This is a genomic window from Shigella dysenteriae, assembly GCF_022354085.1.
In the GTDB taxonomy this organism is placed as follows: Bacteria; Pseudomonadota; Gammaproteobacteria; order Enterobacterales; family Enterobacteriaceae; genus Escherichia; species Escherichia coli.
Genome location: NZ_CP055055.1, coordinates 2,360,411 through 2,475,753, shown reverse-complemented (window position 1 = coordinate 2,475,753; position 115,343 = coordinate 2,360,411). Strand labels below are relative to the sequence as shown.

General features: G+C 48.1%; 101 protein-coding genes and 2 pseudogenes (2 of these 103 running past the window's edge). 59 read left to right on the top strand and 44 right to left on the bottom strand.

The annotated features are described in order from the left end of the window. From hdhA to uidC, 5 genes are all read left to right on the top strand, one after another. On the top strand, positions 1–154 hold the 3' end of the coding sequence (gene hdhA, locus HUZ68_RS11795) for a 7-alpha-hydroxysteroid dehydrogenase (protein ID WP_000483353.1). The gene continues 614 nt to the left of window position 1, outside the view; 154 of the gene's 768 nt are visible here — the last part of the coding sequence; the start codon falls outside the window, past its left edge; it ends in the stop codon at positions 152–154. A gap of 228 nt (positions 155–382) precedes the next feature. Continuing rightward, positions 383–973, top strand: coding sequence for a DNA-binding transcriptional regulator UidR (uidR, locus tag HUZ68_RS11790; RefSeq protein WP_000969092.1), 591 nt, complete (start codon positions 383–385; stop codon positions 971–973). 389 nt (positions 974–1,362) lie between these two features. Further along, on the top strand, positions 1,363–3,174 hold the full coding sequence (uidA, locus tag HUZ68_RS11785) for a beta-glucuronidase (RefSeq protein ID WP_097490074.1): 1,812 nt from the start codon (positions 1,363–1,365) through the stop codon (positions 3,172–3,174). Then, on the top strand, positions 3,171–4,544 hold the full coding sequence (gene uidB / locus HUZ68_RS11780) for a glucuronide transporter (RefSeq protein WP_097490073.1): 1,374 nt from the start codon (positions 3,171–3,173) through the stop codon (positions 4,542–4,544). Before uidA ends, uidB begins: the two co-directional genes overlap by 4 nt. Positions 4,545–4,582: 38 nt before the next feature. After that, positions 4,583–5,848: a glucuronide uptake porin UidC gene (uidC, locus tag HUZ68_RS11775; RefSeq protein WP_001227026.1), complete on the top strand. Its 1,266-nt coding sequence runs from the start codon at positions 4,583–4,585 to the stop codon at positions 5,846–5,848. 44 nt (positions 5,849–5,892) lie between these two features. Here the strand turns inward: uidC and HUZ68_RS11770 are convergent, their stop codons facing one another. Further along, entirely contained in the window at positions 5,893–7,401 is a 1,509-nt protein-coding gene (locus HUZ68_RS11770; RefSeq protein ID WP_021556838.1) for a YdgA family protein, read from the bottom strand. Between the two features lie 100 nt (positions 7,402–7,501). After that, entirely contained in the window at positions 7,502–8,677 is a 1,176-nt protein-coding gene (gene manA, locus HUZ68_RS11765; RefSeq protein ID WP_239594219.1) for a mannose-6-phosphate isomerase, read from the bottom strand. A 198-nt stretch (positions 8,678–8,875) separates the two neighbouring features. On the opposite strand from manA, the gene fumB reads away from it, so the two are divergent. Further along, positions 8,876–10,522: a class I fumarate hydratase gene (gene fumB, locus HUZ68_RS11760; RefSeq protein ID WP_000066620.1), complete on the top strand. Its 1,647-nt coding sequence runs from the start codon at positions 8,876–8,878 to the stop codon at positions 10,520–10,522. Positions 10,523–10,664: 142 nt separating this feature from the next. After that, on the top strand, positions 10,665–12,068 hold the full coding sequence (gene fumC / locus HUZ68_RS11755; protein ID WP_001099102.1) for a class II fumarate hydratase: 1,404 nt from the start codon (positions 10,665–10,667) through the stop codon (positions 12,066–12,068). On the opposite strand, the gene tus is transcribed toward fumC, so the two are convergent. The 3 genes from tus to rstA form a co-directional block, all read right to left on the bottom strand. Next, positions 12,065–12,994, bottom strand: coding sequence for a DNA replication terminus site-binding protein (tus, locus tag HUZ68_RS11750; protein WP_001295399.1), 930 nt, complete (start codon positions 12,992–12,994; stop codon positions 12,065–12,067). The genes fumC and tus overlap by 4 nt on opposite strands. A 75-nt stretch (positions 12,995–13,069) precedes the next feature. Continuing rightward, positions 13,070–14,371: a two-component system sensor histidine kinase RstB gene (gene rstB, locus HUZ68_RS11745; protein WP_220410673.1), complete on the bottom strand. Its 1,302-nt coding sequence runs from the start codon at positions 14,369–14,371 to the stop codon at positions 13,070–13,072. A 3-nt stretch (positions 14,372–14,374) separates the two neighbouring features. Further along, the gene (gene rstA / locus HUZ68_RS11740) at positions 14,375–15,094 is read right to left on the bottom strand and encodes a two-component system response regulator RstA (protein WP_001092519.1); all 720 of its coding nucleotides are present in this window, start codon (positions 15,092–15,094) and stop codon (positions 14,375–14,377) included. A gap of 128 nt (positions 15,095–15,222) precedes the next feature. On the opposite strand from rstA, the gene HUZ68_RS11735 reads away from it, so the two are divergent. Next, on the top strand, positions 15,223–15,558 hold the full coding sequence (locus tag HUZ68_RS11735; protein ID WP_000524868.1) for a GlpM family protein: 336 nt from the start codon (positions 15,223–15,225) through the stop codon (positions 15,556–15,558). Here HUZ68_RS11735 and folM read toward each other — a convergent pair. The 3 genes from folM to ydgH all read right to left on the bottom strand — a co-directional run bounded on the left by folM (position 15,555) and on the right by ydgH (position 18,826). Continuing rightward, positions 15,555–16,277: a dihydromonapterin reductase gene (gene folM, locus HUZ68_RS11730; RefSeq protein ID WP_000513673.1), complete on the bottom strand. Its 723-nt coding sequence runs from the start codon at positions 16,275–16,277 to the stop codon at positions 15,555–15,557. The two genes, HUZ68_RS11735 and folM, sit on opposite strands and share 4 nt — an antisense overlap. Before the next feature lie 36 nt (positions 16,278–16,313). Then, on the bottom strand, positions 16,314–17,696 hold the full coding sequence (locus HUZ68_RS11725; RefSeq protein ID WP_239594218.1) for an amino acid permease: 1,383 nt from the start codon (positions 17,694–17,696) through the stop codon (positions 16,314–16,316). Between the two features lie 185 nt (positions 17,697–17,881). Further along, the gene (ydgH, locus tag HUZ68_RS11720) at positions 17,882–18,826 is read right to left on the bottom strand and encodes a DUF1471 family protein YdgH (RefSeq protein WP_000769322.1); all 945 of its coding nucleotides are present in this window, start codon (positions 18,824–18,826) and stop codon (positions 17,882–17,884) included. A gap of 523 nt (positions 18,827–19,349) precedes the next feature. On the opposite strand from ydgH, the gene pntA reads away from it, so the two are divergent. Both pntA and pntB read left to right on the top strand, forming a co-directional pair. Beyond that, positions 19,350–20,882 carry a Re/Si-specific NAD(P)(+) transhydrogenase subunit alpha gene (gene pntA / locus HUZ68_RS11715; RefSeq protein WP_032224057.1) on the top strand — a complete coding sequence of 511 codons (1,533 nt, stop codon included), beginning with the start codon at positions 19,350–19,352 and terminating at the stop codon, positions 20,880–20,882. A 10-nt stretch (positions 20,883–20,892) separates the two neighbouring features. Then, on the top strand, positions 20,893–22,281 hold the full coding sequence (gene pntB / locus HUZ68_RS11710; RefSeq protein ID WP_000014036.1) for a Re/Si-specific NAD(P)(+) transhydrogenase subunit beta: 1,389 nt from the start codon (positions 20,893–20,895) through the stop codon (positions 22,279–22,281). Between the two features lie 24 nt (positions 22,282–22,305). Here the strand turns inward: pntB and tqsA are convergent, their stop codons facing one another. Beyond that, complete coding sequence (gene tqsA, locus HUZ68_RS11705; RefSeq protein ID WP_001118241.1) at positions 22,306–23,340, bottom strand: AI-2 transporter TqsA; 1,035 nt, start codon at positions 23,338–23,340, stop codon at positions 22,306–22,308. A 134-nt stretch (positions 23,341–23,474) separates the two neighbouring features. Between tqsA and HUZ68_RS25140 the strand changes: the two genes are divergently transcribed. The 3 genes from HUZ68_RS25140 to mdtI all read left to right on the top strand — a co-directional run bounded on the left by HUZ68_RS25140 (position 23,475) and on the right by mdtI (position 24,433). Further along, positions 23,475–23,645, top strand: coding sequence for a protein YdgV (locus HUZ68_RS25140; protein WP_001303517.1), 171 nt, complete (start codon positions 23,475–23,477; stop codon positions 23,643–23,645). A 106-nt stretch (positions 23,646–23,751) separates the two neighbouring features. Next, positions 23,752–24,117 (top strand): multidrug/spermidine efflux SMR transporter subunit MdtJ, encoded by a 366-nt coding sequence (gene mdtJ, locus HUZ68_RS11695; protein ID WP_033814555.1) that lies wholly within the window; start codon positions 23,752–23,754, stop codon positions 24,115–24,117. Then, the gene (gene mdtI, locus HUZ68_RS11690) at positions 24,104–24,433 is read left to right on the top strand and encodes a multidrug/spermidine efflux SMR transporter subunit MdtI (protein ID WP_000046661.1); all 330 of its coding nucleotides are present in this window, start codon (positions 24,104–24,106) and stop codon (positions 24,431–24,433) included. The genes mdtJ and mdtI overlap by 14 nt, the downstream gene beginning before the upstream one ends. Before the next feature lie 38 nt (positions 24,434–24,471). Here mdtI and HUZ68_RS11685 read toward each other — a convergent pair whose 3' ends face one another. The 3 genes from HUZ68_RS11685 to asr form a co-directional block, all read right to left on the bottom strand. Continuing rightward, a complete protein-coding gene (locus tag HUZ68_RS11685; protein WP_033814556.1) occupies positions 24,472–25,293 on the bottom strand; it encodes a trypsin-like serine peptidase in 822 nt (273 codons plus the stop codon). Between the two features lie 99 nt (positions 25,294–25,392). After that, entirely contained in the window at positions 25,393–25,476 is an 84-nt protein-coding gene (gene ydgU / locus HUZ68_RS11680) for a small membrane protein YdgU (protein WP_000233090.1), read from the bottom strand. A 92-nt stretch (positions 25,477–25,568) separates the two neighbouring features. After that, entirely contained in the window at positions 25,569–25,877 is a 309-nt protein-coding gene (asr, locus tag HUZ68_RS11675) for an acid resistance repetitive basic protein Asr (protein ID WP_239594216.1), read from the bottom strand. Positions 25,878–26,132: 255 nt separating this feature from the next. Here asr and HUZ68_RS25135 point away from each other — a divergent pair, with 255 nt between their 5' ends. Continuing rightward, positions 26,133–26,252, top strand: a complete 120-nt coding sequence (locus HUZ68_RS25135; protein WP_001299090.1) for a KPN_01571 family protein — start codon at positions 26,133–26,135, stop codon at positions 26,250–26,252. Positions 26,253–26,300: 48 nt separating this feature from the next. On the opposite strand, the gene HUZ68_RS11670 is transcribed toward HUZ68_RS25135, so the two are convergent. Continuing rightward, the gene (locus tag HUZ68_RS11670) at positions 26,301–27,554 is read right to left on the bottom strand and encodes an MFS transporter (RefSeq protein WP_000091829.1); all 1,254 of its coding nucleotides are present in this window, start codon (positions 27,552–27,554) and stop codon (positions 26,301–26,303) included. A gap of 106 nt (positions 27,555–27,660) precedes the next feature. Between HUZ68_RS11670 and HUZ68_RS11665 the strand changes: the two genes are divergently transcribed. The 3 genes from HUZ68_RS11665 (at position 27,661) to bioD (ending at position 30,729) form a co-directional block, all read left to right on the top strand. Continuing rightward, complete coding sequence (locus HUZ68_RS11665) at positions 27,661–28,554, top strand: LysR family transcriptional regulator (RefSeq protein ID WP_001019530.1); 894 nt, start codon at positions 27,661–27,663, stop codon at positions 28,552–28,554. A gap of 134 nt (positions 28,555–28,688) precedes the next feature. After that, the gene (mlc, locus tag HUZ68_RS11660; RefSeq protein ID WP_000225276.1) at positions 28,689–29,909 is read left to right on the top strand and encodes a sugar metabolism global transcriptional regulator Mlc; all 1,221 of its coding nucleotides are present in this window, start codon (positions 28,689–28,691) and stop codon (positions 29,907–29,909) included. A 124-nt stretch (positions 29,910–30,033) separates the two neighbouring features. Further along, positions 30,034–30,729 carry a dethiobiotin synthase gene (gene bioD / locus HUZ68_RS11655; protein ID WP_000919226.1) on the top strand — a complete coding sequence of 232 codons (696 nt, stop codon included), beginning with the start codon at positions 30,034–30,036 and terminating at the stop codon, positions 30,727–30,729. Here bioD and clcB read toward each other — a convergent pair. From clcB to HUZ68_RS11620, 7 genes are all read right to left on the bottom strand, one after another. After that, positions 30,682–31,974, bottom strand: a complete 1,293-nt coding sequence (clcB, locus tag HUZ68_RS11650; protein WP_071829017.1) for a voltage-gated ClC-type chloride channel ClcB — start codon at positions 31,972–31,974, stop codon at positions 30,682–30,684. The two genes, bioD and clcB, sit on opposite strands and share 48 nt — an antisense overlap. A gap of 158 nt (positions 31,975–32,132) precedes the next feature. Further along, positions 32,133–32,747, bottom strand: coding sequence for a Tat proofreading chaperone DmsD (gene dmsD, locus HUZ68_RS11645; RefSeq protein ID WP_033814558.1), 615 nt, complete (start codon positions 32,745–32,747; stop codon positions 32,133–32,135). 42 nt (positions 32,748–32,789) lie between these two features. Beyond that, positions 32,790–33,644, bottom strand: a complete 855-nt coding sequence (ynfH, locus tag HUZ68_RS11640) for a selenate reductase membrane anchor subunit YnfH (protein WP_000526477.1) — start codon at positions 33,642–33,644, stop codon at positions 32,790–32,792. Between the two features lies 1 nt (position 33,645). Next, positions 33,646–34,263, bottom strand: a complete 618-nt coding sequence (ynfG, locus tag HUZ68_RS11635) for a DMSO reductase like molybdoenzyme iron-sulfur subunit YnfG (RefSeq protein ID WP_000213028.1) — start codon at positions 34,261–34,263, stop codon at positions 33,646–33,648. A 10-nt stretch (positions 34,264–34,273) separates the two neighbouring features. Continuing rightward, the gene (gene ynfF / locus HUZ68_RS11630) at positions 34,274–36,697 is read right to left on the bottom strand and encodes a selenate/tellurate reductase subunit YnfF (protein WP_001340362.1); all 2,424 of its coding nucleotides are present in this window, start codon (positions 36,695–36,697) and stop codon (positions 34,274–34,276) included. 60 nt (positions 36,698–36,757) lie between these two features. Then, positions 36,758–39,184 (bottom strand): selenate/tellurate reductase subunit YnfE, encoded by a 2,427-nt coding sequence (ynfE, locus tag HUZ68_RS11625; protein WP_033815594.1) that lies wholly within the window; start codon positions 39,182–39,184, stop codon positions 36,758–36,760. A gap of 198 nt (positions 39,185–39,382) precedes the next feature. Next, entirely contained in the window at positions 39,383–39,688 is a 306-nt protein-coding gene (locus HUZ68_RS11620; protein WP_033815595.1) for a DUF1161 domain-containing protein, read from the bottom strand. Positions 39,689–39,795: 107 nt separating this feature from the next. Between HUZ68_RS11620 and HUZ68_RS11615 the strand changes: the two genes are divergently transcribed. Further along, positions 39,796–40,506, top strand: coding sequence for a YnfC family lipoprotein (locus tag HUZ68_RS11615; RefSeq protein WP_001321287.1), 711 nt, complete (start codon positions 39,796–39,798; stop codon positions 40,504–40,506). Positions 40,507–40,508: 2 nt separating this feature from the next. On the opposite strand, the gene speG is transcribed toward HUZ68_RS11615, so the two are convergent. Both speG and HUZ68_RS11605 read right to left on the bottom strand, forming a co-directional pair. Next, the gene (gene speG, locus HUZ68_RS11610; protein WP_001138584.1) at positions 40,509–41,069 is read right to left on the bottom strand and encodes a spermidine N1-acetyltransferase; all 561 of its coding nucleotides are present in this window, start codon (positions 41,067–41,069) and stop codon (positions 40,509–40,511) included. Between the two features lie 34 nt (positions 41,070–41,103). Next, on the bottom strand, positions 41,104–41,445 hold the full coding sequence (locus HUZ68_RS11605; protein ID WP_000705197.1) for a DUF1283 family protein: 342 nt from the start codon (positions 41,443–41,445) through the stop codon (positions 41,104–41,106). A gap of 134 nt (positions 41,446–41,579) precedes the next feature. On the opposite strand from HUZ68_RS11605, the gene HUZ68_RS11600 reads away from it, so the two are divergent. The 5 genes from HUZ68_RS11600 (at position 41,580) to HUZ68_RS11580 (ending at position 47,331) form a co-directional block, all read left to right on the top strand. Then, positions 41,580–41,906 (top strand): YnfA family protein, encoded by a 327-nt coding sequence (locus HUZ68_RS11600; RefSeq protein ID WP_033815596.1) that lies wholly within the window; start codon positions 41,580–41,582, stop codon positions 41,904–41,906. Positions 41,907–42,111: 205 nt separating this feature from the next. After that, positions 42,112–43,326: a starvation-sensing protein RspA gene (gene rspA / locus HUZ68_RS11595; RefSeq protein WP_001295394.1), complete on the top strand. Its 1,215-nt coding sequence runs from the start codon at positions 42,112–42,114 to the stop codon at positions 43,324–43,326. Between the two features lie 11 nt (positions 43,327–43,337). Next, positions 43,338–44,357 (top strand): Zn-dependent oxidoreductase, encoded by a 1,020-nt coding sequence (locus HUZ68_RS11590; RefSeq protein WP_033815597.1) that lies wholly within the window; start codon positions 43,338–43,340, stop codon positions 44,355–44,357. Between the two features lie 57 nt (positions 44,358–44,414). Further along, entirely contained in the window at positions 44,415–45,782 is a 1,368-nt protein-coding gene (gene ydfJ, locus HUZ68_RS11585) for an MHS family MFS transporter YdfJ (protein ID WP_000151243.1), read from the top strand. An 88-nt stretch (positions 45,783–45,870) separates the two neighbouring features. After that, a complete protein-coding gene (locus HUZ68_RS11580; protein WP_033815607.1) occupies positions 45,871–47,331 on the top strand; it encodes a mannitol dehydrogenase family protein in 1,461 nt (486 codons plus the stop codon). 35 nt (positions 47,332–47,366) lie between these two features. On the opposite strand, the gene ydfZ is transcribed toward HUZ68_RS11580, so the two are convergent. The 3 genes from ydfZ to ydfG form a co-directional block, all read right to left on the bottom strand. Continuing rightward, a complete protein-coding gene (gene ydfZ / locus HUZ68_RS11575) occupies positions 47,367–47,570 on the bottom strand; it encodes a putative selenium delivery protein YdfZ (RefSeq protein ID WP_000214712.1) in 204 nt (67 codons plus the stop codon). A 176-nt stretch (positions 47,571–47,746) separates the two neighbouring features. Beyond that, positions 47,747–48,433, bottom strand: a complete 687-nt coding sequence (gene rspR, locus HUZ68_RS11570; protein WP_000215549.1) for a DNA-binding transcriptional regulator rspR — start codon at positions 48,431–48,433, stop codon at positions 47,747–47,749. An 88-nt stretch (positions 48,434–48,521) separates the two neighbouring features. Beyond that, complete coding sequence (gene ydfG, locus HUZ68_RS11565) at positions 48,522–49,268, bottom strand: bifunctional NADP-dependent 3-hydroxy acid dehydrogenase/3-hydroxypropionate dehydrogenase YdfG (RefSeq protein WP_000636575.1); 747 nt, start codon at positions 49,266–49,268, stop codon at positions 48,522–48,524. A gap of 136 nt (positions 49,269–49,404) precedes the next feature. On the opposite strand from ydfG, the gene dcp reads away from it, so the two are divergent. After that, positions 49,405–51,450 carry a peptidyl-dipeptidase Dcp gene (gene dcp, locus HUZ68_RS11560; RefSeq protein ID WP_033815608.1) on the top strand — a complete coding sequence of 682 codons (2,046 nt, stop codon included), beginning with the start codon at positions 49,405–49,407 and terminating at the stop codon, positions 51,448–51,450. Between the two features lie 44 nt (positions 51,451–51,494). On the opposite strand, the gene HUZ68_RS11555 is transcribed toward dcp, so the two are convergent. Continuing rightward, on the bottom strand, positions 51,495–52,013 hold the full coding sequence (locus tag HUZ68_RS11555; RefSeq protein ID WP_001383200.1) for a 2-oxo-tetronate isomerase: 519 nt from the start codon (positions 52,011–52,013) through the stop codon (positions 51,495–51,497). A gap of 275 nt (positions 52,014–52,288) precedes the next feature. On the opposite strand from HUZ68_RS11555, the gene ydeI reads away from it, so the two are divergent. Then, on the top strand, positions 52,289–52,681 hold the full coding sequence (gene ydeI, locus HUZ68_RS11550) for a YdeI family stress tolerance OB fold protein (protein ID WP_000671917.1): 393 nt from the start codon (positions 52,289–52,291) through the stop codon (positions 52,679–52,681). 254 nt (positions 52,682–52,935) lie between these two features. Next, on the top strand, positions 52,936–53,826 hold the full coding sequence (gene dgcZ / locus HUZ68_RS11545; protein WP_000592810.1) for a diguanylate cyclase DgcZ: 891 nt from the start codon (positions 52,936–52,938) through the stop codon (positions 53,824–53,826). A 114-nt stretch (positions 53,827–53,940) separates the two neighbouring features. Here the strand turns inward: dgcZ and mgtT are convergent, their stop codons facing one another. From mgtT to ydeE, 3 genes are all read right to left on the bottom strand, one after another. After that, complete coding sequence (gene mgtT, locus HUZ68_RS11540) at positions 53,941–54,045, bottom strand: protein MgtT (RefSeq protein WP_211180496.1); 105 nt, start codon at positions 54,043–54,045, stop codon at positions 53,941–53,943. Continuing rightward, the gene (mgtS, locus tag HUZ68_RS11535; protein ID WP_000901367.1) at positions 54,045–54,140 is read right to left on the bottom strand and encodes a protein MgtS; all 96 of its coding nucleotides are present in this window, start codon (positions 54,138–54,140) and stop codon (positions 54,045–54,047) included. Before mgtS ends, mgtT begins: the two co-directional genes overlap by 1 nt. 126 nt (positions 54,141–54,266) lie before the next feature. Next, positions 54,267–55,454 (bottom strand): efflux MFS transporter YdeE, encoded by a 1,188-nt coding sequence (gene ydeE / locus HUZ68_RS11530; protein ID WP_021577478.1) that lies wholly within the window; start codon positions 55,452–55,454, stop codon positions 54,267–54,269. 194 nt (positions 55,455–55,648) lie between these two features. Here ydeE and eamA point away from each other — a divergent pair, with 194 nt between their 5' ends. After that, the gene (eamA, locus tag HUZ68_RS11525) at positions 55,649–56,548 is read left to right on the top strand and encodes an O-acetylserine/cysteine exporter (RefSeq protein WP_000087193.1); all 900 of its coding nucleotides are present in this window, start codon (positions 55,649–55,651) and stop codon (positions 56,546–56,548) included. Between the two features lie 30 nt (positions 56,549–56,578). On the opposite strand, the gene marB is transcribed toward eamA, so the two are convergent. The 3 genes from marB to marR are packed head-to-tail and all read right to left on the bottom strand — an operon-like array spanning position 56,579 to position 57,666. Then, positions 56,579–56,797 carry a multiple antibiotic resistance protein MarB gene (gene marB / locus HUZ68_RS11520; protein ID WP_000803524.1) on the bottom strand — a complete coding sequence of 73 codons (219 nt, stop codon included), beginning with the start codon at positions 56,795–56,797 and terminating at the stop codon, positions 56,579–56,581. Between the two features lie 31 nt (positions 56,798–56,828). Next, positions 56,829–57,212 (bottom strand): MDR efflux pump AcrAB transcriptional activator MarA, encoded by a 384-nt coding sequence (gene marA / locus HUZ68_RS11515; RefSeq protein WP_000091199.1) that lies wholly within the window; start codon positions 57,210–57,212, stop codon positions 56,829–56,831. 19 nt (positions 57,213–57,231) lie between these two features. Next, positions 57,232–57,666 (bottom strand): multiple antibiotic resistance transcriptional regulator MarR, encoded by a 435-nt coding sequence (gene marR / locus HUZ68_RS11510; protein ID WP_000843419.1) that lies wholly within the window; start codon positions 57,664–57,666, stop codon positions 57,232–57,234. A gap of 211 nt (positions 57,667–57,877) precedes the next feature. Between marR and marC the strand changes: the two genes are divergently transcribed. Then, positions 57,878–58,543 carry an NAAT family transporter MarC gene (gene marC / locus HUZ68_RS11505; RefSeq protein WP_000885033.1) on the top strand — a complete coding sequence of 222 codons (666 nt, stop codon included), beginning with the start codon at positions 57,878–57,880 and terminating at the stop codon, positions 58,541–58,543. 24 nt (positions 58,544–58,567) lie between these two features. On the opposite strand, the gene ydeA is transcribed toward marC, so the two are convergent. From ydeA to ptrR, 3 genes are all read right to left on the bottom strand, one after another. Continuing rightward, the gene (gene ydeA / locus HUZ68_RS11500; protein WP_000210809.1) at positions 58,568–59,758 is read right to left on the bottom strand and encodes an L-arabinose MFS transporter; all 1,191 of its coding nucleotides are present in this window, start codon (positions 59,756–59,758) and stop codon (positions 58,568–58,570) included. Positions 59,759–59,908: 150 nt separating this feature from the next. Further along, the gene (gene yneK / locus HUZ68_RS11495) at positions 59,909–61,024 is read right to left on the bottom strand and encodes a putative protein YneK (protein ID WP_001625260.1); all 1,116 of its coding nucleotides are present in this window, start codon (positions 61,022–61,024) and stop codon (positions 59,909–59,911) included. Positions 61,025–61,101: 77 nt separating this feature from the next. After that, positions 61,102–61,983 (bottom strand): putrescine utilization regulator PtrR, encoded by an 882-nt coding sequence (gene ptrR, locus HUZ68_RS11490; protein WP_000366472.1) that lies wholly within the window; start codon positions 61,981–61,983, stop codon positions 61,102–61,104. A gap of 100 nt (positions 61,984–62,083) precedes the next feature. On the opposite strand from ptrR, the gene sad reads away from it, so the two are divergent. The 6 genes from sad to HUZ68_RS11460 all read left to right on the top strand — a co-directional run bounded on the left by sad (position 62,084) and on the right by HUZ68_RS11460 (position 69,177). Then, entirely contained in the window at positions 62,084–63,472 is a 1,389-nt protein-coding gene (gene sad / locus HUZ68_RS11485; RefSeq protein WP_239594214.1) for a succinate-semialdehyde dehydrogenase, read from the top strand. A gap of 63 nt (positions 63,473–63,535) precedes the next feature. After that, positions 63,536–64,462: a glutaminase B gene (gene glsB / locus HUZ68_RS11480; RefSeq protein ID WP_000257409.1), complete on the top strand. Its 927-nt coding sequence runs from the start codon at positions 63,536–63,538 to the stop codon at positions 64,460–64,462. After that, entirely contained in the window at positions 64,462–64,821 is a 360-nt protein-coding gene (locus HUZ68_RS11475) for a DUF4186 domain-containing protein (protein WP_021577475.1), read from the top strand. The genes glsB and HUZ68_RS11475 overlap by 1 nt, the downstream gene beginning before the upstream one ends. Positions 64,822–64,959: 138 nt before the next feature. After that, positions 64,960–66,378, top strand: a complete 1,419-nt coding sequence (locus HUZ68_RS11470; protein ID WP_053900512.1) for a sensor domain-containing diguanylate cyclase — start codon at positions 64,960–64,962, stop codon at positions 66,376–66,378. 226 nt (positions 66,379–66,604) lie between these two features. Further along, positions 66,605–68,056: a tagaturonate reductase gene (gene uxaB / locus HUZ68_RS11465; protein WP_239594212.1), complete on the top strand. Its 1,452-nt coding sequence runs from the start codon at positions 66,605–66,607 to the stop codon at positions 68,054–68,056. A gap of 206 nt (positions 68,057–68,262) precedes the next feature. Beyond that, positions 68,263–69,177 carry a bestrophin family protein gene (locus HUZ68_RS11460; RefSeq protein ID WP_000637082.1) on the top strand — a complete coding sequence of 305 codons (915 nt, stop codon included), beginning with the start codon at positions 68,263–68,265 and terminating at the stop codon, positions 69,175–69,177. Between the two features lie 3 nt (positions 69,178–69,180). On the opposite strand, the gene tam is transcribed toward HUZ68_RS11460, so the two are convergent. From tam to lsrA, 7 genes and pseudogenes are all read right to left on the bottom strand, one after another. Then, the gene (tam, locus tag HUZ68_RS11455; protein WP_194888010.1) at positions 69,181–69,939 is read right to left on the bottom strand and encodes a trans-aconitate 2-methyltransferase; all 759 of its coding nucleotides are present in this window, start codon (positions 69,937–69,939) and stop codon (positions 69,181–69,183) included. Between the two features lie 56 nt (positions 69,940–69,995). Continuing rightward, positions 69,996–70,286, bottom strand: coding sequence for a (4S)-4-hydroxy-5-phosphonooxypentane-2,3-dione isomerase (lsrG, locus tag HUZ68_RS11450; RefSeq protein ID WP_000558520.1), 291 nt, complete (start codon positions 70,284–70,286; stop codon positions 69,996–69,998). 23 nt (positions 70,287–70,309) lie between these two features. Further along, positions 70,310–71,185, bottom strand: a complete 876-nt coding sequence (lsrF, locus tag HUZ68_RS11445; protein ID WP_001613080.1) for a 3-hydroxy-5-phosphonooxypentane-2,4-dione thiolase — start codon at positions 71,183–71,185, stop codon at positions 70,310–70,312. A gap of 26 nt (positions 71,186–71,211) precedes the next feature. Continuing rightward, the gene (gene lsrB, locus HUZ68_RS11440; RefSeq protein WP_001613079.1) at positions 71,212–72,234 is read right to left on the bottom strand and encodes an autoinducer 2 ABC transporter substrate-binding protein LsrB; all 1,023 of its coding nucleotides are present in this window, start codon (positions 72,232–72,234) and stop codon (positions 71,212–71,214) included. 11 nt (positions 72,235–72,245) lie between these two features. Beyond that, positions 72,246–73,238, bottom strand: coding sequence for an autoinducer 2 ABC transporter permease LsrD (gene lsrD, locus HUZ68_RS11435; RefSeq protein ID WP_001222738.1), 993 nt, complete (start codon positions 73,236–73,238; stop codon positions 72,246–72,248). Continuing rightward, positions 73,238–74,266 carry an autoinducer 2 ABC transporter permease LsrC gene (lsrC, locus tag HUZ68_RS11430; protein WP_000911171.1) on the bottom strand — a complete coding sequence of 343 codons (1,029 nt, stop codon included), beginning with the start codon at positions 74,264–74,266 and terminating at the stop codon, positions 73,238–73,240. The genes lsrD and lsrC overlap by 1 nt, the downstream gene beginning before the upstream one ends. Next, positions 74,260–75,794, bottom strand: a pseudogene (gene lsrA / locus HUZ68_RS11425) (autoinducer 2 ABC transporter ATP-binding protein LsrA). Before lsrA ends, lsrC begins: the two are co-directional and overlap by 7 nt. A gap of 248 nt (positions 75,795–76,042) precedes the next feature. Here lsrA and lsrR point away from each other — a divergent pair. From lsrR to HUZ68_RS11390, 7 genes are all read left to right on the top strand, one after another. Next, positions 76,043–76,996, top strand: a complete 954-nt coding sequence (lsrR, locus tag HUZ68_RS11420; RefSeq protein ID WP_239594210.1) for a transcriptional regulator LsrR — start codon at positions 76,043–76,045, stop codon at positions 76,994–76,996. 78 nt (positions 76,997–77,074) lie between these two features. Further along, complete coding sequence (gene lsrK, locus HUZ68_RS11415; RefSeq protein ID WP_115740107.1) at positions 77,075–78,667, top strand: autoinducer-2 kinase; 1,593 nt, start codon at positions 77,075–77,077, stop codon at positions 78,665–78,667. A 530-nt stretch (positions 78,668–79,197) separates the two neighbouring features. Further along, the gene (locus HUZ68_RS11410; RefSeq protein ID WP_239594208.1) at positions 79,198–84,618 is read left to right on the top strand and encodes an ECSE_1600 family autotransporter; all 5,421 of its coding nucleotides are present in this window, start codon (positions 79,198–79,200) and stop codon (positions 84,616–84,618) included. Between the two features lie 210 nt (positions 84,619–84,828). Beyond that, positions 84,829–85,095 (top strand): type II toxin-antitoxin system antitoxin HipB, encoded by a 267-nt coding sequence (gene hipB, locus HUZ68_RS11405; protein ID WP_001613070.1) that lies wholly within the window; start codon positions 84,829–84,831, stop codon positions 85,093–85,095. After that, positions 85,095–86,417 carry a type II toxin-antitoxin system serine/threonine protein kinase toxin HipA gene (gene hipA / locus HUZ68_RS11400; protein ID WP_033815613.1) on the top strand — a complete coding sequence of 441 codons (1,323 nt, stop codon included), beginning with the start codon at positions 85,095–85,097 and terminating at the stop codon, positions 86,415–86,417. Before hipB ends, hipA begins: the two co-directional genes overlap by 1 nt. A gap of 225 nt (positions 86,418–86,642) precedes the next feature. Further along, entirely contained in the window at positions 86,643–87,641 is a 999-nt protein-coding gene (locus HUZ68_RS11395; RefSeq protein WP_001610306.1) for a nucleotidyltransferase family protein, read from the top strand. A gap of 3 nt (positions 87,642–87,644) precedes the next feature. After that, positions 87,645–88,562, top strand: coding sequence for an S-4TM family putative pore-forming effector (locus HUZ68_RS11390; RefSeq protein ID WP_001610307.1), 918 nt, complete (start codon positions 87,645–87,647; stop codon positions 88,560–88,562). Positions 88,563–88,592: 30 nt separating this feature from the next. On the opposite strand, the gene HUZ68_RS11385 is transcribed toward HUZ68_RS11390, so the two are convergent. Continuing rightward, on the bottom strand, positions 88,593–89,996 hold the full coding sequence (locus HUZ68_RS11385) for an ISNCY family transposase (RefSeq protein ID WP_001610308.1): 1,404 nt from the start codon (positions 89,994–89,996) through the stop codon (positions 88,593–88,595). Positions 89,997–90,264: 268 nt separating this feature from the next. On the opposite strand from HUZ68_RS11385, the pseudogene HUZ68_RS11380 reads away from it, so the two are divergent. The 12 genes and pseudogenes from HUZ68_RS11380 to HUZ68_RS11325 form a co-directional block, all read left to right on the top strand. After that, positions 90,265–90,534, top strand: a pseudogene (locus HUZ68_RS11380) (helix-turn-helix domain-containing protein); the annotation flags it as partial. Between the two features lie 433 nt (positions 90,535–90,967). After that, positions 90,968–91,531 (top strand): type 1 fimbrial major subunit FimA, encoded by a 564-nt coding sequence (fimA, locus tag HUZ68_RS11375; RefSeq protein ID WP_001296758.1) that lies wholly within the window; start codon positions 90,968–90,970, stop codon positions 91,529–91,531. A gap of 360 nt (positions 91,532–91,891) precedes the next feature. After that, complete coding sequence (locus tag HUZ68_RS11370; protein ID WP_001383189.1) at positions 91,892–92,602, top strand: fimbria/pilus periplasmic chaperone; 711 nt, start codon at positions 91,892–91,894, stop codon at positions 92,600–92,602. A 41-nt stretch (positions 92,603–92,643) separates the two neighbouring features. Next, positions 92,644–95,295, top strand: coding sequence for a fimbria/pilus outer membrane usher protein (locus tag HUZ68_RS11365; protein WP_239594206.1), 2,652 nt, complete (start codon positions 92,644–92,646; stop codon positions 95,293–95,295). 13 nt (positions 95,296–95,308) lie between these two features. Continuing rightward, positions 95,309–95,839, top strand: coding sequence for a type 1 fimbrial adaptor subunit FimF (fimF, locus tag HUZ68_RS11360; protein ID WP_000876784.1), 531 nt, complete (start codon positions 95,309–95,311; stop codon positions 95,837–95,839). A 12-nt stretch (positions 95,840–95,851) separates the two neighbouring features. Next, positions 95,852–96,355, top strand: coding sequence for a type 1 fimbrial minor subunit FimG (gene fimG / locus HUZ68_RS11355; protein WP_000825452.1), 504 nt, complete (start codon positions 95,852–95,854; stop codon positions 96,353–96,355). 59 nt (positions 96,356–96,414) lie between these two features. Continuing rightward, on the top strand, positions 96,415–97,329 hold the full coding sequence (locus tag HUZ68_RS11350; RefSeq protein WP_000520683.1) for a fimbrial protein: 915 nt from the start codon (positions 96,415–96,417) through the stop codon (positions 97,327–97,329). Between the two features lie 333 nt (positions 97,330–97,662). Beyond that, complete coding sequence (ydeP, locus tag HUZ68_RS11345; protein WP_164476536.1) at positions 97,663–99,942, top strand: acid resistance putative oxidoreductase YdeP; 2,280 nt, start codon at positions 97,663–97,665, stop codon at positions 99,940–99,942. Positions 99,943–100,189: 247 nt separating this feature from the next. Then, positions 100,190–100,387, top strand: coding sequence for a two-component system connector SafA (gene safA / locus HUZ68_RS11340; protein ID WP_000543389.1), 198 nt, complete (start codon positions 100,190–100,192; stop codon positions 100,385–100,387). 74 nt (positions 100,388–100,461) lie between these two features. After that, complete coding sequence (gene ydeO / locus HUZ68_RS11335) at positions 100,462–101,223, top strand: acid stress response transcriptional regulator YdeO (protein WP_001556574.1); 762 nt, start codon at positions 100,462–100,464, stop codon at positions 101,221–101,223. A 401-nt stretch (positions 101,224–101,624) separates the two neighbouring features. Continuing rightward, complete coding sequence (locus tag HUZ68_RS11330) at positions 101,625–103,307, top strand: sulfatase-like hydrolase/transferase (RefSeq protein WP_001295684.1); 1,683 nt, start codon at positions 101,625–101,627, stop codon at positions 103,305–103,307. 51 nt (positions 103,308–103,358) lie between these two features. Then, positions 103,359–104,516: an anaerobic sulfatase maturase gene (locus HUZ68_RS11325; protein ID WP_001295683.1), complete on the top strand. Its 1,158-nt coding sequence runs from the start codon at positions 103,359–103,361 to the stop codon at positions 104,514–104,516. On the opposite strand, the gene HUZ68_RS11320 is transcribed toward HUZ68_RS11325, so the two are convergent. Then, positions 104,482–104,604, bottom strand: coding sequence for a hypothetical protein (locus tag HUZ68_RS11320; protein ID WP_122633168.1), 123 nt, complete (start codon positions 104,602–104,604; stop codon positions 104,482–104,484). The genes HUZ68_RS11325 and HUZ68_RS11320 overlap by 35 nt on opposite strands. A 202-nt stretch (positions 104,605–104,806) precedes the next feature. Between HUZ68_RS11320 and HUZ68_RS11315 the strand changes: the two genes are divergently transcribed. The 6 genes from HUZ68_RS11315 to HUZ68_RS11290 all read left to right on the top strand — a co-directional run. Further along, on the top strand, positions 104,807–106,492 hold the full coding sequence (locus tag HUZ68_RS11315; protein ID WP_151673445.1) for an ABC transporter ATP-binding protein/permease: 1,686 nt from the start codon (positions 104,807–104,809) through the stop codon (positions 106,490–106,492). Positions 106,493–106,529: 37 nt separating this feature from the next. Beyond that, on the top strand, positions 106,530–108,902 hold the full coding sequence (locus HUZ68_RS11310) for a TonB-dependent receptor plug domain-containing protein (RefSeq protein WP_151673447.1): 2,373 nt from the start codon (positions 106,530–106,532) through the stop codon (positions 108,900–108,902). Between the two features lie 56 nt (positions 108,903–108,958). After that, positions 108,959–111,742: a M16 family metallopeptidase gene (locus tag HUZ68_RS11305; RefSeq protein WP_239594204.1), complete on the top strand. Its 2,784-nt coding sequence runs from the start codon at positions 108,959–108,961 to the stop codon at positions 111,740–111,742. 361 nt (positions 111,743–112,103) lie between these two features. Then, positions 112,104–113,504: a glutamate decarboxylase gene (gene gad / locus HUZ68_RS11300; RefSeq protein WP_000358930.1), complete on the top strand. Its 1,401-nt coding sequence runs from the start codon at positions 112,104–112,106 to the stop codon at positions 113,502–113,504. 155 nt (positions 113,505–113,659) lie between these two features. Then, positions 113,660–115,195, top strand: a complete 1,536-nt coding sequence (gadC, locus tag HUZ68_RS11295; protein WP_000246018.1) for an acid resistance gamma-aminobutyrate antiporter GadC — start codon at positions 113,660–113,662, stop codon at positions 115,193–115,195. A gap of 130 nt (positions 115,196–115,325) precedes the next feature. Next, positions 115,326–115,343: the 5' portion of a family 10 glycosylhydrolase gene (locus HUZ68_RS11290; protein WP_088129698.1), read on the top strand. It continues 1,302 nt past the right edge of the window; only the first 18 of its 1,320 coding nucleotides appear in the window; the start codon lies at positions 115,326–115,328; its stop codon lies off the right edge, out of view.

Genomic DNA, 115,343 nt, shown 5'->3' with positions numbered 1-115,343 from the left:
TGAACAAAAAATGTTACAGCACACGCCGATCAGACGTCTGGGCCAACCGCAAGATATTGCTAACGCAGCGCTGTTCCTTTGCTCGCCTGCAGCCAGCTGGGTAAGCGGACAAATTCTCACCGTCTCCGGTGGTGGGGTACAGGAGCTCAATTAATACACTAACGAACCGGTAAACAGCCGTATGTGTTGTTTACCGGGATAGCGTGTGCAATTCATCAACGTCTCTGCTAAACAACTGGCAGCCAAATCACGGCTATTGGTTAACCAATAGCTGGATGAAAAGCATACGAATAGAGTGTGCCTTCGCACTATTCAACAGCAATGATAGGCGCTCACCTGACAACGCGGTAAACTAGTTATTCACGCTAACTATAATGGTTTAATGATGGATAACATGCAGACTGAAGCACAACCGACACGGACCCGGATCCTCAATGCTGCCAGAGAGATTTTTTCAGAAAATGGATTTCACAGTGCCTCGATGAAAGCCATCTGTAAATCTTGCGCCATTAGTCCCGGGACGCTCTATCACCATTTCATCTCCAAAGAAGCCTTGATTCAGGCGATTATCTTACAGGACCAGGAGAGGGCGCTGGCTCGTTTCCGGGAACCGATTGAAGGGATTCATTTTGTTGACTATATGGTCGAGTCTATTGTCTCTCTCACCCATGAAGCCTTTGGGCAACGGGCGCTGGTGGTCGAAATTATGGCGGAAGGGATGCGTAACCCACAGGTCGCCGCCATGCTTAAAAATAAGCATATGACGATCACTGAATTTGTTGCTCAGCGGATGCGTGATGCCCAGCAAAAAGGCGAGATAAGCCCAGACATCAACACGGCAATGACTTCACGTTTACTGCTGGATCTGACCTACGGTGTACTGGCCGATATCGAAGCGGAAGATCTGGCGCGTGAAGCGTCGTTTGCTCAGGGATTACGCGCGATGATTGGCGGTATCTTAACCGCATCCTGATCCTCTCATTTCGCGGGCTGGTGATAACTGTGCCCGCGTTTCATACTTTAATTTCCCTGTACAAAATACAATCTCCCCGGGATCGGAGAATTCCCCCCCCCAAAATATTCACCGTAGCCATATGTCATGAGAGTTTATCGTTCTCAAGATGCTCGAACGAACGTTCGATTGCTTATTTTATGGCTTCTGTCAACGCTGTTATAAAGATTAATGCGATCTATATCACGCTGTGGGTATTGCAGTTTTTGGTTTTTTGATCGCGGTGTCAGTTCTTTTTATTTCCATTTCTCTTCCATGGGTTTCTCACAGATAACTGTGTGCAACACAGAATTGGTTAACTAATCAGATTAAAGGTTGACCAGTATTTTTATCTTAATGAGGAGTCCCTTATGTTACGTCCTGTAGAAACCCCAACTCGTGAAATCAAAAAACTCGACGGCCTGTGGGCATTCAGTCTGGATCGCGAAAACTGTGGAATTGATCAGCGTTGGTGGGAAAGCTCGTTACAAGAAAGCCGGGCAATTGCTGTGCCAGGCAGTTTTAACGATCAGTTCGCCGATGCAGATATTCGTAATTATGTGGGCAACGTCTGGTATCAGCGCGAAGTCTTTATACCGAAAGGTTGGGCAGGCCAGCGTATCGTGCTGCGTTTCGATGCGGTCACTCATTACGGCAAAGTGTGGGTCAATAATCAGGAAGTGATGGAGCATCAGGGCGGCTATACGCCATTTGAAGCCGATGTCACGCCGTATGTTATTGCCGGGAAAAGTGTACGTATCACCGTTTGTGTGAACAACGAACTGAACTGGCAGACTATCCCGCCGGGAATGGTGATTACCGACGAAAACGGCAAGAAAAAGCAGTCTTACTTCCATGATTTCTTTAACTACGCCGGGATCCATCGCAGCGTAATGCTCTACACCACGCCGAACACCTGGGTGGACGATATCACCGTGGTGACGCATGTCGCGCAAGCCTGTAACCACGCGTCTGTTGACTGGCAGGTGGTGGCCAATGGTGATGTCAGCGTTGAACTGCGTGATGCGGATCAACAGGTGGTTGCAACTGGACAAGGCACCAGCGGGACTTTGCAAGTGGTGAATCCGCACCTCTGGCAACCGGGTGAAGGTTATCTCTATGAACTGTACGTCACAGCCAAAAGCCAGACAGAGTGTGATATCTACCCGCTGCGCGTCGGCATCCGGTCAGTGGCAGTGAAGGGCGAACAGTTCCTGATCAACCACAAACCGTTCTACTTCACTGGTTTTGGTCGTCATGAAGATGCGGACTTGCGTGGCAAAGGATTCGATAACGTGCTGATGGTGCACGACCACGCATTAATGGACTGGATTGGGGCCAACTCCTACCGTACCTCGCATTACCCTTACGCTGAAGAGATGCTCGACTGGGCAGATGAACATGGCATCGTGGTGATTGATGAAACTGCTGCTGTCGGCTTTAACCTCTCTTTAGGCATTGGTTTCGAAGCGGGCAACAAGCCGAAAGAACTGTACAGCGAAGAGGCAGTCAACGGGGAAACTCAGCAGGCGCACTTACAGGCGATTAAAGAGCTGATAGCGCGTGACAAAAACCACCCAAGCGTGGTGATGTGGAGTATTGCCAACGAACCGGATACCCGTCCGCAAGGTGCACGGGAATATTTCGCGCCACTGGCGGAAGCAACGCGTAAACTCGACCCGACGCGTCCGATCACCTGCGTCAATGTAATGTTCTGCGACGCTCACACCGATACCATCAGCGATCTCTTTGATGTGCTGTGCCTGAACCGTTATTACGGATGGTATGTCCAAAGCGGCGATTTGGAAACGGCAGAGAAGGTACTGGAAAAAGAACTTCTGGCCTGGCAGGAGAAACTGCATCAGCCGATTATCATCACCGAATACGGCGTGGATACGTTAGCCGGGCTGCACTCAATGTACACCGACATGTGGAGTGAAGAGTATCAGTGTGCATGGCTGGATATGTATCACCGCGTCTTTGATCGCGTCAGCGCCGTCGTCGGTGAACAGGTATGGAATTTCGCCGATTTTGCGACCTCGCAAGGCATATTGCGCGTTGGCGGTAACAAGAAGGGCATCTTCACCCGCGACCGCAAACCGAAGTCGGCGGCTTTTCTGCTGCAAAAACGCTGGACTGGCATGAACTTCGGTGAAAAACCGCAGCAGGGAGGCAAACAATGAATCAACAACTCTCCTGGCGCACCATCGTTGGCTACAGCCTCGGTGACGTCGCCAATAACTTCGCCTTCGCTATGGGGGCGCTCTTCCTGCTAAGTTACTACACCGACGTCGCTGGCGTCGGTGCCGCTGCGGCGGGCACCATGCTGTTACTGGTGCGGGTATTCGATGCCTTCGCCGACATCTTTGCCGGACGAGTGGTGGACAGTGTGAATACCCGCTGGGGAAAATTCCGCCCGTTTTTACTCTTCGGTACTGCGCCGTTAATGATCTTCAGCGTGCTGGTATTCTGGGTGCCGACCGACTGGAGCCATGGTAGCAAAGTGGTGTATGCATATTTGACCTACATGGGCCTCGGGCTTTGCTACAGCCTGGTGAATATTCCTTATGGTTCACTTGCTACCGCGATGACCCAACAACCACAATCCCGCGCCCGTCTGGGCGCGGCTCGTGGGATTGCCGCTTCATTGACCTTTGTCTGCCTGGCATTTCTGATAGGGCCGAGCATTAAGAACTCCAGCCCGGAAGAGATGGTGTCGGTATACCATTTCTGGACGATTGTGCTGGCGATTGCCGGAATGGTGCTTTACTTCATCTGCTTCAAATCGACGCGTGAGAATGTGGTACGTATCGTGGCGCAGCCGTCATTGAAGATCAGTCTGCAAACCCTGAAACGGAATCGCCCGCTGTTTATGTTGTGCATTGGTGCGCTGTGTGTGCTGATTTCGACCTTCGCGGTCAGCGCCTCGTCGTTGTTCTACGTGCGCTATGTGTTAAATGATACCGGGCTGTTCACTGTGCTGGTACTGGTGCAAAACCTGGTTGGTACTGTGGCATCGGCACCGCTGGTGCCGGGGATGGTCGCGAGGATCGGTAAAAAGAATACCTTCCTGATTGGCGCTTTGCTGGGAACCTGCGGTTATCTGCTATTCTTCTGGGTTTCCGTCTGGTCACTGCCGGTGGCGTTGGTTGCGTTGGCCATCGCTTCAATTGGTCAGGGCGTTACCATGACTGTGATGTGGGCGCTGGAAGCTGATACCGTAGAATACGGTGAATACCTGACCGGCGTGCGAATTGAAGGGCTCACCTATTCACTATTCTCATTTACCCGTAAATGCGGTCAGGCAATCGGAGGTTCAATTCCTGCCTTTATTTTGGGATTAAGCGGATATATCGCCAATCAGGTGCAAACGCCGGAAGTTATTATGGGCATCCGCACATCAATTGCCTTAGTACCTTGCGGATTTATGCTACTGGCATTCGTTATTATCTGGTTTTATCCGCTCACAGATAAAAAATTCAAAGAAATCGTGGTTGAAATTAATAATCGTAAAAAAGTGCAGCAGCAATTAATCAGCGATATCACTAATTAATATTCAATAAAAATAATCAGAACATCAAAGGTGCAACTATGAGAAAAATAGTGGCCATGGCCGTTATTTGCCTGACGGCTGCCTCTGGCCTTACCTCTGCTTACGCGGCGCAACTGGCTGACGATGAAGCGGGACTACGCATCAGACTGAAAAACGAATTGCGCAGGGCTGATAAGCCCAGTGCTGGCGCGGGAAGAGATATTTACGCATGGGTACAGGGAGGATTGCTCGATTTCAATAGTGGTTATTATTCCAATATTATTGGCGTTGAAGGCGGAGCGTATTATGTTTATAAATTAGGTGCTCGTGCTGATATGAGTACCCGGTGGTATCTTGATGGTGATAAAAGTTTTGGCTTTGCCCTGGGGGCAGTAAAAATAAAACCCAGTGAAAATAGCCTGCTTAAATTAGGTCGCTTCGGGACGGATTATAGTTATGGTAGCTTACCTTATCGTATTCCGTTAATGGCTGGCAGTTCGCAACGTACATTACCGACAGTTTCTGAAGGAGCATTAGGTTATTGGGCTTTAACGCCAAATATTGATCTGTGGGGAATGTGGCGTTCACGAGTATTTTTATGGACTGATTCAACAACCGGTATTCGTGATGAAGGGGTGTATAACAGCCAGACGGGAAAATACGATAAACATCGCGCACGTTCTTTTTTAGCCGCCAGTTGGCATGATGATACCAGTCGCTATTCTCTGGGGGCATCGGTACAGAAAGATGTTTCCAATCAGATACAAAGTATTCTCGAGAAAAGTATACCGCTCGACCCGAATTATACGTTGAAAGGGGAGTTGCTCGGCTTTTACGCGCAACTCGAAGGTTTAAGTCGTAATACCAGCCAGCCCAATGAAACGGCGTTGGTTAGTGGACAATTAACCTGGAATGCGCCGTGGGGAAGCGTATTTGGCAGTGGTGGTTATTTGCGCCATGCAATGAATGGTGCCGTGGTGGATACCGACATTGGCTATCCCTTTTCATTAAGTCTTGATCGTAACCGTGAAGGAATGCAGTCCTGGCAATTGGGCGTCAACTATCGTTTAACGCCGCAATTTACACTGACATTTGCACCGATTGTGACTCGCGGCTATGAATCCAGTAAACGAGATGTGCGGATTGAAGGCACGGGTATCTTAGGTGGTATGAACTATCGGGTCAGCGAAGGGCCGTTACAAGGGATGAATTTATTTCTTGCTGCCGATAAAGGGCGGGAAAAGCGCGATGGCAGTGCGCTGGGCGATCGCCTGAATTACTGGGATGTGAAAATGAGTATTCAGTATGACTTTATGCTGAAGTAAGAAATAACGCCGGAGAGAAAAACCTCCGGCGTTTTGGCTGTGAATTACTGCTGCGGAATAGCGGGTACGACCGGAACGTTTAATGCCGGCATTGCAAACATACCAACGAAATCTTCCAGTGGCATTTTCTGCCCATTTAACGTTATCTGACCGTTAGCATATTGCAGGCTGGTGGTGATGGTATTGTCCTGCAAGGTGGTCAGACGGAACATCTGCCCCATTGCTGATGCACCTTCAACTTGCTGTTTCGCCAGTTTTTTCGCTTGATCTTCCTGATAACCTTCCAGCTTCGCTACCTGAGTCATCAACTCAGTTGCCATATCCACCGGAATGGTCAGTTTCGCATCCAGAGATTTAACCGAACGATCTACTTCCTGCGCCAGCGTTTGCGGCGCTTCTTTAGTCGTTGCCGGATCTTTCAGGAACAGCGACAGATTCAGTGCACTTTCACCCTGACTGTTTTTCCAGCTTAGTGGCGCGATAGTAATCACCGGATCGCCTTTCAACATCAGCGGCAGGGCGCTAAAGAAGGCTTCCGTCACTTTCTCCTGATAAAGTTCGGGATTGTTGGCAATTTCTGGCTGTGCCAGCAGCGCCTGAGTTTGCGCGTTATATTGCTGGCTAAACTGATGCCAGGCTTCGCCATCAATTTGGCCGACTTTTAAAGTCAGCTTGCCGCTGCCCAGATCCTGATTCTGTACCTTCAGGCTGTTTAGCGAGTAATCCAGTTGGCTATTGATCGTTTTACCGTCATTGACCAGATCCGATTTACCGCTGATCTCCATGCCTTCCAGCAGTGCCAGTTCTTTGCCTTCCACTGAAATGGTCATTTTTTCCAGTGACAGTTTTTGGTTTCCTACGCGCTCACCAAAACTTGCCAGCGTGCTGGAACCGTCGGTTTTCAGATTATTAAAGGTCAACTGCACTTTCTGGTTGTATTCGTTAACTGCGTCTATCCGACCACTTTGCGCCTCCCCGGAAAGGGAGATAGCTTTGCCGTCTCTGTCAGCATTTAACTGGAACTCGCCGCCGCTAAAGGCGACTTTTTCATCCTTTTGCTCGTAATTCAGTGGCTTGAGCGAAATATCGGAACTGGAATCACCGCTGTAACCAATGCGCGAGTTAATCTCAAAAGGCGTTTCACCTTTTGCCATATCAAACAGTGGTTTGCTTACTTCGTTATTAACCAGCGTGGTTTGAATTGATGCCATCGACGGGATCAGGTTCAGTTTTTTAAGCTGGGCAAGCGGGAAGGGACCATGATCAACCGATTCGTTGAAGATGACGCTCTGACCGCTTTTAATCCACGGATTTTCTTTCCCGGCAATGGGTTTCACCAACAGTTGCAACTGGCTGCTGAATACGCCGCGATGATAGTTTTGATAACTCACTTCCAGGTTGGATTCAGGAGCTGTCAGTTTGAGTTGCGCGTTCGCCTGCGCGACCATCTCTTCGAGATGGGTTTCAATCTTCTTGCCTGTATACCATGCGCCGCCTGTCCAGACTACGCCTAGCGCAACAATGACGCCTACCGCTACCAGCGATTTATTCATAATGATTATCCATAAAATGAAATCAGGCGGACTGGCCGCCTGAAGGTGTTATAAGCCTTTAATAAGCTTAGCAAGAGATGTTAATTTTTTCAGTAAGCTCTTACAGCTTGTTGTAAACCCGTGCTAAACGGCCGTGGCCTTTAACAGTCACCGGTGATTCGTTGGCGGCAATAAACGCTGATTCACCCGGTTTAAGCTGTAACTGCTGAGAACCTTTCCACAACGTTGCATCGCCTTCGACGCAGAACAAAATGGCGGCACTCTGCTGGCTAATGGTGGTTTCTTTATCACTAAGGTCATGCAGCGAGAAGGCAAAATCATCCACTGGAATCGGGAAGTCCAGTTCTGCACCTTGTTTCACCGGCTGGGTCAACAACTGGTTAGCCGGTTTGGCTTCGAATTTCACATTGGCAACCAGTTCCGGAATATCAATGTACTTAGGCGTCAGACCCGCACGCAGCACGTTATCGGAGTTCGCCATCACTTCCAGCGCCACGCCTTGCAGGTAAGCGTGCGGTGTTTCAGCGAACAGGAACATCGCTTCGCCAGGATTCAATTTCACCACATTCAGTAACAGCGGGGAGAACAGGCCGCTGTCTTCCGGGTAAAATTCAGAAATTAAACGAATCGTTTGCCACGGTTCACCCTGCTGACTGTCTAGCGCCGATTTTAAAATCGCCAGCGCGCGGGATTTTTCTTCACCCTGCATATTCAACAGGCTGGCGAACAGTTCGCTTAAACGTTCGGCATTAGGCTGTTGTAAAAAGTGAGCAATTGCCGGATGTGCACCTGCGACTGGCTGGAGTAGGGAGACAATCTCGGAAAACTCACGAAACGCGTTCATCGCAAGGAAAGGCGCCAGCGCAAAAACCAGCTCCGGCTTGTGGTTAGGATCTTTATAGTTACGCTCGGCGGCATCCATCGGGATACCTGCGGCATTTTCTTTGGCAAAACCGATTTCAGAATTGCGTTTGTTTGGATGAACCTGAATGGAGAGCGGCTGTGCTGCGCATAATACTTTGAACAGGAAAGGCAGTTCGCCAAAGCGTTTGGCAACGGCCTCTCCGAGCAGAGTCGATTTATCACTCTCAATCACATCACGCAGTGAAACGATATCTCCGGCGGCATTCTGCACTCGTGAACTGCTTTTCGGATGTGCGCCCATCCACAGCTCGGCCATCGGCTGGCTGGACGGATTTTCCATACCATAAAGTTCAGTCAACGCCGTTTTGCTGCCCCAGGCATAGTTTTGCACTGAGTTAATGAGTTTTTGCATGATCAATCCCTGTTTTAATGTGGAAATTAATCCCACTATTAAAGCAAGAATCCTACGGGAAGTAACCTGGAGCCGCAAAAAGTCGTACTAGTCTCAGTTTTTGTTAAAAAAGTGTGTAGGATATTGTTACTCGCTTTTAACAGGGCAACGGAACACCCGCCCAGAGCATAACCAAACCAGGCAGTAAGTGAGAGAACAATGTCAAACAAACCCTTTCATTATCAGGCTCCTTTTCCACTCAAAAAAGATGATACTGAGTATTACCTGCTAACCAGCGAACACGTTAGCGTATCTGAATTTGAAGGGCAGGAGATTTTGAAAGTCGCACTCGAAGCGTTAACTCTGTTGGCGCGTCAGGCGTTTCATGATGCGTCGTTTATGCTGCGTCCGGCTCACCAACAACAGGTGGCCGACATTCTGCGTGACCCGGAGGCCAGCGAAAATGATAAATATGTGGCGCTGCAATTCCTGCGTAACTCCGACATCGCGGCGAAAGGCGTTCTGCCAACCTGTCAGGATACCGGCACTGCGATTATTGTTGGTAAAAAAGGGCAGCGTGTATGGACCGGTGGCTGTGATGAAGCGGCGCTGGCGCGCGGTGTCTATAACACTTATATCGAAGATAATTTGCGCTACTCGCAAAACGCGCCGCTGGATATGTATAAAGAGGTGAATACCGGCACCAATCTGCCAGCGCAGATCGATCTTTATGCCGTTGATGGCGACGAGTACAAATTCCTCTGTATCGCCAAAGGTGGTGGTTCGGCAAACAAGACGTATCTCTATCAGGAAACCAAAGCGTTACTAACGCCGGGGAAACTGAAAAATTACCTGGTTGAGAAGATGCGCACGCTGGGTACGGCGGCCTGTCCTCCGTATCATATTGCGTTCGTAATTGGTGGAACTTCTGCAGAAACTAACCTTAAAACAGTGAAACTGGCTTCCGCTAAATACTATGACGAACTGCCAACGGAAGGGAATGAGCACGGTCAGGCATTCCGCGATGTGGAACTGGAAAAAGAATTGCTGATCGAAGCGCAAAATCTCGGTCTGGGTGCGCAGTTTGGTGGTAAATACTTCGCTCACGACATACGCGTGATTCGCCTGCCACGTCACGGCGCATCCTGTCCGGTTGGTATGGGTGTTTCCTGCTCTGCTGACCGTAATATCAAAGCGAAGATCAACCGTCAGGGGATCTGGATCGAAAAACTGGAACATAATCCAGGTAAATATATCCCTGAAGAGCTGCGTAAAGCGGGAGAAGGCGAAGCGGTGCGCGTTGACCTTAACCGTCCGATGAAAGAGATCCTCGCACAGTTGTCGCAGTATCCCGTTTCTACACGCTTATCGCTTAACGGCACGATTATCGTCGGTCGTGATATTGCTCACGCCAAACTGAAAGAGCGGATGGATAACGGTGAAGGGCTGCCGCAGTACATTAAAGATCATCCGATTTACTACGCGGGTCCGGCCAAAACGCCGGAAGGTTATGCCTCCGGTTCTCTTGGCCCAACGACCGCCGGACGGATGGATTCTTATGTCGATCAACTGCAAGCGCAGGGCGGAAGTATGATCATGCTGGCGAAAGGCAACCGCAGCCAGCAGGTGACGGATGCCTGTAAAAAACACGGCGGCTTCTACCTTGGCAGTATCGGTGGTCCGGCCGCTGTATTGGCGCAGGGAAGTATTAAGAGCCTGGAATGTGTTGAATATCCGGAACTGGGAATGGAAGCCATCTGGAAAATTGAAGTGGAAGATTTCCCGGCGTTTATCCTTGTGGATGATAAAGGAAATGACTTCTTCCAGCAGATACAACTCACACAGTGCACTCGCTGTGTGAAATAAACAGAGCCGCCCTTCGGGGCGGTTTTTTTACATGGCACGAAAGACCAAACATTTGTTATCAAATAGTAAATAATAAGTGAGCTAAAAGTTGCTTAACGAAAGCAAAACAGAAAGAAAAAATTAAACAGGTGAGGAGCAGGCCATGAATACAGTACGCAGCGAAAAAGATTCGATGGGGGCGATTGATGTCCCGGCAGATAAGCTGTGGGGCGCACAAACTCAACGCTCGCTGGAGCATTTCCGCATTTCGACGGAGAAAATGCCCACCTCACTGATTCATGCGCTGGCGCTAACCAAGCGCGCAGCGGCAAAAGTTAATGAAGATTTAGGCTTGTTGTCTGAAGAGAAAGCGAGCGCCATTCGGCAGGCGGCGGATGAAGTACTGGCAGGACAGCATGACGACGAATTCCCGCTGGCTATCTGGCAGACCGGCTCCGGCACGCAAAGTAACATGAACATGAACGAAGTGCTGGCTAACCGGGCCAGTGAATTACTCGGCGGCGTGCGCGGGATGGAACGTAAAGTTCACCCTAACGACGACGTGAACAAAAGCCAAAGTTCCAACGATGTCTTTCCGACGGCGATGCACGTTGCGGCGCTGCTGGCGCTGCGCAAGCAACTCATTCCGCAGCTTAAAACCCTGACACAGACACTGAGTGAAAAATCGCGTGCATTTGCCGATATCGTCAAAATCGGTCGAACCCACTTGCAGGACGCCACGCCGCTAACACTAGGGCAGGAGATTTCCGGCTGGGTAGCGATGCTCGAGCATAATCTCAAACATATCGAATACAGCCTGCCTCACGTAGCGGAACTGGCTCTTGGCGGTACAGCGGTGGGTACTGGACTAAATACCCATCCGGAGTATGCGCGTCGCGTAGCAGATGAACTGGCAGTCATTACCTGTGCACCGTTTGTTACCGCGCCGAACAAATTTGAAGCGCTTGCGACCTGTGATGCCCTGGTTCAGGCGCACGGCGCGTTGAAAGGGTTGGCTGCGTCACTGATGAAAATCGCCAATGATGTCCGCTGGCTGGCCTCTGGCCCGCGCTGCGGAATTGGTGAAATCTCAATCCCGGAAAATGAGCCGGGCAGCTCAATCATGCCGGGGAAAGTGAACCCAACCCAGTGTGAAGCATTAACCATGCTCTGCTGTCAGGTAATGGGGAACGACGTGGCGATCAACATGGGTGGCGCTTCCGGTAACTTTGAACTGAACGTCTTCCGTCCGATGGTGATCCATAATTTCCTGCAATCGGTGCGCTTGCTGGCAGATGGCATGGAAAGTTTTAACAAACACTGCGCAGTGGGTATTGAACCGAATCGTGAGCGAATCAATCAATTACTCAATGAATCGCTGATGCTGGTGACTGCGCTTAACACCCACATTGGTTATGACAAAGCCGCGGAGATCGCCAAAAAAGCGCATAAAGAAGGGCTGACCTTAAAAGCTGCGGCCCTTGCGCTGGGGTATCTTAGCGAAGCTGAGTTTGACAGCTGGGTACGGCCAGAACAGATGGTCGGCAGTATGAAAGCCGGGCGTTAATCTGCAACATACAGGTGCAGCCGTGGAATGATCAAACGAAGCGGCTGCGCCTGTGGTTTATAACGGTGCTGCACATTGTCGGCATCGTAATTTAACAACTCACCAACGTCCGGCACGCCCGCGCCATTATCCCGATTAATCAGTGCAATCAGTGGTGTAGGGCAGGCGTGTTGGACTTGTTTTTGATCTCCTTTGTACCAGACGCGGGCAATCGGCTGCACCTTCACCGGACGTTTGATTTTTAACTTCGCGTTCTGTGGCAGGGCAGCGATATCCTGATACTCTCGCTCCAGTTTTCTTTGCCACTCCTCGCGCGTCCACGGTGCGACACTGCGTGGTGATTTCAGGCTTTTTTCCAGCTGTGCCAGGACTTCATCACGATGCAAATTCTTAATGATATGTTTATTAGCCCAACCAAAGCGTAAAGTGGCGGGGTCGTGCAGAACGGTGAGCGTGCGGTAAGCATTAAGGGTGATCAGCCCCGGCAAATGACGATGCACCCATTCAAAACGTGCCGCGGTGGGGAGTTCTGATTCAACCGTGACGATATGCTCGAACGTGGTCTTGAGTTTATTGATGTGCTGAATATGACTGACCAACGCTGCTTGCGAAAGGTTATCGACCTGGTAACACAACACGCCAGGCAGACGGACAGCGGCCTTGCTGCTGCGATTTTCGGACTGTTGTTGAATAAATAAATGGCGGAAATGACGCAACGCCAGCGACTGCGCGTCGTTGCCGAGATGTTGTTTTACCTCAATACGATTAAGCGGATTATGCTCATCCTCTTTTTTTACCTCCGGCAAAGAGAACACGCGGGCAACCAATAGCTTGTGTTGCTCAAGATGAGCGGCAAATGCAGCCAGCTCTTGTTCCATCTGGCGAAAGGTAGTGTTGAGTCGGTCTACGAGATCGTAACGCGCCATAATATTAACCACTTTAGTTACAACATACTTATTTTATAGCACAGTCGTGGTGACTTGACCATCGTGCGCGTAGTGTCAGGCAGAGGTAAATTGCGGGATGTTATGCCATAACGGCCAGCTAAACGAGAAGCGAGCACCACCCAGTTCGCTGGTGTCACAATTAACCGTACCGCCCATTGCCAGTGCTATAGAGTGGACAATTGCCAGCCCCAGCCCGCAGCCGTCGGTTGAGCGATCCCGGCTGGGATCGAGGCGAACAAAAGGTTCAAAGATATGTTCGCGGTTTTCTGGGGCAATCCCTGGGCCATCATCCTCAACAATTAATGTCGCTCTATTCCCCGACAGTAGCAGGCTGGTTTCAACCGTTGAATGGCAGTACCGCAGGGCGTTATTGAGCAAATTATCCAGCACGCGCTCCATTAAGCGCATATCCAACGCCGCATAATGGCCTTGCGCGAGCGTTTTAATCCGTACCGTTTTATCGGGCGTTACTGCCTGAATGTCTGCCAGATGCGTTGACAGCCACAACGGCAGGTCTGGTTCGCTAAGATGAAGCTCGTTTTGTGGGCGATCGAGTCGGGCATAAGTCAGCAGCTCTTCAATTAAAGCTTCAAGTTGACTGATATCACGATTCAACGCCTGGGATTCGGCGGCGCTCAGGTTATCGCTCATCTCCAGTCGATAACGCAGGCGCACTAACGGTGTTCGCAGTTCGTGAGCGATACCGTCAATAAGCTGTTTTTTGCTGGCAATCAAGGCGTTGATATTGTCCGCCATCTGGTTAAATGCGATACCAAGTCGTTCAAAGCTCGAACCCTCATCAAAGTGGATACGCTCATTGAGATGCCCATCGCCAAATCGTTGCGCCGCTGCTTCCAGTTTTAACATATCCTGCCAGTGCGGACGCATCCAGATAAACACCGGAAAGGCGAGGGAAATAGCAATAAAAGCGATCAGGGCGATATCCAGCAATCGCATCTGATGGAGATAATAAAGATAAGGAACAGGACCAACTGCCAGCACGTAGTGGCTGCGCGGGATACGCTGCAAAAACGTGTACTGATCGTCCAGGGCGACAATTTCGCCGCCACGCAGTCGGTGCATGGAAATATCATCAAGATGGTATTTACTCAATGGCTCGACACGCAGATCGAAAGAGAGATTTAAATCCATCTCTTTCAGCGTCTTACCCCAGTCGTGTGGGGGGATCTCACGCAATTCGCTGCGCATCAGATACAGCGAACTGTTCATCAAATCATCCAGCGACTGTTTGCCCGCGCGTTCGGCGGTAAATTTGTACACCAACCCAACCAGCAGAGACATCACAAGGAAGCAGACAAACAATAACAGGTAAAACTGGATAAACAGTTTTTTCATCGCTTATTCCCATGCATGAGGCGCAAAAAGATAGCCTTTGTTACGCACAGTTTTAATGCGATAAGGTTCTGCGGCGTTATCGAGCAGTTTTTTTCTTAACCGCGAAATAGCCACGTCCACGCTACGATCCAGTCCGTCATAACTGACGCCGCGTAAATTTTTCAGCAATGCATCGCGGTCCATGATTTGCCCGGCATGGGTAGCTAATTCCCACAATAATTCGAAATCAGCTGTCGAGAGCGAGATTTCAGTGTTAGCCAGGGTGACTACGCGGTTGATGGGATCGATGGTCAACGTGCCGAAATGCAGGGCTTTGTAGGGAGTCAGAGACGTTTCCTGAAGACCTTTGGTCAGTGTGGCTTGCTCATTCTGACGCAAATGCAAACGTAAACGCGCTAGCAAAACAGCAGGGGGCGTCGTTTTGAGAATATAGTCGCAGGCACCCATTTCCAGTGCCAGGATGTGGTTCATATCGCTATCGAGAGAGGTTAGAAGAACAATCGGTCCAGACCACTTTGCGCGTAAATCACGACAAATGGTCATGCCGTCCTTGCCTGGTAGCATGATGTCGAGTAACACCAAATCCGGACTTTCTCGCAAAATGGTTTCTTCGGCCTGGTCGCCGCGCGGTTCTACGGTAACCTGCATATCATGTTTTGCCAGGTACGCGGCAATCAGTGAACCGACTTCCGCATCATCTTCCACAAATACGATAGTGTTCATAACATTCACGGTAGATATAAAAACGTCACAATACACCGCGCTGTTTTTACTTACTATCAATCGTTTCTAAACAAGTTTTCATCAGGTATTCTACTGATGACTTGTTATGGAAGTGTTAAGGTAAAAAAATGGGGCTGGTAATCAAAGCCGCGCTCGGTGCGCTGGTAGTGCTGTTGATTGGTGTTTTAGCAAAAACGAAAAATTATTATATCGCCGGGCTGATTCCACTTTTCCCGACCTTTGCGCTTATCGCGCATTATATTGTTGCCAGCGAACGCGGCATTGAAGCCTTACGCGCAACCATCATTTTTAGTATGTGGTCGATTATTCCCTATTTTGTTTACCTGGTGTCGCTGTGGTATTTCACCGGAATGATGCGCTTGCCCGCCGCTTTTGTTGGTTCTGTTGCGTGTTGGGGGATAAGCGCATGGGTGTTGATTATATGCTGGATAAAGCTGCATTAACGCAGATGACGACCGCCATCAAGTGGGAAACTGCGTCCGGTGACAAAGCAGCTGGTAAGTAAGTAATCGACCAGGTCGATCACTTCTTTCTCGCCAGGCGCGGTTTTCATCAGTGATTTATTCAGCGCCTGTTGTCGATATTCGGCATCATCATGTTCATTAAACAGGATCAGCGATGGCGCAATAGAATTCACTTTCACTTCCGGTGCCAGCTTGCGGGCAAACGAGCGGGTCATATTATCCAGTGCCGCTTTGCTTGCAGCATACGCAACATGTTTGTCGCTACCGCGCTCCACCACATAATCGGTAAAGTGAATGATATCGCTGGCGGCGTGTCCGTGCCCACGCAGTAATCTTTCCAGCGCATGGTTGAGCAGGTATGGGGTATTAACGTGGATCTGCATCATGCAAGCCAGTACGTCGGCCAGTGGTGTACCTGGTTTTTCCGCCATCCACGCACTGGCGTTATGCAAAATAGCACGCAGACCATGGGTGCTTTTTAGTACTTCATCGGCAAACGCCATCACACCGTCGTTGGTCGAAAAATCAGCCTGAATACACTGCGCACCTGCCTTAATCAGTCCATCAATGGCTGGATAGTGCGTCCGATAGCTGACAATCACCGGTTGCTTTTGATTAATGAAATGCCAGGCGAGGGCGAGGCCGATGCGACGACCTCCGCCAGTAATTAATATTGGCAAGGGCTGGGCTTTACCCATCGTTATCTCCTTTGCTATCCAACGATGGGATGAACGTTATCCCACCAGCATCCAGATCGCCGGAACTGAGGCAATTAACAGCATGCCAATCAGCACCATTTCCTGACGGTTCAGTACATTATCATGTGTATGCGTTTTGCGCGCATACAGGAAAACCAGCAGCCCCGGCGCATACAGAACAACGGATAACAGCAAGTGCATTGGACCAGAGGCATACAATAACCATAAGCCATAAATGCAGGCACCGACACCTACCGCTTTATGCAGTGGACGGGTTGCGATTTTCAGCAAGAACGCGCCGACCAGGAAATAGGGCACCAGAATCATTTCTGAGGCGATGGTCAGCAACGTGTTGTAATCGGAACCGGTCAGCCAGATGAGTACCAGACAAATTTGCACGCAGATGTTGGTCAACCACAGCGAGGCGGATGGCGCAGCTTGTGCGTTCTGGCGCGCAAAAATGCGTGGGAATGCTTTATGAGTGGCAGCCAGGAACGGAACTTCTGCCGCCATGATGGTCCAGCTTAAGTACGCGCCGCAAACGGAAACGATCAAACCGGCAGCGATGATGATTTCGCCCCATGGTCCCATCATTTCCACCATCAGACCGGCCATTGACGGGTTACGAATTTCAGCCAGTTCAGGACGTGCCACCACGCCCAGCGAAAGCAGCGTTACCAGCAAGTAAACGCCCAGAGCGGAGAGAACCGCCAGCAGTGTCGCTTTGCCAACATCACGTTTATTACGCGCACGCGCAGAAACAACAACGGCACCTTCCACACCAATGAAAACCCACAGGGTGATCAGCATGGTGTTTTTCACCTGTTCCCACACGGGTACGCCAAGTGCAAGTCCGGTGAAGTCGAGCTTGAAGGTATCCAGTTTGAACATCATCATCGCCAGCACAACAAACAGACCCAGCGGCAACAATTTTGCCAGTGTTGCCACCAGGTTAATGCTGGCAGCGGTTTGCACCCCGCGCAGGATCAAAAAGTGAACAATCCACAATAAAGCCGATGCACCGACTATCGATTGCCAGGTATTACCATCGCCGAACAGGCGCAATTCCGGCGTGTCCGTAAAAAAGCTTAACGCGGAAAAAACGATCACCAGATAGGAGACGTTGGCGATGACTGCGCACAGCCAGTATCCCCATGCGGAACAAAAGCCGATTAGCTCGCCAAACCCTTCGCGGGCATAGGTAAAGATACCGCCGTCAAGTTCGGGACGAATGCGCGTGAGGATCAGCATGGCAAAGGCCAGCAATAAAATGCCAGCGCCAGTAATACCCCAGCCGATGAGCAGTGCTGCCGGGCTGGCAACTGCCGCCATATTTTGCGGCAGACTGAAAACACCCGCGCCCAGCATTGAGCTTAATACCAGCGCGGTGAGTGCGCTCAGTCCCAGTTTCTTTTCCATCGATATCCAGTGATTAAAACGTGATAAGAAGAATAAATATTAGGGCAAAACGCATAAAAATGGAGTTTGCCACTGAAGCGCGGGATTTTACGAAGAGATGTGTCTGCATGCAATGGTCGCGGGGAAATTTGTGACTAAAAATGCGAAAGGCGGCATCAAGCCGCCTTATAGGAGTAACTGAATAGTTATTTATACAGATCTGCGCTGACGGTCAGGTTATTACCACGTTCCTGCCACTGGCGGGTGATGTGGTAATACTTAGCACCTTTCTTCGCGGCACGTTTCGCAACCTGATAGGAGACTTCGGTCATGTTGCCGTAGTTGCCAGAGAATTTGATGCTGTCGAACGGGACCATCATCGCTGCTGTCGCTTTGTTCAGTTCTTCGACTTTAGTGCCATCCGGGAGCGTGACAGTGTAACGTCCGCCTTTTGATGACTGGGTTTCAAAGAAACGACCGACTTCAGAACTTGGTGATGCGGTAGTCGCAACACCTGGGATCTCAACTTTCTTCGCGGCTTCGCCACCGGCAGCCAGAGCTGCACGTCCTGCTTCGGAATCTGCCGGGATCACATCCGGGCTCTGGACGATACGTTTCTTAGCATCTTTTTTATAGATGAATGCAGTAATACGCTGGTTGCCGCCCTGGTTGGCATCGATTTGACGAACAATGTAGAAAGAGTAGGCACCTTTCGCTTTTGCTGCTTTGGTGATGGCATCATTGACTTCTGGCTGGCTACGATAGAAGCCCTGGACGGTGACCGTGTCAAACGGTTCAATCAGAACAGCCTGATCTTTCGGCAGTTCGACAACACCGTTAATTACGCGATTACTTGTTTCTTCTGCTTTTTCAGCATCGGCTTTATAGAGGTCAGCGACCACACGCCAGTTACCGCTGTTACCAAAATCAGAAGTGTCGACAACATAAAAAGAGGCGGCACCTTCTTTATCTGCGCGACGAGAAACGGCTTTCACCGCTTCGCCAATAGCATTAAAACGACCGGTAACCACTACACGGTCAAAAGGTTTAACCGCTGCCGCTTGCTCCGGTGTCAGTTCTGTTGCTGCGTTAACGGAGAATGCCGTAGCAGAAAGCAGTGCCGACGCCAGGAGGGTGTTCTTAAGCTTCATAAAAATAATCCTTCGCCTTGCGCAAACCAGGTACTGGTATTGTTATTAACGAGAAACGTGGCTGATTATTGCATTTAAACGGTGTAACTGTCTGCGTCATTTTTCATATCACATTCCTTAAGCCAATTTTAATCCTGCTCAAATGACCGTCTATGCTTAAAAAACAGCCGTATCAGCATCATTACTACTGAAGCAACTGAATTGTATAAGTTAATTTAATGTTAAGTAGTGATTCGTGCCGGGGCGATGTCTCGTTTTACCCGACCGTCGAAGACAATTATCAGTCTTTATCCGGCGTTCTAAGGTGTTTATCCCACTATCACGGCTGAATCGTTAATATTTTGCGAGTTCACGCCGAAATACTGATTTTTGGCGCTAGATCACAGGCATAATTTTCAGTACGTTATAGGGCGTTTGTTACTAATTTATTTTAACGGAGTAACATTTAGCTCGTACATGAGCGGCTTGTGTGGCTCCTGACACAGGCAAACCATCATCAATAAAACCGATGGAAGGGAATATCATGCGAATTGGCATACCAAGAGAACGGTTAACCAATGAAACCCGTGTTGCAGCAACGCCAAAAACAGTGGAACAGCTGCTGAAACTGGGTTTTACCGTCGCGGTAGAGAGCGGCGCGGGTCAACTGGCAAGTTTTGACGATAAAGCGTTTGTGCAAGCGGGCGCTGAAATTGTAGAAGGGAATAGCGTCTGGCAGTCAGAGATCATTCTGAAGGTCAATGCGCCGTTAGATGATGAAATTGCGTTACTGAATCCTGGGACAACGCTGGTGAGTTTTATCTGGCCTGCGCAGAATCCGGAATTAATGCAAAAACTTGCGGAACGTAACGTGACCGTGATGGCGATGGACTCTGTGCCGCGTATCTCACGCGCACAATCGCTGGACGCACTAAGCTCGATGGCGAATATCGCCGGTTATCGCGCCATTGTTGAAGCGGCACATGAATTTGGGCGCTTCTTTACCGGGCAAATCACTGCGGCCGGGAAAGTGCCACCGGCAAAAGTGATGGTGATTGGTGCCGGTGTTGCAGGTCTGGCCGCCATTGGCGCAGCAAACAGTCTCGGCGCGATTGTGCGTGCATTCGACACCCGCCCGGAAGTGAAAGAACAAGTTCAAAGTATGGGCGCGGAATTCCTCGAGCTGGATTTTAAAGAGGAAGCGGGCAGCGGCGATGGCTATGCCAAAGTGATGTCGGACGCGTTCATCAAAGCGGAAATGGAACTCTTTGCCGCCCAGGCAAAAGAGGTCGATATCATTGTCACCACCGCGCTTATTCCAGGCAAACCAGCGCCGAAGCTAATTACCCGTGAAATGGTTGACTCCATGAAGGCGGGCAGTGTGATTGTCGACCTGGCAGCCCAAAACGGTGGCAACTGTGAATACACCGTGCCGGGTGAAATCTTCACTACGGAAAATGGTGTCAAAGTGATTGGTTATACCGATCTTCCGGGCCGTCTGCCGACGCAATCCTCACAGCTTTACGGTACTAACCTCGTTAATCTGCTGAAACTGTTGTGCAAAGAGAAAGACGGCAATATCACTGTTGATTTTGATGATGTGGTGATTCGCGGCGTGACCGTGATCCGTGCGGGCGAAATTACCTGGCCGGCACCGCCGATTCAGGTATCAGCTCAGCCGCAGGCGGCACAAAAAGCGGCACCGGAAGTGAAAACTGAGGAAAAATGTGCCTGCTCACCGTGGCGTAAATACGCGTTGATGGCGCTGGCAATCATCCTTTTCGGTTGGCTGGCAAACGTTGCGCCGAAAGAGTTTCTTGGGCACTTCACCGTTTTCGCGCTGGCCTGCGTTGTCGGTTATTACGTGGTGTGGAATGTATCGCACGCGCTGCATACACCGTTGATGTCGGTCACCAACGCGATTTCAGGGATTATTGTTGTCGGAGCACTGTTGCAGATTGGCCAGGGCGGCTGGGTTAGCTTCCTTAGTTTTATCGCGGTGCTTATAGCCAGCATTAATATTTTCGGTGGCTTCACCGTGACTCAGCGCATGCTGAAAATGTTCCGCAAAAATTAAGGGGTAACATATGTCTGGAGGATTAGTTACAGCTGCATACATTGTTGCCGCGATCCTGTTTATCTTCAGTCTGGCCGGGCTTTCGAAACATGAAACGTCTCGCCAGGGTAACAACTTCGGTATCGCCGGGATGGCGATTGCGCTAATCGCCACCATTTTTGGACCGGATACGGGTAACGTTGGCTGGATCTTGCTGGCGATGGTCATTGGTGGGGCAATTGGTATCCGTCTGGCGAAGAAAGTTGAAATGACCGAAATGCCAGAACTGGTGGCGATCCTGCATAGCTTCGTGGGTCTGGCGGCAGTGCTGGTTGGCTTTAACAGCTATCTGCATCATGACGCGGGAATGGCACCGATTCTGGTCAATATTCACCTGACGGAAGTGTTCCTCGGTATCTTCATCGGGGCGGTAACGTTCACGGGTTCGGTGGTGGCGTTCGGCAAACTGTGTGGCAAGATTTCGTCTAAACCGTTGATGCTGCCAAACCGTCACAAAATGAACCTGGCGGCTCTGGTCGTTTCCTTCCTGCTGCTGATTGTATTTGTTCGCACGGATAGCGTCGGCCTGCAAGTGCTGGCATTGCTGATAATGACCGCCATTGCGCTGGTATTCGGCTGGCATTTAGTCGCCTCCATCGGTGGTGCAGATATGCCAGTGGTGGTGTCGATGCTGAACTCGTACTCCGGCTGGGCGGCTGCGGCTGCGGGCTTTATGCTCAGTAACGACCTGCTGATTGTGACCGGTGCGCTGGTCGGTTCTTCGGGGGCTATCCTTTCTTACATTATGTGTAAGGCGATGAACCGTTCCTTTATCAGCGTTATTGCGGGTGGTTTCGGCACCGACGGCTCTTCTACTGGCGATGATCAGGAAGTGGGCGAGCACCGCGAAATCACCGCAGAAGAGACAGCGGAACTGCTGAAAAACTCCCATTCAGTGATCATTACTCCGGGGTACGGCATGGCAGTCGCGCAGGCGCAATATCCTGTCGCTGAAATTACCGAGAAACTGCGCGCTCGTGGTATCAACGTGCGTTTCGGTATCCACCCGGTTGCGGGGCGTTTGCCTGGACATATGAACGTATTGCTGGCTGAAGCAAAAGTACCGTATGACATCGTGCTGGAAATGGACGAGATCAACGATGACTTTGCTGATACCGATACCGTACTGGTGATTGGTGCTAACGATACGGTTAACCCGGCGGCGCAGGATGATCCGAAGAGTCCTATTGCTGGTATGCCTGTGCTGGAAGTGTGGAAAGCGCAGAACGTGATTGTCTTTAAACGTTCGATGAACACTGGCTATGCTGGTGTGCAAAACCCGCTGTTCTTCAAGGAAAACACCCACATGCTGTTTGGTGACGCCAAAGCCAGCGTGGATGCAATCCTGAAAGCTCTGTAACCCTGACGGCCTCTGCGGAGGCCGTCACTCTTTATTGAGATCGCTTAACAGAACGGCGATGCTTTGACCTCCCGCTGTTTGTTCAAGCGCAATTTTGACAATAATTGTCAACGGCACGGAAAGCAGCATACCCACCGGTCCTAACAACCATCCCCAAAAAATCAACGACAAAAATACCACCAATGTGGAAAGACCCAGCCCACGCCCCATGATGCGCGGCTCCAGAATATTGCCGAAGACCAGATTAATCAGCAGATATCCCGCCAGCACCAGCAACGCTTCGTAGAAGCCATTAAATACCAGTACCTGAGCGATAGGGGGGATTGCCGCGAGAACTGAACCAATATTAGGGATGTAATTAAGCGCAAAGGCCAGCAATCCCCAGACAAAAGCGAAGCGAACATCGAGGGCGGCGAGCATCGCCCATGCGACCAGGCCGGTGATGATGCTGATGGCTGTTTTCAGCACCAGATAATGAGACACACTGTCAATCGCACGCTGAATCGCCGCCATCCCTTCAACCGGACGCGCCATCATTTGCTGAAATTTTCCGGGCAATTGTGGCACTTCGAGCAGCATAAACAGCACCGTCAGCAGCAATAAAAATATTGATGACATGGCATTAGATAACTGCGTCAATAAGTTGGTGAGCAACGTCATCGCCGCGTTCGGATCAATGTAATGCGCCAGTTGGTCAACTGAGACGTCAATCCCTACGCGTTGCAACAACGGCTCAAGAGCTTGCAGCGGCGTCATAATAGAGTTGCGATATTGCGGTAACGTCCGCGTCAACTCGTTGAGCGCGGAACCCAGATAAGCTAACAGCAACACCATAGCCATCACGATGATGGTCATCAAAATCGACACCGCCAGTACACGCGGCACTCGCCAGCGGACCATGTGTTGCACCAGCGGGTTAAGAATAACAGCAATAAATAATGCGAGAATAAACGGCACGATGATCTCGGCGGCAAAACGGATACCGCAGAGAATAATGACCAGCATTCCCAACATAATGACGATTTTTAGGCCATTGAGCGTGATGATCGGCTTTGCCATGCTTGTCCCCGTTTTTTCTTCCTTTGCAAATAATAATGTCTTTTTCGCTCCATCATCATAACGAAAATCAAACCGCTCAGGTAAAGAAATGAAAATATTTTGAGTTAATTCTTAAGCTATGATACAAATCAGGCGTGTTCAACTACCGAGGACAATTATCATCCGCGATGACGAGAAGCAACACTGCGGATAATTGTAATATTATGGACAATTTGTTCAGGACGTTATTTTCTACATTTACCCATCTTCGTACCTCATCCACTATCTTGCTCGTAGGTGAGCAGCACTGGCGCAACGCGCTTTAGTCCTTTCTTCTGCCAAAGCTTGCGCTAAGCGCGGGGCTTGACCACTTTACTTTGGTTTCGCTGAATTAAGCGAAAATTAAAATAATTCTCTTGCAGGAGAAGGACAATGTATATTTATTGGATTTTATTAGGTCTGGCTATTGCTACAGAAATTACCGGTACGCTGTCTATGAAATGGGCGAGCGTCAGTGAGGGAAATGGCGGCTTTATTTTAATGCTGGTGATGATTTCTCTGTCGTATATATTTCTCTCTTTCGCTGTTAAAAAAATAGCCTTAGGCGTGGCTTATGCGCTGTGGGAAGGTATCGGTATTTTATTTATTACCTTGTTTAGCGTTTTGTTATTCGACGAAAGTTTATCGCTGATGAAAATTGCCGGGTTAACCACCCTGGTCGCCGGGATAGTGTTGATCAAATCAGGTACTCATAAAGCGCGTAAACCTGAACTGGAGGTGAACCATGGCGCAGTTTGAATGGGTTCACGCCGCCTGGCTGGCATTGGCAATCGTGCTGGAAATCGTTGCTAACGTCTTTTTGAAATTTTCTGACGGCTTTCGTCGCAAAATATTTGGCTTGCTCTCCCTGGCGGCGGTGCTGGCTGCCTTTAGTGCGCTTTCTCAGGCCGTTAAAGGGATCGACTTGTCTGTCGCTTATGCATTGTGGGGCGGGTTTGGTATTGCCGCCACGTTAGCCGCAGGTTGGATCTTGTTTGGTCAACGGTTAAATCGTAAAGGCTGGATTGGCCTGGTCTTGCTGTTGGCTGGAATGATCATGGTGAAACTTGCCTGATGAAGACGCTGCCCGCGCTGTCGGGCAGCGTTTGAACATTATTTTTGCGACAGTTGATCCAGCTTGTCGCGAAAACCGGTAACAGAAATGGCCCGGTTATCGGCGCGCCAGCGATCTTTCGCGGCAGGAGCCGAACTTTGCACCCCAATTAATTGCCAGCCGTCATCGGTATGCAACATCAGAGGCGAACCGCTGTCACCCGGCAAGGTATCGCACTGATGTGACATCACCGACGTTTGCGCCCAGCCAGTCACTTCACAGTTTTGATGACTGTACAACGTATCGAGATGATCTTCAGGGTATCCTGCCTGAGTCACTTTACGACCTGCCGCTTTTAATGCGGCGGTAAGCGCGGCTTTATCTCCCTCAAATAACGGCAACGGCGTAATGCCAGAAGGGGGATTACGTAGCACAATCAATCCGAAGTCCCACGGCGCGGCTGCGGGAGGTACAATCCAACCATCCCCATCTGCTTTTAACCGCTTTCCCAGTGTCGGATCAACGCGGCCTTCTATGTCGTGTATGTCATAGCGCCAAAGACCTTTATTTGACACAAAACGCAGCGCCACTGCTTTATCGGCTTTACCCTTTGGAGGTGTCAATAAACAGTGTCCTGCCGTTAATGCCAGATTGGGTGCAATCAGCGTCGCCGTACATAAATTGCCGCTGGCCGTTTCCAGTTGCCCAACCGCATCCCACGGTAATTGGGTCGTGTCATTCACTGGCACACGATCATCATGACCAAAAAACAGGGTGCTGACCTCATCGTTTGCCGATTTGGCAACGTCTGGTTTATCTGCAAACACAAAAGCAGACGTCAAACTAATTGCACCCAACACTACAGCAATGGTTGTACGCATATCACACTCTGGTGGGTAATTATGATTATTAAAAGCAAACCCTCATAAATACTATAGACGGGACGGGATGAAAGTGGGAGTAAAATCAGATAACTACAGTCAGGAAAGATAAAAACGGGCGGCAATCAGTGCGCATAAAATAAGGATGATAAGAATGAACTCAAAGCGATAACGGCCCACCATACTACCCTCCGCTAAAGGCGGTGCTAAACGTTACCCGCTTAGCACCGTAATTTTCAGGCGCGAGGGGGCGCGCCAGCATTACTGTTGAAAACTTACGCTGCGGGTTGTGCAGCAGGTTTTGCCGGTTGCTGATGGCTGTGTTTCCCGGCGTGTTTCTTCGCTGCCTGCGCTTTTTGTTCAGGGGCTTTCTGTTCAGCTTTCGTATTTTTATGATGCTTTTTAGCCGCCTGCGCTTTCTGGGCAGGTGCTGCTTTATGCTGTTTTTTATGATGTGTAGTTTTCGCCGGCGCTGCTTTGGTGGTCGTCGCAGTCGGAGCAGGTGTGATCGCAGTCTCTGCAGCAAAGGCGGCAGAAGACAGACCCATAGCAGCGGCAACAACCAGAGCTAATACTTTTTTCATTGTCATACCCTCAATTTGTTTTTTCATTTAACCCCACTGCGGGGCCGTTGAAATAACTATATCCCTGGGAATGGCAGACTTCCGTGAGTGGTTGGTTTCAGCGTGTAACGATATGTACAAACGCTGAATAAATTACAGCATTGATAATAACGTATTGTGACTTAAGGGAAATTTAGCTACCAATAATAGTAGTCTTGATCGGGTTAACTATTTTACTACTTACAAAGCGGTAGAATAACTGCGCATCAGTAATAAATGACACACAGCAAAATGAATCCGTTTATTTGGGTACTTATAATCCTGATGACGCTAGATGCGCTGCGGGAATTGGCTGGCGCTTCGTCTATTTTAGGATGGCTATTAACGTTGGTTTGAGCAGGCAATAAGTCCGGACGGGTATTTACCGCAGTCCGGACTTATTTTTCAGGCGTGCAGACGACGATGCAAACGCGTCCCGACCAGCAGAGCAATGACCAGCATCAGAGCAATAAATGCGCCGACGCCGTTCCAGCCATAGTTATGCCAGAAAACACCACCCAGCGTCCCGGCAATACTCGACCCCAGATAGTAACTGAACAGATACAGCGAGGAGGCCTGGCCTTTAGCGCGTTTTGCGCGGGGGCCGATCCAGCTGCTGGCAACTGAGTGGGCTGCGAAGAATCCTGCTGAGAAGAGTAACATTCCGGCAAAGATCAGCCACAGCGAGCTGAATAAGGTCATCAGTAAACCAAACAGCATAACCCCCGTCGAAAACAACATCACTGGACCACGCCCATAGCGGGTGGTCATGGTTCCGGCTTTGGGTGAGCTCCATGTACCGGTCAAATAAGCCAGCGATAATAAGCCAACCACGGCCTGACTGACATGCCAGGGGGAGAGCATCAACCGATAGCCGATGTAATTAAACAGCGTGACGAACGACCCCATCAGCAAAAAGCCTTCTGCGAACAATAACGGTAATCCCCGGTCACGCCAGTGCAGACGAAAGTTGATAAACAACGACTTAGGTCGCAGCGAAGTCGGGCGAAAATGGCGTGATTCCGGGAGGATTTTCCAGAACATCAACGCCGAGGCTAGCGCGAAACAACCGATTGCCGCCAGAGCAATTCGCCAGTTGAAAAAGTCCGTGAAGACACCACTAATTAAGCGTCCGCTCATGCCGCCAATTGAGTTGCCGCTGATATACAACCCCATCGAAAAGGCCACGAAACTGGGGTGGATTTCCTCGCTAAGATAAGTCATGCCAACAGCTGCCACGCCACTTAACGAAAGCCCAATCAAGGCGCGCATAATCAAAATGCCGTGCCAGCTGGTCATCATTGTCGAAAGTAACGTACAAATGGAGGCCAATAGTAGCGCCGTTACCATCACTGGTTTGCGACCAATGGCATCGGATAGGGGGCCAGTAAACAGCAAACCAATAGCCAACATCGCCGTGGAAATGGACAGTGAAATACTACTGTTCGCGGGCGTTAAGCCAAACTCCTGCGAAAGCACCGGAAGGATAGGCTGCACACAATAGAGAAGTGCAAATGTTGCCAGTCCGGCAGAGAACAGCGCCAGGGTGACGCGCATAAATTGCGGCGTACCGCGTTTAATAAATTGATTTGGCTGAGAAATGCTTTGCTTGTCAGTGTCGCTTGCCGGAGCGCCATCAACAGTTGTAGTACGGCTCACTTGAAATCCTTGCTAAATATGCCTGTGGATCAGGCTTATACATAGGTTAGGAAAATCGAATTGTTCTGTCTAATATATTAATAATCTCAAATAAGATGTTTTAAATATGAATATTGAACTTCGTCATCTGCGTTACTTTGTTGCTGTTGCGGAAGAGCTGCATTTCGGGCGCGCCGCTGCCCGCCTGAATATTTCGCAACCGCCGCTAAGTCAGCAGATTCAGGCGCTGGAGCAACAAATTGGTGCCCGACTGCTGGCACGAACCAATCGCAGTGTATTGCTGACGGCAGCAGGAAAACAGTTTCTTGCAGATAGTCGGCAAATCCTGTCTATGGTGGATGACGCTGCCGCTCGCGCTGAAAGACTGCATCAGGGTGAAGCGGGGGAGTTGCGCATTGGTTTTACTTCGTCGGCTCCTTTTATTCGGGCGGTGTCCGATACGTTATCGCTGTTTCGCCGAGATTATCCCGATGTCCATTTACAAACCCGCGAAATGAACACTCGCGAGCAAATCGCTCCGCTCATTGAAGGAACGCTGGATATGGGATTGCTGCGTAACACAGCGTTACCGGAGACGCTTGAACACGCAGTCATCGTCCATGAACCGCTTATGGCGATGATCCCGCACGATCATCCCCTGGCAAATAACCCGAATGTAACGCTGGCTGAACTGGCGAAAGAACCCTTTGTCTTTTTTGATCCGCACGTCGGGACAGGGCTGTATGACGATATTCTCGGGCTGATGCGACGTTACCATTTGACGCCCGTCATCACTCAGGAGGTGGGCGAGGCAATGACCATCATCGGTCTGGTTTCCGCCGGTCTGGGTGTTTCAATTTTGCCTGCGTCATTTAAACGTGTTCAGCTCAACGAAATGCGCTGGGTGCCGATTGCTGAAGAGGATGCGGTTTCTGAAATGTGGTTGGTCTGGCCGAAACATCATGAACAAAGTCCAGCTGCGCGTAACTTTCGTATTCATCTGCTGAATGCTCTCAGGTGAGGGAAATTTCAGCGAAAAAGCCCGAAAAATGTGCTGTTAATCACATGCCTAAGTAAAAATTTGACGACACGTATTGAAGTGCTTCACCATAGCCTACAGATTATTTCGGAGCGCGAAAATATAGGGAGTATGCGGTGGTTGCTGAAAACCAGCCTGGGCACATTGATCAAATAAAGCAGACCAACGCGGGCGCGGTTTATCGCCTGATTGATCAGCTTGGTCCAGTCTCGCGTATCGATCTTTCCCGTCTGGCGCAGCTGGCTCCTGCCAGTATCACTAAAATTGTCCGTGAGATGCTCGAAGCACACCTGGTGCAAGAGCTGGAAATCAAAGAAGCGGGGAACCGTGGCCGTCCGGCGGTGGGGCTGGTGGTTGAAACTGAAGCCTGGCACTATCTTTCTCTGCGCATTAGTCGCGGGGAGATTTTCCTTGCTCTGCGCGATCTGAGCAGCAAACTGGTGGTGGAAGAGTCGCAGGAACTGGCGTTAAAAGATGACTCGCCATTGCTGGATCGTATCATTTCCCATATCGATCAGTTTTTTATCCGCCACCAGAAAAAACTTGAGCGTCTAACTTCGATTGCCATAACCCTGCCGGGAATTATTGATACGGAAAATGGCATTGTACATCGCATGCCGTTCTACGAGGATGTAAAAGAGATGCCGCTCGGCGAGGCTCTGGAGCAGCATACCGGCGTTCCGGTTTATATACAGCATGATATCAGCGCATGGACGATGGCAGAGGCCTTGTTTGGTGCCTCACGCGGGGCGCGCGATGTGATTCAGGTGGTTATCGATCACAACGTGGGGGCGGGCGTCATTACCGATGGTCATCTGCTACACGCAGGCAGCAGTAGCCTCGTGGAAATAGGTCACACACAGGTAGACCCATATGGTAAACGCTGTTATTGCGGGAACCACGGCTGCCTCGAAACCATCGCCAGTGTGGACAGTATTCTTGAGCTGGCACAGCTGCGTCTCAATCAATCCATGAGCTCGATGTTACATGGGCAACCGTTAACCGTGGACTCATTGTGTCAGGCGGCATTGCGCGGCGATCTGCTGGCAAAAGACATCATTACCGGGGTGGGCGCGCATGTAGGGCGCATTCTTGCCATCATGGTGAATTTATTTAACCCACAAAAAATACTGATTGGCTCACCGTTAAGTAAAGCGGCAGATATCCTCTTCCCGGTCATCTCAGACAGCATCCGTCAGCAGGCCCTTCCTGCGTATAGTCAGCACATTAGCGTTGAGAGTACTCAGTTTTCTAACCAGGGTACGATGGCAGGCGCTGCGCTGGTAAAAGACGCGATGTATAACGGTTCTTTGTTGATTCGTCTGTTGCAGGGTTAACATTTTTTAACTGTTCTACCAAAATTTGCGCTATCTCAATTTGGGCCAGGAAAGCATAACTTAGACTTTCAAGGTTAATTATTTTCCTGGTTTATATTTGTGAAGCATAACGGTGGAGTTAGTGATGCTGAAGCGTTTCTTTATTACCGGTACAGACACTTCTGTAGGGAAAACGGTGGTTTCCCGCGCATTGCTACAAGCGTTAGCCTCCCAGGGAAAAACGGTTGCGGGATATAAACCCGTAGCGAAGGGGAGCAAAGAGACACCCGAAGGGCTGCGTAATAAAGATGCCCTGGTGTTGCAGAGTGTTTCAACCATCGAACTGCCTTATGAAGCAGTTAATCCTATCGCATTAAGCGAAGAAGAAAGTAGCGTGGCGCACAGTTGCCCAATCAATTACACCCTCATTTCAAACGGCCTGGCAAACCTGACCGATAAAGTCGATCATGTCGTGGTAGAAGGGACTGGCGGCTGGCGCAGTCTGATGAATGATTTGCGTCCACTCTCTGAATGGGTGGTGCAGGAACAACTGCCGGTGTTGATGGTTGTCGGTATTCAGGAAGGTTGCATTAACCATGCACTGCTAACAGCTCAGGCGATTGCCAACGACGGGCTGCCGCTCATTGGCTGGGTGGCTAACCGAATCAACCCAGGACTTGCGCATTATGCGGAAATCATTGATGTGCTCGGTAAAAAACTTCCGGCACCGCTCATTGGTGAACTGCCTTATCTGCCGCGCGCCGAACAGCGTGAACTGGGGCAATACATCCGCTTAGCTATGCTGCGCAGTGTGCTGGCGGTAGATAGAGTCACGGTGTAACGTCCGCGAGATTACCGACGCAATTACGCAGGCAATCAATAAACCGGGGAGTAGCTGATACTCCCCGGTCATTTCACATATCATCAACGTCGACATAATCGGCGCGTGCGTGGTTGCCGCCAACAGTGTCGCCATCCCGGTCAATCCGAGTAAAAGCGTAATTTCTTCGCCATCAGGGAACCATAATCCCAGGCTACGACCATACAACATGCCAATGGCAAGACCGATAAATAGCGTCGGTGTAAAGACACCACCGGGTGCGCCGGAACCGCTACTCGCCAGCACGGCACACAGTTTACAAAGGAAGATCCCGGCAATGATCATTAACAGTGGCGGGGCGGTTAAAAAGGATTGTACGGTGCTATAGCCGTTGCCCCACACTGCAGGTGTGAACAGGGAAAGCAGACCCACGATCAACCCGCCTAGTGCCAGTTGCCAGGGCGGCGCAAGTTTGAGACTCACAAATCCACGATGACAGGCGTTCATTAACGTTAACAACAGTGGTCCGCACAGACCTGCCAGCACACCTGTACTGATAATCAGCGCATAGTCACGAGCCTGAACCGTCACTGAGAGTTGTACGCTGTAGAGTAACGCGTTGCTATGATTAATCAGATTGCTAACCAGCAATGCCACGACGGCGGAAATAATCACCGGGCCGAGAGAGGCCAACATCATAGTGCCAAACAGCACTTCGGCTATAAATAAACTGCCAGCAAGCGGGGCACGATAGGCCGCAGCCATTCCCGCCGCGGCCCCACAGGCGATCCATAATTTCCTCTCCTGGCGTGGCGTAAAACGTTGGGCAAAACAGGAGGCGGCAAGGGCAGCTAAAAGAATCATCGCACCTTCGCGACCAATTGCACTGCCGCTGGTTACTACCAGCAGAGAGGCAAGCGATTTAACCAGGCTTGCTGCGTAATCAAACTGACCATCGGTTTGCAACGCTTCCATGTAATCGGTCGGCGCATGAGGGCGTTGCTGGGTAAATTTCTGCCAGCCCATCAACAACAAACCCGCCGCCAGTCCGCCGAGCGCCGGAGTTAGCAGCCGTCGCCAGGGGGAAAGATTTGTCGCTGCATTGACCAGACTGCCGGAGTCATTATTGAGGAACAACCACTCCAGTAGCAGCATCGCATGACGAAACCCGGCAACGGCAAAGGCCGCGAGAATACCGACGACTGTTGCGATAAGCAGACGGCGGAACATAGTGCGCAGATCCGGATAGATGTGTAGATGATGCATGAGCAGAAATGGGCAATGAAACACGGGCGACTATTTTGCGGCAAAAGAGGCCAGCCGCAAAAGCAGTGCGTGCTTTAAGAGATAAAAAAACGTGACACTGTAACGTATTATTGCCGAATTGCGCGTAATCGTCACCATCCGGCAATATTACGGTAATCCTATCGAAACAGCGATTTAACCGCGACAGGAATTAACAGTTGTGATTGCCATTGCGCCAGCGTTAAGCGAGCCAGTTCACCCAGTGCACGGTAGAAAGGGTGTTCTGCTTTTTCGATAAAAACGTCAAGAAAACGTGTTGACCACGGAAAAAGGTGCCATGCCAGCAATTCTTCGCATTCTGTCTGGCGACCATTCTCCGCCAACCACGCAGCCATCAACAGCAGTGAACCAAAATGATCTTCCGGTTCGTTTTGCTTCATTTCAAACTGAATGCCTTTCTCGCGCATCCACTGACGAAGTGCCAATGTTGAATCGCCAAACAGCACAGATTCGCGATCCAGCCAGACCGACCCCCACGGCGGTGAAGGCAGTGCCCACGGGCCGACAAACAAACGCTGCCAGGCCTGGGCGTGAGTCTCTTCACACTGAGTCTGAAAAGCCGTCACCAGCGGCGCTAATGACGCTTCTGGTAGAGGCCACTGAGTTTCCCAGCCGTCACGGGTGAGTACCGCAACCAGAGGTGCGGCTTCAGCACTCTCTGGAGCGTAGTAAAACAGTGCGCCCAACACGCGCGCCGCAACAGAAAAATTATCTTGCTGTGAAAAATGGGTCATTCCTAACATCCTGAAATGTGCGGGTTGCCCCGCACTAATTTGTTAACCTGCAATAGCCATTCCTACCGTCATGTGCAGGCCATAAAAGAGCACACGCCCGATCATCTCACCGCCAAGTATGAGGATTAGCCCCAGAATAAGTCCGGCAACGTGAGGTTCACGGCGACGAATGAGCGGACAAAGCCAGCATCCAAGACCTGCGCATAACAATACCACACGCCAGACCTGTAAGGAGGCGTAATCTGGTACCAGTGCGCTGGCTTGTTGCACGGATGAGTGAATAGACGACAGAGACAAACCTTGCAGCACAATCACCCCGGCACAAGCGATCAGCGCCAGAACGCTAATGATGGCAAATGGTGTGGTATTAAATGTAACGCGGGCTGCCCGCAGAATTGCGGCAGCAAGTATTGGACCACTCAACAATACCGTCAGGAAGAAAGCCAGCGTAGTGTAACCGTTATGCCAGGTTGGCACAGTGTCGATTTGATACACGCAGGTCATCATCCAGACGAAAATGACGCCGAGCGCCATGCTGACAAGTAACCAGAGTTTCCCCAACGCTTGCGGCATTTTACCGATGACCGCCACCAGCCACCATAGTCCGCCAACGGCAAAAAATATGGAACCGGCAGCAATCTCGTTACTTAGACCAGAAGCTCCGATTCGATTCAGCGAGTTAAACGCCCGCAGTGGCGATCCCAGGTGCATGACAGAGGCAATAAACCCGATGCCCATCAACAGCCAGAGGAAAAACATGCCACGAACAATGTGCTGACGGTCTGCGTCATTTTTGGCGGCGAACCAGCCAATTCCGCTAACAATCAGCGCGCCTACTACGCATTGACCCAATACGGTAAAGATAACCAGTGGCCATTCATGCCATCCATTTCCCATTTTACACTTCCTCCGGATTAGCCAGATAACCAGTGGTATCGCCGGTCGGGCGGCTGTTGGCGTTAGGTTTGATAACGATATTGGGTTTTGTGAAATGCGCGCGCGGCAGTGGCGCGACGGCAGCCAGAGTGCCGTGCTTCTGGCGCAGCTCTTCAATTGGACCGAACTCAAGTGCACGCAGCGGGCAGGATTCGACGCATATGGGTTGTTTCCCCTCGGCGACGCGCGAATAACAACCATCGCACTTCGTCATGTGCCCTTTTTCAGCATTGTACTGTGGCGCGCCGTACGGACAAGCCATGTGGCAGTAGCGGCAGCCGATACAAACATCTTCATCAACCACCACAAAGCCATCTTCACGCTTATGCATTGCGCCGCTGGGGCAGACTTTTGTACATGCGGGGTCATCGCAATGGTTACAGGAGATGGAGAGATAATAAGCGAACACGTTCTGGTGCCAGACGCCATTATCTTCCTGCCAGTCGCCGCCAGCATATTCATAAATACGGCGGAAACTGACTTCCGGGCCAAGATCTTTAAAATCTTTGCACGCCAGTTCGCAGGTTTTACAGCCAGTACAGCGGCTGGAATCGATAAAAAATCCATATTGTGTGGTCATGGGCTACTCCTTAAACCTTTTCGATCTGGACAAGATTGCTGTGCGACGGGTTTCCCTTTGCCAGCGGTGAAGGGCGGTGAGAGGTCAGAATATTAATACTGCCGCCGTGATCGACCCGGTCACCAAACATATCCGCTTTAAGCCACGCACCTTGCCCGATGGCGGTAACGCCAGGCAGAATACGCGGAGTCACTTTTGCGGCAATCAGCATTTCTCCATTATTGTTAAATACCCGCACGGTATCGCCATGACGGATACCGCGAGCCTGAGCATCAATGGGGTTGATCCACACCTCTTGTGGGCAGGCCTGCTGTAACACATCAATATTGCCGTAGCTGGAGTGGGTACGCGCTTTGTAGTGGAAGCCCGTTAACTGCAGTGGATAGGTTTTCCGCAGGGGATCGTCCCAGCCATCAAAACCTGGGGTATACGCAGGAAGGGGATGAATAATTTCATCTTTTTTCAATTCCCAGGTATCTGCAATCTTCGCCAGTCGTTCAGAATAAATTTCGATTTTCCCCGAAGGTGTTTTCAACGGGTTTGCCTGTGGATCTTCACGGAATGCGCGGAAAGCGACGTAGTGTTCTTCCGGGCATTTTTTCTTAAAGATCCCGGTCGTTTTCATCTCCTCGTAGTCGGGCATCTCAGGGTTACGTTCCTTCGTTTTCGCATGGAGATATTTGATCCATTCATGCTGACTGCGACCTTCAGTAAAGGTTTGATAAACGTCCGGTCCTAAGCGTTTGGCGACTTCACTCAGCATCCAGTAGATGGGTTTGCGTTCAAATTTTGCTGAGGTTGCGGGTTGGGCGAGGATCACATAGCCCATATTCCCTGCAGATTCATGAGAGATAAGGTCTTCTTGCTCTGTTGGCATCAGGTCGGGCAACAGGATATCGCAATACTTAGCCGAGGCCGTCATGAAGTGGTCAATGCCAACAATCATCTCGCACTTGCTGTCATCCTGAAGCACCTCATGGGTGTGATTGATGTCGCCATGTTGATTGATCAATGTGTTACTGGCGTAGCACCATAAAAACTTGATGGGGACATCCAGTTTTTCTTTTCCACGAACACCATCACGTGTCGCGGTCATTTCCGTACCATGGTCGATGGCATCTGTCCATGTAAAGACGGAAATCTGCGTTTTAACAGGATTCTCGAGCATCGGGAACCATTCTACCCCCAGATCCCAGCTACCTTCGCGTACGCCTGAGTTGCCGCCGTTTATGCCGACGTTACCGGTGAGAACGGAAAGCATGGCAATAGCGCGGGATGTTTGTTCGCCGTTGGAGTGTCGTTGTGGCCCCCAACCCTGACAAATATAAGCAGGTTTTGCTGAACCGATCTCTCGTGCCAACTGGATAATTTTTTCTGCCGGAATGCTGGTGATTTTTGCTGCCCATTCCGGCGTTTTAGCTATGCCGTCAGGCCCTTCGCCCAGAATATAGGCTTTATAATGCGCGTTACGTGGTGCGTTGGCGGGCAGCGTTTTTTCATCGTAACCAACACAATATTTGTCGAGAAATGGCTGATCGACCATGTTTTCAGTAATCAGCACCCAGGCAATCGCACAGGCCAGTGCGCCATCGGTGCCAGGGCGAATGGGCAGCCATTCATCTTCACGCCCGGCAGCTGTGTCGTTATAACGTGGATCGATGACGATCATGCGTGCGTTTGAACGTTCGCGGGCTTGCTCGACGTAGTAAGTGACACCACCACCGCTCATCCGCGTTTCTGCCGGGTTATTTCCGAACATAACGACCAGTTTCGTATTGGCGATATCATCCGGGCTGTTGCCATCATTGGCACCGAACATATAACTCATTGCGGCACTGATCTGTGCGGTACTGTAGCTGCCATAGCGACTGAGAAAACCACCGCAAGAGTTCATCAGACGGTACGGGACGTTTGAGTTGGTGATGTTTCCGCCATCTACACCTGTTCCGTACAGGACATGTACAGCCTCATTGCCGTAATCTTTCAGGATCCGCCGAAGATTATCACTGATGGTATCCAGGGCTTCGTCCCAACTTATCCGTTCAAATTTACCTTCACCGCGCTTGCCGACGCGCTTCATGGGATATTTCAACCTATCAGGATGATTCATCCGTCGGCGGATAGAGCGCCCGCGTAAACACGCTCGAACCTGATGATTACCGTAGACGTCGTCACCTGTCGTATCAGATTCCACCCAGTACACGGTGTCATCTTTCACATGCAAACGTAACAGACAGCGGCTCCCGCAGTTAACGGTGCAGGAACTCCAGACTGCTTTCTCTTCTACCGGTGCCTCTGCCGCTCGGACCATTTGGGAAAATGGCAGAGTGAAAGCACTGCTTGCCAGCGCAAGACTGCCAAGTGCGGAGGTTTTCATCAGACTTCTACGGCTGATTTCAGCCTTCATGAGCGCCTCTGTGGTATGGATTTTCATCATTACTCACTTATTGCTTTTCAAACAAAATGTCATGCCAGAATTTATGGTTGTAGTGGGTTATATTTTTTCGATCTCGACCAGATTCGTATGCTGCGGGTTTCCCTTCGCCAGTGGTGAAGGGCGCAGAGTGGTTAGCGTATTCACACAGCCTCCATGGTCGATTTTATCGCCAGACATATTGGCCTCGTGCCAGGCTCCCTGGCCCATAGCGCTAACTCCAGGGAGAATACGTGGTGTCACTTTGGCTGGTAGCCGAACTTCGCCACGATGGTTATACACCCGCACCATATCGCCGTTGGCAATCCCACGTTTCTGTGCGTCTATAGGGTTGATCCACACCTCCTGACGGCAGGCAGCCTTCAGGACATCAATGTTGCCGTAGGTCGAGTGAGTACGGGATTTGTAATGGAAACCAAACAGTTGCAGTGGAAAGGTACTACGTTCAGGGGAGTCCCAGCCTTCAAAGGTTGAGGCATAAACTGGCAGTGGGCTTATCACTTCATCTTTTTCCAGTTCCCAGGTACGGGCAATTTCCGCCAGCTTGCTGGAATAAATTTCAATCTTACCGGAAGGTGTTTTAAGTGGATTTGCCTCGGGGTCGTCACGAAATGCTTTGTAGGCGACAAAATGACCATTGGGATCTTTACGCTTATAGATACCCATTTTTTTCAGTTCGTCGTAAGACGGTAACGCCGGATCTTTGGCAAGCATTTTGGCGTACAGATGTTGTAACCATTGTTCCTGCGTGCGACCTTCAGTGAACTTTTGATAGACGTCAGGTCCAAGACGTTTCGCGACCTCACTCAGGATCCAGTAAATCGGTTTACGTTCGAATTTTTCGCTGGTGACTGGCTGGAGGAAAATGAGATATCCCATGTTACCGGCGTAGTCGTTAGGAATAATATCTTCCTGCTCAACGGTCATCAGGTCTGGCAGCAGAATGTCGGCATATTTTGCCGATGAGGTCATAAAGTTTTCGATGACCACAATCATTTCGCATTTCGATTCGTCTTGCAGAATTTCATGCGTTTTGTTGATGTCAGAATGCTGATTAACCAGGGTATTTCCCGCGTAGTTCCAGATGAACTTAATGGGCACATCCAGTTTATCTTTGCCGCGGACGCCGTCGCGGATTGCCGTCATTTGCGGACCATGATCGATAGCATCTGTCCAACTGAAGCAGGAAATTGACGTTTTGACCGGATTATCCAGCACCGGCAGTCGCTCTATGGTAATGGTATAGGTCGATTCACGCGCGCCACTATTTCCGCCGCTGATGCCGACATTGCCCGTCAAAATAGGCAACATAGCAATAGCGCGTGCGGTCAGTTCGCCGTTTGCCTGGCGTTGCGGCCCCCAGCCCTGGCAGATATAAGCGGGTTTTGCTGTGCCAATTTCACGCGCCAGTTTGATGATACGGTCCACCGGGATACCGGTAATTTGCGAAGCCCACTGCGGCGTTTTCGCTGTTTTATCGTCTCCTTCACCAAGAATATAGGCTTTATAGTGACCATTTTTGGGTGCATCTGCGGGTAAGGTTTTTTCGTCATAGCCGACGCAGTATTTATCGAGAAAAGGTTGATCAACGAGATTTTCGTTAATCAATACCCAGGCAATACCCGCAACCAGCGCGGCATCGGTGCCCGGGCGAATAGGAAGCCATTCGTCTTCACGACCGGCAGCCGTATCGGTATATCGCGGATCGATAACAATCATTTTTGCGTTCGATTTTTCGCGCGCTTTTTCAAGAAGATAAGTGATGCCACCGCCGCTCATGCGGGTTTCTGCCGGGTTGTTACCAAACATCACGACCAGCTTGCTGTTTTCAATATCCGTGGTGCTGTTGCCATCATTACTGCCGTAGGTGTAGGGCATGGCACAGGAAATTTGTGCGGTGCTGTAGGAGCCATACTGATTGAGTGAACCGCCGTAGCAGTTCATCAGGCGTTTGACCGCCGAGGCTGATGGCGAAGAGCGGGTCATATTGCCGCCAACGATCCCCGAAGAGTACTGAATATATACAGCCTCATTGCCATATTGTTCGACGGTTTTCTTCAGGCTACTGGCGATAGTATCCAGGGCTTCATCCCAGCTAATCCGTTCGAATTTGCCTTCACCGCGTTTACCCACGCGTTTCATTGGGTAATTCAAGCGATCGGGATGATTAATACGCCGGCGGATGGAGCGACCGCGCAAACAGGCGCGTACCTGATGGTTGCCGTACTCATCGCTGCCGGTATTGTCAGTTTCCACCCAGGTCACTTCATTATCTTTAACATGTAGACGAAGTGCACAGCGGCTACCACAGTTGACGGAACAGGCACCCCAGACCACTTCTTCGCGGGCCTGTTGTACCGCTGCTGCTGCACTGCGCAGGGTAAACGGCAAAGAAAAACCGCCTGCAGCCAGCGCCAGAGAACCTATCGCGGTAGATTTAACGAGTGTTCTGCGGCTGATGCCCACCATTCGGTCATTTTTGGACATAACTCACTCCCTGTTCTTTATCGTTATATAAATGTTTATATATTGAATATTTAGCGCGCTAACAATAGAGGGAGTCTACCCATTTTGGATTAAGAATTATTAATCCACATCAATAGAAGGGTATGAGTAATATGGTGGGATTATGTTGTATGTTCAAATCGCCGGATGTGTCATATCCGGCGTTCAGTCGATAATGTATTACTGCGGTTCGGCAGGCACGCCATCCTGGTTAGACTGCGCGGGAGCAGAGACGTTACCGCTGGTGGTGCGGGTGTAGAGAATTTTATGCGTATCATTAGCGCAATGCCCGACGACCTGAGAATCAGGCTGATCAACCTGGTCATTGGGTACAATACTTAACGTGAAGCTGCTTTCGGGTACGCCATTATTGATAATGCGTTGTGATATATCGCTCTGTATGCGCTCACAGGATCCCGGCGCGGCAAGTACCGCGGGTGAGGCGAGGGCGAGCAGAAGCGCGGCACAGCAGGTTGAGAGTTTCATCATAAGCTCCTTACGCGAAGATAACTTCTTTAAGCATAGCATTTAACGTGTAAAGTACTGTATTTGCTACTATGATTGAGAATCATCTCTACTCTCTGGTGACTGTTGTGAAATACAAATTACTACCATGCTTACTCGCGATATTCCTCACAGGATGTGACCGCACAGAGGTAACACTTTCATTTACCCCTGAGATGGCCAGTTTCTCTAATGAATTTGATTTTGATCCGCTGCGTGGTCCGGTAAAAGATTTCACTCAGACATTAATGGATGAGCAAGGTGAAGTGACGAAACGTGTTTCTGGGACTTTGTCGGAAGAAGGCTGTTTTGATTCACTCGAATTACTGGATCTGGAAAATAATACCGTGGTCGCTCTGGTACTGGACGCCAATTATTACCGTGATGCCGAGACGCTGGAGAAGAGAGTACGTTTACAGGGAAAATGCCAGCTAGCGGAATTACCTTCCGCCGGGGTGAGTTGGGAAACCGATGATAATGGCTTCGTGATTAAAGCCAGCAGCAAACAGATGCAGATGGAATATCGCTATGATGATCAGGGGTATCCGCTGGGTAAAACCACGAAAAGTAACGACAAAACATTATCTGTCAGCGCCACGCCATCAACGGATCCGATCAAAAAATTAGATTACACAGCGGTTACTTTACTGAACAATCAACGGGTTGGTAATGTAAAACAGAGCTGTGAATATGACAGTCACGCTAATCCGGTGGACTGTCAGCTAATCATTGTTGATGAAGGAGTAAAACCCGCCGTCGAACGGGTTTACACCATCAAAAATACGATCGATTATTATTAATGCTATTGTGCGGTCGGCTTCAGGAGAGTCTGACCCGGTGTTTTGTGCTCTGCCAGATACTGATGCTGGAATATGCACATGCGAATGGCATTACGATATTGACCATTAATAAAGAACTCGTGCATCAATTCACCTTCAACCGTAAAGCCAAGCTTGCGGTAAATATGAATCGCCTTTTCATTCTCTTTATCAACGATCAGATACAGCTTATAGAGATTGAGAACGGTAAAGCCATAGTCCATTGCTAATTTTGCGGCACGGGTTGCCAGACCTTTCCCCTGATACTCCGGGGAGATAATTATCTGAAATTCTGCGCGGCGATGAACATGGTTAATTTCCACCAGCTCCACCAGACCGGCTTTTTCGCCGTCACATTCCACCACAAAGCGCCGTTCGCTCTGATCGTGAATATGCTTATCATACAGATCAGAGAGTTCAACAAAGGCTTCGTAGGGTTCCTCAAACCAGTAACGCATCACACTGGCGTTATTGTCGAGTTGATGTACATAGCGTAAATCTTCACGCTCCAGCGGGCGTAGCTTAACACTGTGGGCGCTTGGCATAACGTGTCCTTACATTCCTTAAATCAATAACAGGTTAGGGGGTAATAACGCGGCCAGTTCGACGGTCCAGGCAGCGCAAAGTATTTGGCTCCCAGTAGGCATTGATGTTGGCGCTTTGCTCGCATTTATCGCGGTTATCAAAAGCGGCGTCGGCTTTATCCCACTCTTTTTCAGTGCGTTTATTCACTTTCTGGCGCAGATTGCGCGTGTCATTCCATTGCTCTTTTTCCATAGCGGCGTGCTGGCGGCTTTGTGCACTGTCGCCAGACTCAATCACCAGTTTGTTAGTTTCGGCATGAACAGTTGTGCTCAATGCCAGTGCACAAGGCAGCAGAAAAGCGAGCAGGCCGATTCGTTTGCTGAGAGTGATTTTCATAATTCATTCCCTGTATGAATGATTAAAGGTGATTCTACACCATCCACTGCGAACGCAAAACGTACCAGGAGGGTGTTTATATTGATGATATTATGTCGCCCTATAACTATACATGATGTCAATAAGTGACAAAGATGATTAAAACAACGTTACTATTTTTTGCTACTGCGCTGTGTGAAATTATTGGATGCTTTCTGCCCTGGTTGTGGTTAAAACGAAACGCCAGTATCTGGCTGTTGCTTCCGGCGGGGATTTCACTGGCGCTGTTTGTCTGGTTATTAACGTTGCATCCTGCGGCGAGTGGGCGTGTTTACGCGGCTTATGGTGGCGTTTATGTCTGCACGGCGTTGATGTGGCTGCGCGTTGTGGATGGCGTGAAACTGACTCTTTATGACTGGACGGGTGCGTTGATTGCGCTTTGCGGCATGTTGATCATTGTTGCGGGCTGGGGGCGCGCGTAAGGACATAAATCTATTTTATCAATAAGATACGAGGATGTGTCAGCTGACAAAAGGTATTCTATTTCATCTTTTGTCAACCATTCACAGCGCAAATATACGCCTTTTTTTGTGATCACTCCGGCTATTTTTGATCTTCATACTTGTATGGTAGTAGCTCAGTTGCGTAGATTTCATGCATCACGACAAGCGATGCAAGGAATCGAACATGAAGATCGTAAAGGCTGAAGTTTTTGTTACCTGTCCGGGGCGTAATTTCGTCACATTAAAAATCACCACTGAGGACGGTATTACGGGCCTTGGGGATGCCACCCTCAATGGACGTGAGCTTTCCGTGGCCTCTTATTTGCAGGATCACCTTTGTCCGCAGCTTATTGGTCGCGATGCGCACCGTATCGAAGATATCTGGCAGTTTTTCTATAAAGGTGCTTACTGGCGTCGCGGTCCGGTTACGATGTCGGCCATTTCAGCGGTTGATATGGCGCTGTGGGATATTAAAGCCAAAGCTGCCAACATGCCGCTTTACCAGTTACTCGGCGGCGCGTCTCGTGAAGGGGTGATGGTTTATTGCCATACCACCGGTCACAGTATTGATGAAGCTCTGGATGATTATGCCCGTCATCAGGAGCTGGGATTCAAAGCCATCCGCGTGCAGTGCGGAATCCCTGGTATGAAAACCACCTACGGCATGTCGAAAGGTAAAGGTCTGGCTTATGAACCCGCAACCAAAGGACAGTGGCCGGAAGAGCAGCTGTGGTCGACGGAGAAATACCTCGATTTCATGCCGAAATTGTTTGACGCGGTACGTAACAAGTTTGGTTTTAATGAACATTTGCTGCATGACATGCACCATCGCTTAACGCCTATTGAAGCGGCGCGCTTTGGTAAAAGCATTGAAGATTATCGCATGTTCTGGATGGAAGACCCGACGCCTGCGGAAAACCAGGAATGCTTCCGTCTCATTCGCCAACATACCGTCACACCCATCGCGGTGGGTGAAGTCTTCAACAGCATCTGGGACTGCAAGCAACTGATTGAAGAGCAACTTATCGATTATATCCGCACCACGCTGACCCATGCAGGCGGAATTACCGGTATGCGCCGGATTGCCGATTTTGCTTCGTTGTATCAGGTACGTACTGGCTCACACGGTCCTTCCGATTTGTCACCAGTCTGCATGGCTGCGGCGCTGCACTTTGATCTGTGGGTCCCCAATTTCGGTGTCCAGGAATACATGGGTTATTCCGAACAAATGCTCGAAGTCTTCCCGCACAACTGGACTTTCGATAACGGCTATATGCATCCGGGAGACAAACCGGGTCTTGGCATCGAATTCGATGAAAAGCTGGCGGCGAAATACCCCTATGAACCTGCTTATCTACCAGTCGCACGTCTGGAAGATGGCACGCTGTGGAACTGGTAAGGAGTAAGATAATGAAAAGCATATTAATTGAAAAACCGAATCAACTGGCGATTGTCGAACGTGAAATACCCACCCCGTCAGCGGGTGAAGTACGAGTAAAAGTGAAACTTGCCGGAATTTGTGGTTCAGATAGCCATATTTATCGTGGGCATAATCCTTTTGCGAAATATCCGCGCGTCATTGGTCATGAATTCTTTGGCGTCATTGATGCGGTGGGTGAAGGTGTGGAAAGCGCCAGAGTCGGTGAACGTGTTGCTGTCGATCCGGTGGTCAGCTGTGGTCATTGCTATCCGTGCTCTATAGGTAAGCCGAACGTTTGTACGACACTCGCTGTATTAGGTGTGCACGTTGACGGTGGTTTCAGTGAATATGCTGTGGTTCCGGCAAAAAATGCGTGGAAAATTCCTGAAGCAGTGGCCGATCAATATGCGGTGATGATCGAACCTTTTACCATTGCGGCTAACGTAACCGGTCATGGTCAACCGACAGAAAATGATACCGTTCTGGTTTATGGTGCCGGTCCAATCGGCCTGACGATCGTTCAGGTATTAAAAGGCGTCTATAACGTTAAAAATGTTATTGTTGCCGATCGCATTGATGAACGACTGGAAAAAGCGAAAGAGAGCGGGGCTGACTGGGCGATTAATAACAGCCAGACACCGCTTGGCGAGATTTTCACTGAAAAAGGCATCAAGCCGACATTAATTATTGATGCGGCTTGTCATCCTTCTATCCTGAAAGAGGCCGTAACGCTGGCTTCTCCAGCGGCACGTATTGTATTGATGGGCTTCTCCAGTGAACCTTCTGAAGTGATTCAGCAAGGAATTACCGGAAAAGAACTCTCTATTTTCTCTTCACGCTTAAATGCAAATAAATTTCCGGTCGTTATCGACTGGTTAAGTAAAGGGTTAATTAAACCAGAAAAATTAATTACCCATACGTTTGATTTCCAGCATGTTGCTGATGCCATTAGTTTATTTGAACAGGATCAAAAACATTGCTGCAAAGTCTTACTCACTTTTTCTGAATAATACCAATAACGGCGAGTAAGTAGTACGCATCTTACCTCTTTTTTAGAGATAACCATTATGACAATAGAAAAACACGAAAGAAGCACTAAGGATTTGGTGAAAGCAGCAGTATCGGGATGGCTGGGCACTGCGCTTGAATTTATGGATTTCCAGTTATATTCGCTCGGCGCAGCGTTAGTGTTTCATGAAATATTTTTTCCTGAATCATCAACGGCAATGGCGTTAATTTTGGCAATGGGAACCTACGGTGCAGGTTATGTGGCGCGTATTGTCGGAGCATTTATTTTCGGCAAAATGGGCGACAGAATAGGGCGTAAAAAAGTGCTCTTTATTACCATCACCATGATGGGGATCTGTACCACCTTAATTGGAGTGTTACCGACCTATGCACAGATTGGTGTTTTTGCACCCATCTTGCTGGTGACGCTGCGTATTATTCAGGGGTTGGGTGCAGGTGCGGAAATTTCCGGTGCCGGTACGATGCTGGCGGAATATGCGCCAAAAGGTAAGCGCGGAATTATCTCCTCATTTGTAGCTATGGGAACTAACTGCGGAACCTTGAGCGCAACGGCAATCTGGGCCTTTATGTTCTTCATTCTCAGTAAAGAGGAACTGCTGGCGTGGGGATGGCGTATACCGTTCCTGGCGAGCGTTGTCGTGATGGTCTTTGCTATCTGGTTGCGTATGAATCTGAAAGAAAGCCCGGTCTTTGAGAAAGTTAACGACAGCAACCAACCGACAGCAAAACCTGCACCTGCTGGTAGCATGTTCCAGAGCAAATCCTTCTGGCTGGCAACAGGACTGCGTTTTGGTCAGGCAGGTAACTCCGGGTTAATTCAGACTTTCCTTGCAGGCTATTTAGTACAGACGTTATTGTTTAACAAAGCAATTCCAACAGATGCATTGATGATCAGTTCGATTCTCGGCTTTATGACCATTCCGTTCCTTGGTTGGTTATCCGATAAAATTGGTCGCCGGATCCCGTATATTATTATGAATACCTCCGCGATTGTGCTGGCATGGCCAATGCTTTCTATCATCGTAGATAAAAGCTATGCCCCGAGCACCATTATGGTTGCACTGATTGTGATTCATAACTGTGCGGTGCTGGGATTATTTGCTCTGGAAAACATTACCATGGCAGAAATGTTCGGCTGTAAAAACCGCTTTACCCGGATGGCTATTTCAAAAGAAATTGGTGGTCTTATCGCTTCCGGTTTTGGTCCTATCCTGGCAGGTATTTTCTGCACCATGACGGAATCCTGGTATCCAATCGCCATTATGATCATGGCATATTCAGTGATTGGTTTAATCTCTGCGCTGAAAATGCCAGAAGTGAAAGACCGTGATTTAAGTGCGCTGGAAGACGCTGCGGAAGATCAACCGCGTGTTGTAAGAGCTGCGCAACCTTCCAGAAGTCTGTAAATCCTCAATCCCTTCTCTTACCGGAGAGGGGATTTTTATCCATATAACAAAACATGTAGCTTGCCATATTTAAATTTAAGGAATTGTTATGGGAAATAATTTGTTATCAGCAAAAGCGACACTCCCTGTTTATGATCGTAATAACCTGGCCCCAAGAATTGTTCATTTAGGCTTTGGTGCATTTCACCGTGCGCATCAGGGCGTGTATGCCGATATTCTTGCTACAGAACATTTCAGTGACTGGGGATATTATGAGGTCAACTTAATCGGTGGCGAACAGCAAATTGCCGATTTACAACAGCAAGATAATCTTTATACCGTTGCGGAAATGTCGGCCGATGCGTGGACGGCTCGCGTCGTTGGCGTCGTTAAAAAAGCCTTGCACGTACAGATAGATGGCTTAGAAACCGTGTTGGCTGCGATGTGTGAACCGCAAATCGCGATTGTCTCTCTGACAATCACCGAAAAAGGGTATTTCCACTCTCCGGCGACCGGACAGTTAATGCTCGATCACCCGATGGTCGCTGCCGACGTGCAAAATCCCCACCAGCCGAAAACAGCAACAGGGGTGATTGTTGAGGCGCTGGCTCGCCGTAAAGCGGCAGGACTTCCCGCATTTACCGTCATGTCATGTGACAACATGCCAGAAAACGGTCATGTTATGCGTGACGTTGTCACTTCCTACGCGCAAGCCGTTGATGTAAAACTGGCACAATGGATCGAAGATAACGTGACTTTCCCATCAACAATGGTGGACCGTATTGTGCCCGCAGTGACAGAGGATACGCTGGCGAAAATCGAACAGCTTACCGGTGTGCGCGATCCTGCTGGCGTTGCCTGTGAACCTTTCCGCCAGTGGGTAATCGAAGATAATTTTGTTGCCGGACGTCCGGAATGGGAAAAAGCGGGAGCCGAACTGGTTAGCGATGTACTGCCTTATGAAGAGATGAAGTTGCGCATGCTCAACGGCAGTCATTCATTCCTGGCGTATTTGGGTTATCTTGCCGGATATCAGCACATTAATGACTGTATGGAAGATGAACATTATCGTTATGCGGCGTATGGCTTGATGTTGCAGGAACAAGCGCCGACGCTGAAAGTGCAGGGCGTTGATTTGCAAGATTACGCTAACCGATTAATTGAACGCTATAGCAACCCGGCGTTACGTCATCGAACCTGGCAGATTGCGATGGATGGCAGCCAGAAATTGCCACAGCGGATGTTGGATTCTGTTCGCTGGCATCTGGCGCATGACAGCAAGTTCGATCTGCTGGCGCTGGGCGTCGCGGGTTGGATGCGTTATGTCGGTGGTGTTGATGAACAGGGAAATCCGATAGAAATCAGTGACCCACTGTTACCTGTTATTCAGAAGGCTGTACAAAGTAGTGCCGAAGGGAAAGCGCGCGTCCAGTCATTGCTGGCGATTAAGGCGATTTTTGGTGGTGATTTGCCAGACAATAGCTTGTTTACTGCAAAAGTGACGGAAGCGTACTTGTCTTTATTAGCGCATGGCGCGAAAGCGACCGTGGCAAAATATTCCGTGAAGTAAAAAAAGCAATGCCGCCATCGGCGGCATTCACACGCTTAGTTCATGCCGAGACGAATCAGGTCCAGTGGTGCCAGTTTCTCTTCACAACCTTCAACAACTACGGTTTTTCCGCGGCGGATTTGCTCAGCGGTCAGACCTTCAGTATCAATCGACAGGATCTTGCCAGTGTGACCGGTGCCGCTAACCATAACACGGCTGCCAGTGGTGATTGCGTTACGGTTACGATCGTAGGTCGTCATAGGTGTTTTCTCCTTTCTGATTTACAGTCGAAGCCCACGTAACGGGCGCAATATAAATACTCCTGTCGAGTGAAATATTTTTTGTTTTTGATCAAGCTCACATCTTTTTTGATGCATGCATGAGCCATAAGGCGGGGGTAAAGACTCTCATCCCGGATGGGATGAGAGGAAATGAATTACTCTTCGCTAAACCAGTCGCTATTTTCCTGGCGGATCTGGCGCACGGATTCGCTGATTTCCTGCAAATGTTGCGTCATTGCACGTTCTACCGCATCGCCATCACGTTTTTGCAGGGCAGAGAAAATATCAAGATGCTGGCGTAACAGCATTTCTGGTGGAGAAACGTGGTCGAAACTCATATAGCGCACGCGATCAACGGTTGCTTTCAGGTTCTCAATGGTATCCCACGCCAGTTGACAGTCGGCAATCTGCGTCAAGAGTTGATGGAAGTTGTCATCAAGTTCAAAAAAATCATCCAGTTGCTTGCGCTCAATGGCAATGCGTTGCTGGTGAAGATTTTGTTCCAGTTGGTAGCACTGGCTTTCGGTAATCATGCTCGCCGCCCGACGCGCCACCGCGCACTCAATGGCCTGACGGATAAAACTGCCGTTGCGCACCTGGGCCATGGAAATTTTGTTGACGTAGCTGCCACGCTGCGGACGAATTTGAATCAGGCCGTTTTCCGCCAGTTTAATAAAGGCTTCACGAACCGGCTGGCGTGACACATTGAAACGAACAGAAACTTCTTTTTCCGACAACGGTGTGCCTGGAGCAATCAGGCAATGGACAATGTCGCGACGAAGGATACGATAAATCTGCTGATTGACAGGCTGTGTGGGATTAAGTTGCGTTTCGACGGTCATTCGTTCTTGCTTGTGAGTGAGTTAACTGCATGAGTCTACCACTTTTTTGTGACAAGCAATAACCCGGCAGTTAAGCCGGGTATAAAAATTACTGACGGTGGACATTCAGTCCGGCATAGCTTTGGGTAACCGGCATCATTTCCAGGGTATTGATATTGACGTGAGCAGGCAGCGTTGACACCCACCAGACGGCTTCGCTGACATCCTCTGGCGTCAATGCAACGGTATTTTGATAGGTTTTTTCCGCTTTACCGTCATCGCCTTTAAAGCGGACATTGGAAAACTCGGTGCCACCCACCAGACCCGGTTCGATGTCGGTGACGCGCACCGCCGTACCATGCAGATCCGTACGCAGATTCAGGCTAAACTGACGAACAAACGCTTTCGTCGCACCGTAAACGTTACCACCGGCATACGGCCAGCTACCTGCCGTTGAGCCAATGTTAATAATATGACCATGATTACGTTCAACCATACCCGGTAAGACGGCGCGCGTCATATATACCAGGCCTTTATTGTTGGTATCAATCATCGTTTCCCAGTCTTCAACGCTGGCTTTATGCGCAGGCTCCATGCCCAACGCCAGGCCGGCATTATTTACCAGGATATCAATATTGCTCCACTCGGCAGGGAGCGATGCCAGCATCTCTTCAATAGCGGCGCGGTTGCGAACGTCCAGTTGGGCGATGTACAGATTATCTCCCAGTTCGTCTTTTAACTCCTGCAACCGTTCCTGGCGACGGCCAGTGGCGATAACTTTATGCCCTTGTTGAATAAAACGACGAGTAATGCATTCACCAAAACCTGCCGTTGCTCCAGTTACTAAAACGATCATCTCACTGTTCCTCAACGCTTTTGTGTGTCAATAACATAGCACGTGATGCTTAAGAGCGGGTAATACTGGTTTGCAAGATTGCACTCCGTTATCAGTAAGCCTACGCTATGGAACACCTCGCGTTCAGGAGAAGAAAATGACAACAATGAATCCTTTCCTTGTGCAAAGCACACTGCCGTATCTGGCTCCCCATTTTGATCAAATTGCCAATCATCACTATCGCCCGGCATTCGATGAGGGAATGCTGCAAAAGCGGGCAGAAATTGCTGCCATCGCGCTTAACCCGCAAACACCTGATTTCAACAATACTATTCTGGCACTGGAACAAAGCGGAGAATTACTTACCCGCGTTACCAGCGTCTTTTTTGCGATGACTGCGGCGCATACCAATGATGAATTACAGCGTCTTGACGAGCAGTTTTCCGCTGAACTGGCGGAACTGGCTAATGATATCTATCTGAATGGTGAATTATTCGCGCGGGTAGATGCTGTCTGGCAACGCCGTGAATCTCTGGGGCTTGATAGTGAATCCATCCGCCTGGTGGAGGTGATTCATCAACGTTTTGTCCTTGCCGGAGCCAAGCTTGCGCATGCTGATAAAGCAAAATTAAAAGTACTGAATACAGAAGCTGCGACCCTGACCAGCCAGTTTAACCAGCGATTACTGGCAGCAAATAAATCCGGCGGTCTGGTTGTGAACGATATCGCGCAACTGGCAGGAATGAGTGAGCAAGAGATTGCGCTGGCGGCAGAGGCGGCTCGCGAGAAAGGTCTGGATAACAAATGGCTGATTCCGCTGCTGAATACCACCCAACAACCGGCGCTTGCCGAAATGCGCGATCGTGCGACGCGTGAAAAACTGTTTATTGCGGGCTGGACGCGAGCGGAAAAAAATGATGCCAATGATACCCGCGCTATCATTCAACGTCTGGTGGAGATCCGTGCACAACAGGCTACATTACTCGGTTTTCCTCATTATGCCGCATGGAAAATCGCCGATCAGATGGCAAAAACACCTGAAGCAGCACTCAACTTTATGCGGGAAATTGTTCCAGCGGCGCGTCAACGTGCGAGCGATGAATTAGCCTCCATACAGGCGGTTATTGATAAGCAGCAGGGCGGGTTTAGCGCGCAGCCGTGGGACTGGGCATTTTATGCCGAACAGGTCCGGCGGGAGAAATTTGATCTTGATGAGGCGCAGCTCAAGCCATATTTTGAATTAAACACGGTGTTGAATGAAGGTGTATTCTGGACCGCGAATCAGCTCTTCGGTATTAAGTTTGTCGAACGTTTTGATATTCCTGTCTACCATCCTGACGTTCGGGTGTGGGAAATTTTTGATCATAATGGCGTGGGGCTGGCGTTATTTTACGGTGATTTCTTCGCCCGTGATTCAAAAAGCGGCGGTGCATGGATGGGCAATTTTGTTGAGCAATCAACGCTTAATGAAACGCATCCGGTAATTTATAACGTCTGCAATTATCAGAAACCCGCTGCCGGTGAGCCTGCGTTGTTACTCTGGGATGATGTCATAACCTTATTCCATGAATTTGGTCATACGCTGCACGGCCTTTTTGCCCGCCAGCGTTATGCCACGCTCTCCGGCACCAACACGCCGCGTGATTTTGTCGAATTTCCGTCGCAGATCAACGAACACTGGGCAACGCATCCGCAGGTATTCGCTCGCTACGCCCGGCATTATCAGAGCGGGGCAGCAATGCCTGACGAACTGCAACAGAAAATGCGTAATGCCAGCCTGTTCAACAAAGGGTATGAGATGAGCGAACTGCTTAGCGCCGCACTTCTCGATATGCGCTGGCATTGCCTGGAAGAAAACGAAGCAATGCAGGATGTCGATGATTTCGAATTGCGGGCGCTGGTGGCGGAAAATATGGATCTTCCTGCTATACCGCCACGCTATCGCAGCAGTTATTTCGCCCATATTTTTGGTGGCGGATATGCCGCAGGTTATTACGCTTATCTGTGGACGCAAATGTTGGCCGATGATGGTTATCAGTGGTTTGTTGAGCAGGGCGGATTAACGCGTGAAAATGGGCTGCGTTTTCGCGAGGCGATCCTTTCCAGAGGTAACAGCGAAGATCTGGAACGCCTGTATCGACAATGGCGCGGTAAGGCACCTCAGATTATGCCGATGCTGCAACATCGTGGCTTGAACATATAAACACCACCAATGGCTGTCCTGGAGATATCGCCAGGCCAGCCTGGTTATAGCAGTAACTGCAGCAGCTGGGCGAGGGCAAACCTCACCGCTAAAGCTAATACCGTTTCGCAGTCGCCAGCAAAATGTATAACCGCAGTGTAGTTCTGGCCTTTAATATGCCACGCGAACCAGACGGTACCCGCTGGCGTACCATCTTCACCTCCCTCCGGTCCGCCGTAGCCGGTAATGGCAATACTGACATCAGCATCCGCACGCTCTATGGCACCGGTTGCCATTTCTGCTGCCACTTTCTCACTCACCGCAGAATATCGTTCAAGAGATTGCTGGCTTACGCTGAGGATTTTCATCTTTGCCTGATCGGTGAAAGTAACAAAGCCTGCACCGTAAAATTTGGGTGTATCTTCAGCTGCACACAGGGCGCTAGCCAACTTACCGCCGGTGCATGATTCGGCGGTAGTTAAGCGTAATTGATCCGCGATAAGTCTTTGACTCAACGCGGATGTCAGGTTTTCAATAGTGTCGGTATCTGCAAGTTGTACAATTTTATTTCTATTAATGTTCACTGTTTTTTATCCACGCTTTTATATGTAAAGGTGATTTGCTTTTTCTGTATGCTCGTCCAATATAATAATTTCCAAACATATAAATCCGATTATTCTGAAAATATGTTTAAGACTTTTCAATCTTCTTAACTTTAGTGAGTTAAACTCTCTGAATATTTGACAGCTAGTTGGCTGATTTTAAATGCCTTATAACAATTGGCAGTATTCTTATTTGGCAATTATAAAAATAGCAACCAGACTTAATAAGTCAAACCAAACGCAATTAAGGAGTCAGTATGAAATTTCAGCCCATTGTATTAGCAAGTTTTCTTGTCATGCCTTATGCGTTGGCAGATGACCAGGGCGGTTTAAAACAGGATGCAGCGCCACCGCCGTCTCATGCAATAGAAGATGGCTATCGCGGAACCGATGATGCAAAAAAAATGACCGTTGATTTCGCAAAAACCATGCACGATGGCGCTTCGGTTTCACTACGCGGTAATTTGATTTCTCACAAAGGAGAAGACCGTTACGTTTTTCGCGATAAGAGCGGTGAAATTAATGTTGTTATTCCTGCGGCCGTTTTTGATGGACGAGAAGTTCAGCCGGACCAGATGATCAACATTAGCGGCAGTCTGGATAAGAAAAGCGCGCCGGCCGTCGTTCGGGTCACTCATTTGCAGAAATAAAAATAAATTAGCCCGATGGCCTGAACTACTGGGCCATTAGGGTATTGGGTTATGCTTTTTGTCATCCTTTTATTTACGATAATGCAGAGGTAATTTACAGAATTAAACACTTTTTTATCCGCTGATTTTGTTTTAAATCACAATGTTATCTCAGAGATGAATCATAACTTCGGATTTCTATGAAAATATTGACGTAATTTTGCTTTTCTCTCGTTAGAATAGCGCGCACAAGGAACTGTGAAAAAGGAGTGGCAATGATCAAGAAGACAACGGAAATTGATGCCATCTTGTTAAATCTCAATAAGGCTATCGATGCCCACTACCAGTGGCTGGTGAGTATGTTTCACAGCGTGGTCGCGAGAGATGCCAGTAAGCCAGAAATAACGGATAACCATTCTTATGGACTGTGCCAGTTTGGTCGGTGGATTGATCATCTGGGGCCACTCGATAACGATGAATTACCTTACGTTCGGCTAATGGATTCTGCCCATCAACATATGCATAACTGTGGTCGGGAATTAATGCTGGCTATTGTTGAAAATCACTGGCAGGACGCGCATTTCGACGCCTTTCAGGAGGGGTTGCTTTCTTTTACTGCGGCATTAACCGATTACAAAATTTATTTGCTGACGATCCGTAGCAATATGGATGTTTTGACGGGATTGCCGGGGCGTCGGGTTCTTGATGAATCCTTTGATCATCAGTTACGCAACGCTGAGCCTCTGAATCTTTATTTAATGTTGTTGGATATTGACCGATTTAAATTGGTTAATGATACCTACGGGCATTTAATCGGCGATGTAGTATTACGCACCCTGGCAACTTACTTAGCCAGTTGGACGCGTGATTACGAAACGGTTTATCGCTACGGGGGCGAAGAATTTATCATTATTGTCAAAGCGGCTAATGATGAAGAAGCATGTCGTGCAGGTGTCAGAATTTGCCAGTTAGTCGATAACCATGCCATCTCACATTCTGAAGGGCATATCAACATTACCGTGACAGCAGGTGTGAGTCGCGCATTTCCTGAAGAGCCTCTGGATGTGGTCATTGGAAGAGCAGACCGGGCAATGTATGAGGGTAAGCAAACCGGAAGAAATCGCTGCATGTTTATTGACGAACAAAATGTGATTAACCGAGTTTAAGCTCCGTTTAACATTCATTGAGAAAACTGATGCTACTGTGTCAACGATCCGTTATCAGTGCAGGAAAATGCCTGTTAGCGTAAAAGCAAAACACAAATCTATCCATGCAAGCATTCACCGCCGGTTTACTGGCGGTTTTTTTTCGCCGTCATAAAAATCAGGCCCCTTGTACACAACTGTAACAAGGGGCCGGTTAGGTGAGGGATTATCTCCGTTCATTAGTCATCCCATTTGTGGCTGAAATACGCGGCCAGAAAACCAGAAAATAAAATTATTCCCAGTACGGCCATAAAAACATTCATATTACCCAGCATTATTTGCCTCCGTTTATGGTGTGGTGTGTTTCCTCGCTTACCTTAATTTTCATCTCAATGAGAAAGATATTAGCAGAGGTAACCTAAACGAAGGCTGAATTAAATTTTTATTGTGTTCGACTTAAATCAACAAAGCGCGGGCTGCCCCCACGGTTTTGCACGAATCCCTTTTAACATCAGCACCCACGCAGCAATGATCACCAACGCTAAGATGATAAACAGCGAGGAAGGCGGCAGGTTGGTTAGCACTAGGCCACTCACTAATGGGTTAATTGCGGCACCAAGCCAGCCTAAAGACTGGGCGGAAAAATAGCTGGCTTTCATTCCTGGCGGCGCAATATGGTCAATCAACATATACTCGCCCGGCGCATAAATGATTTCACCGACAGTAAATACCGCAGCTGACATACCCCACAATAGCAGGCTGTTTCCGGAAAAAATAAAACCGACCAGACCGATGACGAAACAGAGGGTGCCTGCTGTCATCAGCGCGCGGATGTTAGCCGGGTTAAGTCGGCGGCCCACGGAATATTGCAACGTAACTACCATGGCGGCATTCACCGGAAGAACAACCGCGACCACCTTTTCGGCAAAATCACCATCAGCAATCACCATCACATATTGTGAAATGCATGAAGCAAATGCGCCACTAACAAAAGAAGCCAGAAAGCCAGAGCAGGTAAACCACAACAGTGCCTTATCTTGTAATAAAACTTTCGGCGACCAGACACTGCCTGTTTCCGTGGCGATGATTTTCTCGCTGCGCTTTACCCAAATTTGAATGAAAAACATGGGAAACGCAGAGCAGATAGCGGCCAGCCAAAAGGGCAGATTGATGCTCTGCATGACCAACAGCGTGCCGAGTGGCGGGCCGACGGTCCAGCCAATATTGAGCATGGTGTAGTTGATCGAGAAGATCTTCGTTTTGCTGGTGGATGAAAGATTGTCGGCAAACCAGGCTTTCAACACTGTGGCAAAAACGGAATAGGCGCAGTTGATGAGTGCGAAAAAAAGTACCACCAGCGTGACGCTGTCAACCAGGGGAATAGCAATAAAACCGCTGGCGAAGGCCGTAATTGCCAGTAACATATAGCGTTTCTTGTCGAACTTATCCGCCAGGATACCAAAACCGAGGCTAAAAACGACGCCAATAGTGAGCGCAATTGTCATCGCATAACCAATGAGATCGACACTCAGGCTGTATTGACGACTTAAGTAAATGGTCATAAATGGCAGCGTAGCGCCGCGTCCGATGGTTAATAACAACGACGAGGCAAGAAGGGCGCTGGTAGAGCGTCGTAGGGATAAGTTCATTTGTCTGTCCGGCAGTGCGTTTCGTTATGTTTTGTTTTAGAGATGTAAAGAAATAGCATGGCAAAAATCCGAAGTATAGCGACTTATTTGCGCATTAATGCCGTCGTAACCGGCGACTAACGAATCAACTGTTAAAGAAAAGTAAATTCAGCTAAGTTGATTGCTTACAAAAGATGAAATTCAGAGGCGGTAGAATGTCGCGAAAAGATGGGGTGTTGGCGCTACTGGTAGTGGTCGTATGGGGGCTAAATTTTGTGGTCATCAAAGTGGGGCTTCATAACATGCCACCGCTGATGCTGGCCGGTTTGCGCTTTATGCTGGTCGCCTTCCCGGCAATCTTTTTCGTGGCACGACCAAAAGTACCGCTGAATTTACTGCTGGGGTATGGTTTAACCATCAGTTTTGCACAGTTTGCCTTTCTCTTCTGCGCCATTAACTTCGGTATGCCGGCTGGACTGGCCTCGCTGGTCTTACAGGCTCAGGCGTTTTTTACTATCGTGCTCGGTGCTTTTACTTTTGGCGAACGGCTGCACGGTAAGCAACTGGCGGGGATTGCGTTAGCGATTTTTGGCGTACTGGTGTTAATCGAAGATAGCTTTAACGGTCAGCATGTGGCGATGCTCGGTTTTATTTTGACTCTGGCAGCGGCATTTAGTTGGGCGAGTGGCAATATCTTCAACAAAAAGATCATGTCTCATTCATCCCGTCCGGCGGTAATGTCTCTGGTCGTCTGGAGCGCATTAATCCCGATAATTCCGTTTTTTGTCGCCTCGCTCATTCTCGATGGCTCCGGAAAAATGATTCACAGTCTGGTCACTATCGACATGACCACCATTCTGGCGTTGATGTATCTGGCATTTGTAGCGACGATAGTTGGCTACGGGATTTGGGGTACGCTGCTTGGACGCTATGAAACATGGCGTGTCGCACCATTATCATTACTGGTGCCGGTAGTCGGTCTGGCAAGTGCAGCGTTACTGCTGGATGAACGCTTAACAGGTCTGCAATTCTTAGGGGCTGTGCTCATTATGGCCGGACTGTATATCAATGTATTTGGTTTGCAGTGGCGTAAAGCGGTGAAGGTAAGAGGTTAACAAGCCCCGATATGCCGGGGCCTGAATATACTACATGGCTTGTTGGTTATAATAGGGCACGCCCAGCGCATCCGATTTGTCACTGCCTGTACCCATGTGATTTAAATCGAACGGTGGTTGTTCCTGCGATGGGGGAACAACCACCACATCGCCACAGGAAGTAACGAGCGGTTGCTGGGTTTGTTCCGCAACGCCCTGCGCGGAAAAGAGAATAAGCGCAGCTGCTATTGCGGATAAAAGCGGTTTCATAATTGCCTCAGTGACGTTGTCACGTTTTCAACTAGCTGTTGTAATGGTTTAATGGATGTAAAAAGCGCGATTCGCCCTGCATATTGGTCATCCGGTATTTATGCGGCGGAACATCAAAGTAATTTTTGAAGGTTCGGGTCAGAGTTTGTTGCGACTCGAAGCCATATCGTTCTGCCAGATAGAGTATCGGCTCGTTACTTTCCTTCAGCTTTTGCGCGATTTCCGTCATCTTACGGCTGCGGATGTATTGGCCTAATGAATGACCGGTTTCTTTTTTAAACATCCGTTGCAGGTGCCATTTAGAGTAACCCGAACGCTCTGACACTTTCTCCAGTGACAGTGGCGATTCCAGGTTGTCCTCGATCCAGTCCAAAATGCTATGAATGGTAATAGCGTCAGTATTGCGTCTGGACATCGTCATACCTCTTTTTTGTTTACGGCAGGACTTTCTTAAGCAAATGCTCAAGTGTTGCCACTTCGTCCGCCGTCAGGTTTTTTGTTAATTCTTGATGCAGGTCCTGGCCAACTAATTGATGGCATTGTTCACATATTGCCGCGCCGCTGGTGGTAAGTTTTACCAGTACGCCGCGCTTATCATTCGGGTTCGGCAACCTTTCTACCCAGCCTTTACAGACCAGGCGATCCAGCATACGGGTCAGTGCTCCCAGGTCGACCGACAACACTTTTTTCAGTTCAACCGGAGTAATACACGCCGCGCAGCGGATAGAGCAGAGCACCTTAAACTGTGCCGCGGTAATATCCAGCGGAGACAGATACTCGTTAAGCAGACGATCTTTCTTCTGATTAACCATATGGATTAAGCGACCCAATGGAATAATTTCATTGAACAGATCGCTGGTACTTTTCACATTAGTTGCCCTGGCAAGTAATTAGTTGCAGGGGATAATATTGCCCAGGCAAGTATAAGTCAAATGAATGAATTGACCGATGCCACGTTTTGCTAAATCGGTTCAAGTTTTGGTCAATGCGATGCAAGGTTAGCTAAAGAGTGACACTTTATCCTTGTTTACCCCTTATACTTTTCGCTGATAACCCAGATACACAGGATAACAACCACCAATGTTAGATTTGTTTAAAGCAATTGGCCTGGGGCTGGTGGTGTTACTGCCGTTAGCTAACCCATTAACAACTGTCGCGTTATTTCTTGGCCTGGCAGGCAACATGAACAGTGCCGAACGTAATCGTCAGTCGTTGATGGCCTCGGTGTACGTATTTGCCATCATGATGGTGGCGTATTACGCCGGGCAACTGGTGATGGATACATTTGGCATTTCGATTCCCGGTCTGCGAATTGCAGGCGGCTTAATCGTTGCGTTTATCGGTTTTCGGATGCTCTTTCCGCAACAGAAAGCGATTGATTCACCGGAGGCGAAAAGCAAGTCGGAAGAGCTGGAAGATGAACCCAGTGCCAATATTGCTTTTGTACCACTGGCAATGCCAAGTACCGCCGGTCCGGGAACCATTGCGATGATTATTAGCTCGGCGTCCACAGTGCGTCAGAGTTCAACCTTCGCTGATTGGGTACTGATGGTTGCGCCGCCGCTGATCTTTTTCCTGGTGGCGGTTATTTTGTGGGGAAGCCTACGCAGCTCCGGCGCAATTATGCGGCTGGTGGGCAAGGGTGGCATTGAAGCGATCTCCCGCCTGATGGGGTTCCTGCTGGTATGTATGGGTGTGCAGTTTATTATTAACGGCATCCTGGAAATCATTAAAACGTATCATTAAAAAAGGCCCGAATGGGCCTTTCAACTATTGCGTCTGTTCTTCGAGTGTCACTGGCCAGCGGCGAAATATAATGATTGACCATATTAACGCGGCAAAAGCAGGCACCGCGCCCACATAACCAATCATCGACATTGACCAGTGCAGACTCACCTGATTACCTACCAACGCACCCGCCCCGATTCCAATATTAAATATCCCGGAGAATAGCGCCATCGCGACGTCGGTGGCATCTGGTGCCAGCGCCAGCACTTTAACCTGCATACCAAGCCCGATGATCATCATCGCGATCCCCCAGAAAATACTCAGCACCCCGAGGTGTATTTCACTGTTCGCCGCAGGTAGCAGCAGTGCCAGACACACCAGCAACAGCGCAATCGCCGTACTCACCAACGCAGACGCATACTGATTACCCAGTTTCCCGAAAATCACGCTGCCAATAATGCCCGCACCACCGAGTAATAACAGTAATGCCGTGGCAAAGTTGGCGCTGAATCCCGCAATGTTTTGCACAAAAGGCTCAATATAGCTGTATGCCGTGTAATGGGCGGTGACAACCACCACAGTTAACAAATAAATGCTCATCAATGCCGGGCGGCGGAACAATAGCGGGAGGCTTTTCAATGAACCGGAATGCTCACTGGGCAGTAAGGGAAGTAACTTAATCAGGCACAAAAGGGTAACAAGCGCCCCGATACCAATCGCGAAGAAGGTCATTCGCCAACCGAAATACTGCCCCACAATGCGCCCGAGAGGTAATCCTAATACCATTGCCAGTGCTGTACCTGTGGCAATTAAACTCAATGCCTGTGCTCGCTTCCCGGCCGGAGCCATACGGATCGCCAGGGACGCCGTAATCGACCAGAAAATCGCATGTGCAAAAGCCACACCAATGCGACTGATCACCAGAACGGTAAAGCTCCACGATAAAAACGACAGTACGTGGCTGGCAATAAACACCACAAACAGGCAGATCAGTAATTTGCGCCGTTCAACCTGGCTGGTCATTAGCATAAAAGGCAATGACATTAGCGCTACTACCCATGCGTAAATGGTCAACATAATGCCGACCTGAGCGGTTTGCATGTGAAAACTTTGCGCAATGTCAGAGAGTAGGCCAACAGGGACAAATTCGGTGGTGTTGAAGATGAAGGCGGCGACTGCCAGCGTAACGACCCGTAGCCACGCCACTTTGCGGGAAACAGTGTTTGTTGTCATAACAGATTATCGGGTGAGTTGCGAAAAAGTGATGAAATGATCTTAAAACGGTTAATGATGTGAATACAATGCATTTGTGATCTGGATCGCGTTTTCCGTTTCTCTGACGCTGATTCTTTCACGCGTCAGAGAGACGGTAAACATCACGGTTTAATGACGATCAGGAATGTCTGGCGTTTTGGAGGTTGCGGGTATAGGTGGTCTGACAGGGGAGCGAGGCCTGTTTTTCACCAGGTCTTCATGAGTAACTTTTGGCGGTGTTTCATTTTTTACAAAAAGTTTGAGGGTCTTGCGCGCCATATGTTTGATAATTTTATCATCACTTAATGATGCTGGCATCAACACGTTATTCAAATCACTTTCATTGGGATTCATAAATTGGTGATAGTGCAATAACATACTGGCGAAAAATAAAAACAAGTCCTGAAAATGAGGAGATTCTTGTTCTGCTAAAAGGGATAAAAAGCAGATGCAGACTTCGGGTAGTACATGTTTGTTAGAACCTAATGAATCCATCAGGCTTTGCAATAAATCCTCTTTTAATTCGCTGTCCGTTATGTCGAGAATGGCGGTGATCAAGTTAGGATCTTTATTGACGAACCATCTGTGAACCTCAGAGTTATTCCATAATCGGGGGAGTATAACAAAATTACCGCGAGAGATAAAATTCAGGACAAGCAAATCAAACTGGCGTAAGTAATCTGCAGCGGTATGGTGATCCGGAGGCAGGGGTTCAATATGTGGTGTATGCGCTCTTTTGATGGGAACGCCAGGGTTTATCATTGGAAATTGTTCAATAAAATCATTCAGAAACAGAAAGAGCACACGCTCGACGCCGGTCTGAAATACGCGCCCCATAGTGACAGGCTTTGGGTTGGGAGCGCAAAAAATATTAATTTCTCCATCATGGCGGAAATTATCTAAATAAATAGGGCTTAAATTTATTACTACCTGAAATTCAATATTTTCTTTGTGTCTTCCATTCCTGGCGGGATAAGTGAGTTTAAACTGAACCTTTTCATTGTATAGCGTGTCGTTACCCCGAAAAGAAGTCCTCTGAATATATGATAAGTTGTCAAGGTTATTAAATATCTTTTTTGTGGCTGAGTTGATGTTTAAAGACGTGCGCCACTCTTCATTACATATTATTGTACTAAGTGCATCAATAAAATCCTTTAAAACTTCTTTTACCTGCGGTGCAATATTACGAACGGGAAAATCATCAGGAAGAGATATGTAATTGCTGATGCTTACTGGCGTAACCATATTTGCCCCATATAGTCATAAGTCATCGGAACATCACTATATAGAGCATATTAGCCGCAAGAACTATCAAAAATAGCTCATTGGTAACCCTGTTTTGTCGAGTCAGGCACATCCAGTAGTTGAATAAATGCCTCGAGCGGACGCGTTTTCGCACCACGACGCCAGACCAGCCAGGTTGTTAGCCAACGCCATTGCTCAGCTAACGGCCACGCTTCAACCTGGTGATGCCCCGGCATACTTTCCAGCATAGAGCGCGGAATAAGCGCAATACCTGCTCCTGCGACCACACAGGCCAACATTCCGTGATAAGACTCCATCTCATGGATAGTTCCCGGAGCGGCACCGTCAGCATGAAACCAGCTCTCGAAGTGGCGACGATACGAACAATTGGCGCGGAAGGCATAAATGTTACTGCCATTAACCTGACTGGCACGGATTACTGGCGCATGACCTTGTGGCGTGACGATCATCAGCTCCTCGCGGTATACCGGTATCCCGTCAATGGCAGTATGGTTAATGGGTCCATCAATAAACGCCGCATTAAGTTTTCCCTCCAGCACACCTTCCAGCATAGTGCCGGAAGGGCCGGTGGAAAGTGAAAACTGAATTTTGGGATAACGACGGTTGAATTCCGCCAGCGTGGCCGGAATGCGAACTGCTGCGGTGCTTTCCAGCGAACCCAGAGAAAATAAACCTTGCGGCTCATCGCCAGCGACAACGCTCCGCGCTTCATCCACTAACGCGAGAATTTGTTGGCTATAGCGTAAAAAGTTATGCCCGGCAGGAGATAGACGTAAACGCTGATTCTCGCGAATAAACAGATCTACCCCCAGTTCTGTTTCCAGCTGGCGTAGACGGGTAGTGAGATTCGACGGCACGCGATGCACTATTGCTGCAGCCTGCGTAATGCTGCCAGCTTCGGCAACCGCGTTGAACATCTCCAGTTGGGTCAGATCCATAATATTCTCGATTCGTGAATAAGTGGCTTAATATTATTCATTTTAAAGCAAGAGTAAATCTGCGTATCTTCATACCATGACTCATAAAGGAGATACCCCGATGACCATTACTCCGGCAACTCATGCAATTTCGATAAATCCTGCCACGGGTGAACAACTTTCTGTGCTGCCGCGGGCTGGCGCTGATGATATCGAAAACGCACTTCAGCTGGCGGCAGCAGGCTTTCGTGACTGGCGCGAGACAAATATAGATTATCGTGCTGAAAAACTGCGTGATATCGGTAAGGCTCTGCGCGCCCGTAGCGAAGAAATGGCGCAAATGATCACCCGCGAAATGGGCAAACCAATCAACCAGGCGCGCGCTGAAGTGGCGAAATCGGCGAATTTGTGTGACTGGTATGCAGAACATGGTCCGGCAATGCTGAAGGCGGAACCTACGCTGGTGGAAAATCAGCAGGCAGTTATTGAGTATCGACCGTTGGGGACGATTCTGGCGATTATGCCGTGGAATTTTCCGTTATGGCAGGTGATGCGTGGCGCTGTTCCCATCATTCTTGCAGGTAACGGCTACTTACTTAAACATGCGCCGAATGTGATGGGCTGTGCACAGCTCATTGCCCAGGTGTTTAAAGATGCGGGAATCCCACAAGGCGTATATGGCTGGCTGAATGCCCACAACGACGGTGTCAGTCAGATGATTAAAGACTCGCGCATTGCTGCTGTCACGGTGACCGGAAGTGTTCGTGCGGGAGCGGCTATTGGTGCACAGGCTGGAGCGGCACTGAAAAAATGCGTACTGGAACTGGGCGGTTCGGATCCATTTATTGTGCTTAACGATGCCGATCTGGAACTGGCGGTTAAAGCGGCGGTAGCCGGACGTTATCAGAATACCGGACAGGTTTGTGCAGCGGCAAAACGCTTTATTATCGAAGAGGGAATTGCTTCGGCATTTACCGAACGTTTTGTGGCAGCTGCGGCAGCCTTGAAAATGGGCGATCCCCGTGACGAAGAGAACGCTCTCGGACCAATGGCTCGTTTCGATTTACGTGATGAGCTGCATCATCAGGTGGAGAAAACCCTGGCGCAGGGTGCGCGTTTGTTACTGGGCGGGGAAAAGATGGCTGGGGCAGGTAACTACTATCCGCCAACGGTTCTGGCGAATGTTACCCCAGAAATGACCGCGTTTCGGGAAGAAATGTTTGGCCCCGTTGCGGCAATCACCGTTGCGAAAGATGCAGAACATGCGCTGGAACTGGCTAATGATAGTGAGTTCGGCCTTTCAGCGACCATTTTTACCACCGACGAAACACAGGCCAGACAGATGGCGGCACGTCTGGAATGCGGTGGGGTGTTTATCAATGGTTATTGTGCCAGCGATGCGCGAGTGGCCTTTGGTGGCGTGAAAAAGAGTGGCTTTGGTCGTGAGCTTTCCCATTTCGGCTTACACGAATTCTGTAATATCCAGACGGTGTGGAAAGACCGGATCTGACGCGACATATTCAGCTCTGATATACTCGCAGGTCTTTTCAGACCTGCGGTCCAGGAGTAGAAAGTGGCAGTCGCCATGGATAATGCAATTTTAGAAAACATCTTGCGGCAAGTGCGGCCGCTCATTGGTCAGGGTAAAGTCGCGGATTATATTCCGGCGCTGGCTACAGTAGACGGTTCCCGATTGGGCATTGCTATCTGTACCGTTGACGGACAGCTTTTTCAGGCCGGAGACGCGCAAGAACGTTTTTCCATTCAGTCTATTTCCAAAGTGCTGAGTCTCGTTGTCGCCATGCGTCATTACTCCGAAGAGGAAATCTGGCAACGCGTCGGCAAAGATCCGTCTGGATCACCGTTCAATTCTTTAGTGCAACTGGAAATGGAGCAGGGTATTCCGCGTAATCCGTTTATTAATGCTGGTGCGCTGGTGGTCTGCGATATGTTGCAAGGGCGATTAAGCGCACCACGGCAACGTATGCTGGAAGTCGTGCGCGGCTTAAGCGGTGTGTCTGATATTTCCTACGATACGGTGGTAGCGCGTTCCGAATTTGAACATTCCGCGCGAAATGCGGCTATCGCCTGGCTGATGAAGTCGTTTGGCAATTTCCATCATGACGTGACAACCGTTCTGCAAAACTATTTTCATTACTGCGCTCTGAAAATGAGCTGTGTAGAGCTGGCCCGGACGTTTGTCTTTCTGGCTAATCAGGGGAAAGCTATTCATATTGATGAACCTGTGGTGACGCCAATGCAGGCACGGCAAATTAACGCGCTGATGGCGACCAGTGGTATGTACCAGAACGCGGGGGAGTTTGCCTGGCGGGTGGGACTACCGGCGAAATCTGGCGTTGGTGGCGGTATTGTGGCGATTGTTCCGCATGAAATGGCCATCGCAGTCTGGAGTCCGGAACTGGATGATGCAGGTAACTCGCTTGCGGGTATCGCCGTCCTTGAACAATTGACGAAACAGTTAGGGCGTTCGGTTTATTAATGCAGTCTCTCGATACACTCTTCGCGCGTTTATCCCGTTCAAAATTTCGATCTCGCTTTCGTTTGGGCATGAAAGAGCGTCAGTATTGTCTGGAGAAAGGCGCGCCAGTCATCGAACAACATGCGGCGGATTTTGTCGCTAAACGTCTTGCTCCGGCATTACCGGCTAATGACGGTAAGCAAACCCCCATGCGCGGGCATCCGGTGTTTATCGCTCAGCACGCCACCGCGACCTGCTGTCGCGGTTGTCTGGCTAAGTGGCATAACATTCCGCAGGGTGTTTCGCTAAGCGAAGAACAACAACGTTATATCGTGGCGGTAATCTATCACTGGCTGGTTGTACAGATGAATCAGCCATGAGAATTGCGGAAAACGACAAAATAGCATTCCCAGGGTACCTTTATTTGCCGCCGCTGTCAGCGAACATGCTATCCTTTATGAGAATTTACTTATTACGTTGAGATAATTGCCACCCGCAATTGTATGGACAGATAATTAATGCATGTACACCCCATTTCAACTTTCCGTGTGTTCCAGGAAGGTCATCTGCTACGTAATAGCATCGCTATCTTTGCGCTAACCACGCTGTTCTATTTTATTGGTGCAGAGTTACGGCTGGTTCACGAACTTTCTCTTTTCTGGCCGCTGAATGGCGTAATGGCGGGGGTGTTTGCCCGCTATGTCTGGCTTAATCGACTGCATTACTATGCGATCAGTTATGTGGCGATGCTGGTTTATGATGCCATAACCACCGAATGGGGACTGGTTTCACTGGTTATCAATTTCTCCAATATGATGTTTATTGTTACCGTCGCCTTACTGGTCGTGCGGGATAAGCGTCTGGGGAAAAATAAGTATGAGCCAGTAAGTGCCTTACGGCTATTTAATTACTGTCTCATTGCCGCATTATTATGCGCTATTGTCGGGGCGATTGGTTCGGTCAGTATTGATAGTCTGGATTTCTGGCCTTTGCTTGCGGACTGGTTCAGTGAGCAATTCTCAACGGGCGTTTTGATCGTGCCTTGTATGCTGACGTTGGCTATTCCTGGAGTGCTGCCGCGCTTTAAAGCAGAACAGATGATGCCCGCCATCGCGCTTATTGTGTCGGTTATTGCCTCGGTAGTCATTGGCGGAGCGGGGAGTCTGGCGTTCCCGCTGCCTGCATTAATCTGGTGTGCAGTGCGCTATACGCCGCAGGTAACATGTCTGTTGACCTTTGTCACCGGTGCGGTGGAAATCGTACTGGTGGCAAATTCGGTGATTGATATCTCGGTCGGTTCGCCGTTCTCCATTCCGGAAATGTTCTCCGCACGTCTCGGTATTGCCACGATGGCGATATGCCCAATTATGGTTTCTTTTAGCGTGGCAGCGATCAATTCGCTAATGAAGCAAGTTGCGCTGCGAGCCGACTTTGATTTTCTGACTCAGGTTTACTCACGGTCCGGTCTTTATGAGGCGCTGAAAAGTCCATCGCTGAAACAGACACAACATCTGACGGTCATGCTGCTTGATATCGACTATTTCAAAAGCATTAACGATAACTATGGACATGAATGTGGCGATAAAGTGTTAAGCGTGTTTGCCCGGCATATTCAGAAGATTGTCGGTGATAAGGGGCTGGTGGCGCGCATGGGCGGCGAAGAATTTGCTGTTGCAGTGCCGTCGGTGAATCCTGTCGATGGTCTGCTAATGGCGGAAAAAATCCGTAAAGGCGTTGAACTGCAACCATTCACCTGGCAACAAAAAACGCTTTATCTCACGGTAAGTATTGGCGTCGGTAGTGGTCGCGCATCGTACCGAACGCTGACCGATGATTTTAATAAATTGATGGTCGAAGCCGATACGTGTCTGTATCGCTCGAAGAAAGATGGGCGCAACCGTACCAGCACTATGCGTTACGGTGAGGAAGTTGTCTGACATCTTTATTCATTCCGCGCGATTTGAATGCAATGTGTTCTACCACTTTATGATCCAGGAAAAGGCGTATTTCCTCGATTAAACCATGATCCGCGCCACACTTTTCTCATAAAACTGCTCATTAATCATCAGGAGTTGATCAAAACAGGGGTTCGGCGTATTAAAGTTTGCTAACCTGTCGTACCAATTCAAACAGGTTGTATGACTAATCAGAAGGGAACCCATTGTGAAAACACTAAATCGTCGCGATTTTCCCGGTGCACAGTATCCAGAACGTATCATTCAGTTTGGTGAAGGTAACTTCCTGCGCGCCTTTGTTGACTGGCAAATCGATCTCCTGAATGAGCACACCGATCTGAATTCTGGTGTGGTCGTTGTTCGTCCGATTGAAACTTCATTCCCGCCGTCACTGAGCACGCAGGATGGTCTGTACACCACCATTATCCGTGGCCTGAATGAGAAGGGGGAAGCGGTCAGCGACGCGCGTCTGATTCGCTCGGTTAATCGTGAAATCAGCGTCTACAGTGAATACGATGAATTCCTGAAACTGGCGCACAACCCGGAAATACGCTTTGTTTTCTCTAACACCACCGAAGCGGGTATCAGCTACCATGCGGGCGATAAATTCGATGACGCGCCAGCGGTAAGCTATCCGGCAAAACTGACCCGTCTGCTGTTCGAACGCTTTAGCCATTTCAACGGTGCGCTGGATAAAGGTTGGATCATCATTCCGTGTGAGTTGATTGACTACAATGGCGACGCGTTGCGTGAACTGGTGCTGCGCTATGCGCAAGAGTGGGCACTGCCAGAAGCATTTATTCAATGGCTGGATCAGGCTAACAGCTTCTGTTCTACGCTGGTGGACCGTATCGTTACCGGTTATCCGCGCGATGAAGTGGCTAAACTGGAAGAAGAACTGGGTTATCACGATGGTTTTCTCGACACCGCTGAACACTTTTACCTGTTTGTGATTCAGGGACCGAAATCCTTAGCGACTGAACTGCGTCTGGACAAATATCCGCTCAACGTGCTGATTGTTGACGATATTAAACCGTACAAAGAACGCAAAGTGGCAATCCTCAACGGTGCGCACACCGCGCTGGTGCCGGTGGCGTTCCAGGCAGGGCTGGATACCGTAGGTGAAGCGATGAACGATGCTGAAATTTGCGCATTCGTTGAAAAAGCTATCTACGAAGAAATTATTCCGGTACTGGATTTGCCTCGTGATGAACTGGAATCTTTCGCCAGTGCAGTCACCGGGCGTTTCCGTAACCCGTACATTAAGCATCAGCTGCTGTCTATCGCGCTCAACGGTATGACCAAGTTCCGCACTCGCATCCTGCCGCAGCTGCTGGCAGGGCAGAAGGCAAAAGGCACACTTCCGGCGCGCCTTACTTTCGCATTAGCGGCATTGATTGCCTTCTATCGCGGTGAGCGTAACGGAGAAACATATCCGGTACAGGACGATGCACACTGGCTGGAACGTTATCAGCAACTCTGGAGCCAGCATCGTGACCGTGTTATCGGCACCCAGGAACTGGTAGCGATTGTTTTGGCAGAAAAAGACCACTGGGAGCAGGACCTGACGCAAGTGCCTGGTCTGGTCGAGCAGGTTGCTAATGACCTGGATGCGATTCTTGAAAAAGGGATGCGCGAAGCTGTACGTCCGTTGTGCTAATAACACCGTTACTTCTGAACCCGGTTTCGACCGGGTTTCTTATTTCACTATATTAGTTACAACATCCTATGTGCCTTTATCATTAACAGATGCCACATGCAGCGCCTGTTAATGTTGTAAGCTTGTAGGTAATTTGTAAGTAGCGTCTTGAGAATGTGATCGTAATCACGTTTAATAGGGCGACTTTTTCACGCCTGAAGATAACCATGATTGTTCGTCCACAACAACACTGGCTGCGCCGTATTTTTGTCTGGCACGGCTCAGTATTATCCAAGATATCATCGCGCTTACTACTCAATTTTCTCTTTTCTATCGCTGTTATTTTCATGCTGCCCTGGTACACGCATCTGGGCATCAAATTCACCCTCGCACCGTTCAGCATTCTCGGTGTCGCCATCGCCATTTTTCTTGGTTTTCGTAATAATGCCGGGTACGCCCGTTACGTTGAAGCGCGAAAACTTTGGGGGCAGTTGATGATTGCCTCACGGTCGTTACTGCGCGAGGTAAAAACGACATTGCCGGATTCGGCAAGTGTAAGGGAGTTTGCCCGGTTGCAAATCGCCTTCGCCCACTGTTTACGCATGACATTACGCAAACAGCCACAGGCGGAAGTGCTGGCTCATTATCTCAAGACTGAAGATCTTCAGCCTGTACTGGCTTCGAACTCTCCAGCTAACCGTATCTTGTTAATAATGGGGGAGTGGTTGGCGGTTCAGCGCCGCAATGGGCAGCTTTCAGATATCCTGTTTATTAGCCTCAACGATCGGCTTAATGATATTTCAGCGGTTCTGGCAGGCTGTGAGCGCATTGCCTACACGCCAATTCCCTTTGCCTACACCCTGATTTTGCATCGTACCGTTTATCTGTTTTGTATCATGCTGCCGTTCGCGCTGGTCGTGGACCTGCATTACATGACGCCTTTTATCTCTGTGCTGATTTCCTACACTTTTATTTCGCTGGATTGTCTGGCGGAAGAACTGGAAGATCCGTTCGGTACTGAAAACAATGATTTACCGCTGGATGCCATCTGCAACGCTATTGAAATTGACCTGTTACAGATGAACGATGAAGCAGAAATTCCAGCAAAAATTCTTCCCGATCGTCATTACCAGCTGACGTGATAATTACTCCGTACGGCGGGCAACAATAAACAGACGCGGAAATGCCAGCAGTATCTGTTCGTTCTCTTGCAGTGGATACTGCTCTTCCAGCATCTGATGGTAGCGCGTAAGAAAAAGCTGCTGTTCGCTCTCGGTCAGATCCTGTAACCACGGACGTAATCCAGTGGCGGTCACCCAATCGATAATCGCCTGGTGCGACGGCATCTGGTGATAGTAGGTGGTTCGCCAGATATCGACCTCACATCCGGCTTCGCTCAAAATATCGTAGTAAGCATGAACGCCAGCCAACGGCTCACGCCCGCGATCCGGGTAGTTTTGTTCCCAGGCAACTTCGCGCATGAGCACATGGGTCGGCTCCAGCCAGTTATCTGGCATCTGTACTGCCAGCACGCCCTGCGGATTAAGTAAAGAAACCAGATGAGGAAACAATTCGTAGTGGTCGGGCAGCCATTGCAGTGAGGCATTAGCAAAAATCAGATCGAGTGCCTGTACCGGTTGCCAGTTGCGGATGTCTGCTTCCACGAACTGGCAGTCTGGCAAAGCACTGCGCGCTTCAGCAATCATCGCCGGAGACGAGTCGATGCCTGTTATCCTGGCCGCAGGCCAACGTTGGTTTAGAAGGGCGGTGCTGTTACCTGGGCCACAGCCAAGATCGGCAACATATTCGACATTTTCCAGCGGCACTCTGGCAAGCAGCTCCACCGCCGGACGCGATCGTTCAGCGGAAAAGTGCAAATATAAAGAGGGGTTCCAGTCAGACATTTTTTTACTCCCGTCAGCGCGTTACCCCAATTGTAGATAAAACTGATGAATTCGCCTCACGGCATCAACCCATTGAACAGACGTTTTTTACGCGGCCCGGTCATTAAAGATTCCAGTTTCGCGACACAGGTTTTGTAGTGGGGCGTGGTTTTATGGAATGCCACTGCGTCTTCATCTTTATAGGCTTCGTAGATATAAAAGCGCGAATTCACTTCCGGGTCCTGTAAGACATCGAAGCGCAAATTGCCTTCTTCCTGTACAGAGCCCAGGTGGTTCTGGCGAAAAACTTCGATAAACTCGTCAATCTTGTCTTCATGAACGTTAATTTCAACCAGTGTGACGTGCATAATTCTTCTCCTTAAATCCGCAGTTACTGTTTTTCACTCAGATAGAGTTCATATGCCCGATCAGCCGTTTCGTTATGGTGAACCACCGCCTGTACGGCTTTCATCATCGCCACCGGATGGTCAGACTGGAAAATATTACGCCCCATATCCACACCAGAAGCGCCCTGATCGATAGCCTGCCAGCACATTTCCAGCGCCTCGCGCTCCGGTAATTTTTTACCGCCAGCAATAACAATGGGTACCGGACATCCGGCAACAATCCGTTCAAAACCTTTTTCGACATAATAGGTTTTGATAATTTGCGCCCCCATTTCAGCGGCGATTCGAGTCGCGAGCGAGAAATAACGCTGATCGCGCACCATATCTTTGCCCACGCCAGTCACGGCCATGGTCGGCATTCCCACTTTCATTCCGGCATCAACCAGCTGAATAATATTTTTGATCGACTGATGTTCATATTCGCTGCCGATATAAACCTGCGCCGCCACCGCGCAACTGTTCAGGCGCACGGCATCATCCATCGATAACGCCACGGCTTCATTACTTAATTCCGCCAGAATAGAGTTCGCACCTGACGCCCGCAGTACCACTGGCTTATTGGTCGCCGGTGGAACTACGCTGCGCAAAATGCCGCGCGTACACATTAATACATCGGCATGTTCAAACAGCGGGGCGATATTTATATCAATGCGTTCAAGTCCGGTAGTCGGCCCCTGAAAATAACCATGATCAAAGGCCAGCATCACGGTATTACCCGTTTTCGGATTAAATATCCGCGATAAGCGTGACTGCATTCCCCAATCCAGCGCACCGCAACCTTTCAGGGTAAAAGGGATATTTTTTTGCGGTTGATCGGTACGAAAATCTTTACCATCTTTAATATCGTCTAAATCTGCCATAACTTACTCCGGTTAAGTAATGCACATCAGAAATCGTATTTGCCGATATTCTCTTTGTTGAATATCACGCGCTCCGGTAACAGTACGATGCCATTACCATCCGCTTCGTAGTCATAGCCCTGAACGCTGTTTGGCGAGACTTCCACCTGACCTACGCCCTGGATATCCAGCTTGTCGCCCGTTTTCATTGATCCTTTTTTCAATAATGCATCCGCGACATACACTGAAATTTTGCCTTGCTGAACCACATCCCACAGGCCAAATTCTTTCACCGTGCCGCGTTCCACATATGGACGCATCACGTTTGGCGTACTGAATCCGACAATCGCAACTTTGTCATTTTTCAGGTTTTCTGCGGCTTGTGCGGCAGCGGGCAGGGCGTTGGCATCGGGGGCGATAATGGCGTCGAGATCGCTATACGCTTTTAATATTCCTTCTGCGGTTTGTAACGATTTAGTGGCATCGTTATAGCCAAACTGCGTAGTGACAATTTCCCAGCCAGGATGCTCTTTGGCGATTTTCGCTTTCGCTTCTTTCACCCACTGGTTTTGGTCCGTAACGGTGGGGCTGGAATAAAAAAATGCGATTTTGGCTTTGTCTTTATTCACCTGACGCGCTGCCATATCCACCAACATACCTCCCAACTGGGCGGGCGTTCCCTGATTAATGTAGTAAGAGCGGCACTCCGGTTTAGTATCAGAGTCCCAGGTCAGCACTCTCACACCACGTTGCATGGCGCGTTTCAGTGCCGGACACAAGCCATCAGGCGAAACCGCAGAAACGATAATGGCGTTATAACCCTGATTGACGAAGTTATTAATCAACTGTACCTGACCAGAAACACTGGGTTCTGTCGGCCCGTCGTAGGTCACATCAACGCCCAGCTCTTTACCCGCTTGTTGTGCGCCGTTGCCACCGCTGGTAAAAAATCCCACGCCAACCAGTTTGGGAATAAATGCAATACGCTCTGCGGCCTGCACATTCATAGAGATTGCGGCAATGCCAAGAGCGCTAAGTAAGGCGATTTTCTTAAAGCGATGAAGTGTCATGAAGATATCCTTTATGGCAATGGGTTATTGGCCCGACGCGCCAGCCACTCTTTAATTTGCTGGCGATGCAGGCTAACGGAACGACCTACGACAACGACGATAAGTAGCGCACCGGAAAGGGCGCTGGACACCTGATTTGGCACTCCTGCCATTTGCAAACCTTGTTGCAAATATCCCACTAATAAAACCGCAATGGCGGTGCCGATAATGGAACCGGAACCACCATAAATATTGGCCCCGCCAAGCACCACGGCGGTGATGGCGGGCATCAGAAACGACGCACCGAGATCGGAACGTGCTGAACCAAAATACGACACCAGCAGCACAGCGGCGACCGCAGACGCCAGCCCCGTCATGGCATAGAGCGCACATAAGGTGCGGTTAACTGGAATCGCACTATAAAGTGCCACGCGCGGGCTTTGCCCAATCAAAAACACGTTACGTCCGGCATGGGTTTTATGCAGCCAGAGCCAGAAAACGAGGAGACATATCAGGAAGATAATCAGCGGAACGGGGAGTCCCAGCACATCCAGGTTAGCGAAATCTGTAAACGCCATCGGGAATCCACCAATACCTTCGTACCCCGTCGCTCCGGCCATCCCGGAAAGCAGTAGGGCGCTTCCGGCAAACAGATACAGCGTGCCAAGCGTAATCACCAGCGGGTTAACTTTGGTATAGATAATTAATCCGGCGTTGATCAGCCCGCACAATGCGCCGAGCAGTAAGGTCAGGAGAATCGCCAGCGGCATCGGCACACCACTTTGAAACAGTACGCCCAATGCAATGGCGCAGAGGCCGATGGTCGAACCAAACGAAATATCGATCCCGCCACTGACAATCACCATCGTCAGCGGTAGGGCGACAATGCCAATGCAGATAAAGTCACTGGTGCTGAACAGCAACATATTGAGATCTAACATCCGCGGGTTAATTGCACCAAATGAGACAATCTCAATAACAAGCAGTGCGGCAAGAGCCAGTTCCCAACCGTAGCGAATACGCATTATGCAGCCTCCCGTTTTTTACCTGACGAAGCGGGTTTAACGGATGGCGGTGGCGTCATAAAGCGGGCATATTTTTGCCGCCGCAGATTACGTTCCAGCGCACAACGCAGGCGTCCATCAAACACCAGCACCGCCAGCAGAACCAGACCCGCGATAAAATCATTCCACCATGCCGGAATGCGCAACAGCACCAGTACGCTATCGATCTGCGTCAGGAACCATGCGCCGAGTACCGCACCGATGATCGCACCGGAACCGCCGAGCAAACTAATGCCGCCCAGCACGCAGGCTGCAATTGCTTTCATCTCCAGCCCGGTACCGGTCTGGTTGGGGATAAAACCAATCTGCGAAGCAAACACAATCCCCGCCAGTGCCGCCATGCAGCCGTTCAACGAAAATGCCACAATGCGAATGGCTTCCGTACGAACGCCCAGTTGACGAGCGCCCTGTAAATTATCGCCCGTGGCATAAAAACTGCGTCCAAACGCCGTCTTTGCCAGCAGCCAGGCCATAAATGCCACCAGAATTATCGTCAACCAACCTATCGCGGAAACGCCAAACAGTAGCGGGGCGGAGAGCTGTTTCAGTTCGGCGGGTAACCCCTCAATCCATTTACCGCCAGTCCACAGCAACATGATGCCTCTGTACAACCCTAACGTGCCAAGGGTGGCAACAATGGCAGGGATTTTTAGCCACGCGACCAGGACACCGTTGAAAAATCCCGCGAGCAAACCAAGCAGTAAAGTCGCGACACAAGCAACAGGTAGTGAATACCCCGCGTTCAGTAACATCCCCAACAGCACCGCGCACATTCCGGTAATCGAACCCACTGAAACATCAATATTGCGCGTAAGCATCACCAGCGTCGCGCCCATTGCCAGCAGGATCAGGATTTGCGCGCTGCTATAAACCATGGTCAGCGTTTGCACACTTAAATACTGGCGGTCGAGAAAACCGGGTAATACAAACAGCAGCACCACCGCCAGCAGTGCCGTGATTTCACGGTTGTTCTGAATAAACTTCAGCATGACGCCTCCTGACGCTGACTATAGCCGAAGGCAACGCGCATAATAGTCTCGACATTAATATCGCGCCGGTCAGTGCAGAGTGGGTAATTTCGCCCTGATGCATCACATACACACGATCTGCCATCAGTTCGATCTCTTCCAGGTCGGAGGAGATAAGCAGCACAGCCACATTTTGTGCGGCGATGCTGCGTAACAGCTGGTAGATATCATTACGGGCCGAGACATCCACGCCGCGCGTCGGCTCATCGACAATCAATACTTGCGGCGAAGCTTCCAGACATTTGGCAATGAGGATTTTTTGCTGGTTACCACCGGATAATGTCCGTGCAGCTTGTTCCGGTTGGTTATATTTAATATTCAGCGCCCGACGATAACGTTCCAGGGTGGCATTATCTTTCGCGGTTTTCGCCCAGAATCCACGAAGGTTATGAGTAAGGGCGCAGACGTTCCAGGCCAGCGAAGCATCGAGATTCAGTCCGGATGACTGGCGATCTTCCGGCAGATAAACCAGACCGCGCAGTAAACGTTCTCCAGTGGAGAATCTATTGATCTCTTTATCATTCAGCATAATGCGTCCGCCACGCAAAGTACGTAGACCATAGAGCGTCTCGGCCAGTTCTGTGCGTCCGGCACCCACCAGCCCAGCCAGACCCAGAATTTCTCCGGCATTTAGCGTCATGCTGACATTCCTGAAACCTTCGCCAGTCAGATTTTCCAGTGTCAGCACCGACGTTCCTGCGGCATGTTGTGGGCGGTTGCCAGGTAACTCCAGCCATAATTTTTGGCTGGCAGAGAGCGATTTTTCCCGTACCGCTGGGGTGATGGCCTGAATAATGTCGTCGGTAGACAGTTCGCTGGTTTTGCCGCTTAAGGCGATGGTTCCGTCGCGCATCACGCTAATTCGATCGGCAATCTGGCGAATTTCCGGCAGCTTATGCGAGATAAAAACAATACCCACGCCAGTAGCAAGCAGCTCTTGCAAGCGACTAAACAAGCGTTCGGTTTCCGCAGGGGTAAGCGAGGCGGTAGGTTCATCGAGGATCAGAATCCGCGAGTCGCGCATCAGCCCGCGGAGGATTTCCACCATTTGGCGATCGGCGACATCCAGCGATCCTGCCAGACTATGCAGATCAAACTGGCAGCCCAGCGCCGCCAGCAAGTTCTTCATTTTCTGCATGGAGAGCTGTTTTTTTGCCAGCCCAAACAGGATGTTTTCTTTTATCGACAGGCTTGGGAAAAGCAGCGGTTCCTGGGGAACGAGATAAATACCCAGCTGATGAGCATGAACTGGCGTTAATCTGGTGTAGTTGCTGCCCCCAATCTCCAGCGTACCGCTATCAGCAGGGGTAATACCGGCAATAATCTTCATTAACGTCGATTTACCGGCACCATTGCCGCCGAGCAGGGCGTGGACCTCCCCCTGATGCAACGTAAAATCGATGCCTTTCAGGACATTGACCCCTGAATACTGTTTATAAACCGAGCGGGCGCAAAGTAGCGGTAACGCGCGGGTATCACTCGTTTGCATATTTCCCCCGTTCAGTTTTGCTGGTGAGTTTTGAACAAATGTATTTCTGCTGTTAATTTGTTCATAACCTTAGGTGGACATTGCACATATTTCCGACGAATAGATCACAATTTATGCTATTTTGATTTTCACGGTTGCGTTTGTTCATGCTCGTAGAGTCAAACTGTGGTTGCCATCACAGATATAAATGCGCAAGAACTGAACAATTGCATTAAAGATTTAAATATGTTCAAAGTGAAGAATGAATTATGACAATCAACGATTCGGTAATTTCAGAACAGGGAATGTGTGAAGAAGAACAGGTCGCGCGGATCGCGTGGTTTTACTATCACGACGGGCTGACCCAGAGCGAGATCAGCGATCGTCTCGGCCTGACACGTTTGAAAGTGTCGCGATTACTGGAGAAAGGGCATCAGTCCGGCATTATTCGCGTACAGATTAATTCTCGCTTTGAAGGCTGTCTGGAATATGAAACTCAATTACGTCGTCAGTTTTCGCTGCAACATGTCCGGGTGATCCCTGGGCTTGCGGATGCTGATGTCGGCGGGCGACTAGGGATAGGTGCGACGCATATGTTGATGAGTTTACTTCAACCACAACAGATGCTGGCGATTGGTTTTGGCGAGGCAACCATGAATACGCTGCAACGCTTAAGTGGTTTTATTTCGTCACAGCAAATTCGCCTGGTCACGCTCTCCGGTGGCGTCGGTTCTTATATGACGGGTATCGGACAGCTTAATGCGGCGTGCAGTGTGAATATTATTCCGGCTCCGTTGCGGGCATCCTCCGCTGACATTGCCCGTACGCTAAAAAATGAAAATTGCGTCAAAGATGTTCTGTTAGCCGCGCAAGCAGCGGATGTGGCGATTGTCGGCATTGGGGCCGTGAGTCAACAAGACGACGCGACGATCATTCGCTCCGGTTATATCAGCCAGGGCGAACAGTTAATGATTGGCCGAAAAGGGGCGGTTGGCGACATTTTAGGCTACTTTTTTGATGCAAAAGGTGACGTTGTCACGGATATCAAAATACATAACGAACTGATTGGCTTACCTTTAAGCGCGCTGAAGACCATACCCGTCCGGGTTGGCGTGGCAGGGGGAGAAAATAAAGCCGAAGCAATTGCCGCTGCAATGAAAGGCGGTTATATCAACGCACTGGTTACCGATCAGGACACAGCAGCGGCGATTTTACGTAGTTAAATTTGCATGACCTTATTACCGGGAATGATGGAGAACGTATAGAGGAACAGACAGAACGCATAAGCCGAGGATAATCTAATGGCTCGACTCTTTACCCCTTCAGAATCAAAGTACTACCTGATGGCGCTGGATGCAGGCACCGGAAGTATTCGGGCTGTGATATTCGACCTGGAAGGCAATCAAATAGCAGTGGGACAGGCGGAGTGGCGGCATCTGGCAGTACCGGACGTTCCTGGTTCTATGGAATTTGATCTCAACAAAAACTGGCAACTGGCGTGTGAGTGTATGCGCCAGGCGTTGCACAACGCCGGCATAGCCCCGGAGTATATCGCTGCCGTTTCGGCATGTTCGATGCGTGAAGGCATTGTTTTATATAACAATGAAGGAACACCGATCTGGGCCTGCGCCAATGTGGATGCCAGAGCGGCGCGCGAAGTTAGCGAACTTAAAGAACTGCACAACAATACCTTTGAAAACGAAGTTTATCGCGCGACCGGACAAACACTGGCTTTAAGTGCCATCCCCAGATTACTTTGGCTGGCGCACCATCGTTCCGATATTTACCGTCAGGCATCAACCATCACCATGATCAGCGACTGGCTGGCCTATATGCTCAGCGGCGAACTTGCGGTGGATCCCTCTAACGCTGGCACCACGGGACTTCTTGATCTAACCATCCGTGACTGGAAACCTGCATTGCTGGATATGGCTGGCCTGCGTGCCGATATTCTTTCTCCTGTCAAAGAAACCGGCACATTGCTGGGCGTGGTAAGTTCACAAGCGGCGGAACTCTGCGGTCTGAAGGTGGGCACTCCGGTGGTCGTTGGAGGAGGCGACGTGCAGCTTGGTTGCCTGGGGTTAGGCGTTGTGCGTCCGGCACAAACCGCGGTTCTTGGCGGCACATTCTGGCAGCAAGTTGTAAATTTAGCCGCGCCGGTGACAGACCCAGAAATGAACGTGCGCGTTAATCCTCATGTTATTCCTGGCATGGTACAAGCTGAATCTATAAGCTTTTTTACCGGACTCACCATGCGCTGGTTCCGCGATGCTTTCTGTGCCGAAGAAAAACTGATTGCCGAACGTTTAGGCATCGACACCTATACGCTGCTGGAAGAGATGGCCAGTCGGGTGCCGCCTGGGTCGTGGGGCGTAATGCCGATCTTCTCCGACAGAATGCGCTTTAAAACCTGGTATCACGCTGCGCCTTCCTTTATTAATTTGTCCATTGACCCGGATAAATGTAACAAAGCGACATTGTTCCGTGCGCTGGAAGAAAATGCGGCGATTGTATCAGCGTGTAACTTGCAGCAAATTGCTGATTTTTCGAATATTCATCCTTCATCGTTAGTCTTTGCAGGCGGAGGTTCAAAAGGGAAATTATGGAGTCAAATTCTCGCTGATGTCTCGGGATTACCCGTCAATATTCCGGTGGTCAAAGAAGCCACTGCATTAGGATGTGCCATTGCAGCTGGCGTCGGTACCGGAATTTTTTCATCAATGGCAGAAACCGGAGAACGCCTGGTTCGCTGGGAACGGACGCACACACTAGACCCGGAAAAGCATGAACTTTATCAGGATTCACGCGATAAGTGGCAGGCAGTTTATCAGGATCAGCTGGGGCTGGTTGATCATGGACTGACGACGTCGTTATGGAAAGCGCCTGGGTTATAGTTTCATTGACAGCCACATCATGATGACCGTGGCTGTTAGTTTTTGAGTATAGTTATTCTTATTTCCCTTCTTTTAGAGCTGGCTTGTTAAATGCCAGCTTGCAGATTCATCGTTTCATCACCAGTACTATATTCAAGGGAAAATTGCTATTTTTCTTAAAGCATTAAGCATAACCCTTATTTTATAGCGAATATTCCTAAAGGCATTAATGGATGAAAAAGGGGTTTAATAAACTTCGATTTTTAGCAATTAGTGCTATTCTTTGTTAAATATGATGATGATAATTTTCCTATTGAAAGAAACAGTTTTCTTATTAAGCAACAATAACTCATAGTTCATTTTTAAATAAAATAAGAACTATGCAATTTTTAATCTATCAATTCGAAAGCATTAGCAAATTAGCCAAATTGACACCTTCCCACCTCCAACTAACACTCAATACAGACCTCTGACAATTTAATAAGTTTCATTTTTAATGTCTGGCGACTCATCTCTTTCGTGGCTGTATTGTTTGTATATGGAGCGTTTATATGAATAGAATCTATCGCGTGATATGGAATTGCACTCTACAGGTATTTCAGGCCTGCTCGGAATTAACTCGCAGGGTAGGTAAAACATCAACGGTTAATTTGCGAAAATCCTCTGGACTGACAACGAAATTCAGTAGATTGACGCTGGGTGTTTTGCTGGCACTAAGCGGTTCAGTGTCTGGTGCGAGTCTGGAAGTTGATAATGGTCAGATTACCAATATTGATACTGATGTTGCTTATGATGCCTACCTGGTTGGCTGGTATGGCACTGGAGTGCTTAATATTTTGGCTGGCGGTAATGCCTCCTTAACCACTATTACTACCAGCGTCATTGGCGGTAATGAGGATTCGGAGGGTACCGTTAATGTTTTGGGTGGCACCTGGCGATTGTATGATAGCGGAAATAATGCAAGGCCTTTAAATGTGGGTCAATCCGGAACGGGGACGCTGAATATTAAACAGAAGGGTCACGTCGATGGAGGCTATTTAAGATTAGGTACTCAAGCTGCAGGCGTCGGGACGGTTAATGTTGAAGGAGAGGACTCGGTTTTGACGACCGAATTATTCGAAATAGGGAGTTACGGTACGGGCTCATTAAATATTACGGATAAGGGTTACGTCACGAGTTCAATAGTCGCCATTTTAGGATATCAAGCGAACAGTAATGGTAAGGTTGTCGTTGAAAAGGGTGGCGAGTGGCTAATAAAAAATAATGATTCCTCAATTGAATTTCAAATTGGTAATCAAGGAACTGGGGAGGCGACTATTCGCGAGGGTGGGCTGATTACGGCTGAAAATACGATTATCGGTGGCAATGCCACCGGTGTCGGAACCCTGAATGTGCAGGATCAAGACTCTGTCATCACGGTACGCAGACTCTATAATGGATATTTCGGTAATGGCGCAGTCAATATTTCCAATAATGGACTAATTAATAACAAAGAATATTCATTGGTGGGCGTTCAGGACGGTTCCCACGGTGTCGTCAACGTGACCGATAAAGGGCATTGGAATTTCCTCGGAACGGGCGAAGCTTTCCGCTATATCTATATCGGTGATGCTGGCGACGGTGAACTTAATGTCTCGAGTGAAGGCAAAGTAGATTCGGGAATTATCACTGCGGGGATGAAAGAAACAGGCACAGGCAACATTACTGTTAAGGATAAGAACTCCGTTATCACTAATCTCGGAACTAATCTTGGTTATGACGGCCATGGCGAAATGAATATCAGTAATCAGGGGCTTGTTGTCAGCAACGGAGGAAGTTCACTCGGTTATGGAGAAACCGGCGTCGGGAAGGTTAGCATCACCACGGGGGGGATGTGGGAGGTCAATAAGAATGTCTATACCACCATTGGTGTTGCGGGCGTCGGAAACCTCAATATTAGCGATGGCGGTAAGTTTGTATCGCAAAATATTACTTTTTTGGGCGATAAAGCAAGCGGTATCGGCACACTGAACCTGATGGATGCGACATCATCGTTCGATACTGTGGGTATCAATGTCGGTAATTTTGGTAGCGGTATCGTAAATGTCAGTAATGGTGCCACCCTTAATTCAACGGGCTATGGATTTATCGGAGGAAATGCCTCCGGTAAGGGGATAGTTAATATTTCAACGGATAGTCTCTGGAATTTAAAGACATCATCTACTAACGCCCAATTGCTACAGGTCGGTGTATTAGGCACGGGTGAACTGAATATTACCACCGGAGGTATAGTTAAAGCGCGTGATACACAGATAGCTCTCAATGACAAAAGCAAGGGCGACGTGAGGTTGGATGGGCAGAACTCTCTTCTTGAAACATTCAATATGTACGTAGGGACATCTGGTACGGGTACGTTAACCCTGACGAATAGCGGCACGCTGAATGTCGAAGGTGGAGAAGTTTACTTAGGTGTTTTTGAACCTGCTGTAGGAACGCTAAACATTGGTGCAGCTCACGGTGAGGCGGCGGCAGATGCCGGATTTATCACCAACGCGACGAAAGTAGAGTTTGGCTCTGGCGAAGGTGTTTTTGTCTTTAATCATACTAATAACAGTGATGCCGGCTACCAGGTCGATATGCTGATTACAGGTGACGATAAAGACGGAAAAGTGATCCATGATGCAGGCCATACGGTGTTCAATGCAGGGAATACTTATAGCGGTAAAACGCTGGTCAATGACGGCCTCCTGACCATTGCGTCTCATACGGCAGATGGGGTAACGGGCATGGGGTCGAGTGAAGTAACCATTGCAAACCCCGGTACGCTCGACATTCTCGCATCAACGAACAGTGCAGGAGATTACACGCTGACCAATGCGCTCAAAGGCGATGGCTTGATGCGAGTGCAGCTGTCATCCTCCGACAAGATGTTTGGCTTTACCCATGCAACAGGGACTGAATTCGCCGGTGTTGCCCAACTGAAAAACAGTACCTTCACTTTGGAACGCGACAACACCGCAGCGCTTACTCACGCGATGTTGCAGTCTGACATTGAAAATACCACATCGGTAAAAGTTGGAGAGCAATCCATTGGTGGACTGGCCATGAATGGAGGTACCCTCATTTTCGATACGGATATTCCTGCTGCGACGCTCGCGGAGGGATATATCAGCGTCGATACGCTGGTTGTCGGCGCGGGTGACTACACCTGGAAAGGCCGTAACTATCAGGTAAACGGGACGGGCGACGTGCTTATCGACGTGCCTAAACCGTGGAATGATCCTATGGCGAATAACCCTCTGACGACGCTCAATTTGCTGGAACACGATGATAACCATGTCGGCGTTCAACTGGTGAAGGCGCAAACGGTTATTGGGTCGGGTGGCTCATTAACGTTACGTGATTTACAGGGCGACGAGGTGGAAGCGGACAAAACGTTACACATTGCGCAAAACGGAACGGTGGTCGCCGAGGGTGATTATGGATTCCGCCTCACGACCGCACCAGGTGATGGTTTGTACGTTAACTATGGGCTGAAAGCGCTGAACATCCATGGAGGGCAAAAGCTGACGTTAGCCGAACATGGCGGAGCCTATGGCGCAACGGCCGATATGTCGGCAAAAATCGGTGGTGAAGGGGATCTGGCAATCAATACGGTGCGACAGGTTTCGCTTTCCAACGGTCAGAACGACTATCAGGGGGCAACCTACGTTCAGATGGGGACATTACGTACCGATGCGGATGGCGCGCTGGGCAACACCCGGGAACTGAACATCAGCAACGCAGCCATCGTCGATCTTAATGGATCGACGCAGACGGTAGAGACATTCACCGGGCAGATGGGTTCGACTGTTTTGTTCAAAGAAGGGTCGCTGACGGTAAATAAAGGTGGGATCAGTCAGGGTGAACTGACAGGTGGCGGAAACCTGAATGTTACAGGGGGAACGCTGGCTATCGAGGGGCTTAATGCACGCTACAATGCGTTAACCAGCGTTAGCCCAAATGCGGAAGTCAGCCTCGATAATACGCAGGGGTTAGGCAGAGGAAATATTGCCAATGACGGTCTGTTAACGCTAAAAAACGTGACTGGCGAACTGCGTAATAGCATAAGCGGGAAGGGTATCGTGAGCGCAACCGCCAGGACAGATGTAGAGCTGGATGGCGATAATAGCCGCTTTGTGGGGCAATTCAACATTGATACAGGCAGCGCGCTCAGAGTCAACGAGCAGAAAAACCTGGGTGATGCTTCCGTTATCAATAATGGCCTGCTCACCATCTCCACTGAGCGTAGCTGGGCGATGACGCACAGTATCAGCGGTAGCGGTGATGTGACAAAACTGGGTACCGGGATCCTGACTCTTAACAACGATTCCGCGGCGTATCAGGGTACGACGGATATCGTGGGTGGTGAAATTGCTTTCGGTTCCGACTCTGCCCTTAATATGGCAAGTCAGCACATTAATATCCATAACAGCGGTGTGATGTCGGGAAATGTCACCACTGCAGGTGATGTGAACGTTATGCCAGGGGGGACACTGCGTGTCGCTAAAACCACAATCGGCGGCAACCTGGAGAATGGCGGCACGGTTCAAATGAACACTGAAGGAGGAAAACCGGGGAATGTACTGACCGTTAACGGCAACTATACCGGAAACAATGGCCTGATGACGTTCAACGCGACGCTGGGCGGCGATAATTCACCCACCGATAAGATGAACGTGAAAGGCGATACCCAAGGGAACACTCGCGTTCGGGTTGATAACATTGGCGGCGTCGGTGCGCAAACGGTCAACGGTATTGAACTCATTGAGGTTGGCGGTAATTCTGCAGGTAACTTCGCGCTGACCACCGGAACTGTCGAAGCTGGGGCTTACGTCTACACGCTGGCTAAAGGGAAGGGGAATGACGAGAAAAACTGGTATCTGACCAGTAAATGGGACGGCGTAACGCCAGCGGATACACCCGATCCCATCAATAATCCCCCTGTTGTGGATCCGGAAGGCCCATCAGTTTATCGTCCGGAGGCCGGAAGCTATATCAGCAACATTGCCGCAGCCAACTCGCTGTTTAGCCATCGCTTACACGACCGTCTGGGTGAGCCGCAATATACAGATTCACTGCATTCTCAGGATTCAGCAAGCAGTATGTGGATGCGTCATGTCGGGGGGCACGAACGTTCCAGTGCCGGAGACGGCCAGCTAAATACTCAGGCTAACCGCTATGTATTGCAGCTAGGCGGCGATTTGGCGCAGTGGAGTAGCAACGCGCAGGATCGCTGGCATCTTGGCGTGATGGCAGGCTACGCCAATCAGCACAGTAATACTCAGAGTAATCGTGTGGGTTATAAATCGGATGGGCGCATCAGCGGTTACAGCGCTGGGCTGTACGCGACCTGGTATCAGAACGATGCGAATAAGACCGGCGCTTATGTTGACAGCTGGGCGCTGTATAACTGGTTTGATAACAGCGTCAGTTCTGATAACCGTTCTGCTGACGACTATGATTCTCGCGGTGTGACGGCCTCTGTTGAGGGTGGGTATACCTTTGAAGCGGGAACATGTAGCGGCAGCGAAGGGACGCTGAATACCTGGTACGTCCAGCCACAGGCGCAAATCACCTGGATGGGTGTGAAAGATTCTGACCATGCCCGGAAAGACGGAACGCGCATTGAAACGGAAGGCGACGGAAACGTGCAAACGCGACTTGGGGTGAAAACCTACCTGAATAGCCATCACCAGCGTGACGATGGTAAACAGCGTGAGTTCCAGCCTTACATTGAAGCGAACTGGATCAACAATAGCAAAGTCTACGCCGTGAAGATGAATGGTCAAACCGTAAGCCGTGATGGTGCGCGTAATCTCGGTGAAGTACGTACCGGGGTTGAGGCGAAAGTAAATAACAACCTTAGCCTGTGGGGGAATGTCGGTGTGCAACTAGGTGATAAAGGCTATAGCGATACTCAGGGCATGCTGGGAGTGAAATATAGCTGGTAAACAGTATAAGCCGCATGTCGAGATGGCATGCGGCTTAATATTGCCAACTTCAAAAGGCTTTTAAAGCCTCCCTTTTATCCGCGATCGCGGATATCTCAGCGTTTATCCCGTACAGCGGATAAGATGTGTTTCCAGATTGACTTTATCCTCACTAAAGGATAAAACTGATAATATCCCCTTAAGCGGATAAATTTGCTGTGGACGTATGACATGATGAGCTTTCAGAAGATCTATAGCCCAACGCAATTAGCGAATGCAATGAAACTGGTTCGCCAGCAAAATGGCTGGACGCAGAGCGAGCTGGCGAAAAAAATCGGCATTAAGCAGGCGACGATTTCCAATTTCGAAAACAACCCTGACAATACCTCGCTCACGACATTTTTTAAGATTTTACAGTCGCTTGAACTCTCAATGACGCTATGCGACACGAAAAATGCCTCGCCAGAATCAACAGAACAGCAAGATCTGGAGTGGTAATGCCCAAACTAGTCACTTGGATGAACAACCAGCGGGTAGGCGAGTTAACGAAGTTAGCCAACGGCGCGCACACCTTTAAGTATGCACCGGAGTGGTTAGCCAGCCGTTATGCCAGACCGTTGTCACTTTCGCTGCCATTGCAGAGGGGGAATATCACCTCTGATGCCGTATTTAACTTCTTCGATAACTTGTTACCCGATAGCCCGATTGTACGTGACCGGATCGTTAAACGTTATCATGCCAAATCCAGACAACCGTTTGATTTATTGTCAGAAATAGGGCGAGACAGCGTTGGTGCCGTGACGTTAATACCCGAAGACGAAACCGTAACGCGTCCGATAATGGCATGGGAAAAGCTTACTGAAGCCAGACTTGAAGAAGTATTAACGGCTTATAAAGCAGATATCCCGCTAGGCATGATTAGAGAAGAAAATGACTTTCGCATCTCGGTTGCTGGCGCGCAGGAGAAGACAGCGCTGCTCAGAATAGGCAATGACTGGTGCATTCCGAAAGGAATAACGCCGACGACGCACATCATTAAATTACCGATTGGCGAAATCAGGCAGCCCAATGCGACGCTCGATCTCAGCCAAAGCGTTGATAATGAGTATTACTGTCTGCTGCTGGCGAAAGAACTTGGGTTGAATGTTCCGGACGCAGAAATCATTAAAGCGGGAAATGTGCGCGCGTTAGCGGTCGAACGTTTTGACAGGCGTTGGAATGCTGAGCGAACGGTTTTACTTCGCTTGCCACAGGAGGATATGTGTCAGACATTCGGTTTACCTTCATCGGTGAAATATGAATCAGATGGAGGCCCAGGCATCGCGCGGATCATGGCTTTTTTGATGGGGTCCAGCGAGGCGCTGAAAGATCGCTATGATTTTATGAAATTCCAGGTCTTTCAGTGGTTGATTGGCGCAACGGATGGCCATGCAAAAAACTTCTCCGTATTTATTCAGGCTGGCGGCAGTTATCGACTCACGCCATTTTATGACATCATTTCAGCATTTCCGGTCCTTGGCGGTACGGGGATACACATCAGCGATCTCAAACTGGCAATGGGACTTAACGCATCCAAAGGCAAAAAAACGGCAATCGATAAAATTTATCCGCGACATTTTTTGGCGACAGCAAAGGTGCTGAGATTCCCGGAAGTGCAGATGCATGAAATCCTGAGTGACTTTGCCAGAATGATTCCGGCAGCACTGGATAACGTGAAGACTTCATTACCGACAGATTTTCCAGAGAACGTGGTGACGGCAGTTGAAACCAATGTGTTGAGGTTGCACGGTCGGTTAAGCCGAGAATACGGTATTAAGTAAGAGTAAGATATGGGGTTTGGTCGTTGTTAATGAGCAGGACAATCATGACCGCCAACGACTAGATTCTCCCTTGGTTTATGTTTGTCAAGGCCAAGTTCAGATGTCCGGAGCAGGGCAAAGTTCAAATGTCCTCCAATACTCAGTAGATTGCAGAAGTAAATTCATGTGGAGACAGCCTATAACCTAATGGTAAAATTAGATTTTAGCTGTTAGAAGAGGGATGCTATGGCTCTTACGGTGACTGCTGCGTTTAACGAGTTTCAGCGCAATATTGTAAATCTAGATAGCTCTCAGACTGATCGAGCCAGAGCCAGTAGAGATTGGTTATTGGGCAGAATGAACACTTTTCCAAATAATGATGTTTATTTCCCCATAATATACCCTGATATACATACAGGTTTTGGTTCTTTTGCTAGACGCACAAAAATCCGCCCTTTAGATGATATAGATCTTATGTTTGGTCTCGATGGTGATGATTGTGTATACAGCGAGAGTGATGGAAAAATAATAATCACTGCGCGTGAAGGAACCGTTCGCTTAAAATACTATAAGCATGATGGCACAAATTTTATTAACTCTAGAAAAATAATAAACAGTTTTATCTCAAGCCTAAATCAAATTCCGCAGTATGATAAGGCTGATGTAAAAAGAAATCAGGAAGCAGCTACTCTGAAGCTAAAATCCTATGACTGGAATTTTGATATAGTTCCTGCATTCATTACTACTCCAGATTCATTTGGCAAGACATATTATTTAATACCAGATGGGAATGGTCATTGGAAGAAGACAGATCCACGAATTGACAAGCAAAAAGTTACTGATCTTAATGTTAAGCTCTCAGGAAACATGTTAAATGTCATTCGTGTAATAAAATATTGGCAAAAACGTCCGACCATGCCTTCAATGAGTAGTTACTTGTTAGAGACAATGCTACTTAACTACTTCAACGGTCGATCAGAATGTTATCAATGGGTCGATTTAGAGATTGTCAATGTTTTAGGTTACTTAGCCTCTGCTATATTTAGTCCAGTGTACGATCACAAAGGCATACAAGGAAACATAAACAACCTTAGTGATGATGATAAATTAAAGATATCTATTCGCTGTTATCTTGACCAAGGAAAAGCAACGGAAGCCCGTAATTACGAAAGCCAAAATAACCACAGAGCGTCCATTAACAAATGGCAGGATGTTTTTGGTGTCAACTTCCCATCATACGGATGAAAAATGAGTCAAATATTTTTGCGCCAAAATGATAGTAAAAACATTGAGTTACTAATGGCAATGAGGCGGACTTACTCACAGGTTAAATTTGTTAACTGGGTAGTGTTTTTTCTTAGTGTCGTAATGTCTGTCGCTATTGTAATATTTACTACAGTGATAAAGAAAATGGGGCTATTCCCTCATTTGACTATAGCTCCTTATCTCGGTTATTACGGTATAATCGTGTTGGTCATCACAATTATTTTTTCCACAATGATTTCCTCAATGAAAAAATGTGCAGCCACTATTCAGGAAATGTTTGACTGTGATGTCTTACACATTCCATGGAGTGAATTAAAAGTAGGGAAGCCGGTTGGCAGAGAAAATGTCTTTAAGGCTTCAAGGTATTACAAAAAAAGAAACAAAAATGATGAATTTATCAACTGGTATCTAAATAAAGATTACGATGCTAATGAAAACGTATTGGCATTATTATGCCATGCGAAAAATTTTGGCTGGGATAAGGCACAGCGCGATGTAATGAGCAAAATATATTTTACCACTATGTTACTTTCCTTTTTGGTACTCCTTGCATATGGTTTATGGTCTAAATCCTCGTTGGAAGATTTTTTGTTTTATATTGTTTTCATGCTCCCGTTTTTTAGACATGTGATAATGTTATACGTTGAAAACAACAAATCTATTAATCGAATTATGCGTGTTAAAGATTTTATTGAGAAAAAAATACAGAATATAAAGATAAGTGGCATTATAAACGATGACATCTTATCTCATGATTTAAGATCGATTCAGGATGAGGTTTATGCCCATCGATCGACCTCGAATCCTGTGCCCAATTGTCTCCACAGATTCATGCGGAAGAATAATGAGGCTATTTATGATGATTATTTTGAAGAGAACTTGAAAATTTTACCCCGATAGTTAATATACCCGGAGTTATCCTCCGGGTTTTCATATCTGTTTCTTACCAAATATTTCTTCAGATCGTGACTGAAGTTTTACCAGTGCATTGAACATATCGTCCTCATCCAGTGAACGCTGTGATTTCTTCGTCGTGGGGGCTTTTCGCCTGCGTGAAGGGCCGTCACCGGATGGCACTGATTGTGACCGGTTATTATCCCGTTCGGCCTGCACAAGTTGCGCCATCTCCAGCGCACGGCCAAGACGTTTATTGTCCACAATGGCACCCTGATCGATTTCAGACAGTTTGTCATAGGTGGAGTAGGGAAGTGATACGCCATTAAGCCGGAGCTCTTTATGTCCGTCAGGGTAATGCCAGACATCAATGTATTTACCAATCGCCCGACGACTGAACTCATTGTCTTCAATGAGGTAAAGCACTTTGTCGTACTGCACAGTGAGTGATTTCGACACGCGGCGGGCTTCACGCCAAGTAAACACCATATCAAGATCATCATCGACATCCAGTTCCCGATGAACATCGAACTCCTGGCGAGGCGCTTTTGAAAAACGTCGGTTGTAATCGTTCATGAACTCTTCGGCAAATGCGTTAGCAGATTCCATTGTGCTGATGCCCTGAAGCCTGAGTTCCTTGACCAGTCTGTCCTGAAGGGTTAGATGCGCCCGCTCAACACGACCTTTTGCTGCGCTGGTTTCTGCACAGATGGTTTGAATGTTCAGTTCGTGCATCGCACGTCCAAACTGCGTTTCGCCTTCGCCGCCAGTGGCATTTTTATTGTTGATCCTGAAGACACTGGCTTTGTCGCTATAGAGCGCCAGTGGCTTACCATGCATTTCAATATAGCCCCGTGTCGCTTCAAAATAGGTGAAAGTCGATTCAGATTTTACGAAACGAAGCTGCATCAGACGACTGGTGGCGTCATCAACGTAAACCAGTGCTGTACACTTGGGTCCCCGGTTTTCAAACCAGTGATGGTCGCAGCCGTCAATTTGTATGAGTTCACCGGCACAGGCACGTCGGTAACGCGGCTGCTGGATTTTTGGCGCACGTTGCTTACGTGGAACCCAAAGACTGGCCTGAGTCATCAACTTACGAACCGTTTCTTTGGAAATATGAACGCCGTGAACCTCAGCCAGTTTTTCACAGGCCAGAGTCGGACCGAAATCGTTATAGCGTTCGCGAATAATATTCAGCGCGTATGCGGCCAGTCCCTGAGGCAGCTGATTATTGCTGGATTTACCACGACGGCGGCTGGTCATGCCAAGCGGACCATCTTCACGATAACGCGCAAGCAGACGACGGCACTGGCGGTCGGAGATACCAAGCCGCTGCGCTGCCATCTGTGTTGTCAGACGCCGGTCGATGACGTCCTGAATAATCTTGAGTCGGTTAACTTCATCCAAAGTGAAAAACTCCGCTGCGAGAGCCGTCATGGTAATCCTTACTTGATTATACACGCCGGACATCTTAACTTAGCCCAAGGCGGACATTACAACTTTGCTGTTACAATGTTAGTGCGCATAATGTATATTATGTTAAATCGCATCTGAGTGATACGAAGTGATTTTCCGGTAGTCGTTATTCGTTCAGGATTCCAGAACTTAAGCCTCTCCTCTTTCATAATTGGCCTGTGCATGCCGGATATAGGCTGGCTGGTATGCAGATTTGCCGTTTGCCGCATCTTCCCAGCGTTGAAGACTCAAGCTGGCAAACCGCGTGCAAATGAGCACTCCCTCTTTCCATCAACACTTCAGGCAGCTTGCGGGAATGAGTCCACTACGGTATCAGAAATGGCTACGTCTCAATGAAGTCAGGCGAACGATGCTGAATGAACATTACGATGTCACCACAGCAGCCTATGCTGTCGGTTACGAAAGCTTATCCCATTTCAGCCGGGAATATTTGCGGATGTTTGGAGAGTCACCTAAGAGAGATATTACCAGGTTAAGAAAGTCTGTCGGTCAGCTTTAATAAACCCTGCACTTATCTGTTTAGAGCAATTCGGTGTTAGTTACACCAGGCAAACATTAACTATAGCTAATGATTTTTAGCCATATAAACCATTAGTAGCCCTTGACCTTTCCTGACACTTCCCTTGTTCGCAATAATATTCTGTTTAGTCACGGTTTATAAATAACATGCATAATGAAATCGTCATGTTATTTAGCGACATAAAATGTTTTTGCAAATACTCTCTTCAACAAGTGCAGCAATAAACTTGTTGTGATTAGGTGTCCTTGTGATTTAAAGATATTATCGTTCTTCGTGAAATGTAATAACCCTGGAAACTATATTCTCAGGGCAACAACCAATCAAGAATGATTCTTGTTTTATAAGCAATAACAGAATGACTTAATTGTTAACTCTCTTTATTCAGCTACTTAAATATAAATTTTGGAGAATTATGAAACTCAAACATGTTGGTATGATTGTCGTTTCTGTGTTGGCGATGTCGTCTGCTGCGGTAAGCGCAGCCGAGGGTGATGAATCAGTAACGACCACTGTTAATGGCGGTGTTATTCATTTTAAAGGTGAAGTGGTAAATGCCGCTTGTGCGATTGATTCAGAATCAATGAACCAAACGGTTGAGCTGGGTCAGGTTCGTTCTTCTCGCCTGGCTAAAGCGGGTGACCTCAGCTCCGCCGTTGGCTTCAATATCAAGCTGAATGATTGTGATACCAATGTTTCCAGTAATGCAGCTGTTGCATTCCTGGGTACTACTGTCACCAGTAATGACGATACGTTAGCGCTGCAGAGTTCAGCGGCAGGCTCTGCCCAAAATGTCGGTATCCAAATTTTGGACCGTACGGGTGAGGTATTAATACTTGATGGTGCCACTTTTAGCGCTAAAACTGACTTGATTGATGGCACGAATATACTGCCGTTCCAGGCTCGTTATATTGCACTCGGGCAGTCCGTAGCTGGTACTGCAAACGCAGATGCGACCTTCAAAGTTCAATATCTATAATTCAATCTTAAGGTGGCTATACGTCATCTGAAATTGAAACAGGGTGTGTGTGGCATGGCTACGCACACCCGAGCAATTCACCAATGTGAATCTCATTATTAATGAGGAGTAGTTTGTATTTGGAGCGCTATGAAAAATCACATAATATCTAAACTATCAATAAACAACAGTAGTTAAACTTACTGTTATTTAAAATATTTACTTTGTAGCAAGGTTTTCCTATTAAAAGAGAACCAACATTTATTACAAACGCATTAAGTCTGGAAACCCGGCGACTCGCCAATGTATTAGCAACATTTACCGATTGTCTGATGTAACGGTTTTCCCGCTTATCCTCTTAACACATGGAGAATGCATCAGATGCAAACTACGCGTACCCCCTACTCTATTTCCTTTATGGCGACAGTGTTACTTTTATTGCTCTTTGCTTGCCATAGCACCGTTGCCAACGCAGCTGTCGCACTGGGTGCGACTCGGGTAATTTATCCGGCAAACCAGAAACAGGTTTTATTGCCTGTCACGAATAATGATCCTGCCAGTGTCTATCTCATTCAGTCATGGATAGAAAATGCAGGTGACCAAAAAGACACCCAGTTTGTCATTACCCCACCGCTTTTTTCCATGCAAGGTAAAAAAGAGAATACGCTGCGGATAATCAACGCCACTAATCATCAGTTACCAGGCGACCGTGAAAGCCTGTTCTGGGTGAATGTTAAAGCTATTCCTGCTATGGAAAAAGACCAGAAGAATGAGAATACATTACAGCTGGCAATTATTAGCCGCATAAAAATGTTTTATCGCCCCACGAACCTGGCAATGGCACCTGAAGAAGCGCCTGCAATGCTTCGGTTTCGTCGCAGCGGTAGCAAACTCACTCTTATTAATCCAACGCCCTACTTCATTACCGTAACAAATATGAAAGCAGGAAATAGCAATCTCCCAAACACCATGGTGCCGCCAAAAGATGAAGTATCGGTGGATATCCCGCATGCTGCCACCGGGGATATCAGTTTTCAGACGATCAATGATTACGGTGCATTAACTCCGCGTATTAAGGCAACCATGCAGTAAGCCAGTGACCTAATTAATAATAAACTCAATCGGAATTAATAATGACAGCCTTTCGTGCCGCATTTAAGGCATATCGTATGCATCAGGTGTTACTACTGCCTCGCTTTGCACGGCTTACCATTGCCCTTAGCTTAGCAACTGCGGTATTTCCCGTTGACGCAGAGTATTATTTTAATCCACGGTTTTTAAGCAATGATCTTGCTGAATCTGTCGATTTATCCGCCTTTACTAAGGGACGCGAGGCACCACCTGGTACATATCTGGTCGACATTTATTTGAACGACGAATTTATGACTAGTCGGGATATTACTTTTATTGCAGATGATAATAACGCAGATCTCATCCCATGCCTGAGTACAGATCTTCTTGTCAGTCTTGGCATAAAAAAATCTGCGTTATTGGACAATAAGGAACATTCGGCAGAAAAACATGTGCCGGACAACAGCGAATGCACACCACTTCAGGATCGTTTGGCTGACGCATCAACTGAGTTTGATGTTGGTCAGCAACATTTGTCACTCTCCGTTCCGCAAATTTATGTTGGCAGAATGGCTCGCGGCTATGTTTCTCCTGATCTGTGGGAAGAAGGAATAGATGCAGGGCTTCTAAACTATAGTTTTAATGGTAATTCTATTAATAATCGTAGTAACCATAATGCAGGAAAATCCAACTATGCATATTTGAATTTACAGAGTGGCATCAACATTGGTAGTTGGCGACTGCGCGATAACTCAACGTGGAGTTATAACAGTGGGAGTAGCAATTCATCTGACAGCAATAAATGGCAGCATATCAATACGTCGGCTGAACGTGACATTATTCCGTTACGCTCACGGTTAACGGTAGGTGATAGTTATACCGATGGCGATATTTTTGATAGTGTGAACTTTCGTGGCCTCAAAATAAATTCAACAGAAGCGATGTTGCCCGATAGCCAACATGGTTTCGCTCCGGTGATTCATGGTATTGCCCGTGGCACCGCACAAGTGAGTGTAAAACAGAACGGATACGATGTTTATCAGACTACTGTTCCACCCGGCCCTTTTACTATTGATGATATCAACTCTGCGGCCAATGGTGGTGATCTGCAAGTAACCATAAAAGAGGCAGACGGCAGTATTCAGACATTATATGTTCCTTATTCGTCTGTTCCGGTTCTCCAACGTGCTGGATATACGCGTTATGCGCTTGCCATGGGGGAATATCGTAGTGGAAATAACCTGCAAAGCTCCCCCAAGTTCATACAAGGTAGCTTGATGCATGGACTGGAAGGAAACTGGACACCTTATGGCGGAATGCAAATTGCAGAAGATTATCAGGCCTTCAACCTTGGCATTGGTAAAGATTTAGGACTTTTTGGTGCCTTTTCTTTCGATATCACGCAGGCCAATACGACACTTGCAGATGGCACCCGTCACAGCGGGCAATCGGTTAAATCCGTCTACAGCAAATCCTTCTACCAGACAGGAACCAATATCCAGGTCGCAGGATATCGCTATTCTACGCAAGGTTTTTATAACTTATCCGACAGTGCCTACAGTCGAATGAGTGGTTACACCGTCAAGCCTCCTACCGGAGACAGCAATGAGCAGACACAATTTATTGATTATTTTAATCTGTTCTACAGTAAGCGTGGTCAGGAACAAATAAGCATCTCTCAGCAGCTTGAAAATTACGGTACGACATTTTTCAGTGCCAGTCGCCAAAGTTACTGGAACACGTCACGCAGCGACCAGCAAATATCATTTGGATTAAATGTGCCGTTTGGTGATATTACGACTTCGCTGAATTACAGCTATTCCAATAATATATGGCAAAACGATCGGGATCATTTACTCGCTTTTACGCTTAATGTTCCCTTTAGTCATTGGATGCGTACAGACAGTCAGTCGGCATTTCGTAATTCAAATGCCAGTTACAGTATGTCAAACGATTTGAAAGGCGGCATGACCAACCTATCAGGGGTTTATGGCACTCTGCTGCCGGATAATAACCTGAATTATAGCGTTCAGGTCGGTAACACCCAAGGGGGTAATACATCGTCTGGCACCAGTGGTTACAGTTCTCTTAATTATCGTGGAACTTACGGTAATACGAATGTCGGTTACAGTCGGAGTGGTGACAGCAGCCAGATTTATTACGGAATGAGTGGTGGGATTATTGCTCATGCTGATGGCATCACCTTTGGACAGCCGCTGGGCGACACAATGGTTCTGGTTAAGGCTCCTGGCGCTGATAATGTCAAAATAGAGAACCAGACCGGAATTCATACCGACTGGCGTGGCTATGCAATATTACCATTTGCGACAGAATATAGAGAAAATCGTGTCGCTCTTAACGCGAATTCCCTTGCAGATAATGTTGAACTGGATGAAACCGTAGTCACTGTCATCCCAACTCACGGTGCTATTGCCAGAGCAACATTTAATGCACAAATCGGCGGGAAAGTATTAATGACGTTGAAGTACGGTAATAAGAGCGTTCCATTCGGTGCAATTGTCACACACGGAGAGAATAAAAATGGCAGCATTGTCGCAGAAAACGGTCAGGTTTATCTGACTGGACTTCCACAGTCAGGGAAATTACAGGTTTCATGGGGCAAAGATAAAAACTCAAACTGTATTGTCGAGTACAAGCTTCCTGAAGTCTCTCCTGGAACCTTGCTGAACCAGCAGACAGCAATCTGTCGCTAAGGAACAATAGATTATGAAATACAATAACGTTATTTTCCTCGGTTTATGTCTGGGGTTAACCACCTATTCTGCTTTATCCGCAGATAGCGTTATTAAAATTAGCGGGCGCGTCCTCGATTATGGCTGCACAGTCTCATCGGATTCGCTTAATTTTACCGTAGATCTCCAAAAAAACAGTGCCAGACAATTTCCAACGACCGGTAGCACAAGTCCAGCCGTCCCTTTTCAGATTACGTTAAGTGAATGCAGCAAAGGGACAACGGGGGTTCGGGTTGCATTTAACGGTATTGAGGATGCAGAAAATAATACTCTGTTGAAACTGGATGAGGGAAGCAATACGGCCTCCGGTTTAGGTATAGAAATACTGGACGGAAATATGCGTCCGGTGAAACTGAATGACCTTCATGCCGGGATGCAGTGGATCCCACTGGTACCAGAACAGAACAATATTTTGCCTTACTCCGCTCGTCTGAAGTCAACTCAGAAGTCCGTCAATCCGGGACTGGTGAGGGCTTCGGCAACCTTTACCCTTGAATTTCAATAATCAGAGTCAGATATGAAAAGACTTCACAAGAGGTTCCTGTTAGCTACGTTTTGCGCGTTATTCACAGCAACTCTCCAGGCCGCCGATGTCACTATCACTGTTAATGGTCGGGTAGTCGCTAAACCCTGCACTATTCAAACCAAAGAAGCTAACGTTAATCTCGGGGATCTTTATACGCGCAATCTGCAACAACCTGGTTCTGCATCTGGCTGGCACAATATTACTTTGTCATTAACCGATTGTCCGGTTGAAACAAGTGCAGTGACGGCAATCGTGACAGGTTCAACTGACAATACGGGTTATTACAAAAATGAAGGTACTGCCGAAAATATTCAGATAGAGCTGAGGGATGACCAGGATGCTGCGTTAAAAAATGGCGATAGCAAAACGGTTATTGTTGATGAGATCACTCGTAATGCACAGTTTCCACTTAAGGCAAGAGCTATCACGGTGAATGGAAACGCAAGCCAGGGAACGATCGAGGCGCTAATCAATGTGATCTACACCTGGCAATAACGTCGATTCGATTTTCTTAGCCTTCTTTTTAAATCAATTTTTTAACCTTAGGATATATCATGGGTAAAACAATCAGTATAAAGGTCCTGTTCGGTATTTATCTTCTATTAATGGCAGGCAAAGTTTTTGCCTTCAGTTGTAATGTCGATGGCGGGTCAAGTATTGGAGCTGGTACAACCTCTGTTTATGTTAATCTCGACCCTGTAATACAGCCGGGCCAGAATCTGGTTGTAGACTTGTCTCAGCATATAAGTTGCTGGAATGATTACGGCGGCTGGTACGACACTGATCATATAAACCTGGTACAAGGCTCAGCTTTCGCAGGCTCTCTACAGTCATATAAAGGATCGCTGTACTGGAATAATGTGACCTACCCCTTCCCGTTGACGACAAATACCAACGTATTGGATATTGGTGATAAGACACCGATGCCATTACCGTTAAAACTCTATATTACCCCAGTCGGGGCGGCCGGTGGAGTTGTCATAAAAGCCGGGGAAGTTATTGCCCGTATTCATATGTATAAAATTGCCACGTTAGGAAGCGGAAATCCGCGTAATTTTACGTGGAATATTATTTCAAATAACAGTGTTGTTATGCCAACAGGCGGCTGCACTGTTGATAGTCGTAATGTCACCGTGAATCTCCCGGACTTTCCTGGAAGCGCAGAAATCCCCCTTGGCGTATATTGCTCAAGTGAACAAAAGCTCTCATTTTATCTTTCGGGTGCCACCACTGACAGTGCCCGACAAGTGTTTGCTAACACAGCACCAGATGCAACAAAAGCATCGGGAGTGGGTGTCTCTCTGATGCGTAATGGAAAAATACTGGCTACGGGAGAAAATGTCTCCTTGGGGACAGTAAATAAAAGCAAAGTACCTCTGGGTTTAAGCGCAACCTATGGACAAACAGGGAACAAAGTTTCAGCCGGAACCGTCCAGTCAGTCATTGGTGTCACTTTTATCTATGAATAATTGTGATTTTGACCTTAGTCTATGCGCTCCATTCACGAAAATTGCGCGGATAATTATTTTGTGAAAGCTATTATCCTACACCTGTAAGAAAATCCGCGCACAATTGAAGCCAGAGTCTTATTTTTTATATTAAAAAATATGTTAATTTAAACACTATGAGAGATGATGCTTACCTTATCGTATTTAATCTATTGTTTAACGATAATAGATTAAAAATAGAAAGAGAGTAGTCCCCTACTCTTATATATCCATGTTGGCGATAATCCCTTTGTATGTACTGTGCATCATCGCTATTACAAATCCTAATAATTCATTTCCACACAGGATAAGTAGATGAAGAAAAAAATTGAATCCTACCAGGGTGCTGCCGGTGGTTGGGGTGCTGTTAAATCCGTAGCGAATGCAGTACGTAAGCAGATGGATATACGCCAGGATGTTATCGCCATGTTTGACATGAATAAGCCAGAGGGCTTTGACTGTCCGGGTTGTGCATGGCCAGATCCTAAGCACAGTGCGTCATTCGACATTTGTGAAAACGGCGCAAAAGCAATCGCCTGGGAAGTCACGGATAAGCAGGTAAATGCCTCTTTCTTTGCTGAGAATACGGTTCAATCATTACTTACCTGGGGAGACCACGAGCTTGAGGCTGCGGGGCGTCTCACTCAGCCTTTGAAATATGATGCCGTCAGCGACTGTTACAAGCCATTAAGCTGGCAACAAGCTTTCGACGAAATTGGCGAACGCCTTCAAAGCTATAGTGATCCCAATCAGGTTGAATTCTATACTTCGGGCCGCACTTCCAATGAAGCTGCCTTTCTTTATCAGCTTTTTGCCCGTGAATACGGGAGCAATAACTTTCCCGACTGCTCCAACATGTGCCATGAACCGACAAGCGTGGGTTTGGCAGCGAGTATCGGTGTAGGTAAAGGGACCGTGTTGCTGGAAGACTTTGAGAAATGCGATTTAGTCATTTGCATTGGGCATAACCCTGGTACAAACCACCCTCGCATGTTGACTTCGTTGCGCGCTTTAGTGAAACGGGGAGCGAAAATGATCGCCATCAATCCTCTACAGGAACGTGGCCTGGAGCGATTTACCGCACCGCAAAACCCGTTTGAAATGCTGACGAACTCTGAGACTCAGTTGGCCAGTGCCTACTATAACGTGCGCATTGGTGGCGATATGGCGTTGCTCAAGGGGATGATGCGCCTGTTAATTGAGCGCGATGATGCTGCAAGCGCCGCAGGTCGGCCCTCATTGCTGGATGACGAATTTATACAAACGCATACCGTCGGCTTTGACGAGCTACGCCGTGACGTTCTCAATTCCGAGTGGAAAGATATCGAACGTATTTCTGGACTAAGTCAGACTCAAATCGCCGAACTGGCTGATGCATATGCCGCTGCCGAACGCACCATTATCTGTTACGGAATGGGGATCACTCAGCACGAACATGGTACCCAGAATGTACAGCAACTGGTCAATCTGCTGTTGATGAAAGGTAACATTGGCAAGCCTGGTGCGGGTATCTGCCCACTACGAGGTCACTCTAATGTACAGGGCGACCGAACCGTCGGTATCACCGAGAAACCGTCTGCAGAGTTTCTGGCTCGCCTGGGTGAGCGCTATGGCTTCACACCACCTCAAGCACCTGGACATGCTGCAATTGCCAGCATGCAAGCAATATGTACAGGGCAGGCTCGAGCATTGATCTGCATGGGGGGCAACTTTGCACTGGCAATGCCAGATCGGGAAGCGAGCGCTGTACCGCTAACGCAATTAGATTTGGCGGTACACGTAGCCACTAAGCTTAACCGCTCTCATCTGCTGACCGCACGGCATAGCTATATTCTGCCGGTTCTGGGGCGTAGCGAGATTGACATGCAAAAAAACGGTGCGCAGGCGGTAACCGTTGAGGATTCAATGTCGATGATTCATGCCTCGCGTGGCGTGTTAAAACCCGCCGGTGTAATGCTGAAATCAGAGTGTGCAGTGGTCGCGGGAATCGCACAGGCAGCACTACCCCAGAGCGTGGTAGCCTGGGAGTATCTGGTGGAAGATTATGATCGCATTCGCAACGACATTGAAGCTGTGCTGCCAGAGTTCGCCGACTATAACCAGCGCATCCGCCATCCCGGTGGTTTTCACCTGATAAATGCCGCTGCTGAAAGGCGCTGGATGACGCCGTCAGGTAAGGCTAATTTCATTACCAGCAAAGGGCTGTTAGAAGATCCCTCTTCAGCGTTTAACAGTAAGCTGGTCATGGCGACAGTACGCAGCCACGATCAGTACAACACGACGATTTATGGTATGGATGATCGCTATCGAGGGGTATTCGGTCAACGAGATGTGGTCTTTATGAGTGCTAAACAAGCTAAAATTTGCCGTGTAAAAAACGGCGAAAGAGTTAATCTTATTGCGCTTACGCCAGACGGTAAGCGCAGCTCACGCCGCATGGATAGATTAAAAGTGGTCATTTACCCTATGGCTGACCGCTCGCTGGTGACCTATTTTCCAGAATCGAATCACATGCTAACACTTGATAACCACGATCCATTAAGTGGCATTCCTGGCTATAAAAGTATTCCGGTTGAATTAGAACCATCAAATTAATGCCCCTTCTCATTTCTTCTGCTGTCATCCGCACAGCAGAAGAATTCCTCATTGACTATTATCGCGCAATTTGCTCACATGGATTAAATTAAACTACATACTATAAGATATAAACTTCTGCCTACAGCTGTAAGAAACTCCGCTCAGTACTGAAGCACCAGTCCTATTTCCTCTTTTCTCCAGCCTGTTATATTAAGCATACTGATTAACGATTTTTAACGTTATCCGCTAAATAAACATATTTGAAATGCATGCGACCACAGTGAAAAACAAAATCACGCAAAGAGACAACTATAAAGAAATCATGTCTGTAATTGTGGTTGTCTTATTACTGACCCTTACGTTGATAGCCATTTTTTCGGCAATTGATCAGCTGGGCATTTCAGAAATGGGTCGCATTGCAAGAGATCTTACACATTTCATTATCAATAGTTTGCAAGACTGAAAATAAACAGCAAATTATAAATATGAAATGTTAAAAAAGTATCGATAAAAACTTTATTGTTTTAAGGAGATAAAATGTCGCTCGTTTGTTCTGTTATATTTATTCATCATGCCTTCAACGCTAACATTTTAGATAAAGATTACGCCTTCTCTGACGGCGAGATCCTGATGGTAGATAACGCTGTTCGTACGCATTTTGAACCTTATGAGCGGCATTTTAAAGAAATCGGATTTAATGAAAATACCATTAAAAAATATCTACAATGCACTAACATCCAGACAGTGACGGTGCCTGTTCCTGCGAAGTTTTTACGTGCTTCAAATGTACCGACTGGATTGCTTAATGAAATGATTGCTTATCTCAACTCGGAAGAACGCAATCATCATAATTTTTCAGAACTTTTGCTTTTTTCTTGCCTGTCTATATTTGCCGCATGCAAAGGTTTCATTACACTATTAACTAACGGTGTGCTATCCGTTTCCGGGAAAGTGAGAAATATTGTCAACATGAAGCTGGCGCACCCATGGAAGCTGAAAGATATTTGTGACTGCCTGTACATCAGTGAAAGCCTGTTGAAGAAAAAACTAAAGCAAGAGCAAACGACATTCTCACAGATTCTATTAGATGCCAGAATGCAGCACGCAAAAAATTTGATACGCGTAGAAGGTTCAGTCAATAAAATTGCCGAACAATGTGGTTATGCCAGTACATCTTATTTTATTTATGCGTTCCGCAAACATTTCGGCAACAGTCCGAAGAGAGTTTCTAAGGAGTATCGTTGTCAAAGGCACACGGGTATGAACACGGGCAACACGATGAATGCTTTAGCTATTTGATTATTTGCTAACGAGTAGTCAACCACACACGCTACGTAAGAATTAAATGGGGCAGCCATTCCCTGCCCCGCGTTGTTTTTAGGCGATATATTTATTGAAATAAATAAGTGACATTCATCACATATTTATGCATTTGCATAACCTGTTGCATGATTATTTATGATCTCAATTCGGCATTTTGTCAGTAAAATACAATAATTTATTAAATATCAATAGATTAGTTGTTTATCGGCGAGAAATTACTTAGTAGAACAGAAAGTAATGTCAACGCTTTATGGACTGTTATTTCCCTTTTTTTAGCTAAATCTGCTATCTCTTTATGTGACTAACTTCACTTACATCCACTTATTTCTCTTCGTAAAATTACTTTGGAATTAAGTACAATAAGAAGAGGAACATTTATGAAGTCTGCATTAAAGAAAAGTGTCGTAAGTACCTCGATATCTTTGATACTGGCATCTGGTATGGCTGCATTTGCTGCTCATGCGGCAGATGATGTAAAGCTGAAAGCAACCAAAACAAACGTTGCTTTCTCAGACTTTACGCCGACAGAATACAGTACCAAAGGAAAGCCAAATATTATCGTACTGACCATGGATGATCTTGGTTATGGACAACTTCCTTTTGATAAGGGATCTTTTGACCCAAAAACAATGGAAAATCGTGAAGTTGTCGATACCTACAAAATAGGGATAGATAAAGCCATTGAAGCTGCACAAAAATCAACGCCGACGCTCCTTTCATTAATGGATGAAGGCGTACGTTTTACTAACGGCTATGTGGCACACGGTGTTTCCGGCCCCTCCCGCGCCGCAATAATGACCGGTCGAGCTCCCGCCCGCTTTGGTGTCTATTCCAATACCGATGCTCAGGATGGTATTCCGCTAACAGAAACTTTCTTGCCTGAATTATTCCAGAATCATGGTTATTACACTGCAGCAGTAGGTAAATGGCACTTGTCAAAAATCAGTAATGTGCCGGTACCGGAAGATAAACAAACACGTGACTATCATGACAACTTCACCACATTTTCTGCGGAAGAATGGCAACCGCAAAACCGTGGCTTTGATTACTTTATGGGATTCCACGCTGCAGGAACGGCATATTACAACTCCCCTTCACTGTTCAAAAATCGTGAACGTGTCCCCGCAAAAGGTTATATCAGCGATCAGTTAACCGATGAGGCAATTGGCGTTGTTGATCGTGCCAAAACACTTGACCAGCCTTTTATGCTTTACCTGGCTTATAATGCTCCGCACCTGCCAAATGATAATCCTGCACCGGATCAATATCAGAAGCAATTTAATACCGGTAGTCAAACGGCAGATAACTACTACGCTTCCGTTTATTCTGTTGATCAGGGTGTAAAACGCATTCTCGAACAACTGAAGAAAAACGGACAGTATGACAATACAATTATTCTCTTTACCTCCGATAATGGTGCGGTTATCGATGGTCCTCTGCCGCTGAACGGGGCGCAAAAAGGCTATAAGAGTCAGACCTATCCTGGCGGTACTCACACCCCAATGTTTATGTGGTGGAAAGGAAAACTTCAACCCGGTAATTATGACAAGCTGATTTCCGCAATGGATTTCTACCCGACAGCTCTTGATGCAGCCGATATCAGCATTCCAAAAGACCTTAAGCTGGATGGCGTTTCCTTGCTGCCCTGGTTGCAAGATAAGAAACAAGGCGAGCCACATAAAAATCTGACCTGGATAACCTCTTATTCTCACTGGTTTGATGAGGAAAATATTCCATTCTGGGATAATTACCACAAATTTGTCCGTCATCAGTCAGACGATTACCCGCATAACCCCAACACTGAGGACTTAAGCCAATTCTCTTATACGGTGAGAAATAACGATTATTCGCTTGTCTATACAGTAGAAAACAATCAGTTAGGTCTATACAAACTGACGGATCTACAGCAAAAAGATAACCTTGCCGCCGCCAATCCGCAGGTCGTTAAAGAGATGCAAGGCGTGGTAAGAGAGTTTATCGACAGCAGCCAGCCACCGCTTAGCGAGGTAAATCAGGAGAAGTTTAACAATATCAAGAAAGCACTAAGCGAAGCGAAATAACTAAACCTTCATGCGGCGGAATTTTCCGCCGCCTTATTGAGCGAGATAGCGATGCACGTTACAGCCAAGCCCTCCAGTTTTCAATGTAATCTCAAATGTGATTACTGTTTTTACCTTGAAAAAGAGTCGCAGTTTACTCATGAAAAATGGATGGATGACAGCACTCTGAAAGAGTTCATCAAACAATATATCGCAGCGTCTGGCAATCAGGTCTATTTTACCTGGCAAGGCGGTGAACCCACTCTGGCTGGCCTGGATTTTTTCCGTAAAGTTATTCACTATCAACAACGCTATGCAGGCCAAAAACGTATTTTTAATGCATTACAAACGAATGGCATTTTATTGAATAATGAATGGTGTGCCTTTCTCAAAGAACATGAGTTTCTGGTTGGTATCTCGATCGATGGACCCCAGGAGCTACATGACCGTTACAGACGCAGTAATTCAGGTAACGGTACTTTTGCAAAAGTGATAGCAGCCATCGAGCGTCTGAAATCATATCAAGTAGAGTTTAATACGTTAACCGTCATTAATAACGTTAATGTCCATTACCCTCTTGAGGTTTATCATTTTTTAAAATCTATCGGCAGTAAACATATGCAATTTATCGAATTACTCGAAACCGGGACGCCGAATATTGATTTCAGTGGTCATAGTGAGAACACATTCCGTATCATTGATTTTTCTGTGCCTCCCACGGCTTATGGCAAGTTTATGTCAACCATTTTTATGCAATGGGTTAAAAACGATGTGGGTGAAATTTTCATCCGTCAGTTTGAAAGCTTTGTCAGCCGTTTTTTGGGGAATGGGCATACCAGTTGTATTTTCCAGGAGTCCTGCAAGGATAATCTGGTTGTTGAAAGTAATGGAGACATTTACGAATGCGACCATTTTGTCTATCCACAGTACAAAATTGGAAACATTAATAAATCTGAACTCAAAACGATGAACAGTGTACAACTGACAGCGCAAAAAAAACGGATTTCAGCGAAATGTCTGAAATGTGCATATAAACCTATCTGCAATGGCGGTTGTCCTAAGCATCGTATTACTAAAGTAAACAATGAGACTGTTTCTTATTTTTGCGAAGGTTATAAAATCCTTTTTTCAACCATGGTACCTTATATGAACGCCATGGTAGAGTTAGCTAAGAACAGAGTACCGCTTTATCACATTATGGATGTTGCAAAACAAATGGAGAATAATTAATAACACGCCCTCTTAGCTCCAGTCTTAGCCTCCGTCTTATGACCTTAACAAAGCACCCGACATAAATTCCTGTCGGGTGTGTCGTCATCATCATCTTCCCTTGCGAAAATCCTGGCATACGTGGTATGCGTCAGGGCATTAGCAATACCCTTGATTATCAATAGCATAACCATAACCACTGAAAATTAAAAATTTCTATATATTTCATATTGTTAAATGATACTTAAATAAATTTCATCAGTAAATCATTGCCATAGATAATCATTGGATGGCACAATCAATTTTCGCTAATGATAACCATTCCCATTACGTTTTGTATGTTGATAGCAAAGTATCTCTGTCTGCTGAAGCCCTTTTGGCTGCGTAAGAATAATAAAACTTCAGTGTTGTTAATCATTATTATCCTCGCCATGATCCTTGGCGTGGTTAAAATTCAGGTCTGGTTAAACGACTGGAATAATGATTTTTTCAATGCGCTAAGCCAGAAAGAAACCGATAAGCTTTGGCAGCTTGTCCTTTGGTTCCCTGCCCTGCTGGGGATCTTTGTATTAATATCCGTAAACAAAACATGGTTAATTAAACTGCTGACTATTCGCTGGCGCGAATGGTTAACAGATTACTACCTTAATCGGTGGTTTGCAGATAAAAACTACTACTTCACGCAGATCTACGGCGAGCATAAAAATACAGATAACCCTGACCAACGTATCGCTGAAGACATTCTCTTACTGATCAGCAAAACGCTCAGTCTTTCATTTGGCTTCATCCAGTCACTTAGCATGCTGATCACCTTCACCGTTATTCTTTGGCAAAGCGCGGGTACGCTCTCATTCACTGTTGGTGGAACAGAATGGAATATCCAGGGGTATATGGTCTATACCGTCGTGCTCATTGTGATCGGTGGAACTTTATTTACCCATAAGGTGGGTAAACGTATTCGTCCGCTTAATGTGGAAAAACAACGTAGCGAAGCGACATTTCGAACAAATCTTGTGCAGCATAATAAGCAGGCTGAACTGATTGCGCTAAGCAATGCTGAGTCTCTACAACGCCAGGAGTTGAGCGACAATTTTCATACCATTAAAGTGAACTGGCATCGTTTAATGAATCGTCAGCGGTGGCTTGATTACTGGCAGAATATTTATTCGCGTTCGCTTAGCGTTCTTCCGTACTTTCTGTTATTGCCGCAGTTTATTAGCGGGCAGATCAATCTGGGCGGACTGATGAAATCGCGCCAGGCATTTATGCTGGTATCGAACAATTTAAGCTGGTTTATTTATAAATATGACGAACTTGCTGAACTGGCTGCGGTTATCGATCGCTTGTATGAGTTCCATCAACTCACTGAACAGCGCCCTACGAATAAGCCTAAAAATTGCCAACATGCGGTACAAGTGGCTGACGCGAGTATTCGTACTCCTGATAATAAGATCATATTAGAGAACCTGAACTTTCATGTTTCGCCAGGCAAATGGCTATTACTGAAAGGTTACTCTGGTGCGGGAAAAACCACACTGCTTAAAACATTATCCCACTGCTGGCCGTGGTTTAAAGGTGATATTTCTTCTCCTGCCGACAGTTGGTATGTGTCACAAACACCGTTAATCAAAACCGGCTTACTGAAAGAGATTATTTGTAAAGCACTTCCTCTGCCCGTAGACGATAAATCGTTGAGCGAAATACTGCATCAGGTTGGTCTGGGGAAATTGGCTGCGCGTATTCATGACCACGATCGCTGGGGAGATATTCTTTCCAGCGGCGAAAAACAACGTATCGCCCTGGCACGATTAATTTTACGACGTCCGAAATGGATATTTCTTGACGAAACTACCTCTCATCTTGAGGAACAAGAGGCTATCCGCTTACTGCGTTTAGTGCGTGAAAAACTACCCACAAGCGGCGTCATTATGGTTACACATCAACCCGGTGTCTGGAACCTGGCCGATGATATTTGTGACATTAGCGCGGTTTTATAAAAACAATAAAAGCCCTGCTGTACGGAGATATAAATAAATGAAGCGAGTTCTTATTCCTGGCGTCATTTTATGTGGCGCTGATGTGGCGCAGGCCGTCGATGACAAAAACATGTACATGCATTTTTTTGAAGAGATGACGGTCTATGCTCCTGTCCCTGTACCCGTAAACGGCAACACGCATTACACCAGTGAAAGCATCGAGCGTTTACCGACCGGGAATGGCAATATCAGCGATCTGCTGAGAACCAACCCTGCGGTACGCATGGATTCAACGCAAAGTACCTCGTTGAACCAGGGAGATATTCGCCCGGAGAAAATCTCTATTCACGGTGCGTCGCCCTACCAGAATGCCTATTTGATTGATGGTATTAGTGCCACTAATAACCTGAACCCAGCGAATGAGTCCGATGCCAGTAGTGCAACCAATATTAGCGGAATGTCACAGGGGTATTATCTTGATGTCAGCTTACTGGACAATGTGACGCTTTATGACAGTTTTGTGCCGGTTGAATTCGGTCGCTTCAATGGCGGGGTAATTGATGCAAAGATCAAACGCTTCAACGCTGATGATAGCAGCGTGAAACTGGGTTACCGCACTACGCGTTCGGACTGGTTAACATCGCATATCGATGAGAATAACAAGAGCGCATTTAATCAAGGTTCTTCAGGAAGTACTTATTACTCTCCAGATTTTAAAAAGAACTTTTATACCTTGTCGTTTAATCAGGAACTCGCTGATAACTTTGGCGTTACCGCCGGTTTATCGCGCCGCCAGTCTGATATCACCCGCGCGGATTATGTTTCGAATGACGGCATTGTCGCCGGTCGGGCACAGTATAAAAACGTTATCGATACTGCATTGAGCAAATTTACCTGGTTTGCCAGCGACCGCTTTACCCACGATTTAACCTTAAAATATACCGGCTCCAGCCGTGATTATAATACCAGCACCTTCCCGCAGTCTGATCGCGAAATGGGTAATAAATCCTATGGTCTGGCATGGGATATGGATACGCAGCTCGCATGGGCCAAACTTCGTACCACCGTTGGTTGGGATCATATTAGTGATTATACCCGTCACGATCATGACACCTGGTACACCGAACTTTCATGTACATATGGTGATATTACAGGGCGTTGCACCCGTGGCGGATTAGGACACATTTCCCAGGCTGTAGATAATTACACCTTCAAAACACGCCTGGACTGGCAAAAATTCGCCGTGGGTAATGTTTCGCATCAACCCTACTTCGGCGCGGAATACATCTATTCCGATGCATGGACTGAACGCCATAACCAGTCTGAATCCTATGTGATTAATGCTGCCGGAAAGAAAACTAACCATACCATTTACCATAAAGGTAAAGGCAGCCTGGGAATTGACAACTACACACTGTATATGGCGGATCGCATTAGCTGGCGTAATGTGTCATTAATGCCCGGCGTGCGGTATGACTATGACAACTATCTGTCAAACCACAATATCTCCCCGCGCTTTATGACGGAATGGGATATTTTTGCTGATCAAACCTCAATGATTACCGCAGGTTATAACCGTTACTATGGTGGGAATATTCTTGATATGGGATTACGTGATATCCGCAATAGCTGGACGGAATCGGTATCAGGCAATAAAACCCTGACGCGTTATCAGGATTTGAAAACGCCTTATAACGATGAACTGGCAATGGGATTGCAGCAGAAAATCGGTAAGAACGTTATTGCGCGTGCAAACTATGTTTACCGTGAAGCGCATGATCAAATCAGCAAAAGCAGTCGTACCGACAGCGCGACTAAAACCACCATTACTGAATATAACAACGATGGCAAAACCAAAACGCATTCGTTCAACCTCAGTTTTGAGCTGGCCGAACCCCTGCATATCCGCCAGGTAGATATTAACCCACAAATTGTCTTTAGCTATATCAAGAGCAAGGGCAACTTGTCGTTAAACAATGGTTATGAGGAGAGCAATACCGGTGATAACCAGGTGGTTTATAACGGTAATCTTGTCTCTTACGATAGCGTTCCAGTGGCAGATTTTAATAACCCATTAAAGATCTCCTTAAACATGGATTTCACGCATCAACCGAGCGGGTTGGTGTGGGCGAATACGCTGGCCTGGCAAGAAGCGCGTAAAGCTCGCATTATCCTGGGTAAGACAAATGCGCAATACATCAGCGAATATTCAGATTACAAGCAGTATGTTGACGAAAAACTGGATAGCAGCCTGACCTGGGACACCCGCTTGTCCTGGACGCCACAATTTCTGAAACAACAAAACCTGACGATCAGTGCCGATATTCTCAATGTACTGGATAGCAAAACCGCTGTTGATACAACGAATACCGGTGTGGCGACCTACGCCAGTGGCCGTACTTTCTGGCTTGATGTCAGCATGAAATTTTAATAGTTCGGATTTTACTTAACCGGGTAAATTCGCCCGGTTTTTGCATGGAGATAATTATGAGAAACCTCTGTTTCTTACTGACGTTAGTGGCAACTCTGTTGCTCCCCTGGCGGCTGATTGCCGCCGCCTTACCGCAGGATGAAAAGTTAATTACCGGACAACTGGACAATGGCTTGCGATATATGATTTATCCGCATGCTCAACCAAAGGAGCAGGTAAATTTATGGCTGCAAATTCATACCGGTTCATTGCAGGAAGAAGACAATGAGCGCGGCGTGGCTCATTTTGTAGAACATATGATGTTTAACGGCACAAAAACATGGCCGGGTAATAAAGTCATCGAAACATTTGAGTCAATGGGCCTGCGTTTTGGTCGCGATGTTAATGCCTATACCAGCTATGACGAAACGGTGTATCAGGTGAGTTTGCCAACTACGCAGAAACAAAATCTGCAACAAGTGATGGCAATCTTCAGTGAATGGAGTAATGCCGCAACCTTTGAAAAACTCGAAGTAGACGCTGAACGTGGCGTAATTACTGAGGAATGGCGTGCCCATCAGGATGCGAAATGGCGCACCTCTCAGGCGCGCCGCCCTTTCTTGCTGGCTAATACCCGTAATTTAGACCGTGAACCTATCGGCCTGATGGATACTGTCGCCACGGTCACACCGGCACAATTGCGCCAATTTTATCAACGCTGGTATCAACCAAATAATATGACCTTTATCGTGGTCGGCGATATCGACAGTAAAGAAGCGCTGGCGCTGATAAAGGATAATTTAAGTAAGCTTCCAGCTAACAAAGCAGCTGAAAATCGCGTCTGGCCGACAAAAGCCGAAAATCACCTGCGCTTTAATATCATTAATGATAAAGAAAACCGGGTGAACGGCATCGCACTCTATTATCGCCTGCCAATGGTACAAGTGAACGATGAGCAAAGCTTTATCGAACAAGCTGAATGGAGCATGTTAGTTCAGCTGTTCAATCAACGTCTGCAGGAACGCATACAGTCGGGCGAGTTGAAGACTATTTCTGGCGGCACTGCGCGCAGCGTTAAAATTGCACCCGATTATCAGTCGCTGTTTTTCCGTGTAAATGCACGAGGCGATAATATGCAGGATGCTGCGAATGCATTAATGGCAGAGTTGGCAACCATTGATCAGCATGGTTTTTCTGCTGAAGAACTCGATGATGTCAAATCTACCCGCCTCACCTGGCTGAAAAATGCGGTTGATCAGCAAGCTGAACGTGATTTACGTATGCTGACCAGTCGCCTGGCATCCAGCTCATTAAATAATACGCCGTTCTTGTCGCCGGAAGAGACATATCAACTTTCGAAACGTCTGTGGCAGCAAATTACCGTGCAAAGTCTGGCGGAAAAATGGCAGCAGTTAAGAAAGAACCAGGACGCATTTTGGGAGCAAATGGTAAACAATGAGCTTGCCGCCAAAAAAGCATTGTCTCCTGCGGCTATCCTGGCGCTGGAAAAAGAGTACGCCAACAAAAAGCTGGCGGCTTACATCTTCCCAGGCAGAAATTTATCGTTAACAGTAGACGCTGACCCACAGGCGGAAATTAGCAGCAAAGAAACGCTGGCTGAGAATCTGACATCATTAACACTTTCCAATGGTGCCAGGGTTATTCTGGCAAAATCCGCGGGTGAAGAGCAAAAGCTACAAATTATTGCCGTATCGAATAAAGGCGATTTAAGTTTCCCTGCGCAGCAAAAATCACTTATCGCGCTGGCAAATAAAGCAGTTAGCGGAAGCGGCGTTGGCGAACTCTCCTCTTCCAGCCTGAAACGCTGGAGTGCGGAAAACTCGGTAACCATGAGCAGTAAAGTCAGTGGCATGAATACGTTGCTCTCCGTTAGCGCGCGGACTAATAACCCTGAACCTGGTTTTCAGTTGATTAACCAGCGAATCACCCATAGCACGATTAACGACAATATTTGGGCATCGCTACAAAATGCTCAAATTCAGGCGTTGAAAACGCTTGACCAGCGTCCAGCGGAGAAATTCGCCCAGCAGATGTATGAGACGCTCTATGCTGATGACCGCACGAAATTACTGCAAGAAAATCAGATTGCACAGTTTACTGCCGCAGATGCGCTGGCTGCCGATCGCCAGTTGTTTTCATCTCCAGCGGATATCACGTTTGTCATTGTCGGTAATGTCGCAGAAGACAAACTCGTGGCGTTAATTACGCGTTACTTAGGATCAATCAAACACTCTGATTCGCCATTAGCCTCAGGTAAACCATTAACTCGCGCGACGGACAACGCATCGGTTACTGTAAAGGAACAAAATGAACCTGTGGCACAGGTTTCACAGTGGAAGCGTTATGATTCCCGGACACCTGTAAATCTGGAGACGCGTATGGCGCTCGATGCTTTTAACGTCGCACTGGCAAAAGATCTACGCGTTAATATTCGTGAACAGGCATCTGGAGCATACAGCGTTTCTTCTCGCCTCTCGGTTGATCCTCAGGCCAAAGATATCAGTCATTTGCTGGCTTTTACTTGTCAACCAGAACGACATGATGAACTGTTAACGTTAGCGAATGAAGTGATGGTTAAGCGTCTGGCTAAAGGGATCAGTGAGCAAGAACTGAATGAATACCAGCAAAACGTTCAGCGCAGCCTCGATATCCAACAGCGTAGCGTTCAACAATTAGCGAACACCATTGTAAATAGTCTTATTCAATATGACGATCCTGCAGCATGGACTGAGCAGGAGCAATTGTTGAAACAAATGACGGTAGAGAATGTTAACACTGCCGTTAAACAATATCTTTCTCATCCGGTAAATACTTATACTGGAGTATTATTGCCAAAATAATAACAGCCCCGTCAACACATCGTTGGCGGGGATTTTAGCAATATTCGCTATTTTTATGTAATAATTTTATAAATGCGTTCAAAATAATAACCAAGTACTAATAGTGATATTTTAAGGTCTGATTTTTACGTGATAATTCAGGAGGCACAGAAAGCGCATAAAAATAACAGCATAAAACACCTTGCCACCACCCAAGAACTCTCTATTGCATTGTTTTTTAATGAAAAAATATTATTCCAACAATATCTCACGATAAATAACATTAGGATTTTGTTATTTAAACACGAGTCCTTTGCACTTGCTTACTTTATCGATAAATCCTACTTTTTTAATGCGATCCAATCATTTTAAGGAGTTTAAAATGGATAAGAAGCAAGTAACGGATTTAAGGTCGGAACTACTCGATTCACGTTTTGGTGCGAAGTCTATTTCCACTATCGCAGAATCAAAACGTTTTCCGCTGCACGAAATGCGCGACGATGTCGCATTTCAGATTATCAATGACGAATTATATCTTGATGGCAACGCTCGTCAGAACCTGGCCACTTTCTGCCAGACCTGGGACGACGAAAACGTCCACAAGTTGATGGATTTATCCATTAACAAAAACTGGATCGACAAAGAAGAATATCCGCAATCCGCAGCCATCGACCTGCGTTGCGTAAATATGGTTGCCGATCTGTGGCATGCGCCTGCGCCGAAAAATGGTCAGGCCGTTGGCACCAACACCATTGGTTCTTCCGAGGCCTGTATGCTCGGCGGGATGGCGATGAAATGGCGTTGGCGCAAGCGTATGGAAGCTGCAGGCAAACCAACGGATAAACCAAACCTGGTGTGCGGTCCGGTGCAAATCTGCTGGCATAAATTCGCCCGCTACTGGGATGTGGAGCTGCGTGAGATCCCTATGCGCCCCGGTCAGTTGTTTATGGACCCGAAACGCATGATTGAAGCCTGCGACGAAAACACCATCGGCGTGGTGCCGACTTTCGGCGTGACCTACACCGGTAACTATGAGTTCCCGCAACCGCTGCACGATGCGCTGGATAAATTCCAGGCCGACACCGGTATCGACATCGACATGCACATCGACGCCGCCAGCGGTGGCTTTCTGGCACCGTTCGTCGCCCCGGATATCGTCTGGGACTTCCGCCTGCCGCGTGTGAAATCGATCAGTGCTTCAGGCCATAAATTCGGTCTGGCTCCGCTGGGCTGCGGCTGGGTTATCTGGCGTGACGAAGAAGCGCTGCCGCAGGAACTGGTGTTCAACGTTGACTACCTGGGTGGCCAGATTGGTACTTTCGCCATCAACTTCTCCCGCCCGGCAGGTCAGGTGATTGCACAGTACTATGAATTCCTGCGCCTTGGTCGTGAAGGCTATACCAAAGTACAGAATGCTTCCTACCAGGTCGCTGCCTATCTGGCGGATGAAATCGCCAAACTGGGGCCGTATGAGTTCATCTGTACGGGTCGTCCGGACGAAGGCATCCCGGCGGTTTGCTTCAAACTGAAAGATGGTGAAGATCCGGGATACACCCTGTACGACCTCTCTGAACGTCTGCGTCTGCGCGGCTGGCAGGTTCCGGCCTTCACTCTCGGCGGTGAAGCCACCGACATCGTGGTGATGCGCATTATGTGTCGTCGCGGCTTCGAAATGGACTTTGCTGAACTGTTGCTGGAAGACTACAAAGCCTCCCTGAAATATCTCAGCGATCACCCGAAACTGCAGGGTATTGCCCAACAGAACAGCTTTAAACATACCTGATAACGTTTAACGGTAACGGTGTCCCGAAACGAACCCGTTTCGGGACAATTTCCAAAGTCTGTTCACTGGCATTAGCAACGGAAAATATTGTTCTGAATACGCTTCAGAACAAAACAGGTGCGGTTCCGACAGGAATACCGTTTTAGGGGGATAATATGGCTACATCAGTACAGACAGGTAAAGCTAAGCAGCTCACATTACTCGGCTTTTTTGCCATAACGGCATCGATGGTAATGGCTGTTTATGAATACCCTACCTTCGCAACATCGGGCTTTTCATTAGTCTTCTTCCTGCTATTAGGCGGGATTTTATGGTTTATTCCCGTGGGACTTTGTGCTGCGGAAATGGCCACCGTCGACGGCTGGGAAGAAGGTGGTGTCTTCGCCTGGGTATCAAATACTCTGGGGCCGAGATGGGGATTTGCAGCGATCTCATTTGGCTATCTGCAAATCGCCATTGGTTTTATTCCGATGCTCTATTTCGTGTTAGGGGCACTCTCCTACATTCTGAAATGGCCAGCGCTGAATGAAGACCCCATTACCAAAACTATTGCAGCACTCATCATTCTTTGGGCGCTGGCATTAACGCAGTTTGGTGGCACGAAATACACGGCGCGAATTGCTAAAGTTGGCTTCTTCGCCGGTATCCTGTTACCTGCATTTATTTTGATTGCATTAGCGGCTATTTATCTGCACTCCGGTGCCCCCGTTGCTATCGAAATGGATTCGAAGACCTTCTTCCCTGACTTCTCTAAAGTGGGCACCCTGGTTGTATTTGTTGCCTTCATTTTGAGTTATATGGGCGTAGAAGCATCCGCAACCCACGTCAATGAAATGAGCAACCCAGGGCGCGACTATCCACTGGCTATGTTACTGCTGATGGTGGCGGCAATCTGCTTAAGCTCTGTTGGTGGTTTGTCTATTGCGATGGTCATTCCGGGTAATGAAATCAACCTCTCCGCAGGGGTAATGCAAACCTTTACCGTTCTGATGTCTCATGTGGCACCGGAAATTGAGTGGACGGTTCGCGTGATCTCCGCACTGCTGTTGCTGGGTGTTCTGGCGGAAATCGCCTCCTGGATTGTTGGTCCTTCTCGCGGGATGTATGTCACAGCGCAGAAAAACCTGCTGCCAGCGGCATTCGCTAAAATGAACAAAAATGGCGTACCGGTAACGCTGGTCATTTCGCAGCTGGTGATTACTTCTATCGCGTTGATCATCCTCACCAATACCGGTGGCGGTAACAACATGTCCTTCCTGATCGCACTGGCGCTGACGGTGGTGATTTATCTGTGTGCTTATTTCATGCTGTTTATTGGCTACATTGTGTTGGTTCTTAAACATCCTGACTTAAAACGCACATTTAATATCCCTGGTGGTAAAGGGGTGAAACTGGTCGTGGCTATTGTCGGTCTGCTGACTTCAATTATGGCGTTTATTGTTTCCTTCCTGCCGCCGGATAATATCCAGGGTGACTCTACCGATATGTATGTTGAATTACTGGTCGTTAGTTTCCTGGTGGTACTTGCCCTGCCCTTTATTCTCTATGCTGTTCATGATCGTAAAGGCAAAGCGAATACCGGCGTCACTCTGGAGCCAATCAACAGTAAGAACGCACCAAAAGGTCACTTCTTCCTGCACCCGCGTGCACGTTCACCACACTATATTGTGATGAATGACAAGAAACACTAACCATGTCTGAATGGTTATAAGATAAGGGAGCGATAATTCATCGCTCCCTTTTTCGTGCTTGCTGTCGTATTGACTTAACCGGGATAAGTACGAGAATGAGCGCACATCTGTTTACCGGAAACCAGCACATATGGATATCTGCTCCCGA

Bases quoted from the DNA above. Each gene is read 5' to 3' on its own strand.
- uidR (WP_000969092.1), top strand. From the start codon at position 383: ATGATGGATAACATGCAGACTGAAGCACAACCGACACGGACCCGGATC.
- uidA (WP_097490074.1), top strand. From the start codon at position 1,363: ATGTTACGTCCTGTAGAAACCCCAACTCGTGAAATCAAAAAACTCGAC.
- uidB (WP_097490073.1), top strand. From the start codon at position 3,171: ATGAATCAACAACTCTCCTGGCGCACCATCGTTGGCTACAGCCTCGGT.
- uidC (WP_001227026.1), top strand. From the start codon at position 4,583: ATGAGAAAAATAGTGGCCATGGCCGTTATTTGCCTGACGGCTGCCTCT.
- HUZ68_RS11770 (WP_021556838.1), bottom strand. From the start codon at position 7,401: ATGAATAAATCGCTGGTAGCGGTAGGCGTCATTGTTGCGCTAGGCGTA.
- manA (WP_239594219.1), bottom strand. From the start codon at position 8,677: ATGCAAAAACTCATTAACTCAGTGCAAAACTATGCCTGGGGCAGCAAA.
- fumB (WP_000066620.1), top strand. From the start codon at position 8,876: ATGTCAAACAAACCCTTTCATTATCAGGCTCCTTTTCCACTCAAAAAA.
- fumC (WP_001099102.1), top strand. From the start codon at position 10,665: ATGAATACAGTACGCAGCGAAAAAGATTCGATGGGGGCGATTGATGTC.
- tus (WP_001295399.1), bottom strand. From the start codon at position 12,994: ATGGCGCGTTACGATCTCGTAGACCGACTCAACACTACCTTTCGCCAG.
- rstB (WP_220410673.1), bottom strand. From the start codon at position 14,371: ATGAAAAAACTGTTTATCCAGTTTTACCTGTTATTGTTTGTCTGCTTC.
- rstA (WP_001092519.1), bottom strand. From the start codon at position 15,094: ATGAACACTATCGTATTTGTGGAAGATGATGCGGAAGTCGGTTCACTG.
- HUZ68_RS11735 (WP_000524868.1), top strand. From the start codon at position 15,223: ATGGGGCTGGTAATCAAAGCCGCGCTCGGTGCGCTGGTAGTGCTGTTG.
- folM (WP_000513673.1), bottom strand. From the start codon at position 16,277: ATGGGTAAAGCCCAGCCCTTGCCAATATTAATTACTGGCGGAGGTCGT.
- HUZ68_RS11725 (WP_239594218.1), bottom strand. From the start codon at position 17,696: ATGGAAAAGAAACTGGGACTGAGCGCACTCACCGCGCTGGTATTAAGC.
- ydgH (WP_000769322.1), bottom strand. From the start codon at position 18,826: ATGAAGCTTAAGAACACCCTCCTGGCGTCGGCACTGCTTTCTGCTACG.
- pntA (WP_032224057.1), top strand. From the start codon at position 19,350: ATGCGAATTGGCATACCAAGAGAACGGTTAACCAATGAAACCCGTGTT.
- pntB (WP_000014036.1), top strand. From the start codon at position 20,893: ATGTCTGGAGGATTAGTTACAGCTGCATACATTGTTGCCGCGATCCTG.
- tqsA (WP_001118241.1), bottom strand. From the start codon at position 23,340: ATGGCAAAGCCGATCATCACGCTCAATGGCCTAAAAATCGTCATTATG.
- mdtJ (WP_033814555.1), top strand. From the start codon at position 23,752: ATGTATATTTATTGGATTTTATTAGGTCTGGCTATTGCTACAGAAATT.
- mdtI (WP_000046661.1), top strand. From the start codon at position 24,104: ATGGCGCAGTTTGAATGGGTTCACGCCGCCTGGCTGGCATTGGCAATC.
- HUZ68_RS11685 (WP_033814556.1), bottom strand. From the start codon at position 25,293: ATGCGTACAACCATTGCTGTAGTGTTGGGTGCAATTAGTTTGACGTCT.
- ydgU (WP_000233090.1), bottom strand. From the start codon at position 25,476: ATGGTGGGCCGTTATCGCTTTGAGTTCATTCTTATCATCCTTATTTTA.
- asr (WP_239594216.1), bottom strand. From the start codon at position 25,877: ATGAAAAAAGTATTAGCTCTGGTTGTTGCCGCTGCTATGGGTCTGTCT.
- HUZ68_RS25135 (WP_001299090.1), top strand. From the start codon at position 26,133: ATGACACACAGCAAAATGAATCCGTTTATTTGGGTACTTATAATCCTG.
- HUZ68_RS11665 (WP_001019530.1), top strand. From the start codon at position 27,661: ATGAATATTGAACTTCGTCATCTGCGTTACTTTGTTGCTGTTGCGGAA.
- bioD (WP_000919226.1), top strand. From the start codon at position 30,034: ATGCTGAAGCGTTTCTTTATTACCGGTACAGACACTTCTGTAGGGAAA.
- clcB (WP_071829017.1), bottom strand. From the start codon at position 31,974: ATGCATCATCTACACATCTATCCGGATCTGCGCACTATGTTCCGCCGT.
- dmsD (WP_033814558.1), bottom strand. From the start codon at position 32,747: ATGACCCATTTTTCACAGCAAGATAATTTTTCTGTTGCGGCGCGCGTG.
- ynfH (WP_000526477.1), bottom strand. From the start codon at position 33,644: ATGGGAAATGGATGGCATGAATGGCCACTGGTTATCTTTACCGTATTG.
- ynfG (WP_000213028.1), bottom strand. From the start codon at position 34,263: ATGACCACACAATATGGATTTTTTATCGATTCCAGCCGCTGTACTGGC.
- ynfF (WP_001340362.1), bottom strand. From the start codon at position 36,697: ATGAAAATCCATACCACAGAGGCGCTCATGAAGGCTGAAATCAGCCGT.
- ynfE (WP_033815594.1), bottom strand. From the start codon at position 39,184: ATGTCCAAAAATGACCGAATGGTGGGCATCAGCCGCAGAACACTCGTT.
- HUZ68_RS11620 (WP_033815595.1), bottom strand. From the start codon at position 39,688: ATGAAACTCTCAACCTGCTGTGCCGCGCTTCTGCTCGCCCTCGCCTCA.
- speG (WP_001138584.1), bottom strand. From the start codon at position 41,069: ATGCCAAGCGCCCACAGTGTTAAGCTACGCCCGCTGGAGCGTGAAGAT.
- HUZ68_RS11605 (WP_000705197.1), bottom strand. From the start codon at position 41,445: ATGAAAATCACTCTCAGCAAACGAATCGGCCTGCTCGCTTTTCTGCTG.
- HUZ68_RS11600 (WP_033815596.1), top strand. From the start codon at position 41,580: ATGATTAAAACAACGTTACTATTTTTTGCTACTGCGCTGTGTGAAATT.
- rspA (WP_001295394.1), top strand. From the start codon at position 42,112: ATGAAGATCGTAAAGGCTGAAGTTTTTGTTACCTGTCCGGGGCGTAAT.
- HUZ68_RS11590 (WP_033815597.1), top strand. From the start codon at position 43,338: ATGAAAAGCATATTAATTGAAAAACCGAATCAACTGGCGATTGTCGAA.
- ydfJ (WP_000151243.1), top strand. From the start codon at position 44,415: ATGACAATAGAAAAACACGAAAGAAGCACTAAGGATTTGGTGAAAGCA.
- HUZ68_RS11580 (WP_033815607.1), top strand. From the start codon at position 45,871: ATGGGAAATAATTTGTTATCAGCAAAAGCGACACTCCCTGTTTATGAT.
- ydfZ (WP_000214712.1), bottom strand. From the start codon at position 47,570: ATGACGACCTACGATCGTAACCGTAACGCAATCACCACTGGCAGCCGT.
- rspR (WP_000215549.1), bottom strand. From the start codon at position 48,433: ATGACCGTCGAAACGCAACTTAATCCCACACAGCCTGTCAATCAGCAG.
- ydfG (WP_000636575.1), bottom strand. From the start codon at position 49,268: ATGATCGTTTTAGTAACTGGAGCAACGGCAGGTTTTGGTGAATGCATT.
- dcp (WP_033815608.1), top strand. From the start codon at position 49,405: ATGACAACAATGAATCCTTTCCTTGTGCAAAGCACACTGCCGTATCTG.
- ydeI (WP_000671917.1), top strand. From the start codon at position 52,289: ATGAAATTTCAGCCCATTGTATTAGCAAGTTTTCTTGTCATGCCTTAT.
- dgcZ (WP_000592810.1), top strand. From the start codon at position 52,936: ATGATCAAGAAGACAACGGAAATTGATGCCATCTTGTTAAATCTCAAT.
- mgtT (WP_211180496.1), bottom strand. From the start codon at position 54,045: ATGAACGGAGATAATCCCTCACCTAACCGGCCCCTTGTTACAGTTGTG.
- mgtS (WP_000901367.1), bottom strand. From the start codon at position 54,140: ATGCTGGGTAATATGAATGTTTTTATGGCCGTACTGGGAATAATTTTA.
- ydeE (WP_021577478.1), bottom strand. From the start codon at position 55,454: ATGAACTTATCCCTACGACGCTCTACCAGCGCCCTTCTTGCCTCGTCG.
- eamA (WP_000087193.1), top strand. From the start codon at position 55,649: ATGTCGCGAAAAGATGGGGTGTTGGCGCTACTGGTAGTGGTCGTATGG.
- marB (WP_000803524.1), bottom strand. From the start codon at position 56,797: ATGAAACCGCTTTTATCCGCAATAGCAGCTGCGCTTATTCTCTTTTCC.
- marA (WP_000091199.1), bottom strand. From the start codon at position 57,212: ATGTCCAGACGCAATACTGACGCTATTACCATTCATAGCATTTTGGAC.
- marC (WP_000885033.1), top strand. From the start codon at position 57,878: ATGTTAGATTTGTTTAAAGCAATTGGCCTGGGGCTGGTGGTGTTACTG.
- ydeA (WP_000210809.1), bottom strand. From the start codon at position 59,758: ATGACAACAAACACTGTTTCCCGCAAAGTGGCGTGGCTACGGGTCGTT.
- yneK (WP_001625260.1), bottom strand. From the start codon at position 61,024: ATGGTTACGCCAGTAAGCATCAGCAATTACATATCTCTTCCTGATGAT.
- ptrR (WP_000366472.1), bottom strand. From the start codon at position 61,983: ATGGATCTGACCCAACTGGAGATGTTCAACGCGGTTGCCGAAGCTGGC.
- sad (WP_239594214.1), top strand. From the start codon at position 62,084: ATGACCATTACTCCGGCAACTCATGCAATTTCGATAAATCCTGCCACG.
- HUZ68_RS11475 (WP_021577475.1), top strand. From the start codon at position 64,462: ATGCAGTCTCTCGATACACTCTTCGCGCGTTTATCCCGTTCAAAATTT.
- HUZ68_RS11470 (WP_053900512.1), top strand. From the start codon at position 64,960: ATGCATGTACACCCCATTTCAACTTTCCGTGTGTTCCAGGAAGGTCAT.
- HUZ68_RS11460 (WP_000637082.1), top strand. From the start codon at position 68,263: ATGATTGTTCGTCCACAACAACACTGGCTGCGCCGTATTTTTGTCTGG.
- tam (WP_194888010.1), bottom strand. From the start codon at position 69,939: ATGTCTGACTGGAACCCCTCTTTATATTTGCACTTTTCCGCTGAACGA.
- lsrG (WP_000558520.1), bottom strand. From the start codon at position 70,286: ATGCACGTCACACTGGTTGAAATTAACGTTCATGAAGACAAGATTGAC.
- lsrF (WP_001613080.1), bottom strand. From the start codon at position 71,185: ATGGCAGATTTAGACGATATTAAAGATGGTAAAGATTTTCGTACCGAT.
- lsrB (WP_001613079.1), bottom strand. From the start codon at position 72,234: ATGACACTTCATCGCTTTAAGAAAATCGCCTTACTTAGCGCTCTTGGC.
- lsrD (WP_001222738.1), bottom strand. From the start codon at position 73,238: ATGCGTATTCGCTACGGTTGGGAACTGGCTCTTGCCGCACTGCTTGTT.
- lsrC (WP_000911171.1), bottom strand. From the start codon at position 74,266: ATGCTGAAGTTTATTCAGAACAACCGTGAAATCACGGCACTGCTGGCG.
- lsrR (WP_239594210.1), top strand. From the start codon at position 76,043: ATGACAATCAACGATTCGGTAATTTCAGAACAGGGAATGTGTGAAGAA.
- lsrK (WP_115740107.1), top strand. From the start codon at position 77,075: ATGGCTCGACTCTTTACCCCTTCAGAATCAAAGTACTACCTGATGGCG.
- HUZ68_RS11410 (WP_239594208.1), top strand. From the start codon at position 79,198: ATGAATAGAATCTATCGCGTGATATGGAATTGCACTCTACAGGTATTT.
- hipB (WP_001613070.1), top strand. From the start codon at position 84,829: ATGATGAGCTTTCAGAAGATCTATAGCCCAACGCAATTAGCGAATGCA.
- hipA (WP_033815613.1), top strand. From the start codon at position 85,095: ATGCCCAAACTAGTCACTTGGATGAACAACCAGCGGGTAGGCGAGTTA.
- HUZ68_RS11395 (WP_001610306.1), top strand. From the start codon at position 86,643: ATGGCTCTTACGGTGACTGCTGCGTTTAACGAGTTTCAGCGCAATATT.
- HUZ68_RS11390 (WP_001610307.1), top strand. From the start codon at position 87,645: ATGAGTCAAATATTTTTGCGCCAAAATGATAGTAAAAACATTGAGTTA.
- HUZ68_RS11385 (WP_001610308.1), bottom strand. From the start codon at position 89,996: ATGACGGCTCTCGCAGCGGAGTTTTTCACTTTGGATGAAGTTAACCGA.
- fimA (WP_001296758.1), top strand. From the start codon at position 90,968: ATGAAACTCAAACATGTTGGTATGATTGTCGTTTCTGTGTTGGCGATG.
- HUZ68_RS11370 (WP_001383189.1), top strand. From the start codon at position 91,892: ATGCAAACTACGCGTACCCCCTACTCTATTTCCTTTATGGCGACAGTG.
- HUZ68_RS11365 (WP_239594206.1), top strand. From the start codon at position 92,644: ATGACAGCCTTTCGTGCCGCATTTAAGGCATATCGTATGCATCAGGTG.
- fimF (WP_000876784.1), top strand. From the start codon at position 95,309: ATGAAATACAATAACGTTATTTTCCTCGGTTTATGTCTGGGGTTAACC.
- fimG (WP_000825452.1), top strand. From the start codon at position 95,852: ATGAAAAGACTTCACAAGAGGTTCCTGTTAGCTACGTTTTGCGCGTTA.
- HUZ68_RS11350 (WP_000520683.1), top strand. From the start codon at position 96,415: ATGGGTAAAACAATCAGTATAAAGGTCCTGTTCGGTATTTATCTTCTA.
- ydeP (WP_164476536.1), top strand. From the start codon at position 97,663: ATGAAGAAAAAAATTGAATCCTACCAGGGTGCTGCCGGTGGTTGGGGT.
- safA (WP_000543389.1), top strand. From the start codon at position 100,190: ATGCATGCGACCACAGTGAAAAACAAAATCACGCAAAGAGACAACTAT.
- ydeO (WP_001556574.1), top strand. From the start codon at position 100,462: ATGTCGCTCGTTTGTTCTGTTATATTTATTCATCATGCCTTCAACGCT.
- HUZ68_RS11330 (WP_001295684.1), top strand. From the start codon at position 101,625: ATGAAGTCTGCATTAAAGAAAAGTGTCGTAAGTACCTCGATATCTTTG.
- HUZ68_RS11325 (WP_001295683.1), top strand. From the start codon at position 103,359: ATGCACGTTACAGCCAAGCCCTCCAGTTTTCAATGTAATCTCAAATGT.
- HUZ68_RS11320 (WP_122633168.1), bottom strand. From the start codon at position 104,604: ATGACGACACACCCGACAGGAATTTATGTCGGGTGCTTTGTTAAGGTC.
- HUZ68_RS11315 (WP_151673445.1), top strand. From the start codon at position 104,807: ATGATAACCATTCCCATTACGTTTTGTATGTTGATAGCAAAGTATCTC.
- HUZ68_RS11310 (WP_151673447.1), top strand. From the start codon at position 106,530: ATGAAGCGAGTTCTTATTCCTGGCGTCATTTTATGTGGCGCTGATGTG.
- HUZ68_RS11305 (WP_239594204.1), top strand. From the start codon at position 108,959: ATGAGAAACCTCTGTTTCTTACTGACGTTAGTGGCAACTCTGTTGCTC.
- gad (WP_000358930.1), top strand. From the start codon at position 112,104: ATGGATAAGAAGCAAGTAACGGATTTAAGGTCGGAACTACTCGATTCA.
- gadC (WP_000246018.1), top strand. From the start codon at position 113,660: ATGGCTACATCAGTACAGACAGGTAAAGCTAAGCAGCTCACATTACTC.